102 protein-coding genes, 3 pseudogenes and 2 riboswitches (2 of these 107 running past the window's edge) are annotated in these 114,600 nt (G+C 63.0%); of the genes and pseudogenes, 58 read left to right on the top strand and 47 right to left on the bottom strand.

The genetic code is table 11. The features are described from left to right. Window positions 1-778: the 3' portion of a M23 family metallopeptidase gene (locus ACQE2J_RS04875; protein ID WP_426937209.1), read on the top strand. Its footprint begins 137 nt before the window's first position; only the last 778 of its 915 coding nucleotides appear in the window; the start codon falls outside the window, past its left edge; its stop codon occupies window positions 776-778. A gap of 18 nt (window positions 779-796) precedes the next feature. Then, the gene (locus tag ACQE2J_RS04870) at window positions 797-1,666 is read left to right on the top strand and encodes a LysR family transcriptional regulator (RefSeq protein ID WP_426937208.1); all 870 of its coding nucleotides are present in this window, start codon (window positions 797-799) and stop codon (window positions 1,664-1,666) included. A 19-nt stretch (window positions 1,667-1,685) separates the two neighbouring features. Here ACQE2J_RS04870 and ACQE2J_RS04865 read toward each other — a convergent pair whose 3' ends face one another. After that, window positions 1,686-2,402, bottom strand: coding sequence for a hemerythrin domain-containing protein (locus tag ACQE2J_RS04865; RefSeq protein ID WP_426937207.1), 717 nt, complete (start codon window positions 2,400-2,402; stop codon window positions 1,686-1,688). A 442-nt stretch (window positions 2,403-2,844) separates the two neighbouring features. Beyond that, window positions 2,845-4,068 (bottom strand): annotated as a pseudogene (locus ACQE2J_RS04860) (ABC transporter ATP-binding protein); the annotation flags it as partial. Window positions 4,069-4,107: 39 nt separating this feature from the next. On the opposite strand from ACQE2J_RS04860, the gene ACQE2J_RS04855 reads away from it, so the two are divergent. Beyond that, entirely contained in the window at window positions 4,108-5,679 is a 1,572-nt protein-coding gene (locus ACQE2J_RS04855; protein WP_211209010.1) for a recombinase family protein, read from the top strand. A gap of 44 nt (window positions 5,680-5,723) precedes the next feature. Here ACQE2J_RS04855 and ACQE2J_RS04850 read toward each other — a convergent pair whose 3' ends face one another. Beyond that, entirely contained in the window at window positions 5,724-5,924 is a 201-nt protein-coding gene (locus ACQE2J_RS04850; RefSeq protein WP_426937206.1) for a hypothetical protein, read from the bottom strand. 996 nt (window positions 5,925-6,920) lie between these two features. Next, a complete protein-coding gene (locus ACQE2J_RS04845; protein WP_018022526.1) occupies window positions 6,921-7,124 on the bottom strand; it encodes a hypothetical protein in 204 nt (67 codons plus the stop codon). 205 nt (window positions 7,125-7,329) lie between these two features. Beyond that, window positions 7,330-7,446, top strand: a riboswitch (TPP riboswitch). Between the two features lie 34 nt (window positions 7,447-7,480). Here ACQE2J_RS04845 and ACQE2J_RS04840 point away from each other — a divergent pair. The 7 genes from ACQE2J_RS04840 to ACQE2J_RS04810 all read left to right on the top strand — a co-directional run bounded on the left by ACQE2J_RS04840 (window position 7,481) and on the right by ACQE2J_RS04810 (window position 12,604). Further along, the gene (locus ACQE2J_RS04840; protein WP_018022527.1) at window positions 7,481-7,954 is read left to right on the top strand and encodes an NUDIX hydrolase; all 474 of its coding nucleotides are present in this window, start codon (window positions 7,481-7,483) and stop codon (window positions 7,952-7,954) included. Next, the gene (gene thiD, locus ACQE2J_RS04835) at window positions 7,951-8,760 is read left to right on the top strand and encodes a bifunctional hydroxymethylpyrimidine kinase/phosphomethylpyrimidine kinase (protein WP_018022528.1); all 810 of its coding nucleotides are present in this window, start codon (window positions 7,951-7,953) and stop codon (window positions 8,758-8,760) included. The genes ACQE2J_RS04840 and thiD overlap by 4 nt, the downstream gene beginning before the upstream one ends. 72 nt (window positions 8,761-8,832) lie before the next feature. Continuing rightward, window positions 8,833-9,303, top strand: coding sequence for a nucleoside 2-deoxyribosyltransferase (locus ACQE2J_RS04830; RefSeq protein WP_018022529.1), 471 nt, complete (start codon window positions 8,833-8,835; stop codon window positions 9,301-9,303). Further along, entirely contained in the window at window positions 9,293-10,300 is a 1,008-nt protein-coding gene (locus ACQE2J_RS04825; protein ID WP_018022530.1) for a thymidylate synthase, read from the top strand. Before ACQE2J_RS04830 ends, ACQE2J_RS04825 begins: the two co-directional genes overlap by 11 nt. Next, complete coding sequence (locus tag ACQE2J_RS04820) at window positions 10,255-11,052, top strand: class I SAM-dependent methyltransferase (protein WP_096157498.1); 798 nt, start codon at window positions 10,255-10,257, stop codon at window positions 11,050-11,052. Before ACQE2J_RS04825 ends, ACQE2J_RS04820 begins: the two co-directional genes overlap by 46 nt. Continuing rightward, window positions 11,053-11,523 (top strand): NUDIX hydrolase, encoded by a 471-nt coding sequence (locus ACQE2J_RS04815; RefSeq protein WP_101582768.1) that lies wholly within the window; start codon window positions 11,053-11,055, stop codon window positions 11,521-11,523. A gap of 90 nt (window positions 11,524-11,613) precedes the next feature. After that, window positions 11,614-11,733: riboswitch (TPP riboswitch) on the top strand. 94 nt (window positions 11,734-11,827) lie between these two features. Further along, the gene (locus ACQE2J_RS04810; protein WP_127362572.1) at window positions 11,828-12,604 is read left to right on the top strand and encodes a 3-oxoacyl-ACP reductase; all 777 of its coding nucleotides are present in this window, start codon (window positions 11,828-11,830) and stop codon (window positions 12,602-12,604) included. A gap of 224 nt (window positions 12,605-12,828) precedes the next feature. Here the strand turns inward: ACQE2J_RS04810 and ACQE2J_RS04805 are convergent, their stop codons facing one another. Continuing rightward, complete coding sequence (locus ACQE2J_RS04805) at window positions 12,829-14,286, bottom strand: MFS transporter (RefSeq protein WP_426937205.1); 1,458 nt, start codon at window positions 14,284-14,286, stop codon at window positions 12,829-12,831. Window positions 14,287-14,711: 425 nt separating this feature from the next. Here ACQE2J_RS04805 and mobF point away from each other — a divergent pair, with 425 nt between their 5' ends. Beyond that, a complete protein-coding gene (gene mobF, locus ACQE2J_RS04800) occupies window positions 14,712-18,161 on the top strand; it encodes a MobF family relaxase (protein WP_426937493.1) in 3,450 nt (1,149 codons plus the stop codon). Window positions 18,162-18,490: 329 nt separating this feature from the next. Here the strand turns inward: mobF and sigJ (ACQE2J_RS04795) are convergent, their stop codons facing one another. Further along, window positions 18,491-19,414 carry an RNA polymerase sigma factor SigJ gene (gene sigJ / locus ACQE2J_RS04795; protein WP_101582779.1) on the bottom strand — a complete coding sequence of 308 codons (924 nt, stop codon included), beginning with the start codon at window positions 19,412-19,414 and terminating at the stop codon, window positions 18,491-18,493. A 106-nt stretch (window positions 19,415-19,520) separates the two neighbouring features. Continuing rightward, on the bottom strand, window positions 19,521-21,107 hold the full coding sequence (locus ACQE2J_RS04790; RefSeq protein ID WP_101582781.1) for a cytochrome bc1 complex cytochrome b subunit: 1,587 nt from the start codon (window positions 21,105-21,107) through the stop codon (window positions 19,521-19,523). A 523-nt stretch (window positions 21,108-21,630) separates the two neighbouring features. Between ACQE2J_RS04790 and sigJ (ACQE2J_RS04785) the strand changes: the two genes are divergently transcribed. The 11 genes and pseudogenes from sigJ (ACQE2J_RS04785) to ACQE2J_RS04735 all read left to right on the top strand — a co-directional run bounded on the left by sigJ (ACQE2J_RS04785) (window position 21,631) and on the right by ACQE2J_RS04735 (window position 32,558). Further along, window positions 21,631-22,599: an RNA polymerase sigma factor SigJ gene (sigJ, locus tag ACQE2J_RS04785; RefSeq protein ID WP_101582877.1), complete on the top strand. Its 969-nt coding sequence runs from the start codon at window positions 21,631-21,633 to the stop codon at window positions 22,597-22,599. Beyond that, a pseudogene (locus tag ACQE2J_RS04780) lies at window positions 22,580-22,711 on the top strand (NAD(P)-binding protein); the annotation flags it as partial. The gene sigJ (ACQE2J_RS04785) and the pseudogene ACQE2J_RS04780, both read left to right, overlap by 20 nt. Window positions 22,712-22,846: 135 nt before the next feature. Then, window positions 22,847-23,797 (top strand): FAD-dependent monooxygenase, encoded by a 951-nt coding sequence (locus ACQE2J_RS04775; protein ID WP_426937492.1) that lies wholly within the window; start codon window positions 22,847-22,849, stop codon window positions 23,795-23,797. Between the two features lie 5 nt (window positions 23,798-23,802). After that, the gene (locus tag ACQE2J_RS04770; RefSeq protein ID WP_135447411.1) at window positions 23,803-25,446 is read left to right on the top strand and encodes a flavin-containing monooxygenase; all 1,644 of its coding nucleotides are present in this window, start codon (window positions 23,803-23,805) and stop codon (window positions 25,444-25,446) included. Beyond that, entirely contained in the window at window positions 25,433-25,900 is a 468-nt protein-coding gene (locus tag ACQE2J_RS04765) for a PhzA/PhzB family protein (RefSeq protein WP_101582791.1), read from the top strand. The genes ACQE2J_RS04770 and ACQE2J_RS04765 overlap by 14 nt, the downstream gene beginning before the upstream one ends. Continuing rightward, window positions 25,900-27,084 carry a 3-deoxy-7-phosphoheptulonate synthase gene (locus ACQE2J_RS04760; RefSeq protein WP_101582792.1) on the top strand — a complete coding sequence of 395 codons (1,185 nt, stop codon included), beginning with the start codon at window positions 25,900-25,902 and terminating at the stop codon, window positions 27,082-27,084. Before ACQE2J_RS04765 ends, ACQE2J_RS04760 begins: the two co-directional genes overlap by 1 nt. Before the next feature lies 1 nt (window position 27,085). Next, on the top strand, window positions 27,086-27,709 hold the full coding sequence (locus ACQE2J_RS04755) for an isochorismatase family protein (protein ID WP_426937204.1): 624 nt from the start codon (window positions 27,086-27,088) through the stop codon (window positions 27,707-27,709). Next, complete coding sequence (locus tag ACQE2J_RS04750; protein WP_180959191.1) at window positions 27,706-29,607, top strand: anthranilate synthase family protein; 1,902 nt, start codon at window positions 27,706-27,708, stop codon at window positions 29,605-29,607. The genes ACQE2J_RS04755 and ACQE2J_RS04750 overlap by 4 nt, the downstream gene beginning before the upstream one ends. Continuing rightward, window positions 29,582-30,418, top strand: coding sequence for a PhzF family phenazine biosynthesis protein (locus ACQE2J_RS04745; protein WP_164743280.1), 837 nt, complete (start codon window positions 29,582-29,584; stop codon window positions 30,416-30,418). Before ACQE2J_RS04750 ends, ACQE2J_RS04745 begins: the two co-directional genes overlap by 26 nt. Before the next feature lie 19 nt (window positions 30,419-30,437). Continuing rightward, window positions 30,438-31,073 (top strand): pyridoxal 5'-phosphate synthase, encoded by a 636-nt coding sequence (locus ACQE2J_RS04740; protein ID WP_009883831.1) that lies wholly within the window; start codon window positions 30,438-30,440, stop codon window positions 31,071-31,073. Window positions 31,074-32,258: 1,185 nt separating this feature from the next. Then, window positions 32,259-32,558: an antibiotic biosynthesis monooxygenase family protein gene (locus ACQE2J_RS04735; RefSeq protein WP_009883830.1), complete on the top strand. Its 300-nt coding sequence runs from the start codon at window positions 32,259-32,261 to the stop codon at window positions 32,556-32,558. Window positions 32,559-32,634: 76 nt separating this feature from the next. On the opposite strand, the gene ACQE2J_RS04730 is transcribed toward ACQE2J_RS04735, so the two are convergent. The 5 genes from ACQE2J_RS04730 to ACQE2J_RS04710 are packed head-to-tail and all read right to left on the bottom strand — an operon-like array spanning window position 32,635 to window position 37,792. Continuing rightward, entirely contained in the window at window positions 32,635-33,312 is a 678-nt protein-coding gene (locus ACQE2J_RS04730) for an ATP-binding cassette domain-containing protein (protein ID WP_426937203.1), read from the bottom strand. After that, window positions 33,309-34,226 carry an ABC transporter permease gene (locus tag ACQE2J_RS04725; RefSeq protein ID WP_426937202.1) on the bottom strand — a complete coding sequence of 306 codons (918 nt, stop codon included), beginning with the start codon at window positions 34,224-34,226 and terminating at the stop codon, window positions 33,309-33,311. Before ACQE2J_RS04725 ends, ACQE2J_RS04730 begins: the two co-directional genes overlap by 4 nt. Beyond that, a complete protein-coding gene (locus tag ACQE2J_RS04720) occupies window positions 34,223-35,176 on the bottom strand; it encodes an ABC transporter permease (protein WP_426937201.1) in 954 nt (317 codons plus the stop codon). Before ACQE2J_RS04720 ends, ACQE2J_RS04725 begins: the two co-directional genes overlap by 4 nt. 1 nt (window position 35,177) lies before the next feature. Beyond that, entirely contained in the window at window positions 35,178-36,725 is a 1,548-nt protein-coding gene (locus ACQE2J_RS04715) for an ABC transporter substrate-binding protein (RefSeq protein ID WP_426937200.1), read from the bottom strand. An 11-nt stretch (window positions 36,726-36,736) separates the two neighbouring features. Beyond that, a complete protein-coding gene (locus ACQE2J_RS04710) occupies window positions 36,737-37,792 on the bottom strand; it encodes a TetR family transcriptional regulator C-terminal domain-containing protein (protein ID WP_426937199.1) in 1,056 nt (351 codons plus the stop codon). A 219-nt stretch (window positions 37,793-38,011) separates the two neighbouring features. Here ACQE2J_RS04710 and ACQE2J_RS04705 point away from each other — a divergent pair, with 219 nt between their 5' ends. From ACQE2J_RS04705 to ACQE2J_RS04675, 7 genes are all read left to right on the top strand, one after another. Continuing rightward, entirely contained in the window at window positions 38,012-40,012 is a 2,001-nt protein-coding gene (locus ACQE2J_RS04705) for a CDP-glycerol glycerophosphotransferase family protein (protein WP_426937198.1), read from the top strand. 143 nt (window positions 40,013-40,155) lie between these two features. Beyond that, window positions 40,156-43,488 carry a CDP-glycerol glycerophosphotransferase family protein gene (locus ACQE2J_RS04700; RefSeq protein ID WP_426937197.1) on the top strand — a complete coding sequence of 1,111 codons (3,333 nt, stop codon included), beginning with the start codon at window positions 40,156-40,158 and terminating at the stop codon, window positions 43,486-43,488. A gap of 440 nt (window positions 43,489-43,928) precedes the next feature. Further along, a complete protein-coding gene (locus tag ACQE2J_RS04695; protein WP_426937196.1) occupies window positions 43,929-45,614 on the top strand; it encodes a glycosyltransferase in 1,686 nt (561 codons plus the stop codon). Window positions 45,615-45,854: 240 nt separating this feature from the next. After that, window positions 45,855-46,787, top strand: a complete 933-nt coding sequence (locus tag ACQE2J_RS04690) for a CDP-glycerol glycerophosphotransferase family protein (protein ID WP_426937195.1) — start codon at window positions 45,855-45,857, stop codon at window positions 46,785-46,787. Window positions 46,788-46,947: 160 nt separating this feature from the next. Continuing rightward, entirely contained in the window at window positions 46,948-48,531 is a 1,584-nt protein-coding gene (istA, locus tag ACQE2J_RS04685) for an IS21 family transposase (RefSeq protein WP_426936501.1), read from the top strand. Continuing rightward, a complete protein-coding gene (locus tag ACQE2J_RS04680) occupies window positions 48,528-49,277 on the top strand; it encodes an ATP-binding protein (RefSeq protein WP_101555552.1) in 750 nt (249 codons plus the stop codon). The genes istA and ACQE2J_RS04680 overlap by 4 nt, the downstream gene beginning before the upstream one ends. A gap of 52 nt (window positions 49,278-49,329) precedes the next feature. Beyond that, window positions 49,330-49,758, top strand: a complete 429-nt coding sequence (locus tag ACQE2J_RS04675; protein ID WP_426937194.1) for a hypothetical protein — start codon at window positions 49,330-49,332, stop codon at window positions 49,756-49,758. Between the two features lie 18 nt (window positions 49,759-49,776). Here ACQE2J_RS04675 and ACQE2J_RS04670 read toward each other — a convergent pair whose 3' ends face one another. The 7 genes from ACQE2J_RS04670 to ACQE2J_RS04640 all read right to left on the bottom strand — a co-directional run bounded on the left by ACQE2J_RS04670 (window position 49,777) and on the right by ACQE2J_RS04640 (window position 60,321). Then, window positions 49,777-51,540 (bottom strand): glycosyltransferase, encoded by a 1,764-nt coding sequence (locus ACQE2J_RS04670; protein ID WP_426937193.1) that lies wholly within the window; start codon window positions 51,538-51,540, stop codon window positions 49,777-49,779. A 179-nt stretch (window positions 51,541-51,719) separates the two neighbouring features. Continuing rightward, window positions 51,720-54,317, bottom strand: coding sequence for a polysaccharide pyruvyl transferase family protein (locus ACQE2J_RS04665; protein WP_426937192.1), 2,598 nt, complete (start codon window positions 54,315-54,317; stop codon window positions 51,720-51,722). Window positions 54,318-54,479: 162 nt separating this feature from the next. Beyond that, entirely contained in the window at window positions 54,480-56,600 is a 2,121-nt protein-coding gene (locus ACQE2J_RS04660; protein WP_426937191.1) for an acyltransferase family protein, read from the bottom strand. 143 nt (window positions 56,601-56,743) lie between these two features. Beyond that, the gene (locus ACQE2J_RS04655; protein WP_426937190.1) at window positions 56,744-57,667 is read right to left on the bottom strand and encodes a glycosyltransferase family 2 protein; all 924 of its coding nucleotides are present in this window, start codon (window positions 57,665-57,667) and stop codon (window positions 56,744-56,746) included. Continuing rightward, window positions 57,664-58,494, bottom strand: a complete 831-nt coding sequence (locus ACQE2J_RS04650; protein WP_426937189.1) for a CDP-alcohol phosphatidyltransferase family protein — start codon at window positions 58,492-58,494, stop codon at window positions 57,664-57,666. The genes ACQE2J_RS04655 and ACQE2J_RS04650 overlap by 4 nt, the downstream gene beginning before the upstream one ends. Before the next feature lie 65 nt (window positions 58,495-58,559). After that, the gene (gene tagD, locus ACQE2J_RS04645) at window positions 58,560-58,949 is read right to left on the bottom strand and encodes a glycerol-3-phosphate cytidylyltransferase (RefSeq protein ID WP_135538892.1); all 390 of its coding nucleotides are present in this window, start codon (window positions 58,947-58,949) and stop codon (window positions 58,560-58,562) included. Between the two features lie 103 nt (window positions 58,950-59,052). Beyond that, complete coding sequence (locus ACQE2J_RS04640) at window positions 59,053-60,321, bottom strand: CDP-glycerol glycerophosphotransferase family protein (RefSeq protein ID WP_426937188.1); 1,269 nt, start codon at window positions 60,319-60,321, stop codon at window positions 59,053-59,055. 136 nt (window positions 60,322-60,457) lie between these two features. On the opposite strand from ACQE2J_RS04640, the gene ACQE2J_RS04635 reads away from it, so the two are divergent. After that, complete coding sequence (locus ACQE2J_RS04635) at window positions 60,458-63,589, top strand: ATP-binding protein (RefSeq protein ID WP_426937187.1); 3,132 nt, start codon at window positions 60,458-60,460, stop codon at window positions 63,587-63,589. On the opposite strand, the gene ACQE2J_RS04630 is transcribed toward ACQE2J_RS04635, so the two are convergent. From ACQE2J_RS04630 to ACQE2J_RS04620, 3 genes are all read right to left on the bottom strand, one after another. Beyond that, complete coding sequence (locus ACQE2J_RS04630) at window positions 63,537-64,391, bottom strand: ABC transporter permease (protein ID WP_135538899.1); 855 nt, start codon at window positions 64,389-64,391, stop codon at window positions 63,537-63,539. The two genes, ACQE2J_RS04635 and ACQE2J_RS04630, sit on opposite strands and share 53 nt — an antisense overlap. After that, on the bottom strand, window positions 64,388-65,428 hold the full coding sequence (locus tag ACQE2J_RS04625) for an ATP-binding cassette domain-containing protein (protein ID WP_426937186.1): 1,041 nt from the start codon (window positions 65,426-65,428) through the stop codon (window positions 64,388-64,390). The genes ACQE2J_RS04630 and ACQE2J_RS04625 overlap by 4 nt, the downstream gene beginning before the upstream one ends. Before the next feature lie 125 nt (window positions 65,429-65,553). Then, entirely contained in the window at window positions 65,554-66,966 is a 1,413-nt protein-coding gene (locus tag ACQE2J_RS04620; protein ID WP_426937185.1) for an MDR family MFS transporter, read from the bottom strand. A 69-nt stretch (window positions 66,967-67,035) separates the two neighbouring features. On the opposite strand from ACQE2J_RS04620, the gene ACQE2J_RS04615 reads away from it, so the two are divergent. After that, on the top strand, window positions 67,036-67,641 hold the full coding sequence (locus ACQE2J_RS04615; protein WP_426937184.1) for a TetR/AcrR family transcriptional regulator: 606 nt from the start codon (window positions 67,036-67,038) through the stop codon (window positions 67,639-67,641). Window positions 67,642-67,653: 12 nt separating this feature from the next. On the opposite strand, the gene ACQE2J_RS04610 is transcribed toward ACQE2J_RS04615, so the two are convergent. Together ACQE2J_RS04610 and ACQE2J_RS04605 are read right to left on the bottom strand one after the other, a co-directional pair. Next, on the bottom strand, window positions 67,654-68,532 hold the full coding sequence (locus ACQE2J_RS04610; RefSeq protein ID WP_426937183.1) for a CPBP family intramembrane glutamic endopeptidase: 879 nt from the start codon (window positions 68,530-68,532) through the stop codon (window positions 67,654-67,656). Window positions 68,533-68,614: 82 nt separating this feature from the next. After that, window positions 68,615-69,862, bottom strand: a complete 1,248-nt coding sequence (locus ACQE2J_RS04605) for a hypothetical protein (protein ID WP_426937182.1) — start codon at window positions 69,860-69,862, stop codon at window positions 68,615-68,617. A gap of 125 nt (window positions 69,863-69,987) precedes the next feature. Between ACQE2J_RS04605 and ACQE2J_RS04600 the strand changes: the two genes are divergently transcribed. From ACQE2J_RS04600 to ACQE2J_RS04570, 7 genes are all read left to right on the top strand, one after another. Further along, a complete protein-coding gene (locus ACQE2J_RS04600) occupies window positions 69,988-71,016 on the top strand; it encodes a helix-turn-helix transcriptional regulator (protein WP_426937181.1) in 1,029 nt (342 codons plus the stop codon). A gap of 158 nt (window positions 71,017-71,174) precedes the next feature. Then, window positions 71,175-71,696, top strand: coding sequence for a hypothetical protein (locus ACQE2J_RS04595; RefSeq protein ID WP_426937180.1), 522 nt, complete (start codon window positions 71,175-71,177; stop codon window positions 71,694-71,696). Then, the gene (locus ACQE2J_RS04590) at window positions 71,693-72,190 is read left to right on the top strand and encodes a hypothetical protein (RefSeq protein WP_426937179.1); all 498 of its coding nucleotides are present in this window, start codon (window positions 71,693-71,695) and stop codon (window positions 72,188-72,190) included. Before ACQE2J_RS04595 ends, ACQE2J_RS04590 begins: the two co-directional genes overlap by 4 nt. Before the next feature lie 167 nt (window positions 72,191-72,357). Next, window positions 72,358-73,236 carry a glycerophosphodiester phosphodiesterase gene (locus tag ACQE2J_RS04585; RefSeq protein WP_426937178.1) on the top strand — a complete coding sequence of 293 codons (879 nt, stop codon included), beginning with the start codon at window positions 72,358-72,360 and terminating at the stop codon, window positions 73,234-73,236. Window positions 73,237-73,249: 13 nt separating this feature from the next. Further along, window positions 73,250-74,029, top strand: coding sequence for a dihydrofolate reductase family protein (locus ACQE2J_RS04580; RefSeq protein WP_426937177.1), 780 nt, complete (start codon window positions 73,250-73,252; stop codon window positions 74,027-74,029). Beyond that, entirely contained in the window at window positions 74,026-74,535 is a 510-nt protein-coding gene (locus ACQE2J_RS04575) for a flavin reductase family protein (RefSeq protein ID WP_426937176.1), read from the top strand. Before ACQE2J_RS04580 ends, ACQE2J_RS04575 begins: the two co-directional genes overlap by 4 nt. Before the next feature lie 329 nt (window positions 74,536-74,864). Further along, window positions 74,865-75,077 carry a hypothetical protein gene (locus ACQE2J_RS04570; protein WP_426937175.1) on the top strand — a complete coding sequence of 71 codons (213 nt, stop codon included), beginning with the start codon at window positions 74,865-74,867 and terminating at the stop codon, window positions 75,075-75,077. Between the two features lie 18 nt (window positions 75,078-75,095). Here the strand turns inward: ACQE2J_RS04570 and ACQE2J_RS04565 are convergent, their stop codons facing one another. From ACQE2J_RS04565 to ACQE2J_RS04555, 3 genes are all read right to left on the bottom strand, one after another. After that, a complete protein-coding gene (locus ACQE2J_RS04565) occupies window positions 75,096-75,518 on the bottom strand; it encodes an organic hydroperoxide resistance protein (protein WP_426937174.1) in 423 nt (140 codons plus the stop codon). Window positions 75,519-75,579: 61 nt separating this feature from the next. After that, the gene (locus tag ACQE2J_RS04560) at window positions 75,580-75,996 is read right to left on the bottom strand and encodes a ChaB family protein (RefSeq protein WP_426937173.1); all 417 of its coding nucleotides are present in this window, start codon (window positions 75,994-75,996) and stop codon (window positions 75,580-75,582) included. Window positions 75,997-76,097: 101 nt separating this feature from the next. Next, window positions 76,098-78,563, bottom strand: a complete 2,466-nt coding sequence (locus tag ACQE2J_RS04555) for an ATP-dependent DNA ligase (RefSeq protein ID WP_426937172.1) — start codon at window positions 78,561-78,563, stop codon at window positions 76,098-76,100. Between the two features lie 216 nt (window positions 78,564-78,779). Here ACQE2J_RS04555 and ACQE2J_RS04550 point away from each other — a divergent pair, with 216 nt between their 5' ends. Both ACQE2J_RS04550 and ACQE2J_RS04545 read left to right on the top strand, forming a co-directional pair. Beyond that, on the top strand, window positions 78,780-80,210 hold the full coding sequence (locus ACQE2J_RS04550) for an MFS transporter (protein ID WP_205683328.1): 1,431 nt from the start codon (window positions 78,780-78,782) through the stop codon (window positions 80,208-80,210). A gap of 196 nt (window positions 80,211-80,406) precedes the next feature. Further along, a pseudogene (locus tag ACQE2J_RS04545) lies at window positions 80,407-81,030 on the top strand (Ku protein); the annotation flags it as partial. A gap of 41 nt (window positions 81,031-81,071) precedes the next feature. Here the strand turns inward: ACQE2J_RS04545 and ACQE2J_RS04540 are convergent. Next, window positions 81,072-82,328, bottom strand: coding sequence for a phospholipase D-like domain-containing protein (locus tag ACQE2J_RS04540; protein ID WP_240689697.1), 1,257 nt, complete (start codon window positions 82,326-82,328; stop codon window positions 81,072-81,074). A 46-nt stretch (window positions 82,329-82,374) separates the two neighbouring features. Between ACQE2J_RS04540 and ACQE2J_RS04535 the strand changes: the two genes are divergently transcribed. Then, window positions 82,375-83,223 carry a hypothetical protein gene (locus tag ACQE2J_RS04535; protein ID WP_240689720.1) on the top strand — a complete coding sequence of 283 codons (849 nt, stop codon included), beginning with the start codon at window positions 82,375-82,377 and terminating at the stop codon, window positions 83,221-83,223. A 259-nt stretch (window positions 83,224-83,482) separates the two neighbouring features. Here ACQE2J_RS04535 and ACQE2J_RS04530 read toward each other — a convergent pair whose 3' ends face one another. Beyond that, on the bottom strand, window positions 83,483-83,893 hold the full coding sequence (locus ACQE2J_RS04530; protein ID WP_135538953.1) for a hypothetical protein: 411 nt from the start codon (window positions 83,891-83,893) through the stop codon (window positions 83,483-83,485). Window positions 83,894-83,996: 103 nt separating this feature from the next. Further along, window positions 83,997-84,356, bottom strand: coding sequence for a hypothetical protein (locus ACQE2J_RS04525; RefSeq protein ID WP_135538955.1), 360 nt, complete (start codon window positions 84,354-84,356; stop codon window positions 83,997-83,999). Window positions 84,357-84,435: 79 nt separating this feature from the next. On the opposite strand from ACQE2J_RS04525, the gene ACQE2J_RS04520 reads away from it, so the two are divergent. Further along, complete coding sequence (locus tag ACQE2J_RS04520; protein ID WP_167854387.1) at window positions 84,436-84,870, top strand: hypothetical protein; 435 nt, start codon at window positions 84,436-84,438, stop codon at window positions 84,868-84,870. A gap of 50 nt (window positions 84,871-84,920) precedes the next feature. Here the strand turns inward: ACQE2J_RS04520 and ACQE2J_RS04515 are convergent, their stop codons facing one another. The 3 genes from ACQE2J_RS04515 to ACQE2J_RS04505 are packed head-to-tail and all read right to left on the bottom strand — an operon-like array spanning window position 84,921 to window position 86,847. Continuing rightward, window positions 84,921-85,904: a M56 family metallopeptidase gene (locus ACQE2J_RS04515; RefSeq protein ID WP_426937171.1), complete on the bottom strand. Its 984-nt coding sequence runs from the start codon at window positions 85,902-85,904 to the stop codon at window positions 84,921-84,923. Further along, the gene (locus ACQE2J_RS04510; protein WP_425120120.1) at window positions 85,901-86,290 is read right to left on the bottom strand and encodes a BlaI/MecI/CopY family transcriptional regulator; all 390 of its coding nucleotides are present in this window, start codon (window positions 86,288-86,290) and stop codon (window positions 85,901-85,903) included. The genes ACQE2J_RS04515 and ACQE2J_RS04510 overlap by 4 nt, the downstream gene beginning before the upstream one ends. Next, on the bottom strand, window positions 86,287-86,847 hold the full coding sequence (locus ACQE2J_RS04505) for a hypothetical protein (RefSeq protein WP_426937170.1): 561 nt from the start codon (window positions 86,845-86,847) through the stop codon (window positions 86,287-86,289). Before ACQE2J_RS04505 ends, ACQE2J_RS04510 begins: the two co-directional genes overlap by 4 nt. Window positions 86,848-86,964: 117 nt before the next feature. Here ACQE2J_RS04505 and ACQE2J_RS04500 point away from each other — a divergent pair, with 117 nt between their 5' ends. From ACQE2J_RS04500 to ACQE2J_RS04480, 5 genes are all read left to right on the top strand, one after another. Continuing rightward, window positions 86,965-87,684 (top strand): DsbA family protein, encoded by a 720-nt coding sequence (locus ACQE2J_RS04500; protein WP_426937169.1) that lies wholly within the window; start codon window positions 86,965-86,967, stop codon window positions 87,682-87,684. A 3-nt stretch (window positions 87,685-87,687) separates the two neighbouring features. Continuing rightward, window positions 87,688-88,881: a hypothetical protein gene (locus ACQE2J_RS04495; protein ID WP_426937168.1), complete on the top strand. Its 1,194-nt coding sequence runs from the start codon at window positions 87,688-87,690 to the stop codon at window positions 88,879-88,881. Window positions 88,882-88,960: 79 nt separating this feature from the next. After that, window positions 88,961-89,707: a DsbA family protein gene (locus ACQE2J_RS04490; RefSeq protein ID WP_426937167.1), complete on the top strand. Its 747-nt coding sequence runs from the start codon at window positions 88,961-88,963 to the stop codon at window positions 89,705-89,707. Continuing rightward, the gene (locus ACQE2J_RS04485) at window positions 89,707-90,663 is read left to right on the top strand and encodes a cytochrome c biogenesis CcdA family protein (protein ID WP_135538970.1); all 957 of its coding nucleotides are present in this window, start codon (window positions 89,707-89,709) and stop codon (window positions 90,661-90,663) included. The genes ACQE2J_RS04490 and ACQE2J_RS04485 overlap by 1 nt, the downstream gene beginning before the upstream one ends. Before the next feature lie 3 nt (window positions 90,664-90,666). Continuing rightward, window positions 90,667-91,824: a hypothetical protein gene (locus tag ACQE2J_RS04480; protein WP_135538971.1), complete on the top strand. Its 1,158-nt coding sequence runs from the start codon at window positions 90,667-90,669 to the stop codon at window positions 91,822-91,824. 96 nt (window positions 91,825-91,920) lie between these two features. Here the strand turns inward: ACQE2J_RS04480 and ACQE2J_RS04475 are convergent, their stop codons facing one another. Then, on the bottom strand, window positions 91,921-92,298 hold the full coding sequence (locus ACQE2J_RS04475) for an IclR family transcriptional regulator (RefSeq protein WP_167854389.1): 378 nt from the start codon (window positions 92,296-92,298) through the stop codon (window positions 91,921-91,923). Here ACQE2J_RS04475 and ACQE2J_RS04470 point away from each other — a divergent pair. Then, complete coding sequence (locus ACQE2J_RS04470) at window positions 92,266-93,333, top strand: enoyl-CoA hydratase-related protein (RefSeq protein WP_135538975.1); 1,068 nt, start codon at window positions 92,266-92,268, stop codon at window positions 93,331-93,333. The genes ACQE2J_RS04475 and ACQE2J_RS04470 overlap by 33 nt on opposite strands. A gap of 34 nt (window positions 93,334-93,367) precedes the next feature. Here ACQE2J_RS04470 and ACQE2J_RS04465 read toward each other — a convergent pair whose 3' ends face one another. The 3 genes from ACQE2J_RS04465 to ACQE2J_RS04455 form a co-directional block, all read right to left on the bottom strand. Continuing rightward, window positions 93,368-94,651 (bottom strand): MFS transporter, encoded by a 1,284-nt coding sequence (locus ACQE2J_RS04465; protein ID WP_135538977.1) that lies wholly within the window; start codon window positions 94,649-94,651, stop codon window positions 93,368-93,370. 97 nt (window positions 94,652-94,748) lie between these two features. Then, the gene (gene fdhD / locus ACQE2J_RS04460; protein WP_135538979.1) at window positions 94,749-95,630 is read right to left on the bottom strand and encodes a formate dehydrogenase accessory sulfurtransferase FdhD; all 882 of its coding nucleotides are present in this window, start codon (window positions 95,628-95,630) and stop codon (window positions 94,749-94,751) included. Between the two features lie 4 nt (window positions 95,631-95,634). Beyond that, window positions 95,635-96,201: a MogA/MoaB family molybdenum cofactor biosynthesis protein gene (locus ACQE2J_RS04455; protein ID WP_240689699.1), complete on the bottom strand. Its 567-nt coding sequence runs from the start codon at window positions 96,199-96,201 to the stop codon at window positions 95,635-95,637. A gap of 234 nt (window positions 96,202-96,435) precedes the next feature. Here ACQE2J_RS04455 and ftsW point away from each other — a divergent pair, with 234 nt between their 5' ends. Next, window positions 96,436-97,611 (top strand): putative lipid II flippase FtsW, encoded by a 1,176-nt coding sequence (gene ftsW, locus ACQE2J_RS04450; RefSeq protein WP_426937166.1) that lies wholly within the window; start codon window positions 96,436-96,438, stop codon window positions 97,609-97,611. Window positions 97,612-97,689: 78 nt separating this feature from the next. Further along, complete coding sequence (locus tag ACQE2J_RS04445; protein WP_135538982.1) at window positions 97,690-98,208, top strand: hypothetical protein; 519 nt, start codon at window positions 97,690-97,692, stop codon at window positions 98,206-98,208. Between the two features lie 44 nt (window positions 98,209-98,252). On the opposite strand, the gene ACQE2J_RS04440 is transcribed toward ACQE2J_RS04445, so the two are convergent. Continuing rightward, complete coding sequence (locus tag ACQE2J_RS04440) at window positions 98,253-98,747, bottom strand: hypothetical protein (RefSeq protein WP_135538984.1); 495 nt, start codon at window positions 98,745-98,747, stop codon at window positions 98,253-98,255. Between the two features lie 452 nt (window positions 98,748-99,199). On the opposite strand from ACQE2J_RS04440, the gene ACQE2J_RS04435 reads away from it, so the two are divergent. From ACQE2J_RS04435 to ACQE2J_RS04420, 4 genes are all read left to right on the top strand, one after another. Beyond that, window positions 99,200-99,739: a MarR family winged helix-turn-helix transcriptional regulator gene (locus tag ACQE2J_RS04435; protein ID WP_426937165.1), complete on the top strand. Its 540-nt coding sequence runs from the start codon at window positions 99,200-99,202 to the stop codon at window positions 99,737-99,739. Window positions 99,740-99,830: 91 nt separating this feature from the next. After that, window positions 99,831-100,973, top strand: a complete 1,143-nt coding sequence (locus ACQE2J_RS04430) for an LLM class flavin-dependent oxidoreductase (protein WP_426937164.1) — start codon at window positions 99,831-99,833, stop codon at window positions 100,971-100,973. Then, complete coding sequence (locus ACQE2J_RS04425; protein ID WP_426937163.1) at window positions 100,970-101,536, top strand: NADPH-dependent FMN reductase; 567 nt, start codon at window positions 100,970-100,972, stop codon at window positions 101,534-101,536. Before ACQE2J_RS04430 ends, ACQE2J_RS04425 begins: the two co-directional genes overlap by 4 nt. A gap of 110 nt (window positions 101,537-101,646) precedes the next feature. After that, window positions 101,647-102,123: a DoxX family protein gene (locus ACQE2J_RS04420; protein ID WP_426937162.1), complete on the top strand. Its 477-nt coding sequence runs from the start codon at window positions 101,647-101,649 to the stop codon at window positions 102,121-102,123. A 17-nt stretch (window positions 102,124-102,140) separates the two neighbouring features. On the opposite strand, the gene ACQE2J_RS04415 is transcribed toward ACQE2J_RS04420, so the two are convergent. After that, window positions 102,141-102,788: a TetR/AcrR family transcriptional regulator gene (locus ACQE2J_RS04415; protein ID WP_426937161.1), complete on the bottom strand. Its 648-nt coding sequence runs from the start codon at window positions 102,786-102,788 to the stop codon at window positions 102,141-102,143. 81 nt (window positions 102,789-102,869) lie between these two features. Here ACQE2J_RS04415 and ACQE2J_RS04410 point away from each other — a divergent pair, with 81 nt between their 5' ends. Beyond that, on the top strand, window positions 102,870-103,424 hold the full coding sequence (locus ACQE2J_RS04410) for a hypothetical protein (RefSeq protein WP_426937160.1): 555 nt from the start codon (window positions 102,870-102,872) through the stop codon (window positions 103,422-103,424). Window positions 103,425-103,460: 36 nt separating this feature from the next. Here ACQE2J_RS04410 and ACQE2J_RS04405 read toward each other — a convergent pair whose 3' ends face one another. Next, window positions 103,461-104,675 carry an FAD-dependent monooxygenase gene (locus ACQE2J_RS04405; protein WP_426937159.1) on the bottom strand — a complete coding sequence of 405 codons (1,215 nt, stop codon included), beginning with the start codon at window positions 104,673-104,675 and terminating at the stop codon, window positions 103,461-103,463. Window positions 104,676-104,806: 131 nt separating this feature from the next. Between ACQE2J_RS04405 and ACQE2J_RS04400 the strand changes: the two genes are divergently transcribed. Next, on the top strand, window positions 104,807-105,802 hold the full coding sequence (locus tag ACQE2J_RS04400) for a TetR/AcrR family transcriptional regulator C-terminal domain-containing protein (RefSeq protein WP_426937158.1): 996 nt from the start codon (window positions 104,807-104,809) through the stop codon (window positions 105,800-105,802). Here ACQE2J_RS04400 and ACQE2J_RS04395 read toward each other — a convergent pair. Further along, window positions 105,799-106,389, bottom strand: coding sequence for a TetR-like C-terminal domain-containing protein (locus ACQE2J_RS04395; RefSeq protein WP_167854391.1), 591 nt, complete (start codon window positions 106,387-106,389; stop codon window positions 105,799-105,801). The genes ACQE2J_RS04400 and ACQE2J_RS04395 overlap by 4 nt on opposite strands. A gap of 106 nt (window positions 106,390-106,495) precedes the next feature. On the opposite strand from ACQE2J_RS04395, the gene ACQE2J_RS04390 reads away from it, so the two are divergent. Then, window positions 106,496-108,028: an MFS transporter gene (locus tag ACQE2J_RS04390; RefSeq protein ID WP_426937157.1), complete on the top strand. Its 1,533-nt coding sequence runs from the start codon at window positions 106,496-106,498 to the stop codon at window positions 108,026-108,028. A 55-nt stretch (window positions 108,029-108,083) separates the two neighbouring features. On the opposite strand, the gene ACQE2J_RS04385 is transcribed toward ACQE2J_RS04390, so the two are convergent. Continuing rightward, the gene (locus tag ACQE2J_RS04385; protein WP_426937156.1) at window positions 108,084-108,266 is read right to left on the bottom strand and encodes a hypothetical protein; all 183 of its coding nucleotides are present in this window, start codon (window positions 108,264-108,266) and stop codon (window positions 108,084-108,086) included. Window positions 108,267-108,449: 183 nt separating this feature from the next. Here ACQE2J_RS04385 and ACQE2J_RS04380 point away from each other — a divergent pair, with 183 nt between their 5' ends. Next, window positions 108,450-109,592, top strand: coding sequence for a calcium:proton antiporter (locus ACQE2J_RS04380; RefSeq protein ID WP_426937155.1), 1,143 nt, complete (start codon window positions 108,450-108,452; stop codon window positions 109,590-109,592). A gap of 99 nt (window positions 109,593-109,691) precedes the next feature. Here ACQE2J_RS04380 and ACQE2J_RS04375 read toward each other — a convergent pair whose 3' ends face one another. The 5 genes in view from ACQE2J_RS04375 to ACQE2J_RS04355 are tightly spaced (at most 51 nt apart) and all read right to left on the bottom strand, a layout consistent with a single transcriptional unit that may run on beyond the window. Further along, a complete protein-coding gene (locus ACQE2J_RS04375) occupies window positions 109,692-111,137 on the bottom strand; it encodes a sodium:solute symporter family protein (protein ID WP_426937154.1) in 1,446 nt (481 codons plus the stop codon). Beyond that, on the bottom strand, window positions 111,134-111,334 hold the full coding sequence (locus tag ACQE2J_RS04370; protein ID WP_101572654.1) for a hypothetical protein: 201 nt from the start codon (window positions 111,332-111,334) through the stop codon (window positions 111,134-111,136). The genes ACQE2J_RS04375 and ACQE2J_RS04370 overlap by 4 nt, the downstream gene beginning before the upstream one ends. Window positions 111,335-111,385: 51 nt before the next feature. After that, window positions 111,386-112,525, bottom strand: coding sequence for a M20 family metallopeptidase (locus ACQE2J_RS04365; RefSeq protein ID WP_426937153.1), 1,140 nt, complete (start codon window positions 112,523-112,525; stop codon window positions 111,386-111,388). Window positions 112,526-112,564: 39 nt separating this feature from the next. Further along, window positions 112,565-114,271, bottom strand: a complete 1,707-nt coding sequence (locus ACQE2J_RS04360; RefSeq protein ID WP_426937152.1) for an amidohydrolase — start codon at window positions 114,269-114,271, stop codon at window positions 112,565-112,567. Next, a protein-coding gene (locus ACQE2J_RS04355) for an aminotransferase class I/II-fold pyridoxal phosphate-dependent enzyme (protein WP_426937151.1) crosses the window boundary here: on the bottom strand, window positions 114,264-114,600 show its end. It continues 1,244 nt past the right edge of the window; 337 of the gene's 1,581 nt are visible here — the last part of the coding sequence; its start codon lies off the right edge, out of view — the gene reads right to left on this strand; the stop codon is at window positions 114,264-114,266. Before ACQE2J_RS04355 ends, ACQE2J_RS04360 begins: the two co-directional genes overlap by 8 nt.

Here is a 114,600-nt window from a genome sequence, read left to right as displayed (position 1 = left end):
GCGACCATTGCTGACCATGCTGTCCGGCGCGTCGTATGCTGCACTGACGCTGGCGGCGATCTTTCTGGCTGTGTGCGCCTTCGGCCGTCCCCACCGTCCGACCCGGCTTCATCTTCTGCACCCACCCGTCCGAGGCCGATGGCTCGCGGCGAACAGTCCCGCGACGAAGGTTCCCAGTCACGGAGTGCGCATGTACGGCCAGTCTCATGCCATCGACCTCGTCGCGTGGCCCGAGGAGAGTCAGGGAGTCGCAGACTACCCCACGACGACCGGTATGCTCCCAGCGGATCAGTTCCCCGGTCAGGGGCTCCCCGTACTCGCTATGGTCGACGGCGTCGTCGTCAATGCGAGCGATTGGCAGAGGGACCACCGCAGCCGGACAAGTCCTCTCTCACACGTCTACCTCGCCATCGAGCAGACAGTGCGAATGATGGGCGGCCCACACTGGGTCTTCGGCAACCACGTCACGATCCGGGCAGACGATGGGACGTTCGCCGTCGTTGCCCACATACGCAGACGATCTCTTCGAGTGCAGGTGGGCGATCGGGTCAGAGCTGGAGACCACATCGCCGACTGCGGCAATTCGGGGAACAGCACGGAACCTCATGTCCATGCCCAGCTCATGGACCGCCAGTCCCTCTGGTTGGCTCACGGACTTCCCATGGGACTCCTGCATGCCGAATTCTTGCCCACAGACGATGAGACCGACCTGGTTCGAACGGACACACCTGTCCTCCCGGCCAACGGCCAGCTCATGATCGCAGCCGTTTCGTTGTGACTCGCGAAGTAGGTCCCCATGGACATGTCCAAACTCGAAGCCTTCATCCTGGTCGCCGAGGAGGAGTCGTTCAGTGCCGCCGCCGATAGAGCCGGTATGGCACAGTCGACGATCAGTTCGCGCATCAAGGAACTCGAGACTGTGTTGGGTCAGAGTCTTTTCCTCCGGAGCACGCGGAGGGTGAGTCTGTCTCCGGCAGGAGTCGCCGTCCTGCCTGCGGCTCGGACTGCTCTGTCGTCGTTGGACGCGGTCCGTCAGGTCGTCGACGATATGGCAGGAATCCGCCATGGACGAATACGCCTCGGCGTCATCGCCGGGGCCACCGTCCCTGGCCTGGGAGGAATCCTGGCAGATTTCGCCAGTGACTTCCCCGGTATTGATCTCGTCATCACGTCGCAGTCAAGCGATGCCCTCGAACGTGCCGTCGCAGACGGCTCAGTGGACATCGCTCTGGTGGTCCGGTTCGGCACCGCGGCCCTGCGATGGGAACGGCTGCTGCGCGACTCACTGATCGTCGTTGATGACTCGCCGCGGCAGGCCCGGATGTCCGCGACTCCCTTTTCGAGCCTGCACGAGACTCGTCTGATCATCCTCGACGGCGGGGTCGGCGTTCGACAGGCTCTGGAAGCGGAGGCTCGACGGGTTGGAATCTCACTGAGCATCGTCGCCCAGGTCGCGACTCCTGCCGTCGCCGAGGAGCTGCACGCTCGAGGCTTAGGTCGGCTCATCGTCCCGAACTCGTTCGCACAAAGACGGGGCGCACCGCTCGTGGATGAGCACGGCAGTGAGCTCAACGTCGACGTCGGTCTCGTCGCCCGCCCCGACCTGCACGCCCCGGCTGCAGTACTCCTCATGTCCCGGCTCATCGAGGGGATCGGAGACCGTTGAGCGGAGTCGAGGATCCTGCTCATCGCGGGGTCAGCCGACTCCTGATCCGCGCGGCCGGAGTGCCTGCCCAGACGCTCGCACCCGGAACCGCCGCGATAGACGAAAGTGGCCCGGCCATCACTCGCCAGAAGGGAACGGGCATGCGAGTGCGCCGCAATACCGATGGGTTCCAATCGACCCCGTCGCATATCCAGGCAAGGAAACGGAGCGCCTCGAGCGGCGTATAGCCTGCAGCCCATGCCCGCTGTTCGAATTCCTTCCATTCTTGGTGGGTGAGCACACGAGTGGCAATGTCCATTCCGTCGGCTTCCTCGTGCTCGAGGTGCGCCCGCAATGGTCCCTCCAGCACATCGAGTGCGGCAAGAACCTCCTGCGGACCATTGCGTGCGGCGACGAGCCCGCGGGCAGCCGACTCAAGGTCTGCAAGCGGTTCGTCGATTGCCTGGTGCTCGTCCTCCATTGCATCGAGCAGAGCAGAGCTCTCCGGTGAGCGCTCGAGCAGCAGGGGCCACAGAAAGTGGTCTTCTCCCTCATGGTGTCGGCGCAGCTCACCCATATTCCACAGCAGCATCCGACCGAGGCTGCGTGCGCGCCGCGGGCTCAGCCAGTGCGGGTTCTCCAGCAGGAATCGGGCTCGTTCGAGATCTCTGCGCAGTGCTGCGTGGAAGAGGGTCATCGTCAGAGTGTCGGCGGGCCTGGTCGCATCCGGCGACCGCTTCACGGCCATTTCACTCATCACTGGCTCCCTGCGTGGTCAGATGAATCGGTGTCGTCGCGATGTCAGCTGGTCCACCGACCGCCGGCTTCCAGTTCCAGGGCGATTCAGCGGCCGATACCCGCAATTGTGCTCTCATTGTGCGGACTTCGAGTGTGCTCATTTTCTTGGGACCTTTCTTGAACTCGTGGAATTCAATAGTGTCGCCAGTGAAACTGTGCCGTCCAACCGATCTTTTCGTACCTATCTATCGGCCATTTCGATAGGTCCGAAAGCAGAGGTCTTCCCGCCCAGATCAACGTCAATAGACACAGGACCAGTCCGTGCGAAAGACCTCACGCCTCAGCGCTCGTCGGCAGACTGACCTCGATCGACAACACATTAGGTGCATCGCCCAACACATGAGGTCCGAGCCATCTGTTCGCGAACAGATGGCTCGGACGTTTTGTGGTAATTCAGCCCCTCAGAACTTCGGCACGTCAGAGATCAGCGTCCGCGTGTACTCGTGCGTGGGGTTCTCCAGCACCGAGGCGGTCGGACCGTAGTCGACGATCTTGCCCTTGTTGAGCACGGCGAGGTTGTCGGCGATGTGCCTCGACAGCGCGATGTTGTGCGTGACGAAGAGCATCGCCAGCTGTCGTTCCTCCCGCAGGGTCCGCAGCAGCGCGACGATCGAGGCCTGCACGCTGACATCCAACGCCGAGGTGATCTCATCACACACCATCACCGACGGCGCATTGACCAGGGCTCGGGCGATCGCGGCCCTCTGCCGCTCGCCACCAGAGAGGTCACCGGGACGCCGGTGGTAGAACGACCGCCCCAGCCGCACCGAGTCGAGGGCCTCCTCGACGGCGGCCTTCCGACTCGCGGCCGTGCCCTCACCGCTCATCTCCAGCGGCACCGACAGCGACTGACCGATCGACCGACGCGGATTGAGCGAGGAGAACGGCGACTGGAACACATACTGGATGCCCACCCGCTGCTCGTTCGTGCGCTTGCGCGTCGACCGCGCCAGCTCCGTACCCCGCAGCCGCACCGACCCGGAGTAGTCGTCGTTGAGCCCGGCCACACACTGCGACAGGGTCGTCTTGCCCGACCCCGATTCGCCGAGCAGCATCGTGCACTCCCCCGGTTCCAGGACCATGTTGATCCCGTTGAGGATCTGCGCCTTCCCGTAGGCGAGCGCCACATCCGCGACCTCGAGCAGAGGCGCATTCGCCGAGGCGGCGCCACCGTCCCGCTCTCCCGCCGAGGCGTCCCGCTCCCCCGCCGAGGCGACCGCCCCGTCCGGTGCGTCACCGCCCGATCCGGAACCGCCCGGCTCCCCGGGCCCGCCAGGCTCCCCCGTCGAGACGAGGATGTGCGTCTTTTCGTCGTCCTCCGAGGGTTTCTTCTCCTCTGCGGCACCGTCGCCGATCGTCTTGCGGCCGGCGAGGTCCGGCACTGCTGCCATGAGCATCTTCGTGTACTCGTGCTGCGGGTCATCGAGCACCGACGACACCGGTCCCTCTTCGACGAGGTCACCGCGCAGCATCACAGCCACCCGGTCGGAGATGTCCTTGATGACGGCGAGGTCGTGGGTGATGTAGAGGCCTGCGACATTGTTCGCCACCGTCATCTGCCGGATCGTGTCGAGCACGACCGACTGCGTGGACACGTCGAGACCGGTCGTCGGTTCGTCGATCAAGTTCAAGGGGCAGAGGGAAGGCAGACGCACCTGATGTCCATGAACACCACCACAACGAACACCAACACGACCACGACGAACAGGCTCTTGGAGCTACCGCTGCTCACGCCGGAGTTGCGGGCCGCGGTCGAGCGACTCCGGGAGATGGCCGAGGACGACTGGACCGCTTCGATCCTGTATGGGCGGGCCTCACAGGACCGGCACAAGCTGATGCGCTCGATCGATGACCAGCTCACTGACATGGTCGGCTGGTGCCTGCCGATCGAATGGTACCCGGAGGCGATCGTCCGCGATGCTGACCGGTCGGCCTCGCAGTGGCGCAGGCGCGAACGCGAGGGCTTCGACGAGGCCATGGCCTTGATCGAGTCCGGCAGGTATGGCGGCTTTGCCTCTTGGGAGCCGTCTCGTGCCGGGCGCGATATGGAGGTTTACGTGCAGCTGCGCAAGGCCTGCCAGCGCGCCGGGGTCCTCTACCTCACCCACGGCAGGGTGTATGACTTCTCCCGCTCCGATGACACGTTCATGATGGGCTTCGAGTTCCTCCGCGCCGAAGCGGACGCGAACACGATGCGCGAGCGGCAGTTGCGCACAGTCAAGCTCAACGCGGACAAGGGCCGCCCCCACGGTCGCCTCCCGTACGGATACCGGCGGGTCTACGACCAGCACACCGGTGTCCTGCTGCGCCAGGAACCCGACCCCCACACCGGGCAGATCGTCCGCGATGCCGCCCGTGATGTGCTGGCTGGTAAGTCCATGTACTCGATAGCGATGCGGTTGCAGGATGCTGGGGAGCCGACACCGAAGAAGCCGTGGGCCGAGAGTCCCCGCGGCTGGGATACCTACACCGTCCGCCAGGTGCTCCAGAACCCCACCATCGCCGGCAAGCGCGTCTACCGCGGTGAGGTCATCGGCCAGGCGCAGTGGGAGGCGTTGATCGAGTGGGAGGACTTCCAGAAGATCCAGCGCCTGTTCGCCGATCCCGGACGTCTCGTCAAGGGCGGTGGCGGGATGGCCGCGAAGACGCTCATGGTCCACATCGCCCGCTGCCACTACTGCGGCCGCCCTTTGAAGCGGGCCACGATGCGGAAGAAGGAGAGGACTCCGGCGGTGAAGTACCAGTGCCAGTTCCGGGGGTGCTATAAGACGATGATCTCCCAGCCGGGCCTGGACGCCTATGTCGAGCAGGTCGTGCTGGAGTGGTTCCAGAACCCGACCAACCTCGCCTGGCTCACCGGCGACGACGACGGCGACTGGCTCAAGGTTGCCGAGGCTGCCGAGCAGAAGCGGGCGGCGTTGCAGGCCCGCCTGGACGAGGTCATCGCCCAGTACGCGGCCGGGAGTCTGAACCTCGACACGCTCACGAAGCTGGAAGCCGCGTTGCGGCCCCAGATCGCCGAGGCCGAGCAGGCGCTCATCCCCCCGGTGACCGACGAGCGGGTGCGTGCCCTGGTCACCGCCGAGGATGTGCCTGCCGCGTGGGCGGGCCTGCCACTGTTGGAGCGGAGGAAGATCATCAAGGCCACGTTCAACGTCCGCATCCAGCAGACTCAGAACCGGGGCCAGAACGCCTTCGAGCCCGAGCGGGTACTCATCGAGCCCCGCGCACTCTAAAGGACGTGGGGCTCGATGCCGAGACGGTCAGGATGCCGGGTGGGTCAGGTGGCGTCGCCGCGGAGTTGGTAGCGGATCAGCTCGGCCTGCTCGGCACTCATGGGCGGGAACCGGGAGGCTGTGGTCTTCGCGGCCTGCCGGATCGTCTCCCGGTCGGTGTCGGTCAGGGCCTCGTCGTCGATCGCCAGGCGCGGCCTCGTCGTCGTGGTGGGCGTATGGGTCTGGGGTGTCGGGATACTGTTCATACCCGACAGGTACGCCCATACACCCGAGGTTCAAAAACAGCAATCACTGCATCTAGCCATCCGCGCAGGAGCGAGCTACTATATGTGGATGGTCAGTGCTGTCGTGCCCTTGGAGGCCCCGAAAACGGGGTCGGGCACGGGGGTGCCGATTCGGCGCCCCCGGAGCAGTCACCAGCGGAACGTCACGGTGGTGAAAATTGTGCACCACCGTCAGCCCGCTGTCGTCGTCTCCGGCAGCACGGTTGTGGCAATTTGCCACCACCGTCGACCTGCCCTCGTTCTTGACGGTGGTGCCACGGTGGCACCACGGTCGGCTCGAGCCCACGGGGGTGAAAATTTTCCACCCCCGTGCCCAAGCCAACGGTCCCGCAAATTTTGCAGGACCGTGCCCGCGCCGGGGGCCGGTGAACGGCTCCGGAAATTTTCCGGCCCCGTTGCCCCTGCACGGTTCGCACCTGCGGATGGCATGGTGGTGCCGATTCGGCACCACCATGGCCTGCCCGCGCGAGGCGTACGGCGCCGCCACAGTGGCGGCACCGTGGGCGTCCCCCTGGCACGGTGGGAGGAAATTTCCTCCCACCGTGCCAGGGGTTTCGCCCTGAGAGGTTGGCCTGCGTCGTGATCAACGGGTCCGCCCATTTTGCGGACCCGTTCTCCTCGCCCGGACGTGACCGGGCCGCCCGCACGCTGCTCTCGTTCCGCTCGCCTGTGGCGGTACGTTGAGTGTTCATAGTCCGAGTCCTCGGTCATGTGGCCCCCGCCCCTGGTCTGGTGGACCGAACGGCGGGTCGGGGTCGAGGCGGTGTGCTCGCCGCTGCAACGCCGCTCGCAGCTCGTGATCCAGGGCACCTATCTCGCGCCGTGGGCGGTCTCGGCTTCCTTCCACGCCGCCGGGTCGGTGTAGCCGGGGATGTTGACGAGCACCTCGGTGCCGGGATACGTGTAATGATCCGGCATCACCGTCCACCCCCGCCCGAGACATTGGCCCGCGGCGTGTTACCGGGTGATGCCGTGCTTCGCGTCGATCTGCGCCAGCCGGACGGCGATGGCGTCATCGGCGGACATCTCTCCAGTGAGCACCTTGCGGCCCAGGGCACGGTCGGCGTCAGTCTCCTCTTCGCTAGCCATCCGCTGGCTCGCAGTGACCTGCGCTTCGAGCCGGTCGATCTCGGCCTGTTCCAGGGCCTTCGTCGTCGCCATGACCTGTCCTCCTTCATGCTCGCCCGACACCTTCCATTCTACCGTCCAAGGCCGACACCGACCAGTGACTCCACCCGTGAGACGGGCACTTGCTCCATCGGGCACAGTCGCAGCACTGGATAGGTGCGCAGCCGATCCCAACACCAGCATCCCGCAGCGGGCAATCCGCGCAGGGTGTATCTGTGACGGCATTCTGGTAGATTCGGGTTGCACCGAGGGGTGTCCCGTCAAGGGGCTGAGATACCACTGGACGTTGTCAGCGTGGTGACCCTAGAACCTGATCCGGATCATGCCGGCGAAGGGACTGGTCTAGCAGGGCTTCTTTCCTTCGCTGGCCTCCCCATTAGGAGGTTACAGTGTCCCATTCTGTTGTCGGCCCCGCGACGTCCTCAGTCGAGGTGCGCCCGAGGGTCGCGGTCATTTCCGTCCTCATCAAAGATGACCATGTCCTCTTGGTGCGTCGCGCGAACCCTCCTGATGCAGGATTCTGGGGATTCCCGGGCGGGAAGATCGAATTCGGAGAAACGATCACCAAAGCCGCCGAACGCGAACTCGGTGAAGAAACCAGCATCATCGGTCAGGCGACCGGTGTTTTGACTTCCGTTGACGCGTTCAGCCGAGACGAGACTGGACGGTTGGACAGTCACTACGTGCTTATCGCCGTGCTCTGCCAGTGGCGCTCGGGGCAACCCCACGCTGGCGACGACGCCCTCGAAGCACGCTGGTTCCCCCTCGACGAGGTCGACGAGGCCCGCCTGACTCTGAGCAAGGATGTCGCCGAGGTCGCCCGCTACGCCGCCACACAGCAGCAGAAGGAAGTGCACGCATGACGATCAAGAACGTCCTATCCATCGCAGGCACCGACCCCACTGGCGGGGCGGGCATCCACGCCGATCTCAAAGCCTTCTCAGCGAGGGGCACCTACGGTATGGCCGCGATCACCGCGGTCGTGGCACAGAACACGCGCGGTGTGCGCTCGTTCATGCCCCTTGATCCCTCTTTCGTCGGTGAGCAGATCGATGCAGTGTTCGACGATGTGCGCGTCGACGCGGTAAAGATCGGTATGGTCGCCAACGCCGCGATCGCCGAGGTCATCGCCGAGCGCCTGCAATACCACGAAGCCGAGACCGTGGTCCTTGATCCGGTGATGGTCGCCAAGAGCGGCGACAGGCTGTTGGACGACGATGCGGTCGCAGCCATCCGAGACACGCTCGTGCCACTGGCCACGATTATCACCCCGAACCTTCCCGAAGCCGCCGTGCTCCTCGACACCACAGATGTCACCCGCTTGGGGCAGATGGAGGACCAGGCCACCGGGCTGCGTGGCCTTGGCTGTCAGTGGGCGCTACTCAAAGGCGGGCATCTCACGAACGAGACGGTCAGTGTCGACTACCTCGCCGGCCCCGACGGGATCTCCACCTACACCTCTCCCAGGATCGAAACCCTCAACGACCACGGCACCGGCTGCACCTTGTCCTCGGCGATCACCGCACTGCTGCCTGACCACACCGTGCCCGAAAGCGTTGAACGGGCGAAGACCTACCTGCACGGCGCTCTCGTTGCCAGCGACCGCCTCGACGTCGGCCAAGGTCACGGTCCCCTGCATCACTTCCACCAGCTCTGGCCGCGCGGGTAGGGATGCAGAACAGCCCCTCCTCGTTCCGATCGGTAGAGCTAACCACTTCGACTCATGAAAGGAGCCGTGACGATGACGCGAAAGATGTTTCTCGCCGGCCCGTTCAAAGCTCTCGTCGACGCCGACACCCATGTGATGGGCGACGCCGCGATCGACAAGTACACTTCGATCATCGACTTCTTCGAAACCCAGGGGTGGGATGTGCACTGCGCCCACCGCAGAGAGCACTGGGGCCGTGAGTTCATGGAACCCAGCGAATGCACACGCATCGACTACACGGAGATCGCCGCCTGCGACGTCTTCGTCGCGTTCCCCGGCGCACCGGCATCCCCGGGCACGCACATCGAGATCGGGTGGGCCTCCGCCTGGAACAAACCCATCGTCTTACTCCTCGACGAGGGAGCCGAGTACGCGTTCCTCGTCCGAGGCCTCTCAGCGGTCGCCGACGTCCAGATGATCACCATCGATCCCGAGCAGCCCACCGGACCACGCATCCTCACCGCGATCGAGCACGCGCAGGCAGGAGCCGTCAGTGAAGCCTGAGTATCCCGACCTCCACACGCTCTACCTGGATTCCCTGCGACAGGTCTACACCGGGTTCGAATACCAGAACAGTCCCCGCGGGCAGGACGAACGCGAAATCATCGGCTACACCGCACGCCTGACCAACCCGGCCCGGCGGTACTGCTTGGCCAGGTCTCGTCGGCAGAACATCATCTTCAACTACGCCGAAGCACTGTGGTACCTCTCAGGGAAGAACGACCTCGACTTCATCCGCACCTACGCACCCTCGATGAGCCGGTACAGTCCCGACGGCCTCAGCCTGCCGGGCACCGGGTATGGTCCCAAACTGCTCAGACACGTCGGCGACGAGACTGCGATCGAACGAATCGTGAACATCCTCCGCGAGGATGACCCTGCGAGCAAGCGTGCCGTTCTGCAGATCTTCGACGACTCCGAAGACATCTACCGCCGCAACATCGACGTCTCCTGCACGCTGGCTCTCCAGCTGTTGCGCCGTGAGGACCGTCTGCACATGGTCGCGTTCATGCGCGCCAACGACGCGTACATGGGACTGCTCAACGACACGTTCTCCTTCACGTTCATCCAAGAATTTCTCGCCTCGATGCTGGGCCTGACCCCGGGTGTGTACATCCACAACGTCGGCTCGATCCACATCTACGAAAAAGACCTCACCAAGGTGCACACCCTCCTCGGCGGCGATGATCAGACGATCGTGGAGGAACCCAGCACTCTTCCACGGCTGCCCTCGGGGGCGAGCCTGGACCAGGTGCACCAGGTCCTCGCCCTGGAGAAGTCGATCCGTGCAGACGAGCTCCCAGGCCGCGCACTGGCGACCCTTGATCTTCCGGAAGCGTGGGTCGACATTGTCCGCCTGTTCTGGATCCACCGGCAACTCCAATACCAACGACCAGTCGACCCATCGATTATCGGCGACCTCCATCCCCTCCACCGGGAGCTGGTCGTGAGCCGATGGCCCAGCATCGAAAACGCGCGTGTGAGGGCGGTGCAGCAGTGACGACATCATGGACGACTCCGGCAGTCTCAGCAGGGTTCGATGCCTATGACGACTATGTCGAAAACCGACTGGCTTATACCCCGCTCGTCAATGACCTCCAAACTGCTTGCGGCCGAGGGGGGATCGTGCTCGATTATGGGTGCGGCAGCGGAAAAGTCTCACGACGCCTCCTCGACGCCGGAGCCGCAGCACAGGTCGTCGGAGTCGACATCAGCACCGACATGATCACCCTCGCCCGGGCGCAGACCCCGCAACCGGCCGCGCGATTCCACACCATCGACAGCGGCCACGTTCCCTACCCGGATGACACATTCGATGCGATCGTGTGCTGCTTCGTATTCATCAACGTGCCCACACGCGAGGAACTGAGAGCGATCGCCCGCGAGCTCGCCCGAGTGCTTACACCGACCGGCAGACTCTTCATCGTCGATAGCAACCCGGCGGCCACAGGAGTACCGTTCCCGACCTTCCGCAGCGGCGAGCCCGGCAGAGGCTACCGTGACGGAGACGAACGCAAGGTCAGCTTGCAGATCCCCGGCACCGGGATCCTCGAGCTTGTCGACCGGCACTGGTTCATCAGCACCTACGAGGCGGTGCTGACCGAGGCCGGCTTCACAGTCGACAAGGTCACCGACCGCGGAGCACAAACCGTAGAGGACGTCGGCTCCCAGGCACCTATCGACCATCCACCGTTCATGCAGATCACAGCCCACCTCCAAGACCACTCCGAGTCGACGATCGGGGCGGGGTAGATGACGCGCGACGCTTCCTACCCGAAGCCGGCGACGCTGGCGGCAGTGGTCCGAAAAGGACGTGTACTCCTTATCCGGCGTGCCCACATGCCCGACGCCGAGCGCTGGGCATTCCCCGGGGGCAAGATCGAACCCGGCGAGACCCTGACCGCCGCGACCGCGCGCGAACTCGCCGAGGAAACAGGAGTCCTCGCCACACCCGGTGATGTCTTCGATGCTGTCGACGTCATCGATGCCGACCACAATCTGCATTACGTCCTGATCGCAGTGCTCTGCCGATGGGAACGAGGGGAACCGGTCCCGGACGATGACGCACTCGAAGCGGCATGGTTCACCCTCGAGGAAATGGCTGCGATACCGGTCGCGGAAACATTCAACGTCCGCGCTATCGCCCAAACCGCGCTCGAGCTGGAACGCAAGCAACAGGAACACTCAAGAAGCCAGAATGCCCATTTGCCGGATAGCACGTAGTGATATCAGGTGTTCTGTGACAGCGATTCCAGTAACGAAGAATCAGGCCGTCCGAAGCTTGTGGAGAGTGTGGTTTCCGTGATGTGATGGTGGCGTGACACGGGGCGCCGCCCGTTCCAGCTTTCGAGCACGGGACGTGGTCGGCTGAGATGACACCCGTTGAACCTGATCCAGTTAGCACTGGCGAAGGGAATGTCCGGACTTTCACCCGCCGACAATGTTGGCGGTGTCAGCGCACCGAAGAGCAACTTTCGCTCTTCGGTGCGCACGGGTTGCCTTCGCCTCGATATCGAGAGGCATACACATGGCACACACTATTCTCCCCCTCACCGAGCAGATCGTCCTCGTCACCGGCGGCGCCCGCGGACTCCGAGCTGCGATCACTCGCGCGTTCCTGGCCCAGGGTGCGCGAGTGGTCATCGACTACCACACCTCCCAGGACGCCGCGGAGGACCTCGCCGCCGCCCACCCCGGAAAGGCGATCGCAATCCGGGCTGATGTCCGCGACCGCGCCCAGGTCGATGCCCTCGTCGCTGAGGCCGCCGATCGCTTTGGCGGTCCGATCACCACGGTCGTGAACAACGCGCTGGCTGACTTCTCCTTCAACGGCGACGCCCGCTCCCACGCGGACCAGATCTCCTACGAGGAGATCACCGCACAGTTCACCGGCTCCGTGCATGGGCCTCTCAACGTCATCCAGGCCACCCTTCCCGGCATGGTCGAGGCGGGCTTCGGCCGGATCGTCAACATCGGTACGAACCTCTTCCAGCACCCCGTCGTGCCCTACCACGACTACACCGCGGCGAAAGCAGCGCTGCTGTCCCTGACACGCACCTTCGCCGACGATCTCGGCCCGCAGGCCATCACGGTGAACATGGTCTCCGGGGGGCTGCTGCTGACCACCGACGCCTCGGCGGCGACCCCTGAGGCGGTCTTCGAGGGCATCGCCGCGGGCACCCCGCTGCGGGCGGTGACGACGCCGGATCAGCTCGCCGACCCAGTCGTATTCTTCGCTTCCCCGTGGGCCAGGGGTGTGACGGGTCAGAACCTCATCGTCGACGGCGGACTCGTCAAGGGGTGAGCGGCGTGGAAGGCAAGCAGGCCCACTTCAACCTCTTCATCCACGGTGTCGGTCATCGCAGCGCGGCCTGGTGGTCACCGCCACGTCGTGCAGCGCAACGACCGACTGCGCCTCGTCCCTGAACACCGTGACCACGCCTCTCTCATCTCACTCTTCGTTTAAGCAGAGCCCCTGCAGAAGCCCCGTTCATTCCCTTGACGGACACGCCGTCAACACCCTTCGGTCTAGATTTCTGGGGCGCTCTTCTCTCCGTGGGCTCGGAGCATGCCGAAGGCGACGAGGCCCGCCGCGAGCACGGTCAGAGCGATTCCGCCCCAGGTGACCGCGAGTCGGAACTCCGCGGTCTGCTCGGTCGGCCAGGCCGATGCGGTGAGGTGCCCGGTGAAGATGGCGGCGAGGAAGGTTCCGCTCAGGGCGATGCCCACGGCGGTTGCGAACTCGCCGGCTGTATCGGCCAGGGCCGCGCCGACGGTGGTCCGGTCTTCTGGAACTCCTTTCATGACGTTGGTTCCCGCGACGACGCCGACGACCCGCATTCCCGCCGCGACGAGCACGAGGGCCACAGCGATCCAGACGTATCCGACGCGTCCCAGAAGCGCGTAGACGGCCAGGCCCACGACGACGGCAGAGGCGCTGAGCCAGGCCGCTCGATCGAGTCCGAGCTTGTCGACGAGGATCGAGATGACGGCGCCGCCGGCGACGAGGACGATCACTTGCGGAAGCATGCCCAGTGCTGCCTGGGCGGGCGTCCATCCCCAGTCGAGCTGGAGCTGAAGTGCAACGAGGTACCCGATACCTGCGACGGCGAGGTTGGCTGCGCCTTTGAAGGCCAGTCCGCTGGACACGAGCGGGCTCGCGATCAGCTGCAGGTCCAGCAGGGGGTATTGGAACGAGCGCTCGCGCCAGGCGAATGCTGCCGCGAAAGCGATGGTCGCGGCCACCCCGGCCCAGGGGAACCAGGTGTCTGCGCCCACTTCGACGAAGAGGGCGGGGGCGAGCAATGCGGATGCGATGGCCGCGGTGCCCAGGATGGCTCCCCAGATATCGACAGGATCGCGGTGAAGCTCTTCTGGCCGGTCGGCGGGAATGCCTTTGTGGATCGCGATGAAGGCGATGGCTGCGATCGGCACGTTGACCAGCAGCAGGGTCTGCCACGGTGCGATGGCGAGGACGAAGCCGCCGGCGATCGGGCCGACGGCAAGGCCGATGAGTCCTACGGTGGAGATCACCGTCATCGCGCGTACCCGGAGGCGGTCATCGGCGAAGAGCCGGAACGCGAGAGCCAGGGAGCCCGGCGTGGTCATCGCGGCGGCCACCCCCATCGCCGCGCGAACGGCGATGAGCTGCCCGGCAGTGGCCACGAAGGCTGTCGCGAGACTCGTCATCCCGAGCAGCACGAGCCCGGCCAGCATCATCTTGCGTCGGCCGATGCGGTCGGCGACGGCGCTGAGCGCGAGCATCAATCCGCCGAACACGACGGAGTACACGCCAGTCACCCATTGCAATGCGGTGGCGGTGGCCTGTAGTTCCCGGCCGATGGTGGGCAAGGCGACATTGAGGATCGAGTTGTCGAGCATCTCGAACAGGAACACGGCCGACAGCCCGGCCAGCGCGATCCACGCGTCCTTCAGCGTGTGAGGCGGCTGCGCGGCCTCGGACTGGTGGCTGGGACGACGAATCATGGGTCACTCCTTCTCGGTGAAGAAGTGACGGGCCGTTCGTCCCGTGTGTGCTCGTGCGCTCTGTAGAGAGCCTCGTCTTCAACAGCGACGCACGTTTTTACTTCCGATGATCCCAGACTACCACTCGAGCGACACGCGTTTCAGGAGGCGAGCCTCCCCGCCCCTTCCTCCTGGTCCTAGTGTCTGTTCGACCTCGCCACAGTCTCAACACTCGTCTCCGCCCTCACCCTGACTCCTCCATACCGGATCGCTGGACCACCCAGAGCTGTCTCGACTCATCGGCTCCAGCCCGGCAACTCACCCTCGCGATGGCCTCCCCGATCAGCCCCGCCGCCTGAAGACACAAATAAATGGACGCATGTTACCTGCGGTAGTGCCCGCACACCTTCCTCACGAAGCGACTCGTGAGGAAGGCGGTGACCGGCATGAAAGGCGGCGTGACCCTCTTCCGCGGACCGGGCACTGCCGCCCGCCGGTACCTCGAATCCGACCGGTCCACCGCGGATGACTACTACCTCGAAGGCGGCACCGCCCTCGCGGACTTCACCATCACCAACAGTCGCGGTGAGGTCGTCTCGAACACCGGGCTGGACCCGGAGCAGTACGCAGGCTGGGTGGACTGGGTCCATCCGCTGACCGGGGAGCGGATGGGCATCCCGCGGGAGGCTGGCGAGGTCCGGAAGGGCTCCCCGCGGTTCGCGGAGATGGTCGTCAACACCCCCAAGTCCCTGTCGATCGCTGCCGCCCTGCACCCGGAGGTCTCTGACGCCCTCGATGCCGCGCAGCAGGACGCGGTGGCCGAGATTCGGCGGTGGCTGGCACAGCACGCCTACACGCGAGTCGGCCCGCGCGGGCAGCAGGAAATCATCCCGGTCGAGTCGGTGCAGACCGTCGCCGTGGTGCACCGCACCAGTCGTGCCGGTGATCCGCACCGGCACGTGCACTTCCAGATCGGCACCCGCGTGCCCGCCGCGGGCAAGTGGCGTGCCCTCGATACCGCGGTCCTGTTCAAGCAACAGGGCGCCATCCGTGCACTCGGCGCTGCGGTGATCGCCGCGCACCCGCACCTGGCTGCAACCCTGGACCGGCTCGGGCTCACCCTCGACCCCGTCACCGGGGAGGTCACGGAGCTGGAGACGTTCAACCCGGTGATGAGCAAGCGTGCCCATCAGGTCGAACGCAACCTGAAGCGGTTGGAGGCCGAGTGGGAGTCCGCGCATCCCGGCGAGGAGCCCGGCCCCGTCGTCCGCGCGCGGCTGCTGCACAAGGCGTGGGCGCATGAGCGGCCGAACAAGAAACCGTCCGACCTCGGCGACGAAGATGCTTGGAAGCAAGAGCTGGTCGAGGCCGGTTACAACCCCGAGACCCTCACCCGTGCACCAGCACCCGAGCGGGTGTCCGTCGATGACCTCAGCGTGCAGGAAGTCGCCAACCGTGCCCTCGACCGCAGTGCGGCGGGTGGGTCGACGTGGACGGTGCACACCATCCGCGAGCACGTCACCCGCATCACCACCGACCACGGCGCGCAAGCGACACCTACGGAGTTGCGCGAGTTCGTGCAACTCGCCACCGATCTCGCAATAGGGGATTGCTTCTCCGTGCTGCCGCCCGGTGCCGTGCACCCCGAGCATGTTGCACACCTCACCAGTCTGCGGGTGGTGGAGGCCGAGACGCAGTTGCGTGACCGGCTCGAAGCGCAGGCACCGAACCGCGAGCCGCCCCGTCCCGACCTGACCGAGCTCGCCGCCGAGCACGGTCTCGATGCCGGGCAGGCCGAGGCTGCGGCCGCGGTCGCCTCCCCTGACCCGCTCGTCGTGGTTGAAGGGGCCGCCGGGTCCGGGAAGACCACCATGCTCGCCACCGCCATCGAAGCCCTCGACCACGACGGACGGTCGGTGCGGGTGGTCACCCCGACGAAGAAGGCCGCCCAAGTCGCAGCCGAGACCCTGAAGGTGCCCGCGGATTCCGTAGCCGCGCTCGTCTACGCGCACGGGTTCAGGTGGAACGACGACGGTGTCTGGACCCGCCTCAATCCGGGCGACGCCGACCCCGCCACGGGCCAGACCTACACCGGCCCGCCCAAGGGACCACGGTTGGTGCGGGGTGAGCGAGTGATCGTGGACGAGGCAGGAATGCTCGACCAGGACACCGCCCTCGCCCTCCTCACCATCGTCCGCGAGGCCAAGGCGTCGGTGGCGCTGGTCGGCGACCGTGCCCAGCTGCCCGCGGTCGGGCGTGGCGGGGTGCTCGACATGGCCGCGCACATCCGTGGTGCAACCGTGGACATGAGCGAGCTGCACCGCTTCGACGACGAGCAGTACGCGGCGCTGACGTTGCGGATGCGCGACGGGAGGAACCCCGCGGCGATCTTCGACGTGTTGCAGGCGATGGGTCTGGTCCGGTTGCATGCCGACGATGACGCCATGCGCGAGCACATCGCCCAGAACACGATCCCCGAGGATGCGGTCACGGTGGCGACCAACGACGAGGCCACCGCGCTCAACGAGCGCATCCGCACCGTCCGCATCGAAGCTGGCGAGGTCGACGACGCCCGCACCGTGACCGGTTCTGATGGCCTGGCGATCGGTGTGGGTGATCTGGTGCAGGCGCGGCAGAACGATGCCGAGTTGCGGGTGGCGAACCGGCAGACCTTCACCGTCCAACAGATCAGCGAGGACGGTACGGTGCATGCCATCGAGACCGGCACCGACCGGAAGCACAACGTCACGGTCACCCTCCCGCCGGGGTATGTGGCCGAGCACGTGCATCTGGCCTACGCCTCCACCGCCTACGGCGTCCAAGGCACCACCGTCGACAGTGCGCACACGGTGCTCTCAGACGCTCTCGACGCGGCAGCCGTCTATGTGGGCCTCACCCGTGGCAGCGGACGCAACGAACTCCACGTGATCGCTGCGGACCTCGCAGGGGCGAGGGCGCAGTTCGTGGAGGCGATGGGTCGCGACCGCGCCGACCGGGGCCTGACCGATGCCACCGCCCGCGCGAACGAGGCCATCGCCGGTCTGGTCAAGGACGGACCTATCTCGATGGTCTCGGAGGAGCTGGCGCGGCTCGACGGGCTGGCGGAGAAGGCGGAGCAGCGGGCCGCCTGGTGGGAGAACGTCGGCGACCAGCTCACTGGGCTGTCGGCCCGGCATCGGGATGAGACGGATGAGAGCACCAGCGCCCTCGCCACGGCAGAGGAGCACGCCACCACCGTGGGGGCCGACACTCTCGCACCCCTGGAGGCCCGCGCCGAAACCGAAGGCCAGGAATACCTTGACGCCGTGGGCGAGGAAGCCCAGGCCGCCGGACGGCTCGCGACGGCTGGCTGGTTCGGCAAGCGGCGCGCCCAGCGCGAGCACGACACCGCCCGCGAGCACACCCAGGCCCTGCGCGGTCGCCTGTCCTCGGAGTGGGGCACTCTCCCGCGGCATGGGGGCGACCTCGACGAGTGGGTGGATCGTGTCGCCGCTCAACGGGCCGAGGAGTCTCCCGAGGTGGTGGAGGCTGGCGAGGCCGTGGTCGAGGCGCGGCAGGCGCGTACCGGGTTGCAGGAGCGACAGCGCCGCGACCGGCTGACGCTATTGGCGCGCCTCCACGGGGTGGACAACGTCCGCCGTGACCCCGACCGCTACCTGCGCACGAGCCCCCGCAGGGAGGCGGCAAAGTGGAGGGCGTCGGCGGAAGAAGCGCGGGCCGACGCCGCCGAGCTTCGTGGCCTGCCGTCGGATCAGGCGGCGGATCTCATCGAGATCAAACGCGCCACCGCCGAAGCCCACGAGACAGCGCTCCGGGAACGGCAGCGGCAGCTCCCCGACGAGCAACACCCCGCCCGGAGCACTCCTCGCCGAGAGGGTCCGGCACGCGGTCTCTAGGAGGCAGGCGGCTTGCCCCAGATGCGCCGCTTGGTCAGGTGCCAGGCCCCGCACGACGGGCACTCATAGATCCGCAACGGACCGGCATAACGTGAGCGGCGCAAAGCGACCCGCGCGGCGTCACCATAGTCTCCGTACTGACGTTTGCCGGTATCGAGACACAGTGCGCGGCTCTGAGCGGGATGGTGCTTCTTCCGTCTGCGATGTCGGGCCATGTGCATCTCATTTTATAATTGAAGTACTGGTTTCCAGTCGCGCAGGGCTCCATGGAGATCTGAGAGAAGTGCGGCCTTGCGAACATTCTGGCGTCTGAGGACCGTGTGTGCTCCTCACTCCCACGCTGCTAGCTTTTCCGGATTCCGCACGGCCCATATATGATCCACCATTCCCGAACTCACATTCACAGAAATGACTGCGACGATCTTCCCCTCGGAGGTGGCCACCAGGCCAGCCTCTCCGTTGACAACCTGTTCTTCGATATGGAGGCCCGGTTGGCGGCCAAACGCGCCAATGAAGAAACGAGCCACTTCCTCCGGGCCATACAACGGCTCCAAAGCAGCAGAAACGAGACCGCCACCATCGGTGACCGCCGTGACATTGGGGTCCAGCAGCTCAATAAGCCCCCCAATGTCGCCTTCGCTCCATGCGTTCTTGAATGAACGGACGACGGCAGCATGCTCTTCACTCGGCACCGCAATCTGGCGCGAATCTCGAATCCGCTTTCGTGCGGAAGACGCCAACTGACGGCAAGCTACCGGTGATCTTCCGACGATCTCAGCGACCTCTGCGAAGGTGAATCGAAAGACGTCATGCAGAACGAAAGCCACGCGTTCAGCTGGCGTCATCGACTCCAGCACAACTAAGAGGGCCATCGAGACGGACTCGTCCATACTTACTCGATCTGCTGGGTCGATCGAAGCTTGAGATGAGCTGCTAGTCCAGGCACTTGGATCGGGGATAGGTTCAGGGAGCCACTCGCCGACGTAAAGCTCTCGACGAACGCGCGCACTGCCGAGAAGATCGAAACAGATTCGGCTCGCGGTCGTAATTAGCCAAGCGCGTGGCGATCGCACGTCCTCGCGAGCAGAATCCTCAAGCCGATACCAGCGAATGTACGTATCTTGAACAGCGTCTTCAGCATCGCTGAGCGACCCGAGGAGTCGATAGCACAGGCCGAGTAGGATACTGCGCTCTTCGACGGCGTCCCCAAGGCTCGGCGGCTCAGTCACAGCCGACTCAGTGGCGTCCGGCATGATCCCTCCTTCTCGCCACCGGCCAGCTCGAGCAGGCAAGGCGGCTCTTGATTGAGACTATACAGCGGGGGCAGACCACCCCCTACAGGGAAGACGAAGCACACGATCAGAGTGTGAGGTCTGCTCCACCAGAACGTCGAGTGGTGTCGTCGCGTACAGGAGAACCGTCAGTCCGGGGGTTCTCAGAGGATTCCGTCGCTTGTGGCTCAGCAGATGAGTGACCGCGAAGCTCCCGAACCTCGTCAGGCGAAGGCGGAACGATACGATCCTCAAAGAACCTGCGAGAGAAGAACGCTCGCGCCCTCTCCCTGATTCGAATCCGCCCAGACTCATCTGGCCGCGGATGCAGTGGAGAGGGAGACTCATAGTTGACAAGCTCCCATCGTTGGAACTCATCAACCGGTGCGTGTATCTCCTGGTATTCGCCGCTCGGTAGACGCACGATCCTCCCCGTTTCGAAACCGTGCAGTGCGATCTCCTTGTCCTTTCTCTGCAGGCCGAGGCAGATCCGTCGAGCGATACTGAAGCCAACGATGGGTCCGAGGAACAGTGACACCTGGAGCGCAAGAATGACGTCCTCGTTGCTGAGAGAAAAGTGCAAAGCGATGACGTCAGAACCGGCAGCTATCCATAGAACCGCGTAGAAGACGATTGCGGCAATGCCTATACCGGTACGTGCGGGTGCATTCCTGGGGCGGACCAGCAGATGATGATCGCGTTTATCGGCGGAAATCCACGATTCGATAAATGGGTAGAGGATTGCAGCGACGAAGAACAACCCACATACGGCGACGGGAACGAGGATCGCAAGAGTGAGCGTATAGCCACTCAAGACGATCTCCCATCCTGGCGGTACGAGTCGCTGCGCCCCGTCCAGGAACGCGACAAACCAGAGAGCGCCGCCCCCGGCCGAAGCATTACCTGGGTCAGCGGGGCCATAGGTCCAGATCGGATTGATCGTCACAGTGGCGGCGATGAGGAACAGGATGCCAGACACCATGAGCATCAGACCGAATCGCTTGACTGCGGCGGGGGCGAGCGATTTCCCGACCACGTTGTTCTCGGACCTCCCTGGCAAAGGGAACTGAGTGGGCTTGTGACGGAATGTTTGAAAAGCGATGACAAGACCGAATAGGGCGATCAGTGCCGGAAGGATGAGGACATGCATCGGGTGCACCGTTGCTATCGCTCCGGATGGAAAGCTGCCTTGAAAGAAGAGTGATGAAAGAGTCGTACCAATCACTGGTATGGCCTTTAGGACGCCGTCGAGGACTGCAAGACTGCTGCCTGAGAGCATGTCATCCGGAAGGAAGTGCCCTGTCAGTCCCGCCATCATCGCCGTCATGAGGCAGCCGAACAGAGCTATCCAAGCTATTTCCCGCGGCTTGCGAAACTCGGCGGTAAAGAAGACTCGCAAGATCTGAAGAATCAGAGCCGCGATCATGAGCGATGCGCTCCAGGAATGCAGTTGGCGCATGAGCAACCCACCGCGGACCTCAAAGGACAGCTCCATGGTCGATGTGAATGCTCGCGAGGCTTCTACACCTCGTAACGGCTCATATGGGCCTTGGTACGTGACTGTTTCGACTGACGGGTCATAGAAGAACATCAGGAAGACGCCCGACAACATGCAGACGATGAATGACGCCAGGGCGATATGGATAAAGAAAAACGACCAATGATCGGGAAACACCCTGGTCCTAAGCTTTGCCAGCCAAGTGCTTGCTCCGACGCGCTTGTCTATCCAACTGCCGACCCGGTCGACGGCTCTCGTTCTCGGCGAATGTTCGCGTGGCACAAGTATCCCTTTCGTTGGCCCGTGGCACTTCAGCTGACCAACTAAGAGACGACGCGGCGCTGCGATCTGTGAGGCGGGACTCCCGCACTTCAGCGACTAAGGCGAGTCGCAACGCAGCCGGAGCGGGCGGTCCCGGGCCTCGGACTGCGACCGGCGGGACCGGCCCATAGCACCGTCCTTGACCTGGCCCGTAGGGGGGGGCTTCGAAGCGACCGTCCCCCACCCAATGCCGCCGCGGGGAGCCGCGATGACCAGCGCACCTGACGTTTTGAACCGCTGCTCCGTCGAAGTGTTACCAGAGTCACACCAGACGGACCACACCGCCGAAGGAGCCCGCACATGCAGACAGTAGTCCCGCATACCGCCAAGGATCAGACCACACCCGACTTCGGGTACGACGGAAGCACGAGTGATCGCCATGGTTCCCCGTGACAGCCACACCGAATCCGCCAGGTCTTTCCTCGAAGTCGTACAAGGCGAGCGGCTTCGCCTGCTGTCCGTCGCCTACAACCTGCTCGGATCAGCATCTGACGCAGAAGACGCAGTACAAGAGGCCTATCTCCGCTGGTACCGCCAACCGCCGTCAGAGCGGAATGCGATCAAGACGCCGGGAGCTTGGCTCACTAAAGTCATCACCCGAATTTGCCTCGACCAACTACGGTCGGCCCGCAAACGACGCGAAGTATACGTTGGCGAATGGCTTCCCGAGCCGATCCCTGCCTTCGATGTCAGAGTTGCCGAACCTTCGGAGACCACATCCGCCGACCCTGCCGACCGCATATCACTTGATGAGTCGGTTTCCATGGCGCTCCTGATCGTCCTCGACAAGATGTCACCCGCCGAACGCGTCAGCTTCGTCCTGCATGACGTGTTCCAATACTCCTTCGCCGAGATCGCGGAGATCGTCGGGCGTACCCCTCATGCGTGCCGCCAACTCGCTTCGTCAGCGAGGAAACGAGCAAAGAGCGCCACCTCTGGACGCGTCGAACAGGACGAACATCGGCGTGTTAACCAAGCTTTCAAAGAGGCATGGCAGCAAGGCAGTCTCACGAAGCTTCTTAACGTACTCGATCCAAGCGTTACCACCGTCACAGATGGGGGGGGAATCGTGAGCGCAGCAATTGACCCAATGGTCGGTGCAGAGCAAGTCGCCGCCTTCTTCAAGGCAGTCATGATCAAGCAACCCGACCTGATCGTCTCCGAGGCTGTCGTCAACTATCAGCCCGGCTTGATCGGGTCGTCGCATGGGCGCGTGATTGCTGTCGTAGCCACGCAGATCACTGGGACCCGAATTAGCAACATCTGGGCCGTTAGAAACCCCGAGAAGCTCCACCTCTGGCACAACGAACTCTCTGAAGGTGAGCCTCATGTCTTGCGCATTGCCTGAAAAAGCAACTCGAATCGCAATAGTGGGAGCCGGTATCGGCGGACTCATGCTCGCGGCTTCCCTCGGCGAGGACTACCAGATCGACCTCTTCGATCATCGGAGCTCGCTGAACGGTGACGGCTACGGACTCAACATCCAGCCTATTGCAGTAACGGAACTCGCTGGCCTCGGGCTCCTGTCTCGCTTGTGCAGCCTCGGAATACAGACTCGCGCACACCGGTACCTATCCTCAGACGGACAACAGATCATGGAAGAACCTCGGGGACGGTTCGCTGGGGAAGAGATGCCCCAACTATCGATCCTCCGACACGATCTGGTTTCGATCCTGCTCGCCCAGCTGCCCGGTAGTTGCCGGATACACACGAGCGCCACGATCACGATCGAAGACTTAGAACGGTGGGATAGGCAATCTCCTGCACCATATGACCTCATCGTCGGAGCGGACGGCATCAACTCCGTCACCCGTACCTACACCGTAGGAGCCACCGCGCTTCACGATGGCGGCATGACTCTCTATCGCGGAGTCGCGGACCTCCCCAAGATGCTCGACGGAGAGACCTTCATCCTCGTCACAGCCGACGATGGCTGTCGACTCATCGCCTACCCGGTCTCCGCGCCCATTGCTAGAAGCGGATCGAGCCGGATCAACTGGGTGCTCCTCGTCCCTGACAGAGTCTACGAGGGACAAACTCCGGTCCTCGGCGAGAGCCAAGAAGCCGTGCGGCGCATACTGGGGTCCCTCATCGGAAACTGGGCCCTCGACTTCCTAGACATCGAAGCGATGATCGAGAAGTCCCCGACCATCAAGTCGGACCGCCTCCGTGACCGTGACCCAATCAATCAGTGGTCCCGCTCACGAGTCGTATTACTTGGCGACGCGGCACACCCGATGTACCCCATTGGGGCACAGGGTGCCTCGCAAACTATCGTCGACGCCGCCTGTCTTGCCGGGGCAATCAAGACCGAAGCCGACCCATTCATCGCCATTGCGGAGTTCGTGTCCGCCAGGCTTCCTCAGACCAACAACGTCGTGCTCGCGAATCGAAAGATGAACCGCGAAGAACTCGAACATGTCGGCACCGCCAGTAGCACCCGATCCGAAAAGTTTCGAACCACAACCTCGAACTATCGCCAAGCTGTCCGCGATAGAACTCGGCCGCACTCAAGCAGCGTCGGCCACAACACCATCGAAAGGTAACCGACGTGAGCTATCTGAAGTGCGACGTAATCATCATTGGAGCCGGAGTCTCAGGGATCTATGCGGCCCATAAGCTCTCCAACGACCTCGGTCTCGACGTTGTCGGCATCGAGAAGGGCAGCGATGCGGGAGGAACCTGGTACTGGAACAGATACCCAGGAGTTCAGGCTGACACGGATAGCCATGTCTATCGGTACTCCGGTGATCCGACCGTATCGCCCTCCTGGGATCGCGCCGCGCGATATCAGAAGGGCAGCCAGATTCGTGACTATCTTCAGGATTTCATGAAGCGGCAAGACTTGGACAAGATCTTCCACTTCGAGACGACCGCAACTACGGCTGACTTCAAAGAAGAGCAAGCACGGTGGGAAGTGCGGACGGACAGAGGCCAGACGTTCTCGGCTCGGTATCTCATCGGAGCCGCCGGCGTCCTCTCGAAGCCGGTCCTCCCCAACATCCCCGGCCTTGCATCGTTCACCGGGCAGACCATCCACACGGCTCGATGGCCTGAAGGCGTGAGTCTCGCCGGAGCAAGAGTCGCGGTGTTTGGCACCGGATCAACTGGTTGCCAGCTCATCGCCAATGCAGCGACCGAGGTCGAAGAGATGGTCGTCTTCCAACGCACAGCCCAGTACGTCGTCCCGGCGGGGCAACGACGGTGGACCGACAGCGAATCTCACCACTATGAAGAGTCCTTCGCCGAACTCTGGGATGCCTGGCGGCTGACGAGACTTGCGTGCGGTTTCGAGGAGCCACAAACCGGGGCGCAAGATGTCGATGAGAAGACGCGAGAAGAAGTCTTTGAGAACGCCTGGGAGGAAGGCGGAGGCTTCAATTTCATGTTCGGGACGTTCTCCGATCTTGCGTTCAATCGCGTCTCCAACAACGCCGCCGCTGACTTCATCAAGCAGAAGATCAACGTCATCGTCAGGGACAGCGACACGGTGAAGGATCTGACTCCCACCGAGCCGTACGCCAGGCGCCCCGTCGCTGTAGACAACTACTACGAGACCTTCAACCGCGAGAACGTATCCCTGGTGAACAGCAGACGGAACCCTATCCGATCCGTTACGCCGCACGGAATCACCCTCGACGACGGACGCTTCTTCGAAGTCGATGTCATCGTGTTCGCCACCGGGTTCGAGGCAGTAGACGGGGCATACCGCGATTTCCACGTCCAAGGGCGAGAAGGCACGAACCTGCTCGAACACTGGGGCGATGCTCCTTCGTCGTACTTAGGGATTGCTACGCCGAAGTTCCCGAACTTCTTCACCGTACTTGGACCTTTGGGGGTCTTTTCGAACTTGCCGCCAGGCATCGAGGCACAGGTCGATTTCATCGCAGAGGTGATCGCGGTAGCCGACTCTACCGAGGCCGCCACCATCGAAGTACATCCAGACGCTGTGAATCGTTGGGCGGTTGAGTCCACGGAGATGGCCCAGGGCTCCGTTTTCGCCGAAGTTAAATCGTGGATCTTTGGGTCAAATGTTCACACCGACAGCCCCCGAGCACTCTTCTACTTCGGCGGCCTCGGCTCATACCGCCAACGACTTCGCAACGAGATCGACAATCGACTTCCAAGTTTCCAGCTGTCCACCCGGTCGCGGCTGACTCAACAGAGAGAAGGAGCACACCATGTCCATCAGTGAGAACGATGACCTCCGCAACAAGAACCTCCAAACCGTCGAACGGTACATGCATACCAAAGGCGAGGACCGATACCACCGACACAACCTGTTTGTCGAGGAAGGGATCGGGGGTCTCTGGACCACCGAATCGGGACAAGCAATCGAGATCCGAGGCAAGTCGGCGCTTGAGCGGCATGCGCACTGGTCGCTCCAGTGCTTCCCTGACTGGGAGTGGTACAACATCACAGTCCACCCTGAGACCGATCCCAACCATTTCTGGGTCGAATGCGATGGTCACGGTGCCATCCGGTTCGAGGGGTATGACGAGGGATACTACGAAAACCACTTCCTGTTTTCGTTCGAGATGGACGGCGGCCTGATCGTCCGGTGCCGCGAATTCATGAACCCCATCTTGCAGCTCAAGGCCCTCGGCCTCCCGGTGCCGCGAATTGAACGCAAAGGCATCCCCCAGTAATGACTACGCCGACCAGAAGCCACACGCATCAGTCCACTCTCACTCGATACTCCTCCGCAGCGCATCAGCCCACATGGCCCCAACCGCACCTAGTCGAGCAGGTGCGGCACCGGCTGGAGGCGGCACAGTCCCTCGTGACCCCAGAGGAAATCGAGGAGCTGCGAGTCTGTCTGGCAGTTGTCGCCAGCGGCCACGCAACCGTCGTTCAGCTTGGCGACTGCGCTGAGCCGTTCGTCGAGCTATCACCGCAGGCCGTCGACCGGAAGCTGGACTTCATAGATGAAGCCGCTGACCTGGTCGCTGGAGCCACCGGCCAGGGGGTGATCGCTATCGGTCGGGTCGCGGGTCAGTTCGCGAAGCCCCGCAGCAATCCGACCGAGACCGTCGCCGGACAAGACATTCCAACGTACATGGGCGACGCAGTTAACGGGCCTGGATCAACTCCTGAAGAACGCGAGCCGGACCCGTTCCGGCTCTTGAGAGGTCATCGTTTGGCCCAGCGGGCGACGGAGGCCATACGTCACCACAACAGCACGACCGGACGAAAGATCTGGACGAGCCATGAGGCGCTGCTGATGGACTACGAACACCCGCAGGTTCGATTCCAGGGACATGATCGTTACCTGACATCGACGCACTGGCCCTGGATAGGCAACCGTACCCGGCAGCTCGACGGTGCCCACTTATCGCTCATGGAGGTCATTCGCAATCCGGTGTCTTGCAAGATTGGACCAGGTGTATCAACGAGCGAAGCTGAACGGCTTGTCAGGACCCTTAATCCGCATAACGAAAAGGGGCGCCTCTCGCTCATTGCGCGATTCGGTCGTTCACGGATCAGAGATGACTTTCCCGCCGTCGTCTCGGCACTATGCACCGCCGGCCTTGAAGTTAATTGGATGGTGGATCCTCTTCACGGCAACACGAGAAGTGCTGATGATGGAGCCAAGACACGACTGATGCCTGATGTCCTGGACGAGGTAACCGCCTTCAACGAAATTCTCAAGACCTTTGACCTCCACTCCGCAGGTATCCATCTGGAAGCCACCGGAGACTATGGGATCGAAGAGTGCACCACGAGTGTCGATAGCCGACGTGGGTCTAACAGCTACCGGAGCCTCTGCGACCCGCGTCTCAATCGAATCCAAACTGCCGAAGTCCTAACCGCTTGGACGGAGGGCCGCTGACATGAAACATACATTCACAACTACGTCATACGCGCAAGTCACTATCGCTGATGTGAAGACGCGCGGACCCGGATGGGCACTCGATTGGACCCGCGCGGCACTGCTCGTCCATGACATGCAGGAGTACTTCGTCCGAGCACTGCCAGCTGAGCCATCTCATCAGTTGCAAAGCAACGTCAGCCGGCTCGTACGTCTCGCCAGAGATCGAGGAGCGCCGCTGATCTACAGCGGTCAGCGTGGCGGGATGACCTTGGAAGAACGAGGACTCATGACGGACTTCTGGGGGCCTGGGATGGACGCAGACGAGGAGGACCGCCGCTTGGTCGACTCTGTTGAGCCTACGGAGCAGGACTCCCGAATTACGAAATGGCGCTATAGCGCCTTCACCCACACCGGCTTGGCAGAACTCCTCTCGGGTTTCGGCAAAGATCAGCTGATCGTCTGTGGGATCTACCTACATGTGGGCATCCTGGCAACTGCCATCGACTGCGTCGCCGAAGACATCCAGTGCTTCGTGATCGGAGATGCAACCGCAGACTTCAATCGAACTCTCCACATCGACACGCTGGAATATATCGGCGATCGATGCGGACAGATCACGTTCATTGGAAGCGACCTGATATGAACTGCCAGGTTTCCGCCAGCCAGGCGTTGCAGATAATCAGCGAACACGAGACCAGCTACGCCCTGATACTGCGACAAGCGACCCCGGACTATATCGACCTGCTCATCTTCGACGCCAGCACCGTTGAGGACACGACTCAGATCGCCACCGACGATGAAGCCACCAAACTCGTACTCCTTCCTTACCGTTCGATCGAAGAACGTGGATTCTCCGCTCAAGACGACAAGCAACCAATCTTGACCTGCACGGTGTCCCAGCACTATGTCACAGACCGCGACGAATTCGAGAGCCTGGTCGCGGGACCAATAGGCCACGTGGAGAATTTCGAGTTCGATATCAGCGATGCGGAATACGCGGACATTGCCTCCGCCTCCATTGTCGAAGACATCGGCAGCGGCCTCGGGTCAAACTTCGTCCTAAAACGAACGCTTCAAGGAACGCTGAGCGATAGCAGTAACGCCTCACTACTCGGACTCTACAAGCGGCTGCTCCAACGCGAAGCAGGCGCCTATTGGACCTTTCTAGTCTCGTTGGAAGACAGAGTCTTCCTGGGGGCTTCTCCTGAGCGCCACGTGTCGCTTCATGACTCAATCGTAGCGATGACCCCCATCAGCGGAACTCTAAGAGCGGAAGGGCGTCGACCGACAACACGCGAGGTCCAAGCGTTCTTAGCAGACCAGAAGGAAGCCGATGAACTCCTCATGGTGCTGGATGAGGAGCTGAAGATGATGGCCTCACTCTGCCCGGAAGGGGCCGCCGTAATCGGTCCACGCATTCGTCGAATGTCTAACGTCGTCCACACGGAGTTCGAAATCTCCGGTCGGACCTCCGCCAACATCGGCCGAGTGCTCAGATCGACCCTCCTAGCTCCAACAGTCGTGGGGAGCCCCCTGGAGAGCGCTACTCGCGTCATCCACAAACGGGAGCCCTCGCCGCGCGGCTACTACAGCGGCGTGGTGGCTCTGGTCGAACCCGACGGCGGCGGCGGACAATCTCTCGATTCAGCCATCCTCATCCGAACCGCCGAGATATCGCGATACGGCGACGTAAGTATTTCGGCTGGCTCAACTATTGTGCGCCATTCAGATCCCGACTCCGAAGCGCAGGAGACTCGTGCCAAGACTGCGGGATTGCGACAGGTCTTTGAGGCTGAGGCTTCCCTTGACGCCTCCATTGGCCAGGCCATGACAGTTCGCCGCGCCGTAGTGTCCGACTTCTGGCTCAAGAGCACAACTGAGCGCGCACTGAACCGACATCGATTCAGCGGCCGGACATGCCTCATAGTGACCGCCGAAGACGACTTTACACACATGCTGGCTGTACTACTCAGATCCTTGGGATTCTACGTGGACGAACAACCAGCCCTCGACGTGGACGAACTCCCGGCTGACCGTGATCTGATTCTGTTCGGCCCTGGTCCCGGCAACCCCGAGAACAAGACCGATCAGCGCATCGTTTCTCTTCACCGGCTCATCCGGTCCGCGCTGTTGCAACGGCGACCGTTCCTCGCCGAGTGTTTGAGCCATCAGATACTCGCGCTAGAGCTTGGCTTGCCCATAGCTCGACTAGCGCAACCGCACCAAGGTGAGCAGATCGAACTTCCGCTCTGGAATCGACAAGCGACACTGGGGTTCTACAACACATACACCGCTCGTTCCCTAACCCCCTTCGTCCATTCCAGTCCCGCAAGGCATGTCCGGGCGATCCTGCACCCTGACTCCGAGGACGTCGCAGTACTCAGCGGTACGGCGTTTGCCTCGACCCAGTTCCACATTGAGTCAGTTCTGACTCACAACAATGATTGGCTGCTCGCTGAACTCATCGAGGGTGTACTCAGCCGTTCCGAAACGAGGACGACCAAGAAGGTGGACCGTGGAACATCAGTACCAATTAGTTGACGCGTTCGCCACCAGACCCCTGGTCGGTAACCCAGTTGCTGTGTTCCTCGACTCGTTCGACTTGGACCAAAGGACGATGCAAGACATCGCCGCCGAGTTTCAACTATCGGAAGTCGTCTTTGTCGACAGACCGAGGAGCGATCCGACGCGGGTGCAATGCAGAATATTCACCCCTGTGAACGAACTGCCGTTCGCGGGCCACCCGCTCATCGGTGCAGCGCGAGTGCATCTGGACCGTCATCAACTCTCTAACGCAACGTTCACAACTCCGTCCGGGGCGGTAAGGATCTCCAAAGATCCGGCTGATACGAGTAGCGTGCAGATCACCCAAGCCATGCCCACTGAGGTCGCAACCGAACATGCAGCTGAGCTGAAAGCCGCTCTAGGCACATCGAGCTTCGCTGGCCCGCCAGCGCTTTACGACGCGGGTGCCAGACATCTCGTAGTACCCATCAGGACCGTAAATGAGTTGATGGCGATACGCCCAGATCAGCGCCGTCTCTCTATTTTCGAGGACATGGCGATCAACTGCTATGCCGCAGAAAACGGAGTCCTGTTCAATCGAATGTTCTCCCCGGCATATGGTGTCCAAGAAGATGCGGCCACCGGATCAGCCTGCGCACCAATAGCGCTACATGCGGTGTCGATCGGACTCCATGACTCACTACTCCGGGTTGAAGTCCGACAAGGGCACAAGCTCGGCAAAGATTGTCGGATGACAGTTTCGATTCGACAGGATCAAGAGCCGCAATGCGCTGTCTCCTTATCGGGAGCTACGGCTCTTGTCGCTCACGGCACGCTACTCGTATAAACCAGAACGGATCGAAGCAATGAATGACAATCTTTCGGAGACCCTCACAGGCCATATCGAGGTAGATTTCCCTGAGTATCTAGATCCACCTGGCGAGCCTTTCGAGCTACTGACCTCATGGCTGAAACGCGCCGTGCGTCTCGGGGTCCGCGAACCGCTAGCAATGGCGTTGGCTACCTCTACAAATGCGGGCCAGCCGTCGATCAGAACAGTAGCATTGGCGGAGCTCACGACCGCTGGTCTCATTTTCACGTCTCACTCCAACTCCCCTAAAGGCCAGGAGGCTCTGGCGAATCCGAAGGTGGCAGCGCTGTTTTACTGGCGTGAAACCAGCGAGCAGGTGTGCATCCGCGGTTCTATCCAATGCCTAGACGAGACCGTTGCCGACAGGATGTGGCAACGACGCCCGCTCGGCACACACGCGATGTCCGTTGCCTCCTGTCAAAGCCGTCCTCTAGATGATGTTGAAGGCCTCCGCCAGACGGCCGTGCAACTCGCCGAGGATGCCCCATTGCCGAGACCGGTAACCTATAGGGCTTTCGAGATTCAACCTTCCGACATCGAGTTCTGGGCGAACGGCCGTGACAGGCTGCATGAGCGACTGCTCTTCTCACGCCGGGGATCTGGCTGGGCGGTTTCGAGGCTTCAGCCGTGAACTCCTGCGCGTCACAGACGAACGATCTGGGCAGACGTTCTGATGAACGTAAGGCTGCGCTCTCAGTGCGTAGCCTGATGAAGTGGCACTTTTCACCGCGTACGGGCTCGCCATTTTGGGTTGCGTCTCGTCCGTCATTGCCTTTTGACCCGCTGAAGGATGTACGAACCCCGGAGCAGTTGGATATGTTCACCGACTGGACAGGAGTGCCTGACGAGGCTAAGGGCTTGAGTCTCATTCCGGCTGGGCTTCCTCGTGCGGAGCGTATCGTCAGGGCTGGTTATCGAGGCGCAGGTCTGCCCTTGCTGGAGCGTTGGCTTGATCAGTTGGTGACCTGGCGCGTATCGGGATACAGCAAACCACCTGCCCTTGGAGGGGATTGCACGCTAATTGCGTTAGCGCCGGACGCTCAATTTGCTATTGCCGTGAGTGCCGAGCGAGCTAGGAGGTTGGGGACGCGTCCGTACCTTGTAGACCCCCATGAGGCGACCCTTCGGGAAGTCCCCATTGGTTCCTGTGACGAGGGTGCGCGTCGATGCTGGACTGCTATGCCGGACGCTCAAGTCCGGTACATATCAACATCGCCGGGCTACCTCGTATCCCTCCTCGCCAATGCTCGTTTCAGTCGTGTATTGAGTCGGTCGGTTCGTCATGTCGCTATCTACGTAGACTGGGAGCACGAAGATCTCGCGTTGGCTGCGTTGCATGCAGTTCCAGAACACGTGGAGGTCAGCCTTGTTGTCAGTGTTCCTGGAGCACTAGCTGAATTTAGGACCGGCCTGGTTCGCCGGAAGGATAATACGTTCAAGTTCCATGGGTTTGATCCGCACATATCTGTGACCTGGGGGAAGTTGGGTGACAATTCTGATTCCTGCCCCGAACTGCGGTCCGATCTCCGGGTTACTCATCTAAGCCGGTGGGGGTTCTTGCCAGGAGTGTGGGTCAAGACTGAGCGCGTTGCCTACAGTCTCGGTCGCACATCCGCGGGCTTCGGGGTGCGTCGTCACTGACGCGCAACGGGGTCGCTCTAGCCCGCTCTGACCGTCGAAGAGCAGCGAGACGTCCTACACGCCTCACACTCTCGTCAGCTAGCTCGTCTGTCTACTAGGCACGGAAGCAGTGCCCCCGGAACTCGGCTCCATGTGAGTCGACTCCGGTCGAACTCGAACCCAACGGAGGATCGCAATGTCCAATCCAGTCACTTTCGTCAACGTCATCGACGTCGAGCCGGAGAAGCAGCCGGAACTCGTCGAGCTGCTGAAGGAGGGTACCGAGAAGGTGATGAAGCACCGGCCCGGTTTCATCTCTGTCACCCTGCTCGCCAGCGCCGACAAGACGCGCGTGCTCAACGTGGCCCAGTGGGAGTCTGCCGATGATGTCAAGGCGACCCAGTCCGACCCGGAGGCGGCTGAGTACGCGAAGAAGACCGCGGGCATCGCGAAGGCGAGCCCTGGTCTTTACCAGGTTGTGGGTGAGTACAAGTAACCCAGCCACCGTCGAACCCGGGGTGTGAGCGACACATCGCTCACACCCCGGGCTTCGCACAGCTCAACTGTCTTCGTCATGCCGCCAGCTTGAAGTCGGTACACTGGAGATACGAAGTACGATACGTATCACCCTTGAGCATGTTCGGCTCGTCGAGGATGAGCACATCGGGGTACATGGCGAAGGCCATGGCGATGCCGATGCGCTGCTGCTGACCGCCGGAGAGCTGGTGAGGCCAGCGTTTCTGATACGCCTTGTCTCCGGGCAGTCCGACATCGACGAGCACCTCGGCGACGCGATCGGTTCGCTCCTGCTCCGAGGATCCGAAATCGTGGATGTCGAGGACTTCCCGGATCTGTTCGCCCACCCGCATGGCCGGGTTGAGCGAGAGTGCGGGGTCCTGTGGGATGTACGCGATCCGGGATCCGCGCAGATCTCGCAGAGCCACCTCGTCGAGGTCGCCGACTTCCACGTGGGTGGCCTCACCGCGCGGCCAGATGCTCACGGACCCCGACCCGAACTTCAGCCCTTCCCGGAAGTGACCCATACATGCCAGACCCGCAGTGGTCTTGCCGGACCCCGACTCGCCGACGAGCCCGAGGATCTCCCCGCGGGACAGGGCGAAGTCGACGCCGTGGAGGATCTCATCGCCGGCGTTCGTGAGCACGCGCAGGTCGGACACCCGCAGGACGATCTTCTCGTTCGGTTCGTTCGCGGCATCGTGGCGAACGGTTTCTGTCTTCGGGCTCATCATGCCTCCACGGATGTCGATGCGGTGGCTCGGGCGAAGGAGTCCGCGAGCAGGTTGGTGCCGATGGTCAGCAGAGCGATCGCGATGACCGGCAGCAGCACACCCCAGGGTTGGATGGACAGGGCGATCCGGTTCTCGTTGATCATCAGCCCCCAGTCGGCGGCCGGCGGCTGCAGGCCGAGTCCGAGGAACGACAGGGAGGCGATATAGCCGATCGAATAGGTCAGGCGCAGCCCGGCCTCAACGCTCAAGGGCCCGGTAATGTTGGGCAGCAGCTCACGGATGAGCACCTTCCACCGGGGCATCGCATACATCTCCGCGGCCTTGATGTAGTCCTCGGTGATGACGCCCAGGGTCGCGGACCTCGCCACACGGGCGATGCGCGGGGCGTGGGTGAGACCGATGACGGTCACGAGCACCCAACCCTGCGGACCGAGCACCGTGATCGCCAAGAGGGCGAACACGAGCTGCGGGATGGCGAGGATGACATCGTTGAGACGCATGATCACGGCATCGAACCTGCCACCGACATAGGCGGCGAGCATGCCGATGATCGCACCGACGACCATACCGAGGACAGTGGCCAGCACACCGTAGACGATGAGGGTCACACCGCCGGCGAGGAACCGAGACAGCACATCCCGACCGAGGTTGTCCGAACCGAACAGACCGTAGGGGCTGAAGGGCTTCGTAACGAACTCGGTGGCGGTGTTGCCCGTCGCCCAGGGCAGCAGCAGCGGCCCGCACAGGCTGAGGACGACCACAACGACGGTGATCGTCAGACCGATCTTGCCCTGCTTCTGCGCCAGCACGCGTTTGTAGAAGGGGACGTAGGTGGTCTGGGATTCCTTGGGAACCTCGGCGGCGTCGGTGGCCGCGGACTTGAGGTCGTCGAGACTGTTAGCATCGGTGCTCATGCTGCGCTCCTCAGTTTCGGGTTGGTGAGGATGCCGACGACATCGGCCGCCAGGTTCACCACGACATAGACGGCGGCGACGAGCATGGAGATCGCCTGGACGACCTGCACGTCTCGGTAGGTCACGCCGTCGATGAGTGCTTGGCCGAGCCCCGGGTAGCGGAAGAGGAACTCGACGACGACCACGCCGCCGGCCAGCCAGGCCAGCTGGATCGCCACGACCTGGGCGACGGGACCCAGCGCGTGGGGCACGGCGTGGCGCAGGATCACCCGCTTCTCCGGGACGCCTTTGAGCCGGGCCATCTCGACGAAACCGGAGTCGAGGACCTCGATCATCGTCGCCCGCATCATCCGCACGATGTAGGGGGTGACGACGAGGATGAGCGTCACCGTCGGCAGGATGAGCTGCTCGGGGCGGTTCCACACCGGTTCTCCCGGCGGGGCCAGGGTCACGGCCGGCAGGATCTGGAACACCGAGGTGGCGAAGATCGCGATGAGGCCGATGCCGATGACGAACTCGGGCATGGCGGCGAATACGAGGGAGGCACCGGTCATCGCCTGGTCGCGGCGACCGCCGCGGTGCAGGGCCTGGTAGACGCCGAGTCCGATGCCCAACGGCACGGAGACGATCGCGGCCAGCCCCATGAGGACGAAGGACGCCCAGACCCGATCGCCGAGCAGCGCGGAGACCGATCCGCCGGTCGCCGAGGAGGTTCCGAAGTCTCCGACAAAGAGCCCGCCCAGCCAGTGGAAGTACCTCAGCCATGCGGGATCGTTGAGTCCCAGCTGTTCGTTGAGTGCTGCGATGCGCTCGGGGGTGGCCTGCTGGCCGAGGATGGCTCGGGCCGCGTCGCCGGGCAGCAGCAGGGTCGCGCCGAAGACGAGCAGGGATACTGCGATGAGAATGAAAGCGGAGAAGAGAAGCCGCTTACCGATGACTTTTCCGAACATGTCAGACCTCTCCGATCCACACGCGGTCGAATCTCCAACCGCTCAGGGGCCGTCCCGTCGAGTTGGGGATGAGCCCTCCGACGTACTTCTGGAAGGCGTCGACCTGGTTGGCGAAGCCCCACACGATGTATCCGCCTTCGTCATAGAGCATCTTCTGCAGCTCGTGTTCCATGTCCCGCCGCTCCCCGGCGTCGGGGATGGCGCGAGCTTTGTCGAACACCTTGTTGAACTCCGGTTCGTCCCAATGGGTTTCGTTGAAGGGCGATTCCTCGATGCACGAGGAGATGACCTGCGGCATGAAATCGCGGGTGTACCAGAAGTCCTGAGCGAAGTCCCATTTGAGGTATTCGTCGCCGAAGAAGGTCGTCGCATCGACCTTGCGGATCTTCACGGTGATGCCGGCGTCTGCGGCCTGTTGGGCGAAGACCTGCGCGGCTTCGACCGCGCCGGATTGGATGGGGGCGGTGACGAGCTCGACCTCGAGCCCGTCGGGGTAGCCTGCCTCGGCGAGGAGCTTCTTCGCTTTGTCGATGTCGCGCTTGCGCTGCGGGAACTTCGGGTAGTTCTCACTCAGGGGACCGAACATGTCGTTGCCGATGGTTCCGTAGCCGGAGAGCACCTGTTCGATCATCTGCGGGCGATCGACGACGAGGCGGAAGGCCTGTCGGACCTTGACATCGTCGAAGGGCTTCTTGTCCACCCGCATGGTGAAGGGCAGCCACATACCGGTCTTCGAGTTGAGGATGGACATGCGCTCATCGGCACCGATGACTTCGACGAGGGCCAGCGGAATGCCGGCGATCGCGTCGACCTGGGTCGATAGGAGGGCATTGATGAGTGCGTCGTCATCGTTGAAGTTCAGCAGCTCAACCTCGTCGAGGTACGTCTTGTCGTAGTCGAAGTAATACTCGTTGGGGACAAGCACCGTCGATTGGGCTGCGGTGAAAGATTTGAGTTTGAACGGCCCGGAGCACACCGGGTTCTCCGGGTCGTAATCGACGGGGACGATGCCGGCGGTGTATTCGGCGACGGCGTCCTTGAACAGTCCGTTGGGTTCGCTGAGGTGGAATTCCACGGCGCGGTCTCCCTTGGGGACGACCTTGTCGAGCATGGTGAAGTTCGCGGCCGCGGTCTTCGGGTCGTCGGGGTCGGTGATCCTCTCGAATGTGAAGACCACATCCTCGGGGGTGATCGGCTTGCCGTCGGAGAACTTGACGCCCTCTTTCAGCGTGCACGTCCACACCGTGGAGTCGGAGTTGGCTGTGATCGACTCGGCCAGCAGCGGCACGACCTGAGAGTCGTCGTCCCAGCCGTAGAGGGCGTTGTAGAGGTTGACGGCACGGCAGACGTCGCCGTTGTTGACGGGGATGTGCGCGTCGATGGTGTCGGCGGAGTTGCCGCCGGTGATCCCCACTCTCAGGGTGCCGCCTTTGACGGGCTTGCCGGCATCCGCAGCGCCGACAGTTCCGCCGCCACAGGCGCTCAGCCCGGCGAGCGCGGACACAGCGAGTCCGGCTCCCAGCGCTTGTCTTCGGTTCGGTGTGTTCATGTGCCTTCTTCCTAGGACGTCGGTTCGGGTCGGCCGGCCGTGGCGACCCGGTCTGACTGCGGGTTTCGGGTGTCGCCGGTGGCTGCCTCGTTGCGGGCGGCCTCATCGGAGGCGGTGTCGGTGAGGATATGGGCGGAGAGGTAGTGTTCGAGCATCATCAGGGCCTCATCGTCGGTGATGGGCATATGTTCGGTGCTGCGGGCTACGCCGAGTCCGTCGATGAAGATCGACAGCGATTTGACCATGAGCGTCGTGTCGCCGGTGCGGATCACTCCTGAGCGCTGTCCGCTGTCGATGACGGTGGTGATCATGTCCAGCCACTCGCCGTAGACGGCGGTGAGGTTCGCGCGAGCGTTCTCGTCGGTGACGGCACGGGCCCAGCATTGGAGCCAGATCGACCACACCCGTCGGATCTTCGCGTCGACTCCGGCGTGGAGGCGGGCGAAGTGACGGAGCACGGCAAGCGGGTCGGCGCCGTCGTTGAGGTGGCGGGTTTCGGCGATAATGTCCAGGGAGTAGCGCAGGGCCGCCTGCAGCAGTTGGTCTTTCGTCCGGAAATGGTAGTTCACCGCCGAAGTGGTCACTTCCGCCGCGTGGGCGACGTCCTCGGTGCGGACCTTATCGATGCCGCGGTCGGCATAGAGCCTCCATGCCACGGCGATGATCTTCAGCCGATTGCGCGTGCCCTTCGACATCCACTCCCGCGCGGGGACCGGTCCCCGCACGGCGGGGTCCGAAGACGCCGGATCATGTGCAGTTTCGACTTCTTCGGCCGGCGCTTCGTTGAGGGCGGCAGGAACATCGGTGACCATCGTTCGCCGAGGCGGCCGCGCCCTCCTCCCGGTCGTCAGCCAATCCGTGGTGACCCCGGTGAGTTCGGCAATCTGTGAGATCTCTTCGACTCGAAAGTTTCGTGTTCCGGCGAGGGATTTCGAGAGCTTGCTCGCGTCCAGGCCGGCGTGTCGGGCGACTTCACTGTGGTTGATTCCCGCGTCTTTGATGGCGGAGCGGACACGACTGACGAGCAATTTCTGTGCATTCTCAGCGCCCTCGCTTGTCGTGATCATCACTATAGTCTGCACAGATGTTGCGATTTTGGCAAGAGCTACTGGGGGCTAAACTAGTACCCTCTGGTGCGCTAAATCACGGGCCCGGGCGAGGGCTCAAATTAGTTGCCGCCCCCGAATGAACAGTTGATGAAGATTGCGGTAACCTGGATTGTCGGCGACAACCGACCCACCAGGTCACAAACGTCGGAGTTTTACACATTCAGAGTAGAGGCAACTGTGTCCAATTTCCTCACACCGTTACGAACCGTACGACTCGTCTGCCAGAAGCTGAACAACGCAGTGCGCATCGCAGCCCTCCGGAAGAAACTCCGTCAGGAACCGGCCTTCCTTCCGCCAGAGGACGGCCCTTTCGATGTCTTACTCAACTTCCCCGACAGCACGATCAATCTCTACCAGGTTCGACAATGGTACGGACCCCTCGAGCATCTCGCGCAAAGGGTGAAAGTTGGGATCCTCTGCTATCATCCCGACACCGCCATACAGATCTCTGAAGAAACCAGTCTCAAAATCGTTCTGACACCAGGCTACTCAGACCTTACTGAAGTAGAGGATGCACTTCGCCCCAAAGTGATCCTGTACCCCAACCAGAACTACGCGAACTACCGAATTCTGGGACTGAATTCCTCCGAACACGTGTTCATCTGCCACGGGGAGTCCGACAAAATCTATATGGCATCGAACTGGGTCAAGATCTTCAACTATTTCTTTGTCGCCGGTCAGGCTTCACGGGATCGACTGGCTCGTCATGTTGACAACTATGATGTCAACGACCGGACCATCATGATTGGTCGACCGCAGATCGACATCTTCCAGCCCCCTCCGTTCCATTGGGAAGACAAACGCACGACCATCATTTACGCGCCCACATGGGAAGGCGGGAGACTGACCATGCGGTACGGATCCGTCGCCTCACACGGTGTCGCCTTGGTCCGGGCTCTGGTGTCCGACAATAACTTACGGGTAATCTATCGCCCGCACCCCAGGACCGGAATCTATTCTGACGATTTTCGCAATGCCGATGCTGAGATTCGCCGGATCATCACCGTCGCCAACGAGACCGACGAGCACGCCACTCACCTCGTCGACGAAACTCCCTTCGGCTGGCAACTCAATGCAGCCGATTTCATGATTACGGACATTTCTGCCGTCGCTTACGACTGGTTGACGACTGGAAAGCCCCTTCTTGTGACCGAGCCCGAGCAGCCCAAGGTTCCGATGCCGCAAGAAGGAATAATGACGATCCTTCCGAAAATCAAGGCCAGCGCGTCACCGTCGATCGTGTCGATCATCGACTCCATTCTGCGAAACGAGGTCTTGCTGAAAACATTCTCCGAAGGAGCTGACTACTATTACGGCGATCGCCGACCTGGAGCTTCGCTGCAGAGATTCACTGACGCGATCGATCACGTGCTCGATGAACGAGATCGGAACTTGCCAACTCGGGACTGCAGACGTAGGTCACTGAGCAATGCGTCCCCTACCGACCGTCTCCCAGCCTCGTCGCTGAAGCCGAGGGCAACAATAATAAGACCGACAGCAGCAATGAAGAATGCAAATACCAGGACAACGCTAGCTGTTAAGACTATCTCGCGGGCCGCCCGTCGGCTCCTCGCGTCTACACTACTAACGTCGCGCACTCAGTCGCTTGTCGCCCGCTCAGTCAACTTCGCCGAGTACCATCAGAAATCACCGATCTTCGTCACCGCCATGGGTAATCCGGAGGACCTGGAATCGTTAGTGGATTGGTTGCCTGCACTCGAACTTGCCAACAGAAGTGAGAGAGTGACGATAATAGTCGGCAATCTCTACGCTTATAAATTTCTCTGTCGGCGAACTGGTCTCCGTATACTTGTCGGCGACAACGCCACGGTGACTGAATCCTACTATTCAGGGCTAGCACCCTTGCTAGACGTTCATTTCGACCAGGCAAAGCTGAACCTGCGGGAGGCGGGACACAATACGATGCGGCATGTGTATGTCGGCTCAGCAGCTGATCTTGGATGGATCAACAATCGATTACGACTCTTCGACTCGATCATTCAACCTCCGCAGATGCCCGATGAAATGATTCGTAAGACCCTCATCCAGTTTCCCGAGACAATTGACATAGTTTCGGTAAGTGCAGAGGATACTGCCGCAGCACGCGCACGCGTCCTCGAAGACGCAGTCGAGTACAGCAGAGAACTCCGGCAAGCATCGAAATGGGAAGTAGGATAAACACGGTGAGGCGATTTTCGATAGGTTCATTAGTCGGTCACGTGGCGGCGACTGCCAGACAGTTGACGAAGGGCCCGAGTTCGGGGAACCATCAAATGCCCCCACCGGTTCGACAGCTCACAGTCGAACACGATGATAACCGAATGCATAGTCTGAACGTCGAGCTGAAGGTCGACCCGGTACTGACGCTGACCGATATGGTGATCAACATAGATGGCGCATGGACGCCGGTGGAAGAGCTTCATGAGGGGCAGCCCCAGTTGACAGCGGACGGCGAAACAAGAGTCTTTGCCGCGTCCATTGACCTCACCGAACTCGCACGCCTGGTCCAGTCAAAGGCGCGACGCTCGGACGTAGAGTCAACTCCGTCGCCTACTCCACAACGAGCATCCCTGTTCGTTCGAGCTACCTCGGCGGGCGAAGTGCCTTCGATGGCCAGAGAAGCGGAATATTACGGCCATGACAATGATGGCGAAGACAACCTTGGTTTCGTGGACAACGGGGGCGCAACGTTCCTCCTTCCAGTGGGCAAGGCTTCACAAACTTTTCTTCCCGAGTTACAAAAGGTCGTCATCGGCGAAACTTGCATCACCCCATACTCGAACAAGCGCGGCATACTTACGTTCGTAGTTGATGGAAGTCCCTCGGTTGGAGGACGCCCTGTTAACGAGCGGATGACTCTGGAGAACGGCGAGCTGATCGTTGAGGGCCGCATCAATGTTCACAGCAACTCGATCAGTCGCCTGGAGCTATCGGTAGTCGGTCGGACCTCAGGGTTTAAGCTAAAGGTGCCTGCCGACTTCTCATACGATGTGGAGAGGACACGGAGAAAATTCGGCTCACGCCTTTACAAGTTTTCAGCACGGTGCGGTCTCGAGACGGTCGCCGGCCAACTACCCAACGACACCCTCGACCTCTACGTCGAGTTCGACGGACCTCAGCTCGAAGAGCCCATCCGCCGTCGCTTCGGACGTTCAAGGTATCTGGTCCGTCGGCGCTCGCGTTCCACTCGCGTCAGCCATGGCGGGAAGACAATCCTCCTCACTCCCTATTACACGTTCAAGGCAAAGAATCCGTCCATCTATTCTGAGGTCTTCGATTCTGAGGTCTTCGAACATATGCGCTCGTCGGTGGCCGAGCGGAAAGGTTCATACAAACATCGTCCAGAAGTCGACAAGCCCGTGTGGGTCGTCGGAGAGCTTCCTTATAAGGCTCAGGACAACGGCCTCCATTTCTTCAAGTACCTCCGGGACAATCATCCGGAGATCGATGCCTACTACGTTGTCGAACCCGAATCTCCCGAGCGATCCAACCTTGCGGGATACGACCACGTCATCGCCTTCCGCTCCAAACAGCACGTCGACGTCGCTTTGGCAGCAGACCGATTCATCGGTACACACCACCCCGACTATCTCTACCCCACACGCTCTCCCCGATTCGGTGCGGCAGTCGCATCTGCACCAAAGATCTTCCTACAACACGGAGTTATGGGGGCCAAATGGATGGTCCCCAACTATGGAAAGAAATCCAGCGATTTCGTGACGGATCTGGTCATCACCAGTTCCGAGCGGGAGAAGCAGATCTTCATCAAGGACTTCGGCTATTCCGCCGATGAGGTCGCTGTCACCGGCCTAGCACGTTTCGATGCGTTGTTTGCCAACGACGTCGATGTCCGCAGAGAACAAATCCTCATCATTCCGACTTGGCGCCCATGGCTACAGGATCCCGAAACTTTCACGGAATCCGCGTACTACGAGCGGTGGTCATCACTTTTGTCTGCCGAAGCGATTACCGGATTGGTCGAGAAACATGGGTATCAAATCGTCTTCTGCCTTCACCCCAACATGCAGCAATTCACCCGTCATTTCGACCGTCCAGGGGTCACTGTGGTCAGTCAGGGTGAAGTCGACGTCCAATACCTGCTGAAACGCAGCGCTGTGATGATCACAGACTATTCGAGCGTCGCTTTCGACTTCTCTTTCCTCGATAAGCCTGTCGCGTACTATCAATTCGACTCGCGTCGCTTCGCCCAGCCGCATGTCTCGGCACAAGAAGAGTTGCCCGGACCGACATTCGTTGACGAGGACGAGCTGACCACCTGGCTGACGGACGTGCTTATGGGACGCAATGACGACGTGGACGAGTACAGGAGAAGATCCCACCGCTTCCTCGCTCACCGAGACCGCCGAGCCAGTGAACGAACGTTTGAGGCCATCACCGCAGTGAGGAAATCACATTCACCGCTGACCCGGGCTATTCATTCTGAGGAAGCGTCTGCGGCCGGAAGGCTACTCCGCAGGCACAAACAATATCGGCCGGTGATGAAGCAGGTGTATAAGCTCCTTCGCGCATTGCCGATCGATCCGAACGTCATCATCTTCGAGAGCGGACAAGGTCGGCAACTCGGAGACAACCCCGGGGCCATCTACGACGAACTTGTAAAACGGGGCGACACACGCTTGAAAGTGTGGATCTACAACAAACGCTTCCCGATCCGGGACGACCAAACGATCATAGTCAAGAAGTACTCCCCTGAGTATTTCTGGTATCTCGCTAGAGCGAAGTACTGGGTGAGCAATCAGAACATGCCGCACTTCATCCATCGGCGCAACAAAGGCGTTTACATCCAGACATGGCACGGCACGCCTTTGAAGAAGATGTTCCTTGACATCGACCAGATCGTCGGTCGTGACGAAGGGTACGTCGGTCGCGTCACCGAGGCCACACGGCAGTGGAGTGTGCTCGTCTCGCCAAATCCCTACACCACTGACATCATGCGTTCGGCCTATGCTTTCGGTGGCCCCTCGGTCGAGCTTGGCTACCCTCGAAACGATGTGTTGCTCAATGAAGCGGCCGAAGACCGCCGGAAATCTGTGCGACAGCAGCTCGGATTCACCGATTCGGATTTCGTCGTTCTCTACGCTCCAACGTTCAGAGATGATAAGCCCACGACACGTGGCCGCTTCGCCTTCGAATGGCCGTTTCCTCCCGAAGAATTCGAGGCCCGATTCGCCTCGACAGACGTGAAGCTTCTCATCAGAGCCCATGTACTCATCAACACGAAGATCCATGTGCCAACCGGTTCTGAGACCATCACTGACGTCACCAAGCTCCCGGACATTCAGGAACTCTACCTCGCTTCCGACATGCTCGTGACCGACTATTCCTCCGTGTTCTTCGATTTCAGCCTTCTCAAACGTCCCATCTGCTTCTATGCACACGACCTGGAGAAGTACAGGCAGGAATTGCGAGGGTTCTACCTCGACTACAGCAGTGAGCTTCCCGGCCCCATCGTAGAGAACGCTGAGAGCCTGTATCGCGCAATCGACACCGCCCGCGAAACAGGTTCGCTGGAAGGCTCTGTTCAGCTTGCAGATTTCGTCGATCGCTTCGCGTCTTCCGACGACGGACGCGCAACCGAACGCGTGGTCGACACCTTATTGGATCCTGGTGGAACTGCCGCTAAATTCAACTGAACCAATTTGTACGACATACCCGATGCCGAACAGCTGGTTCAGAAATCGTACAATCCAGAATTACCGACGCCCGGAAAGCTAGGAACGCCGAACCCGTGCTTTTCCTACTTCAGCAAGACAGGACTGGATACCCCGAGGGAAGGCAACCAAGTTTCGGAGGTATGTACATAAGCATGCGGGAGCCGCGCAGGAGAAGAAATGATTCCTATCCGGCGCGGAGTCTCACCCTTTGGCCGCGACCGGAATAGTATGGGGGCATGGACGCGACTCACGGCCGTTTCTCATCGCCGACTATCTATAAGCACAGGTTCCCCCACAGGGGCTTGTTGCCGGAGGGAAATTACTACACATTTACGTGGGGTATAGCGGAAGAATTCGGTGGAATGACGACTGTGGTCCTTCAACGCAGCTCGGCGTTCGCCCAAGTTGACAATCGCCGCGTGGAAATTCTGACCCTCAGCCCAGAAATGAAGGACGGGAAGCGTGAGAGGGAGCTACGTACCGACGGACTTCTCGATCGCAGGGTCAAGATTCGGAACGTTTGGGCTGACCTTCTTACGCGCACGGACCGCAAACTTTCAGACATGAGAGGCGAATACGAAGAAATCCAGAACCCTTTCGACGATGTGCTACCACGTACTGGCAATTCGTGGACCGAAACAAGGACCAGCGCTGACGGCGCAGTATTGCAAGTTGATCGCTACCGCGACAATGGAACGCTCTTAGTCAGTGACCGACAGGACGTTCGGAAACGTGGCCACCGCGGGGGACGACGAATCACACTGTTTGATAGCAAGCGGCTGCCCGTCGGACAGTGGTCGACTGCGCGAGCCTTCTATCACTCGTGGCTCGACTCCGTACTTGCAAGTAAGAAGGCGTTTCTAATTTCCGACTCGTCATTCGCTGGGGGACTCGTCCATGATTATCGCCGTGACAACGTGATTCTATGCCAAGTCATACACAGTCACTTCCTGCGGGACCCCTCAAGAGGCCTTTACAGCGAATTGTCTCCGGATAAGCTAGAGATACTCAGCCATTTAGACTCGTTTGACCTTGTCGTTAATCTAACGGACCAACAGCGCAAGGACATGGTCCGCTCTCAACTGGCCTCCTCTAACCTGCGCGCAGTCTCCAATATCACCTCTGACCTCCGAGGAAGCCCCGATGCTGCACGCGATCCCCGACACGGGGCGATGATCGCCCGACTGGTGCGCGCCAAGCGAGTCTCAGATGCCGTGAGTGCAATACATCAAGCATCTGAGAAAGTTCCGGGCATCACCCTCGACGTTTACGGAGACGGCGAGGGGCGCGATGATCTAGAGGCTAGAACTGAGCGCCTCGGCAGGGCGGGACTGATTACCTTCCACGGCCATACTCCAGGGGCTAAGCAAAGATTCTTGAACGCTTCCTTTAGTTTGCTGACAAGCAGATCAGAAGGTCAAGGGCTTGTCATCCTCGAAAGCATGGCCGCCGGCTGTATACCTATCGCATACGACATTCGGTACGGTCCGGCTGACATTATTACCGATGGCGTCGATGGCTTCCTCATCCGAGACGGGGATACGAATGCCTTAGCCGATGTGATCGCCCGATTTACAACAATGAGCGAAAACGAACGACGAGCTATGCGCGAGGCGGCGCTTCACCGCGCTTCCGACTTCTTCGCCAATCGAATTATCTCGAGATGGGGAGAAGTGTTCGCAGAACAATCATTCGATGCGCTAACACCACTCTCAAGGGGAGTGGCAGAGCTTGTCGGAGCGACATCAACATCTGATGTCATCGACATTGCAGTCGAAATTGATTCACCTTTGCTACCCAGTCCTGAAGCAGCATATTTTGTGTGGAAGGCACGCAAAGGGAGCCATTTCGGGAGACTAGCTGGCTTAATTTCCGGGACGCGCTTCAACGCGAAAATACCTCTCAGCTGTTTCTCGAGCATTCCGCGGGGTCTTATCGACATCTCCGTTGATCTCGTCGATGGAAGAGACTTCCAGCGCATCCGTGTTTCCAGCGAAGATTCACTGATTGAAAATTCTTCCGACCATCTGGCCCTATACTCAACTGCCCACGGGAATCTCAGCGCGCGCATTCAGATTCCTACACAATCTGTTAACAACACGTGAGGATCATACAGAGACGGCGAAGCGGACCTGCGGTGGGCCACAACCATGAGGGCTGAGCTAACAGAACTTTCTCAAGGCAGGCGCGGCGTTATCGACTGTTTGCCCGGCAGATGTCACCATCTTCACTACCGACGGACACACCGTTTGAGCATTCGATGGCGCGTTTGCCCGTAACATTGGACACGGAACCGCTTGTTTGTGTGATGTATAAGAGCCTGGCTCCACGTCGAAAGGGAAATCGTGAAGAACCTGATGCGTAAGACTGCTCTGTGGGCTGTGCGATCATCTGCCTGGAAGGCAACAAGCAAGTGGATTAGAGGCACCGAGCGTTGGAACCAGCTCGAATACGAATTCGATGGCAACTATGTCAGGGGCGAGGTGGTCGTCTACTTCGGAGATCAGAGCTCGAAATTCTATCAGGTCGAACAGTGGATTCCGGTTCTTGAAGAGTTGCACAAGAAGCACAAGGTCGTCTTGGTTGTTCGTAAGGGTTCTGCTCTGCTTCGCGCGCTCGAGTCCACAGGTCTTCCGGTGGTGTTCAAACGACGGTTCGACCCCCTGCATGCTTTCTATCATGCCAACGCCTTCAGGCTTGCGCTCTATGTCAACAATGGAGTGACGAATTTCCAATCCCTCGCATTCGCGCCAATGGTGCACGTTCACGTCAACCATGGTGAATCGGACAAATTGAGCATGGTTTCTAATCAAGCCAAGTCGTATGACAGGGTATTTGTTGCAGGGGACGCAGCGATCGAGAGGCACCGCAGAGCCCTCATAGATTTCGACGAGTCAGCATTGGTTAAGGTTGGGCGACCGCAATTAGATATAGATAGGCTCCCAGAACTCGAGCCATCCTCAGGGCGAACGATCATGTACGCACCTACATGGGAGGGAGAAAACGAGTCGAACAATTACACCTCGGTCGATCTCTATGGGCCTCAAATCGCCGAAGCCGTTCTTCAGCTCCCCGATACTCGACTGATCTACAAACCCCACCCTCGTGTGGAAGCGTCGAAAGACCCTGCGATGGCCGAGGCGAACGCTCGGATTCTCGCACTCATTGAGGCAGCGAACGCGTACATTGCTGATGAGTCTCTGCAGCATCAAGTGCTCATGCAGGGCGACATCCTCGCCATGTTCGACGCCGTCGATCTGCTGATCACTGATATCTGAATATTCGGCTTCTTGGGCGCCACTGCGCTCGTCTTTGAGCGCCGCCTGTCTTGGGTGTCGACCGGCGTCGTGAGCGCCCCCGAATATTCGACTTCAGCGCCACCTGTTTCTAGGCTCCTTCTACCGCGTGGCCACTCACGCGGTAGAAGGAGCAAAACGAATGGTACGCAAAATTAAAGCGAAGTTGGTGCTTCGCCTCCGATCTGAAGGACTCTCTCGCCGCCAGATTGCCGCTCAGGGCATGTCGAGACATTCCGTCGACGCCGTCATCGCTGCCGCTGACGCCGTGGGGCTGTCCTACGACGAGGCAGCCGGGATGCCGGATGCCGATGTCTACGCTCGATTGTTTCCTGGCCGTGGCCAGCATGAGAGTGTCTACGCCCAACCTGATTGGAGTGAAGTCCACCGCGAACTCGCGCGCGTCGGGGTCACGCTGAAACTATTGCATAGCGAGTACCGTGACGCCTGCGCCACCACAGACTCGCCGGCGATGGGCTATGACCGCTTCTGCAAGACCTACCAGCACCATGTGCTCGTTTCCGGCCTGGCCTCTCGAGTCGGACACAAGGCCGGCCAAAGCGTCGAAGTCGACTGGTCGGGCAAAACGATGACGCTTACCGACCCGGTCGCGGGGACACACACGAAAGTCTTTCTCTTCGTCGGTTGCCTGCCGTTCTCGCGCTACGCGTTTGTTGAACCGGCCCTGGATATGAAGCAGGACACCTGGCTGCGGGCGCATATAGCGATGTTCGACTGGTTCGGCGGCAGCGTGCCCCGGATCGTGCCCGACAACCTCAAGACCGGCGTGATCTCCCATCCTCGGGAAGGAGAGATCATCCTCAATGATGCCTATCGTGAGCTGGCTGCACACTATTCGGCAGCCGTCCTGCCGGGCCGAGTCAGGAAACCCAAGGACAAGGCCAGTGTTGAAAACACGGTCGGCAATATCGCCACCCAGGTCATCGCGGCACTGCGCGGACAGACCTTTCGAACACTGCCTCAGCTACGTGAGGCGATCTATGAACGAATGCGGGCCTACAACGCCCAACCGTTTCAGAAACGCCCTGGATCACGGGCATCGGTCTTCGACGCCGAGGAACGGCCCCTGCTGCGGCCGTTGCCGGCGGTTGCTTATGAGATCAGCCGCTGGATCTATGGGAGGAAAGTCCGCAAAGACGGGCACGTGGTGTTCGAGAAGAACTTCTACTCCGTGCCCTATGCGCATGTCGGTTCCAGCGTCGACTTACGGATCACGGAAACGACAGTCGAGATCTTCGACGGGCACACGCGGCTTTCGAGTCACCTGCTTCCGCTGGCAGGAGTCATCAACACCCATCACACACACGATGGCGACCTGCCCCATGGTGAGAGGTATCAACAATGGGACGGGCCTCGCGTGCGGGAATGGGCAGCTCGTATCGGACAAGACACGACGACGGTGATCAACCGGATCTTCGAGTCCGTGCCCGTTGAGGAACAGGGACTGAACGCGGCACTGGCAGTGCTGCGCCTGTCGCGCCGCTTCTCTCCTAAACGAGTCGAAGCCGCCGCTGGTATCGCGTTATCGGGTCGGATTCGATCACCACGGTATGCGCATTTGCGGCCGATTCTCGACAGTGGGCAAGACACGCCTTCCAGCAAGCGCAGACGAAGCCCTGAACCGTCCGGGCTGCCCGCTGCTGGACCAACGCCCACGGTCGGTTTCGTTCGTGGGCCAGACTACTACGCAGGAGGACAACGATGACTCGTCTCGATGACGAAACGAAACGGAAACTGCGTGAAATGGGGTCAACAAGCCTGCTGAGCGCACTCGATGCCCAAGACGACGCTCTCACCCTGGGAATGCCATTCGAAGAGCGCATCCAGCTCGCTGTCGATGACGCTCATGCTGCGTTCACCCATGCGAAAGTCGAGGGGCTCATCCGCCGGGCTGGACTGCGATATCCCGATGCGGATCTGCGTCGGATCGCGCTGATCGACCAGCGCGGCCTCGACCGTGACGTCATCGCTCAACTCGGAACCGCCTCGTTCATCACCCGGCAGCAAAACGTTGTGTTCCAGGGGTTCACCGGGTCTGGCAAGTCGTATCTGGGGTCGGCGCTGGCGAAGCAGGCCTGTCAGCATCGCTACCGTGCCTACTACATTCGCATGCCCGATCTTGAAGAATCGTGGGCCACTGCGCAGGACAAGCCGGGCGGTCGGGAGAAATGGTTACGCAAATACTCGGCGTTCACGCTGTTAGTCATCGATGAATGGTTGCTCGACGAACCCGATGACGATGTCCGTTCGATGCTGCTCGAGCTCCTTGAACGTCGTTACGATACGACATCGACGGTGTTCTGCACCCAGTATGCGAAGAAGGACTGGCATCAACGACTCGGGTCCGGTGTCCACGCGGATGCGATCATGGATCGTATCGTTCACAACACGATCTGGATCACGACTGGGGAGATGAACATGCGCGAACACATCAGTACAGCCACGCAGTGACCAATTGTCGGTGAGCGTCGGGTGACGGCCTGGCGCTCACCGCCACGACCCGGTGGCGCTGAAAGGCAATATCGGGTGGCGCTCAACCACAATAGTCAGTGGCGCTCACACCACCGAATACTCAGATATCTCCAGCGTCGGCCTCGACTTCCTCTATCTGCAGTCAGACAAGCCGCTCGCACTGACCGATCGTCGCAATGACATCTCCACGCTCAACGTCGAAGCACCGATCAGTCGTGCGACTCCCGTCATCAATGCGTCGACGATCAGGGGTGTCGAGGCGATGCTCACTGAGATGCTCACAGAGGACACCGCAGCAGGGGCTCGACGCGAGCTGAGGCAGTTCTACTTCGGCGAAGGCGAAAAGGGGACTTCGTCCGCTCTGTTCACCGAGGCGGTGTCCAAGCTCATCGCCGATCGCACGGTCGAGCTGGAGAGCTTCCATTCCGAGAGCATCAACGCCGAGTCAAGCGACGAGTAGGCACTGAGCTCGGCACAGTCATGATCGGGGTCGGACGGACAGGTTTCCGTATTTCGTCGGGTACCACTCCCAAGCGCCGACGCATTCTGGACGAAAGCTCCTCGGGGTGCTGATTCTCCGCTTCGACGTCCACAGATCGTGGGGGTGTCGCAGGTAGACGTCGAAGGTCTCACCGGCAGATTCGGAGAAGTTTTCGTGGTCCACTTCGAAGGAGAGCGCTAGTCGGTGCCCGAACCGTCGGGTCGAGATCTCCGGCTCGCTGCAGATGAAGAATGTGCTGAGGTCGCGTCGTGCGATAACCAATTGCAGGTCCTTGGCAACCGACCGATGCAGCTGGTCGATTTCTACCTCAAGCCGACCTCCACGAAGTGTCGACGCCGTCCGGAGCCTGTTTGCCTCGACGGGCGCAACAGACGCACCCTCTTGGGCGCCGGGCAGCTGGGGGAGCCGCAGCTGCTCAAGAGTTCTCTGCCACCGCCGGTATCCGGCTTCCGGGAGGTAGCGTTCGACAGTCTTCATCGCCGCCCTCCGCATGCTCTCAACCTGCGCGGCGTCTAACGACAAGAACTGCTCAATCTGGTCAGCGAGCGCATCGACATCGCTCCACGGTGTTATGAAGCCATTGTGACCGTGATCGATCAGGTCCCTCGGCCCATACGTGATGTCATAGACGATGGGAACGCATCCGGCACCCATCGCTTCCATCATCGACAGTGGAAGACCTTCGCTCGTACTTGTCAGCATGGAGAATGACGCAGACTGCAAGCGGTCAGGGACGTCGTGCACATAACCAGGCAGATTGACACTGTCGCCGAGGTCGAGTTCCTCGACGAGCTGCTCCAGATTCTGCCGCTCCGGACCTTCCCCGAGCACAGTCAATGAGACACTGATGCCCCGGTCCCACAACTTCGCGATTGCGCGAATCGCATGGTCCACACGTTTGAGCCGGAGGAGGTTGGCGATCATCACAGCGTCGTTCGGCTCACGACGGACCGGCAGTTCAGACAGCACCGCCCCAGACGGCAGCTCCCCCGTGAGCAGCCTCGGGTTGTCGTCTGGGAGCCCAATGGCTCTGATCGCTTCGGCCTGTTGTTCGGTTTGGACACCGACAACATCGAAACGGTCGAGGTTGCGCACGGTATCCATACGCCGAGGGAGAATCTTTCCGTGGTTGCCATTCCACGGATGACGAAGATGCGTGCCGTGGAGGAAGAGGATGAGACCGAAGCTCCGGTCGGGAATCTCGTGGATGAACTCGCTGACCTTCTTGTCATCGACGATGACAACAGCAGGCTCTTCGGTGACAATCGACGAGATCCAGGCATTATAGAAGTCTCGCGGTCGCCGCCACTCGGTCATCGGCTCACCGCTCGCGGAATGCAGAACGAATCGTCGGCCCAATTTCGGGTCCTGAACATCTGCAAGCAGCAGACTTCCGTCGCTCCTGAGATAGTTGCGACGAATGATCTTTCCCGTGGCGGAATTGCGGAAAGCGTCATAGTAGGCGGTGACGTTCTCGAGTTCACCGTCTTCTGCGGGCAGCGGAGCATTCAGCGGTTGTCCCACAAGCGTCGACAGCTGAGATTCGGTCCTTTGTCGCAGCTCCTGCCAGATGTTCACGAGCTCGACGTCGTCTCGCATCTTTCCTTGAGAGATCAACCGATTGCGGATCCCATCGGTGTCCATCCGCGGGTCGAAGGTCAGAATGGTTTGCGACAGAGAGTTTCCGTATGTCTGAAAGCTCCGTATCCGGCGAAGGGCCGCGGTTGTCATGCCGCCCATCGACTCGGGAATCCCCCACAGCACGTTGTAGACATGAACCGCGTCGGTCCCGAACGGTGGATAGGGTTTCGATGCGGCGCCGCCGACGTCGGCAGTGCCAGATGTCTTTCGAACACTCAGTCTCACTAGTGGTACCTTTCCTCAGCGACGACTGCCGGCAGCGAGATCAGGGGCGGGACTCAACGAGACAGAGCCATCTGCCCGAAATGACGATCCTGACGCCGCCAATTGACGAGTTTCGGGGTGTCTGCAGCCTCCCACTGGGCCCGGATATTCCACTCGCTGTCGAGCTCCGAGTATCGGCCGCCGACAATCACCGGCATCGCATCGGCATAGCTGATTCCGTGGTCTGTCACGAGCCCGATCACTCTCTCGACGATGCCGTCGTTGCGCAGACCTTCCAAGTTGAGCACGGCAACTTGTGAATCGAACGGGGTGAAGTCCTCGCTCATGCCTGCATGACTGGCAAAGACGAAGTCGAGGGCCCCGTCATGGTCGTCGCCGAAGGCGCTTGCGATTCTCCTCATCACGGTGAGTCCGCTCGAACGGTGCTTCCTGATGTCGTGCTTCGCCGCAGCCAGCGAATCCCCGAGATCGGCGGTCGAGAGTTCAGCGATGTCCGTCGAAACCTCCGAGGCGGCCGGCACAACGATAAGACGTTCATGGTTGGGGAACAGCGCCGGCAGAATGGCCTGCACGAGGTCGAGATCGTTCTCCTGGCCGGCGATCGTCACCGTCGGCAGAAGCTCGATCGTTCCTTTCGACAGAAGTGACTGAATCTCCTCTGCCTGAGCAGCAGTGACCACACCGGCGGGCAGCCACACTCGGTAGTCTGCCGAGGCGTGAGCATCAATGGAGGCAGCCGCCTTCGCGATCAGTGGCGTCTCGCCCTTCTCCACGCTCATGAAGACATCGGTCACCTGCGGTTCGGGAGCGGGATGCTCAAGCTCGTCCACTGCCGCGGCGACGGTCGTCGGATCTGCGACAGGAAGCTCGGCTGTCGCCAGATATTCATCGGCCGCGGCCATGTCGTCAGCGGTGATTTCGACCCACTTCGAGTAGATTTCGTCCTCTGAAGCGCCCGTGGCGATCAGGGGGATCAGCACAGAGAGTTTGTCGAGGATACCGGCGCGAATGGCGTCGAATTCGACGTCATCGATGCCGATGAGACCGCCGAAGCGGGAATCTGATTTGTTTTTGGGTTCGAAGTCGACGTCGGCACCGACTGAACGGGCAGGGAGATTGGCGTGCAACCGGGAGGTGAGGACGTGCTTGTATTTGTACGCATAGTCCGCGACCCAATTTCGCGCCAGTTCGAGATTCTCAGGGAATGACTTGTCACGAATTGCTGTGACGGTCTGCTTCTTCTTCGGTCCTTTGTTGTCCTTCATCCAGTCAACTCGCAGAGTGCCTGTGCGGCGATCGGCGGCAGGTGCAGGGAAGAGTGTATCGACCGTGGTTGTCAGGCACCCGGAGAAGAAGGCGGGGACGCCGACTGCACGGAGCACCGCGACAGACTGCCAATCGCGGCATCCGACCGGACCGTACTTCTTCAGATAGGCGATGGCGTCGGGCTTGAGCATTTCCGGATAGCGCACGAAGACCGACAGCAGAATCGGCCGAAGGTTTGGATGGAAGGGGATATTGAACGACTTTCCGAAGATGTCGTGCATGTACCATCCGAAGGCGATGTACCAGGTGTCGTCGGGAATGTCCTGATAGACGTTGCCGTCTCGATAGACCTCAACGAGGTTGAGCTCGGCCGGGGGGCCCGCATATTTTCGTTCGTCCTTGACCTCTTCGCGAAGATTTGCGAAGAGGTTGGTCAGACCTTCATCCCCGAAGAACTGGAGGTTCTCGTAGCGGAGCAGGTGACCGATCGACGCAATCGTCTGAATGTAGTCCCCGATGTTGCGAGAGCGGATCCCCGGCTGGTCATAGCTGAGCACACCGAAGTTGCGTTTTCCCTCGGTCGTGGGCAGCGGCTCCAGATGCCGACCTCCGGGCAGCCAGTCGAGTAGGCGCGTGAGTTCATAGTGAACGGCAGACTCGACGCCATCGGAATCTCGGTCGAGCCTGGATTCGACCAGAGTGCGCACATGGTCGAACGCGTTGATGCAGAACGCCGATTCGGCGGTGCGCAGCACGGCTCTGTCACTCCAGCGGTCTGTTTCTCCGGCTTCGTCGGAACGGTCGAGCAGAGTCAGGGCGTCTTCGCCGAGGGTGTCAATGGCTGTCGGATAGTATTCTTCGGCGGCTGAGACGATGAGGGCTCGGTCTGTCACGCCCGCGAATTGAGCCCATGCGACTTCCGGATCGGAAGAGCGTTGGTAGGCCATGCCCAGAAGTATGCGGCCGGCTTCCTCGGACTCCGGCTTGCTGCGCAGGTTCAACCCGATGGACACTGCTTCGGCTTGCAGCCCTTCGGCGAGGAGCGCTCGCCCCGCGTCGACTGCCGCGGCGTTGAGGGACGAGCCGTGGGCAAGAGATTCGGACAGCGTCGAGTGGGCTTTCAGGCGCGCCAGCTGACGTGATTTGGCAGCGACTTCCTGTCCAGAAGGAGCAGTCTTCCACCCGTCGGTCTCTTCGGAGGTCTTGCCTTTGAGCCCGACCGCGAGCTGTCGGTAGGCACGAGCGGTCGCTGCGGCTGCCTTCTTCGAGGCTCCACCGGATTTCCCTGTTCCTCCGGCAGCGCGTTCACGCACGTATTTGGTTCCCGATGCCCTTTCGACCACAGGCAGGGCCCGCCGTGCGATCCCGTGAACCACGGGCTTCACCAGCTCTCTTCCCTTGCCGATGTATCGGTCAGCAGCTCTTCCTCTAGTGCTCACTCGTCACGTCCTTTGCAGAGATTTCGATGTTCGGTGGTTGGCTTGGAGCCGTTGGGGATGACGCTAACCGACTTGACTGTCAGTTCGATGAATAGAACTCTCATCTGCTCAGTCGAACGTGCTGAGGCCGGTCCGGTGCAGACTCGCATTAAGCTGGGGTGCGAGAGTCTGTGCGTAGGTCGCGGTGATGTGGGCAGTATCGAAGTAGGTGATGACGCCCCCGATGACCGGCTCACATCGTCCTTCCGGGCAGAGCCAATCCTGCGGATAGATGATCGACATCCGCTTTGAATCGATGGTCTTCGCCGACGCAGCAAGCGGATCCATCCAATGCCACTCTTCCGGAGTCCCCGAACATTCCTCGGGATTGTCCTCGTGCTTGGCGACGCAATCCGGCACGTTGATATCCGCTCCTCCCGGGTAGGGAGTGTCTCGGATGACCACAACATCCAACTTCGCGTCGACCCAGCTCTGCAGAATGGGGCGGTGGCCTTCTGGAGCCTTCTCTTCAGTCTCGTCCCAGCCCATTCCCTGGAGCGGAGTCGACTGCCGTTCGGATGTGATGACGGCATCGAATCCGCCTTCGGTGGTGCGCTCGACAACCCAGTCTGAGTAGTCCTGGCAGCCCTTCGTGTCTTCCTCGGTCGACAGTTCGTGTGGCAGCGTCGACAGACTGCAGTTGGATGCCAAGAACGTTGTGATCGTCAGATCGTTCTCGTCGGCCAACCGTTCCAGAGTCGGCAGCCAATGGCCGGCGTGGGAGTTCCCGACAAGGGCCACATGTTTCGCCCCATCGCCGTATGTGCATTCAGGTCTGTCCGCATATGGTGCGCTTGCCCAGCAGCCGTCGGCATAGGCTTTTGACTTGTCCTTCTTCGCGGCTGCCGGTTCCATCTGCAGCGTGTCCTTGTCGTCGCAGCGCGGATTGTCTTTCGCATCAGGCAGGAGAACCGCGGCACCGAGGCAGGAGTCCGGGTCGGCCAACTCTGATTGGAGCTTGTCCTCGTTCTGCTCGACGATTTTGTCGGCGATGACCATCTGGCTCAGGCCGAGGGCGGCGACCAGCGCCATAGCAAGTCCTGCGAAGGCAAAGGTCTTTCTCGAACTGCTCAGAAGGGCTGTTTTTCGGAACCTGTTCTCCACCCAGGTCGTCGACGCCCATGCGGCGAGGATCGACACGAGGATGATCGCGATGTTGTCGATCACCCCGAGGCTCTCTGAACGGCCCAGCTTGGCCGAAAGATAGGGCACGAGGACGATGAGAGGCCAATGCCAGAGATAGACGGAATACGAGATGTCACCGAGGAACCGAATCGGCCGCAATGACAGGATCGGCAGCACAGAAGCACGGCCACGCGAATCTGCAAGGATGACCAGGGCGGTCGATACGACCGGAACGAGCGCGACATAGCCGGGGAACGGCATGTCTGCGCGGATGAGAAAAGCTCCTGCGACGATCCCGGCGAGTCCGATCCACCCGAGCAGCGAACTGAAGGGCAGACGCTCGGGACGGACGTAGAGAACGAAGACCGCGACCAGACCGCCCGCTGCCAATTCCCACATCCGCGTGGGGGTGACGAAGTAGGCCATGGCCGGTTCTGACGTCGTGTACCACACGGAGAAGACGAACGAGGCGAGGAAGATCGCGACGACAGTGAGGCCGACGGCCAATTTGGATCGCCCGAGCTTCGTGCCGATGAGGAAGGCCAACCCGATGATCATCGGCCAGACGAAGTAGAACTGTTCTTCGACGGACAGCGACCAGAAGTGCTGCACGGGTGAGGGAGCGTTGTCGGCCGCCAGATAATCGACACTGGAGATGGCGAAGTCCCAATTGACGACGTAGAGACCTGCGGAGAGGATCTGCCGGCCGGTATCGGCCCATATCGACTGCGGTGCGACAAGGAACGTGGCGATCCCGACGAGGAAGAGCACGAGAAGTGAGGCCGGCAGAAGTCGTCGGATCCGTCGTGCCCAGAACTTGGCCACATCGGCCCAATTTCGCGGTGGAGTTTTGATGAGGTGGCTGGTGATGAGGAATCCCGAGATGACGAAGAAGACGTCAACTCCGGCGAAACCGCCGCGAAAGTGGGCCGGCCACAGGTGGTAGAGAAGAACCATTCCCACAGCCAGCGCACGCAGCCCCTGAATATCAGCGCGAAACCCGGTCGGCTTCGGCGCGGTGTTCCTTGTGGGGGAGTTTTCCGCGACGGGGGCTGTCGGCTGCATCAATCGGCTCCACGTGGTTTCTCAGTCGGATGGACAGGACCCGACTGCGGTCCCTGTCTTTTCTCTGTTGCGCGATTCACGACGACCGGTGGCAAACGCGATGCGCAGAATCCGCATCTACCGGCGGCTGGGACCGTGCATGATCATACGATCGGCGGTCGACCGTGCCGCGACATGCGCAGCACCCCGCGTCCGGACAGCTTGCGGCGGTCTTCATCATCGGCCCAGGGGTCGAGCCGCCAACCGGCACGCCACCCTTCCATCCACGCCTTGAGCTGGTGAGGCTTGTTCGCCCATTTGATGCACTGAATCACGGTCCACGAACCGACATAAGCCCAGCTGAATGGCCACGGCAGGTTACGTCGTGCCAACCAGACGCGGTTCCTCGCGTTCATATAGAAGTACTCGTCGTGGCGTCTGGGGTCGATCACAGGGTGCGCGACGGTAAGGTCCCCCATGTACCAGACGATATAGCCGGCGTCCCAGACTCGCCACGCGAGTTCGATGCCCTCGTGGGCGTACCAGAACGGTCCCGGCCATCCGCCGCATTCGTCGAAGGCACGTCTCTGCATGCAGACCGCGCCTTCCCAGACTGAGAAGACGTTCGACGAATGATCGGCCGCGCCCTTCTTCAGCCGGGGGATCCAGCGTTTCGGTGAGTTCGGTCCGCCGGGCTCTTCGACGCGGGGCTGGACCAGCCCGATTCTCGGTTTGGTGCGCATCAGCTGGGCCATGCGCATCAGCGAAGTGTCATCAGGCAGCCAGGCGTCATCGTCGAGGAAGAACAGGAATTCACCGGAGACGTGGGGAACTCCGGCATTGCGACCTGCCGGTATTCCGAGGTTCACCGGCAGTGCCAGTTTCTTGACCCCTTCGGGGATGCCCTCAGGTTCCCAGCCGTTGCCCACACAGACGATGTCGAGGTCCACGCCCTTCTGCGCGAGAAGAGACTCGAACCCACGGTTGAGGTCGTCCAACCGTTTGCCCTGGCTCAAGACGACGACGCCGAATGTGTAGCGGCGGTTCTCTTCGGCCCGCTGAGAAAGGACGCGCGAGGAATCGTTCATGACAGTCGCCTCGACGCCATGATCGACAGGAAGTGTCCGATGACGGAGAGCATGCACAGTGGAGCCATGATGAGTACGAGCCAGCGTTCTCCGAACAGCGGACCGGCTCCCGACGACACTGCGAACACGGTGACGATGCTTGAGACGAGTGCCATCAGCGACATCTCGACGGAATGGAAGATGCGGTGGAACGGAACGAAGCGAGCAATGCGTTTGAGAGTGGCGACCATGCCGGGGTTGAGCGCGGTGGCTTCTTTCGAATCGGCGAGTTTGCCGAGGCCGTTGAACGCCCTCGACACATGGACCATGTCGTTGAGTGCCTTGTTGAGAAGGACCAGTGCTGCCAGGGCCGTTCCGGCCAGCAGAAGCGGGTAGGAGCCGGCAGGATCGTCGACGAGGTTGCTCCACTCTCCTACGGCTCTGACACCCAGGGCAACCGCGACGAGACCTTCGGTCGTGTAGTGACCGACTTTGTCGAGGAACACACCTTTGGCTCCGCTGGTTCCCCTCCACCGCGCGACCTCACCGTCGCAGCAGTCGATGTACATCTGGACCTGGGAGAAGAACACAGCAAGGACTGCACCCCAGATCCCCGGGATCAGGAGACTGCCGGCGATGCACCAGCCGGCGAGGATCATCAGACCGGTGACGCCGTTGGCACTGATCTTCGTGCGGACGAGCAGCATCGTGAAATAGATCGAGATGTGACGGAGATAGAGCTGAGCGGTCCAGTGTTCGGCGTTCTTGCGGCTGCGGACTTCCACCGGCTGCGCCTTCGCGCGAAGCTCCGACAGAGTCGGATGTTTCGCCGGAGACTGTTCGGTCACGTCCGTTCCTCTCTGAGCCTTGGATGGTGTCCAGCCACGATAGCGCGAAGACCGCGCCATCTCGGTCAGGACTTACCCAGCTCGCTCTTGATGCGCGTCGTCGAGATCTCAGGCGTGCGCGGCAGATAGACGACCTCGCACTTGTCCTTGAGGAAGTCGAATTCGCCTTCCCAGTCGTCGCCCATCACGAAAGTGTCGATATGGAATTTTTCGACGTCGGTCGACTTCTGTTCCCAGTTGTCCTCGGGAATGACGAGGTCGACGTAGCGGATGGCTTCGAGCATGTGCTTGCGCTCTTCATAGGAGAAGTACGACTTCTTGCCCTTGCCAGCGTTGAATTCGTCGCTCGACAGGGCAACCACCAAGTAGTCGCCCTGTTCCTTGCACCTTTGGAGCAGTCGAATATGCCCGTAATGGAGCAGGTCGAAAGTTCCGTACGTGATGACTCGTTTCATTGCTGAATCCATCCAGTGTTCAAAGCCCAACTCGTGAGCCGCGGAAATGGTCCCGCGCTACTTTACCATTCTGTTACTTCAAGTTAAGAAACTGTAATGCGCTTCACTGACCGACCTTCTGCCGGTGTTCCTCAGTCCTCAGCTCGATCACCCGTTCGCTCGAACGGATGAAGCGCGCGGTCTGCGCACCTGGTGCGGTGTCGCCGAGGTAGAACTCTGCCAGAACGGCTACCGAGCCGTCGCGGGACACGGCCAGATCGATGAGGTCGACGACGTCGTCCTGTCCCCCGGGCTCCACCGTCGGGCAGTGGTCCAAGAGACCTCCGTCGAGGACTTCTGCTCCGGGTTCGTGCGGTTGGACCATGACCAGAGGCTTCCCGGACGACAGCCAGTCGAAGGCCACGGACGTCATTTCGACGACAGCGACGTCAGCTTCCTCGAGCTGCCACGACACGTCTGGGCTCTGGTCCAGGTAGCCTCTCGGATCCGATTCCACGATCTCTTTGACTGCTTCCAGTGCCTTCTCGAAATCGTGTCGCATGACTCCGGTGCGTGGATGCGGTCGGAAGATCACTCGATACCCCGCTTCGAGCAGTGCGGTGACGATGGCCTCTCCGTTGAACGCGATGGTCCCATACGACATCGAGGGTGAATCGCCCTCCCACGTGGGAGCATAGAACACCGTTTTCGCATCGGGTTGGGCGGTCTTGAACTCTTCCCATTCTCGAGGAACGGAGCGCGGCCGATCCAACTGCGGCCGTCCGACGTCATACATACGATCGTCACTGAGCCCATAGAGAGTCTGCTCGATGCGCTGTCGAGCGGCCTGTCCTGCGGTGAAGACGAAATCATAGCCCTTGAGCTGGTTGGAGATCATCGAGATCTTCTCACTCTCACCGTGGCTGAGGTGGATGTGAGCTGGCTCCGGATAACGAAGCGCCTGGAAGTTGCTCGTCGCCTGATTGACATAGAAGACAGCTCGAAGGCTTGGCGACTGCATGAACTTGTCCAGGCCGGTGGTCAAACGCGAGAACCGCACCGGGAAATCTGTGACGCCTTGCAGATACTCGGCGACCGGCGCGTTGCGGACGATGATCCCGAAAGGGCGGCTGCTGTGACCATTGTCTTTGAGACGAGCTTCCAACTGTTCGAAGGGCCACAGCCACTGTTCCAGCTGATAGACCGAGCTCAGGTCTCCTGCGAAGTAGGCCGCCGCTACGAATTCGTCTTGATCCTGGGGGTCGAACTCGTCCGAGAGTCGTGACTCGCGGACCCGCTCACGCAGTCTCTGCGCGACGAGTTTCGCCACTGCCTGCGCGAAGTTGGCACCACGAACCGCGGTATGCGGCAGATCTGCCGGAAGAAGACTCATGGATCCTATTGTGCATGTCTGTCTGTGCTCATCCTGAATTCGTCCTCCACTCGAGCTTGATTACGTCACCCGCAGTCCCATGTCCGCGGGGAGCACAGGCACCCATTTGCGATGCAGCACAACTTAGACTGGACAGGTGAAGAACCCCCGGCTCAGACTCATTGATGACGTCACCTGGGACGGTATCCCCGTCACGGGCGAGCGCATCAGGTCCCTGCTGCGTCTTCTCGCCGATGCCGGTCCCCGCGGGCTGGCGAGCTCGAGTCTCATCACCGCGATCTGGCCCGACTCTCCGCCGACGCATCCGACCAAGGCTCTGCAGATCCTCGTCTCACGTGCCCGTACCCTGGCTTCGGCAGAGGCGATCGCCCGCACCGATTCCGGTTACCGGCTCAACCTGGCCGACGAGGATGTCGACATCTGGGCACTCGCCTCGCTCCTCTCCGGTGCCGAGGAAGCACTGGCGAACGGAGCGACGGACCGGGCACTCGAATCCGCGGAGATGGCCGCGACTCTCGGCAACGATGAGCGGGCAAGGAGAATCATCGCCATCGCGCGTTCCCGACAGGGACGACGCCGTGAAGCTCTGCCCGAACTCGAGGCACTGACCCAGGCCGATCCGCTCGATGAGGAACTCGCCGCCGAGCATCTTCGCACCCTCGCCGCGGTCAAAGGGCCCTCGGCTGCCCTTGAACGATTCGATAGGCTCCGCGGCCTGATGATCGAGTCGCTCGGCACAAGTCCAGGACACGTCCTGCGCAGAGTCCACGAGGAGCTGCTGGCCCTCGACCGACCCATGCGTTCCGGTCTCCGTCATTCCGCTGCGAGCCTCCTCGGCCGGCACCGAGACATCGAAGAGCTGTCCGGGCTGCTGTCGACGGCGCGCTTGATCTCGATCGTCGGGCCGGGCGGACTGGGCAAGACACGTCTGGCCCAGGAGCTCGCTCAGCTCAGCTCCCTCCCGCGCGTCCATGTCATCGAGCTCGCTGCCATCAGCCACGCCGATGAGATCCTCAACGTGATCGCCGACGGCCTCCGCGTCCGAGAGACCGTCAACCACCTTGATCGCCATTCCTCGGGCCCGGATCTGCGCCGCCGGGTCATCGCAGCGTTGAGCACGGGACCGAACCTGCTCGTCCTCGACAACTGCGAACATCTCATCGACGGGGTTGCCGCCATCGTCAACGACCTCCTCGCCGCTGTGGCCGACCTGCGGGTCCTCACCACCAGTCGCACTCCCCTGCGTCTCACTGCAGAACACGTCTACATGCTCGGGCAGCTGTCGCCGAGCGAGGCCGAGGAGCTCTTCATCCAGCGTGCCCGTGCGGCACGACCGACCGTGACGATCGACAGTGACACGGTCGCCTCCCTCGTCGGCCACCTCGACGGACTGCCGTTGGCCATCGAACTCGCGGCCGCGAAGACTCGCACACTCACTCCCGAATCGATCCTCGACAACCTCACCGATCGGTTCGTCCTTCTGCGCGGAGGTGACAGAACGGCGCCTGAGCGGCACCAGACCCTGCAGGCGGTCATCGACTGGTCCTGGCAGCTGCTCGACGATGACGCGAAGACAGCGCTGATGACGATGGCCCTCCTGCCCGATGCCTTCGGTGCAGACTGCATCGAGGACATTCTCGGGGCCACGGCCATGCGGACGATCGAGGACCTCGTCGACCAGTCCTTGCTCACCGTCATCGAACGTGACGGCAGAGTCCGTTTCCGAATGCTCGAGACCATCCGTGAATACGGCCACCTCCGCCGGGGCGAATCGGCAGAGGCCGAGCAGATCGAGAATGCCGTCGAACAGTGGGCGGTGGATACCTGTCAGAGCCTCATCGATGACATCCTCGGCCCCCGGCAGCTGCAGGCAGTGGGCAGGCTGCGAGCCGAGGAACACAACCTCACCCCTGTGCTCAGGCACCTCCTCGACTGCCGTGACGACAGGTCCATCGTCATGCTCGCAGCGTTGCTGCCCTACTGGATGGTCGGTGGTGAGCATATCCGCATCATCGAGCATTTCCAGCTCCTCGAACGCTTCCTCAGCGACTGGACGATGCCGCGACACCTGGCCGAGCACACCCGCAGGGTGCTCGCCGTTCAGACCACGACCTGGGGGATGCTTCCGCGCTGGCACGAGCTCCCGGCGACCTCTCAGCTGCTCGAAGAACTCGGGCCCGAGTCCGCCGATCCCTTCGTCCGTGCGATGGCTCGGCTCGGGCTCGTCATCGTCAGGGCACCGGATACGAGCCATACCTCGCCTGCCGCTGCCGAGCTGCGCGAGCTCACCGAATCCGCTGATCGCCTCACCCGTTTGGTCGCGTCCCCCTATCTGTCGGGAATCCAGGAGAACGCCGGGGAGTTGACCGAAGCCATCGCCCTGCTCGACAGCGCCTTCGCACATTTCCGGGCCGATGACCCACCGTGGCTGCCCACGCGGTACCACGAGTCCCTGGCCCAGCTGCATCTTCAGCACGGTGACTTCGCCGAAGCCCGCGAGCACGCTATGGCCGCCCTGCCGACGCTTGCGCAGTTCGGCGACAGCATCGAATGCCGATCCTGGCTGGCCTTCGCCGATCTCGGTCTCGGTGAGCTCGAGCGTGCCGAGGCGGAACTCACAGCCCTCGCCGAGGCCGAGGAACAGAACGAGCCGTTCGGCAACCGCTATATGCTCCTCCTCGGTCGTGCCGAACTCGCACTGCTGCGCGGAGACGTCGAGGCCGGTCTCGAACTGCTCGCTGTGGTCCGGCGCACCGGACGCACCCGTCCCGCGCTCCCGGGAGTGCCGGACAGCGACGGGCTCGACCCGTGGACTCTGCTCATCGGCGCGGTCTCAACCGTGGTCACCGCCCGGCATGAGCCCGAGTCCTCGGACGAATTTTTCGACTCGCTGATCGATCGGGCCGAACGTGCAACCGACCCGCACCGGGTGCATCACGATTTCCCGGTGCTGGGCACAGTCGCCTACGCCGTCGCCGTCTGGCTCCGGCAGCGCGGGCAGTGCGTGCACGGCATCGATGGTGAGCAGGTGAGCCGATTTGCGGCGCTGGCCGCCCGGTTCACCTTCAATCGGGTCTTTCCCTCACTCGACTGGACGAGGCTGACCAAGGAGCTCACTTCGGCGCAGATCGCTCGGTTGGACGAGATCACGACGGAGATCGATTCGCTCGACTTCGCCGAGGTGATCGCGCGGTATCACACCGACGCTCTCGCGCTCAGGCGCTACGTTGGTACGACTTCACGGTCAGCGGCGCGAAGATCGCAATGACGACGGCGCAGCCGAGCAGGGCCCAACCTGCCTCGGCGGAGAAGGTCGCCGAGTTCGCCAGGTCCCGCACCCCGGACACGACGTGGGAGATCGGGTTGATGCCCACAAACCACTGCAGCCAGCCGGGCATGGATTCGACGGGGACGAAGGCATTGGACAGAAAGGTCAGTGGAAAGAGGATCATCATCGAAATGCCCTGCACCCCTTGGGCCGAGCGCACGATCGTGCCGATGTAGGCGAACGCCCAGGACAGGGACCACCCTGTGACGATGACGAGCACGATGGCCGAAACGACACCGATGAGGCCGCCTTCGGGTCGATAGCCCATGGCGATGCCGGCGAGGAAGGTCACGGTCGCGGCGATCCCGTAGCGCAGCAGATCCGCGACCATCGGCCCGGCCAACGGCGCGATGCGAGCCACGGGCAGGGTCTTGAACCTGTCGAAGATGCCGGAGTCCATGTCCTCTCGCAGCTGCACTCCGGTGGCCATGCAAGCGGTCAGACAGGTCATGGCGAGGATGCCGGGGACCATGATCGGCAGATAGTTCGCGACGTCGCCGCTGATGGCGCCGCCGAAGATGAAGCCGAACATCGCAGTGAACAGGACCGGTTGGATGAGCACGTCGGAGAACTGCTCGGGCTCACGGCGCATGTGTTTGAGTGCGCGCGAGGCGAAGCCCATGGTCTGGTTCCATGTCTCGGCAAGACCCGGCCGGCTGGGCAGGGAAGCGGTGTCTGTGTGAGTTCGGTCGATTGTCGTGGTCGATTCGGAAACGGATCGTTCAGCGGGGGCGGTTCTCATGCTGGGACTCCTTCTGTGGTCTGGGGCTGGGCCGGACGGTCGGTCGATGCCGTGTCTCCTGTGATGGTGAGGAAGACATCGTCGAGGCTGGGTTCGGCGACCTTGATCGAAGCGACGTTGATGGAGGCCTCCCGCAGGGCGACGAGGACGGAGGCGGCCTCCCCGGCCTGCTGCAGGGAGACAGTGATCTCGCCGGCACCTGAGGAATGGACAGCGGCCTCACCGACGACGTCGGCGGTGATGCTCAGCGCGCGGTCGATCTCGCCGGTCGACGATTCCGCGTCAAGGCCTACGTGGAGGCTGGATCCGCCGATCGAGGATTTGAGTTCGGCTGGCGTGCCCTGAGCGACGATCGTTCCGTGGTCGATGACGGCGATCCGATCGGCCAGCTGGTCGGCCTCCTCGAGGTACTGCGTCGTCAGCAGCACGGTGACTCCGGAGGCGACGAGGCCGCGGATGGTCTCCCACATCTGGTTCCGGGTCCGCGGGTCGAGGCCGGTGGTCGGTTCGTCGAGGAAGATCAGCGGCGGACGACTGATCAGGCTCACCGCCAGGTCCAATCGTCGACGCATCCCACCTGAGAACGTCGACAGCGGTTTGTCTGCGGGCTTCTCCAAGCCGAACTCGTCGAGGAGTTCGGCCGCGATCGACTGTGCCGCGCTGCGGGACAGCCCTTGCAACCGGGCGATGAGTCGGAGATTCTCGCGGCCGGTGAGCTTCTCATCGACCGAGGCGTACTGGCCGGTGACTCCGATGAGCTGGCGAACTCGATGCGGGTTGCGGGCGACGTCGACTCCGAAGATCTCCGCCACTCCCCCGCCGATCGTCAGCAGGGTCGAGAGCATATTGATCGTCGTCGTCTTCCCGGCACCGTTGGGTCCGAGCAGTCCGAAGACCTCCCCGGGGCGGATGTCGAGGTCGATTCCGTCAACGGCGGTGAAGTCTCCGAAGGATTTGCGCAGTCCTCGGATCGACACCGCCGGAATAGTTGATCGGTCCTGTGCGCGTCCGGTGGACGCTGTGCGTGTTTCATTCATGCCGCCAGTGTTCGCCACTGCGGTTTCAGCGTGGTTTCACGGATGGAGCACGATGGTTTCAGCAGTTCGGGCCGGGCTGAAATCGCGGTGAGTTCCGGCGACAGTGACTCGAAGCAGGAGTGGAGTCACTCAGCTTCTTCGGGATTCCTCCGCGGCAGCGACACCGACAGCACCGCGCCGAGCGCGGCAAGCCCCGTTGCCCACCAGAACGCCTGATCAAATCCGAGCGCGAGCTCGCCGATTGTCGAGGCGCCGTGGGTGGAAGCGGCGAGGACAACCGCGAGCAGTCCAGCTCCGAAGGCTCCGCCGAGCTGACTGGCGATTCTGGTGATGATGCTGGCATCGGGCATCTGGGCCCGGTCGAGTCCGCGGAATCCCAATGCCATGAGCGGAACGGTGACCACGCCGAGACCGGCCCCGCGGACGAGGAGTGAGAGCATGATCAGCCATCGGCTCGTGCCGGTGCCGACGAAGGCGAACGGCAGAGTCCCGAGTACGACGATGACGAAGCCGATGACGACAAGCCAGCGCGGACCCATCGCGTCCGAGAGGCGGCCGGCGATCGACCGGCTGGCCAGAGTGCCGATGCCCTGCGGGATGAGCAGCATTCCCGCCTCGAGCACGCTGGAGCCGTGCACCTGCTGAAAGAACAGCGGCAGAAGGATCATGGCACCGTAGAGCGCTGTACCCGAAAGGAAGAGCAGCAGCGATGCCGAGGCCAGCGGCCGGCTCTTCAGCAGACGGATATCGACGAGCGGCTGCTCCTTCGTTTTCAGCGTGTGAACGGCAAAGAGGACCACGAGCACCACGCCGGCGATCAGGGGAAGGAGAACATCGACTCTGGCGAAGCCACCGGGCTCGCCGGAATTCGACAGCGCCCACAGGAGCCCGGCGAGCCCTGGAGCCAGCAGAACGAAGCCGAGGCCGTCGAAGGGGACACGACGGAACGGCTGGTCTCTGGGCAGGATGATGACCGCGAGCGCGATCCCAATGACGCAGAAGGGCACATTCACCCAGAACATCCACGACCAATGCAGGTGCTGGAGAATCGCGCCGCCGACGACGGGTCCGAGGATCGGGCCGAGAACCGCCGGAAGGCTCACCACAGACATGACCTTCCCGATGTTCCTCCCGTGTGCCGCCTGCATGACGATGGTGGCCATGAGCGGCAGCATGATTCCCCCGCCCAAGCCCTGGATGACGCGGAAGGCGATGAGACTGCCGGCGCTCCAGGCGAGACTGGACAGAATCGAGCCCACCAGGAACACGGACAGTGCGATGATCCACAGACGTTTGCCGCCGACGCTCCTCTGCGCCCACCCCGTCACCGGAACGGCGATGCCGAGTGCGAGAAGGTACCCGGTGGTCACCCATTGGATGGTCGCAAATCCGGCATGGAGTTCGCGGGCCAAGGTGCCAAGGCCCACGGCGACGATTGTCGTGTCGAAGAGCACGGCCAGCGCACCGACGAGCACCGCGCCGGCTGTCCACCAGACGTGTGGGTCGACTCTGGCAGAGGCAGTCTGAGTAGTGGTCATCGCGGCGCTCCCGAGAAACTCTAGATACAATATGTATCTAAATGGTAGAGCGAGATTTTAGGATACGCAATGTCTCTTAATGAATCACCTGATACGCGACCGCCGCGCCGACGACGCGGCGCCGAGCTCGAGGCAGCCCTTCTGGATGCCGCATGGCAGGAATTTGCCGAGAAGGGGTTCGACGACTTCACCCTCGAGGGATGCGCTGAGCGGGCGCAGACGAGCAGGGCGGTCTTCTACCGCCGCTGGCCGGGCAAGATCGAGCTGATCAACGCAGCCGCGGTCAGAGCCGGTTCGAGCGAGGAACTGCCGGATCCGGATACGGGTACTCTGCGGGGAGACACACTCGAACTGCTCAGGCACACGAACCGTTCGCGTGCACGCATGGGAATCCAGATGATGATGCGGCTGGGAGGATACTTCGAAGAGACGGGCGGAAGCTTCGCCGACCTGCGCAATTCGTTTCTTTCCCGCCGCGGCAGCGCCATGGACGCGGTCATCGAACGCGCGGCGGAGAGAGACGAGGTCGACCTCGAATCGTTGACGCCGCGCATGATCGCGGTGCCGTTCGACCTCTACCGACAAGAACTGATCATGACGCTCAAGGAGGTGCCCGACGACGTCCTGGAAGCCATCGTTGATGAGGTGTTCCTACCGCTCGTCACACGCAGATGACGGGTGAGCCCGTCAGCGCCGGGCCTCACTTCCAGCGCTTCGATTCCGGTCGGCCCTCCGCCGAGGCACACCGAAGAACAGTGTCCGATCACTGATGACGATCACGGTCGACAGCACCAGCAGCAGACCAGTCTGCAGCACCTTCGAATCGGGGTCGGTCATGAAGAGTTCGGCGGAGGCATTGGCTGCGGCATGAAAGACGATGGGGACGATGATGCTGCGCCCGCTGCGGAAATAGAGCCAATTCATCAGCACAACGAAAGCCACCATCGAGGCGGGGAAGTTGAGCGTGTAGAGCAGCCCTGACTTCACGACCTCATTCTGATAGTAGCCGTCGATGAATGACAGCGGCACATGCCAGAGAGCCCAGATGAGCGTGAACAGCATCGATGCGGAGAAGACTCGCATCTTTCGCACCAGCGTATCGGTCCCGTAGCTGTGCCAGGCGAGCTCCTCGACCACAGCCGCGCCGAGCAAGGTCACCCAGACCGGCATAAGTCCTGATGAGAAGCTGAACCCGGTGCGCAGCTGGAACTGTTCGGTCCCGTGTCCGAAGAGCAGAGACAGACCCTGAGCAGCCATGAGGCTGAGAAACGGCAGGGCCACAGCACAGACGACGAAGAACCACCCGCGGCCTTTCGGCCGATGCAGGCGATTGACGACATCAGCTACAAGCGCCGGCCGTCGACGGATGAGAAGGATGACGACGGCGAGCGGAGACAACAGGCCGGCAACGGACAGGAGCAGAGTTCCGATGAGTACGGGTTCGTTCTGGTGCGGCAACCGGCTGAGGAGGGCCGCAAGAGACCAGAAGCCCCACGGAAACGCCGTCGCCAGCACGTAGAACAGGACGGGCCGGTCGTACTCGCTCAGGATCGACTCCTTCTCCACGACCCCGGTGCGTCCTTGCCCTTGCCCGCTCCACCCCGTCGAAGCCCGCGTCGTCATGGTTCTTGGGAATGGTCAGTCGCTGTCATGTAGCGAGCTCCTCGAGGCGTTTCTGCCAGAACACGATCTCCTCGCAGAGGCGGGCAGGATCGAGCCCGGCCGCGTACTCGATGAGTTCGTCCTCCTGGTTCGGTGACATCACCCCAGCGATGCGAAGACGTTGAAACGGTGTTCTCGGTTCGTCATAGATGCGCCGACGCCATCCGTGCTCATCCTTCTCCCACCCGATCGGCTTGCGCGTGGGGGTGAAGTAGTTGAGCCGGTCGTCGACGGCCCTCCACAGCTCATTGAGCGCATGTCTGGCTGCACCCGAGTCGTACCGACGGATGCCGCCGTACTCGTGCACGAGGTGCTGATGGCGGGACGCTTCGGGAAGCCGGTCCCGTTGGTGGTCTTTGAGCACCGGGCTGAAATGGATGTCGAGTTTTCGGGCCCATCGCTCGGCCGCCTCGTGGACCGCTTCGTCGGCATTGTCCAACTCGATCGCGTTGACCCAGAACGGGATCCCCTGAACCTCGTCGAGCGACCAATCGAGCAGCTCCACGACGACAGCTGCATCGTTATTCTCGAGGCTGCGGGTGAATACCCACCCCGTGTGCAGACAGGTGGCGTTGATCGTGAAGAGGCAGTTGCGCGGAAGGGTCGGCCCCGCGTGCGCGATAGTGTCGGCGAGGAAGAAGCCGGGTTCGGACTCGTTCGACCCCGAGGCGAAATCAAGAAACTCCTCGGTGGGGCTGGTGAACCGCTTCGTCGACACGCGCCGATCCCGATAGTCAGCTGATCGCGCGGTGCGCAGGTACCGGTCGATGGAGGCCGGACTGACCGTCAGCAGCTCGTCACGGACTCGGCTGCTGTAGCCGCCACGGCCGGGCATCAGCGCACCGTGCCGTTCGGCCGCGTCGAGGAGCTCAGGCATCACCGCGGCCAGATACTTTCCGCTCTGATATCCCGACCATTCCCACACCGTGACGAGCAGGGCCCGTGATTCGGTCGAATACCGGCAGCACCGCGTGCTCGGTTCTCCCCCAGCCGGGCCCTGGGCATCGGATCCGACCGCAACCGTGTTGTCACTCACCACGCCGGCAGCGAGCTGCGCCAGTCGCCGCCGAGCGTGATCACGCGACCATCCGGTGAGAGTCATGATCTCGTCGAGGATGCGCCCCTTGTCCTTCTTCCGCGCCTCGGAATAGAGGCCCAGAAAGTCACGGACCAGGATCTGCGAATCCGCACTCGAATTGCCGACGATGTCGTGATTATCCTGTTGTTTGCTCATGAACGTCTTTGTTCCTCCGAATTCTGGGGGTCGCATCGTAGTTTTCGATCAACCCCAACTCAATTCGCACGATGCTATTCTGTGATTAGGCAGGAGGTCTTCCTAATCGTCGGAAGACAGCGGAAATGTCACAGACCGCAGCACGGCTGCTCGGATTATTGTCATTGCTGATGGTGCCCAGGACCTGGTCGGGCACGGAACTGGCCGATCGTCTGGAGGTGAGTCCTCGGACCGTCCGGAACGATATCGGTGCGCTGCGCGACATCGGCTACGTCATCGACGGCACCCGCGGCAACGAGGGCGGCTACCGGCTCTCCCCGTTCAATTCGGCCATTCCGCCTCTGCCGCTCGACTCCGATGAGGCGGTGGCCGTCGCCGTCGGCCTCCACTCGGGGCTGAGCTGCATCATCGGCGGTATGGAGGAGACTTCGGCACGAGCATTGGCCAAGCTCGAACACATCCTGCCCGCCGCGGTCCGCACCAGGGTGCATTCGCTGGCCCACTTCACCGTTCCGGTCACCGGGAACCAGCCGATGCCGATCGTTGAGCCGGGTCTCATCGTCAGCCTCATCGATCACTGCCACCGACACGAGCGACTGCGGTTCCGCTACCTCCCCGAGGACGCCCCCGGAAGTCAACCGGCCGAGGAGCTCCATCTCGAGGTCGAACCCTATCGACTCGTCAACCGCCAACACCGCTGGTATCTTCTCGCCTTCGACCCCACGGCCGATGATTGGCGGGTCTTCCGCGCCGAACGCATTTCGCCGAAGACTCCCGGCGGGCTCCGCTTCGAACCGCGCCCTCTGCCTGCCCGTGATATCGGCGACTATGTCGAACGGCACTCCATCGGGCCCCGTTGGCGACACTCTGCCACGGTCATCGTCATGGCACCGGCCGCCGAAGTGAAGTCGATGATCATGCCTGCAGAAGGCACGGTCGAACCCGTTGACGACGATCGTTCGCTCGTGACCATCGGCGGACAGGATCCGACCACCATGGCGTTGGCCCTGGCAAGGTTGGAGGTCGATTTCGCTGTCGTCGACAGTTCCGAGCTCCGCGACAGTCTGCAGACGCTGGCGGACCGGTTGGGACGAGCAGCTGAGCAGAACAAGGCCGTCGGTCAACCGGATCGGCCCTCGGACATCTCTGGGTGAAAGGTTCAATCGCGCAGTGAGCGCATTGTGCGATTGTGCGGAATTTGGCGGGCATGACCGGTGAGTCGTGTCCATTCATTGTGCCCAGATAATCCCCGACTGTAACTTTTCTGGACGCCTTTCAATCACAGATGAACATGATCTCGACTAATCGTCTGATGAAGAATTCGAAGAAAACAGGCTTGTCCCCCGAATGGAGAACATCGATGCTCGTGCTGTTCCGACACGCATTCATCGTCCTGGCAGCAGTCCCCCTCATAGCAGGATCCACCCCCGCCGAGGCGGTCCCGAAGAGCACGGACCCCCTCGGCCCCGAATCCGCCCAGTCCCTCGATATCCGTCCGCGCCAGATCGCCAGCGAGGAGTTCGTCACCGGAAAGAACTCGGTGCGCATCTCCGTCGAGGGCCTGTACCCGGACGAGGAGGTGCGACTCGACGTCGATGCCGCACCCCGCGAGATCGACGACTTCCAACAGACGAAGCGGGTCGGTCAGAACGGATCGGTGACCTTTGACGTCATGGGAGTCTCCGCATCGGACCCGAACCGGTATGCCGGGAACTACCGAGCCCAGGTCATCACCATCGGCGGAGACCGCACAGAACGGATGACCGCCGCCTTCACCGTGATCGCGGTCGCGCCCCACACAGACCGTCTCAAACTCGACAGCGTTCCCCGATGAGCAGCGACCGTTCATCTGCCGCACCCACCGCGACCCTCCACGCCGAGAAGCTGACCACCCGCATCCGCAGGGTGAACCGCGCCTACGCCCGCTTCTACGGTCCGATGTCTCTGCTGGTCATGCTCATGTCGTTCTTCCCCTACTACTCTCAGGAGGCCGAAAGCACGACGACCTACGGAAATCTCTGGCAGGAGGTCCTCCTCACCGGTCACGACACCGATGTCTTCGCCCTGGCCGTGCTGCTCCTCACCGCCGGACTGCTGGTTCCGGCCTCGGTTGGAAGGGTCTCGACGACCGGGCTCATCGGCATTCTCACCGGCTCGATCATCATCGGGTGCACGCTCCTGCAGTCGCCGGGCTATGTCAGTCCACCGGCGCTCACGATTTTCGGCATCGTCGACATCGTGCTGAGCTTCCTCATCGCTTCGGTCGCCGTCATCCACGCCTTCCACCTGTTCGCCCTCGACCTCGAATTCCAGCAGCGCTTGAGCTGACGACCTCGGCCTCCGAGTCCATCGGCGGCACGAACCGACACCTACGGCTCGAAATGCCCACGTCTTTCCCCTCCGACCTGACCGTTCTCTGCCCGTTCGCCTGACCTGCCGGCGGCGTTCACGGCGTCTTCGCCGCAAGGTCGCCTGCCCTCCGTAGCGTCACCGGCATGACACCACAGAGAGCGACATCCACCCGTTTCCGTCCCGTGACGATCCTCGCCACCGCAGTGCTCGCCGCCACCACTTTCGGCGCCGGCCATGCCCCCGCCTCGGCCGCCTCCCTCGGCTCGAGCGACGATGCACCGGGACTCGGTTCACCCGGTGACCACGACTTCGCAGCCCCCGACAGAGTCGCCGACGTCGCCTTCCCCACCACGATCTCCCACCGCGCCGGAGCCGACGTCCACCCCGAGGAATCGATGGAAGGATTCACCGCCTCGGCGAAGGACGGGTTCCTCCCGGAGATGGATATCCAGTTCCTCGAGGACGGCACCCCGGTCCTCATCCACGATGACACCGCCGACCGCACTCTCAACGGTGTCAGCGGACCCATTCGGGATCTCAGCCGTGAGGAATGGGACTCGGCGACGATCAAGCACCCCACCGGCGGAGAAGAGGCCGCGACGGTCACTCTCGACGAACTCCTCGACGAGATGGGCGGCGAGGTCGTCATGGTGCCCGAGATCAAGCCCGGGGCCACCTCGGCAGAAGTCGATCAGGTCCTCGACGAATTCGACGAACGCGGACTGGCCGACTCCCTCATCGTCCAGTCCTTCGACTTCGAAGCGGCGAAGACGATCGCCGAACGCAGGTACACCTCGCTCTACCTCATGGGCGCCACCCTGCCGAAGGAATCACCTCAGGAGATCGCCGAAGCCGGCATCGAATGGGTGGGACCGAGCGCGAAGATGCCGACGAACACCATGCGCACACTCGACAAGGCCGGCCTCCACGTCGCCCCCTACACCCTCGATACCGCGAAGGACGGGCACCGACTGCCCGGCTGGATCGACGGATTCTTCACCGACGATGCCTGGAGCACATGAGTAGACTGCACGGATGGAGCCTCTCGAACGCAGTGCACCGATCCCGGACCCGCTGACGCCCTACCTCGAGGTCGACCGGTCTCAGCCGCGGCACGAATGCTGGGTGACCGGGCACATGGTCGCCGGCCTCGACGGCACCGCCGCCATCCACGGCCGCGTCGGCGCACTGTCGACGGCACCCGATCAGGAACTGTTCCGACGGATGCGCCAGGTCGCCGATGTCGTCATGGTCGGTGCGCAGACGGTGCGCAACGAAGGATACGCACCGATACGGCTGAGTCAGGACGCTCAGGAGCAGCGGCGCCGAGGCGGCCAGTCCGCGATGCCGCCGGTGGCCGTGGTCAGCCGCAGCCTCGACCTCGACTGGTCATCATCGGTCTTCGCCGCCGCCCCTGACCATGCCAGGACGCTCGTCATCACCTGTTCGAAGGCGGACCCCGGTCGCCTGGCGGCTGCCGAGAAGGCGGCGACGGTGATCATCGCCGGCGAAGACCGGGTCGAGCCGGCAGCGGCCCTGCAGGCCCTGGCCGGGCTCGGGCATCGTGTCGTCCTCTGCGAGGGCGGGCCCAGGTGGCTCGGCGAACTCGTCGCCGCCGACCGTCTCGACGAGCTGTGCCTGTCGATCTCCCCGCTCATGGGCGGCGATCCGCTGCCGGTGAGCATCGCACCGTCGGGAGCGGGCATCGCCGACTTCGACCTCAAGTCCACGATGGTCGAGGACAGCACGCTCTTCCTCCGCTACGAGGCGGCCGCGGCGAAGACCCCGGCAGACACTGAGAGGAGGCCGAAATGAGTGAGACGGGAATCGACGGCCTCATGGCCTCGGTCGACTCTGCGCTGATCGTGGTCACCACCTCTGCGGAGGGAGAACCGGCCGGGTGCCTGGTCGGATTCCACACCCAATCGAGCATCTCACCGGCGCAGAACTGCTTCTGGCTGTCGAAGGCCAACCACACCTACCGGGTCAGCCTGCGGTCGACTCGCTTCGGCGTCCATTTCCTCACTTCCGCTGACCTCGAATTGGCCCGCCATTTCGGGTCGCAGACGGGTGAGGACACGAACAAGTTCGCCGACCTCGACCACACCACCGCCGAGGAGGGGGTGCCCCTGCTGACGGATCTGCCGAACCGTATCCTCGTCGAACGCCTCGCCATGCTCGACGACGGAGGCGACCATGTGGCCAACACCTGCCGGGTGCTCTGGGCGGAGTCGGCCGGGTCCTTCGAGCCATTGCGTGCCTCGCAGGTCGGTGGCCTCTCCCCCGGTCATTCCAGCGAGGAACGTGCTGTGCATCCCTAGCCGTCGGCGCCCGCCTTGGCCCAGACGGCACAGCCTCGTTCAGCAGTCGGCTCTCACTCTGGAACGTGCGCCGATTAATGAGGCTGCACCAAAGACGACCCTTTGTGACCTTGGCGAACAGCAGTACTGTCGAGCCATGGTGACAATGGCGGAAGTCATTCGGAGTCGACAGCATGCCGTCTGTCCATAATCCTCATCGCAATGCCATCGACCGTGTGGTCGTGACCAATCTGGCCGCCTGCTCATCGGAACAGGCCTGCTGATGCTGCCCGCCGCGACAACCACTCCCGGCGGTATCTCGCTGCTGTCTACTCTTTTCACTGCGACCGGTGCGCATCTCGGATCCGCCGCTGGCCTCATTCGACATCAAGCGCGAATACGGAGTCAGCGTGGGGGCGTTCAGGCGGGACGGCGAGGGGAGCTGGGACATCGCCGATCAGGATGTCACCCTCTGCGCCAACGATGAGATCCTCATCGCGGGAAGCCCCCGAGAGGTGGAGGACTTCAGCACCCTCGACGAAGAGGACGACGAGGAGGACTGAAGTCCCGAACCACTGCTCTCAGACGGCGACGACTTCGACCGGGATATTGCCGCGGGTGGCCTTGGAGTACGGGCAGAGTTCGTGGGTGCGGTCGACGAGCTTCTGTGCGGTCTCGTGATCGACATCGGGAATGGAGACCTCGAGCCTGACCGACAGACCGAAGCTCTCACCCTCCTTGCCGATTCCCACCTGGGCGTTGACGACGGACTTCGAGGTGTCGACGCCCTGATCCTTGCCTGCCAGGCCGAGTGCGCCCTGGAAGCAGGCTCCGTAGCCGACGGCGAAGAGCTGTTCGGGATTGGTTCCGCCGCCCGGTCCTCCCTGCTCCTTCGGCGTGCGCAGATCGACGTCGACCATCTTGTCGTCGGTGGCTCCGTGTCCGTCTCGGCCACCGGTGATCTGGGCCTTCGCGGTGTAGGCGATGCTCTCAGGTGTGTTCAACTTCTTCTCCTTCTCGTCCGGGCTGAAATTGATTCAGCCGTGTGCTTTCGTGCTGGGCTGTTCAGGACCTGTTCTTCGTCTTCCGGCTGCTTTCGCGTTCGAGCGCCTCGACGAGTTCGTCCTTGGTCATGGTCGAGCGGCCAGAGATGCCGAGTCGCTTCGCCTCTGCATAGAGGTGCTCCTTCGAGGCATTCGCATCGACACCGCCGGCTGTCTGACGGCTGGTGTTCTTCCCGCCCTTGCTCTGGGAATCGGAAGGCCCGGGTGCAGGTTTGGCCTCCCACCGGTCGCCGACCTTCTCAAAGGTGTGTTTGAGCGCATCGTAGGCGACTCGGTGGGCCCGTTCCTCATCGTGATACTCATCCATCGCCGAGTCGTAGGCCTTGGCGAACGTGCGCTGAGCCTTCTGGCTCGACCGTTTCAGTGTTGCGGGCAGCTCCGACTTCTTCGGGGTTCCCGAACTGGTGGTTTTCGGCATGATGACCACTTCTCCTCAAGGTGTCGAGGTCATGGTGCCACTGACACTAACGCAGTTCCCGCGTTCATGTAAGGGGGCGCAGAGTCGGCAGCGATCCCCGTTCAGATACGGACGTCACCCGGGTCGACGTCATCGCGCAGGCCCCGCCAGATGGGGTGGCGCAACCGTCCTGCCTCGGTCTCTCCTGCGTAGCGGACTTCACCGACCAAGGCGGGCCGGACCCAGTGAGCGTCACGTGATTCGGCGTCCGGAACCTCGAGCGGCGGTGTCTTCCGCGACAACCGGTCGAGGCTGCTCCGCAGCGAGCGCAGCGCGTGTTCGTCGAATCCGGTGCCGACGCGGCCCAGATAGACGAGATCGTTTCCGTCGTGGGCCGCCAGCAGGAGGGAGGCGAAGGTCGGCGAGCGCTCTCCGGTGCCGGTGCGCCAGCCCACGATGATCACGTCTCGGGTCATGGAGTGCTTGAGCTTCACCCACGTCTGCGTGCGTCGACCCGAGAGGTAGACGCTGTCTCTCCGCTTGGCCATGACGCCTTCGAGTCCGAGCTGCTTGCTGGACTCCATCGCTTCGTCAATGCTTCCCTCGAAGGCTTCCGGGACATGGATGCTCTCGCCCTCGGACACGTGGTCCCACAGCCGCTGCCGTCGATCGACATAGGGCACGCGCAGGAGGGAGTCCTCTCCTGCTTCGAGCACGTCGAAGACCATGAGGTGCACGGGCGTCCTCCGACGCTCGCGCTCGACGTCGGCCGTGCGGCTCAGCCCCATGCGCCGCTGGAGACGCCCGAAGTCGGGGCGGCTGCCGGCGCCGAGCGCGACGATCTCTCCGTCGAGGACACAGTCGGAGTCGACGCAGTCCGCCAGTTCCGCCAGTTCGGGATAGGTCTCAGTCATGTCCTTCCCGTTGCGGCTGGTGAGGACCACTCCTCCGGGAGAGTCCCCGCTGGCTGCTCTCACCGTCGCGAGAGCACGGATTCCGTCCCATTTCATTTCGAACGCCCAGTCCTCCGCTTCTCGTCGCACCGAGCCGAGGTCTCCGATGCGGGCGAGCATCGGCTGGATGTCCGATGCTCGGAGCCCGCCGTTCTGGCCGGTCGCAGACTTCGAAGTCTGCTCGGACTCCGTTTCCTGTCCGGCGGTGAGGTGGATCATCCAGTTCTTTTCGGGGTCCTTGTTCGGACCATGCTCACCGGTGTTGAACAGGGCGAAGCGGCGCACTCCCCCGAGCCCGCCGTCCTTCCGGCCGTGGAGGACGGCGATGATCTCATGCCCGTCCTCCCACTTCTCGACCTCACAGGCCCCGGCGTCCCAGATCGAGACCTCGCCGGCGCCGTATTGGCCCTTGGGGATCCGTCCTTCGAAGTCGGCGTACTCGAGCGGATGGTCCTCGGTCTGCACGGCCAGACGGTTGTGCTTCGGATCGGTCGGCGGGCCCTTCGGCAGCGCCCAGGAGACGAGCACGCCTTCGTGTTCGAGCCGGAAGTCCCAGTGCAGGCTGCTGGCATGGTGTTCCTGGATGACGAAGCTGAGGTCGCGTCCGCTCGTACCGTGCCTGTCGGGGATAGGTTCGCTCGTGTGCTTCGGATCTCGTTTGCTCCGATAGATCTCCAATCGATCGCGCTCGGGTTCCTGCGGTGCTTCGACACTGCCGCCGGTCGCCTCGGTGAGGGGCTCGAGCAGGTCTCCGTCGTCGAGACGGTCGAGGACCTCTTCGAAACGCAGCTGTTCGACAGTCGTCGGATCATCGAATTCGGGCCAGGTGCGGGGCGCGGCGACCGTCGGAGCGAGTCGACCGCGCAGGGAGTAGGGGGCGACGGTGGTCTTCGCCGCCGAGTTCTGCGACCAGTCGATGAGCACTCTGTTCTGCCGCAGGGTCTTCTTCATCGCCGAGACGATGAGGTCCTTGTGGTCGGCTTCCAGGCTGCGGGCAAGTTCGTGGGCGACATCGGAGATCTCCTGGGACGTCGCGGTCTCGTCCAGCGGAGCGTAGAGGTGGACACCTTTCGAGCCGCTGGTGACGGGGAATACGTCGAGGCCCATTCCGTCGAGCAGCTCGCGGACGAGCTGGGCGACTTCGACACAGTCGGCCAAGCCCCGTCCCGGTCCGGGGTCGAGGTCGAAGACCATCCGATCGGGGTGCCTGCTGTCCGAGGAGATGGTGCCGGGATCCTTCGCCCCGCTTCGCACCGTCCACTGCGGCACATGGATCTCGAGTGAAGCCATTTGGGCCAGATACGTCAGCGTCGCCAGGTCGTTGACCAGCGGGTACCGCTTGGATCCGGTGGAATGGCGGATCGCGCGCGAGGGGATCCACGACGGGGCGGAGTCGGGCAGATCCTTCTCGAAGAACACCTGTCCCGGCTCCTCGGCCGTGCCGACGCCGTCGACCCAGCGTTTGCGCGTAGCGATGCGATCCCGAGCATGACGGATGAACGGCTCGGCGACCCTGGCGAAGTAGTCGAGGACTTCGCCCTTGGTCGTCCCCGTCTCCGGGTAGAGGGTCTTGTCGAGGTTGGTCAGCGTCAGCCGATGGCCGTCGACGGTGACCTTCTGCTCCTGACGTGGCATGGGCACCTCCTGTGGACTGCAGGGTACTCGACTTCGGCGCAGCGCACGAGGGGGCACCACAACGCTGCCCGGACGTGGTAATGTCCCGAGCGCAAGCGCCCACCCTGCCTCGGGCAGGCATCCGGGCCGAGTTGGTCCGGCTCAGTTGAGCGACACGGAAACGGGTGTGAGACCACCGCTCGATCACACCCGCAGACAGTCGGGAGGTTGAGAATCATGAGCGAATCCTCATCGGACGAGAAGATCCCCACGCCGGACGGCATCGACATGAGCAAGATGCCGCCGGAGGACAAGCGCACACTCAAGCGCGCCATCGGAGGCTCGGCGCTGGGCAACGCCGTCGAATGGTTCGACTACGGCGTCTACTCCTATGTCTCGGTCTACATCGCCAATGCGTTCTTCCCCGGAGAATGGGGCGTGGCCCTCACCTTCGCCTTCCTCGCCCTCTCCTTCGTCTTCCGGCCGCTCGGCGGTTTCGTCCTCGGCCCCTTGGGCGACAAGATCGGGCGCCAGCACGTCATGGTCCTGACCATCATCATGATGACGATCCCGACCACACTGATCGGCATCCTGCCCACCTATGCCACTCTGGGCGCCTTCGCCCCGATCCTGCTGCTCCTGTGCCGGATGGTCCAGGGCTTCTCCACCGGCGGGGAGTACGGCGGTGCCGCGGTCTACATGGCGGAATCGTCACCGGATAGAAGACGTGGCTTCTGCGGTTCCTTCCTCGAACTCGGCACCGTGGCCGGGACCGCCTCGGCGGCTCTGGTCTGCACCATCCTCCTCGTCCTCGTCGGCAGCGACGGCATGGACGCCGGCTGGTGGCGTCTGCCCTTCCTGCTCACCCTGCCGCTGGGCGCAATCGCTCTGTGGCTGCGGATGAAACTCGATGAGCCCGAGGCCTTCTCCGAGGCGACGTCGCGGCAGAAGACGACGAGGAAGCCCTTCCGGGATCTGTTCCGCGGATATTCGAAGCAGATCACGATGCTCATGGCGTTCGTCGTCCTGCTCAACATCGGCCAGTACATGGTGCTGACCTATATGCCGACCTATCTGGCCGATACGCTGGGGCATTCGGAGGTCGAGAGCAACTTCATGCTCATCGGCCTGCTCGCGGCGATGATGGTCGTCATCACCCCGCTGGGGCGGCTGACGGACTCCATCGGCCGCAAACCGGTGCTGTACACCTCGGCGATCGGTTTCATCCTCCTCTCCGTTCCCGCCTTCATGCTCATGCACGCTGAGGGCCCCGGCTGGCAGATCCTCGGGTTGGGCATCATCGCCCTGCTCCAGGTGATGCTCCAATCCTGCGTCTCCGCGACACTGCCGGCGATCTTCCCCACGCAGGTGCGCTTCTCCGGATTCGCCATCGGCTACAACATCTCGACGGCGATCTTCGGCGGCACGACGGCGGCGGTGAACACCTTCGTCATCAAGCAGACGGGATTCGACCTTTTCCCAGCCTTCTACCTGGTCGCGGCCGGTATCATCGGTCTCATCGGCATCCACTTCTTCAATGAGACAGCCGGGCGGCCCATCAATGGTGACACGCCCCCGGGCTCCGAAGACGAGGAGCTCGCCGAGATGGGCTATGAGCTCATCGGGTTCAACGACAACGGTGTCGGCGAGGAGAAGGCGACCATGTGATCACACCTGCAATGCTGTGTTCCATCCATTGCCAGGCAGCAGCCGAGGCCTTCTCCTCGTAGAAGTCCCCGGGCGACAGGGGCTGGCCAAGCTTCGGGGCCTGCGTTTCAATGGAGGGATGAGAGCGATTTGGGCCGGGTCGATTGCGTTCGGCCCCGTCAATATGCCGGTGAAGCTGTAATCGGCGACCGAAAGCCACGATGTGCGGATGCACCAGGTGCATGAAAAGGATGGCGGACGCATCCGCAATCAGCTCCGCTGTCAGGAGTGCGGCAAGGTCACCGACTACGAGAACTTCGTCAAGGCCTACGATGACGGCGATCATCGCGTCATCCTCACGGACGAGGATTTCGAGGCGCTGCCCGCCGATGACAGCGACGACCTCGACGTGCTGCAGTTCGTCCCCAGTGATCAGATCGACCCGATCATGTTGGAGCAGTCGTACTTCCTCGAACCGACATCGAAGACGCCCAAGGCCTATCTGCTCCTGCGCAAAACGCTCGAGGACACGGACCGGACAGCGATCGTCAAGATCACACTGCGCACCCGGACCCGACTGGCGATCCTGCGGGTGTGCGGAAAGCTGCTCATGCTCCTGACGCTGCGCTGGGCCGATGAGATCCGTGACGTCGATTTCAAGGGTGTCAATTCCCGCGCCCAGATCTCTGACCAGGGTGAGACGCTCGACCTCGAGGAGGCCTTCCCCGAGGACGAGGAGGATGAAGCGCCGTCCGGCGACGTCATCGACCTGATGGAAGCGCTGTGCAAATCCGTGCACAGCATCCGTTCGCAGAAGCAGACGAAGAAGCGCACAGGCTGAACCTGCCGAAGACCAGGATCAGGGGAACGGATGAGCCCGCATCACAGCCAGGGGCGCATCGGCACGAGCACACGTTCGGCGAGCTTGGTCAGCCGGTGGCGGTTGAGCCACTCGGAGCCGAGTTCGACACAGTGTGCGGAGTCGCTTTCGAACACCTTCTCCATTTCAGCGGCGAATGCGCTGTCGATGACTTCGACATTGGTCTCGTAGTTGAAGGTCAGCGACAGTCGGTCGATGTTGGCCGTACCCACCGTCGACCATTCGCCGTCGACGGTGGCGACCTTCGAATGGATCATGCTCGCGGTGTAGAGCAGGACCGTGACCTCGGAGTTGATCATCTGCTCGAAGAACCCTCGTGAGAGCCAGTCACCGAGGATGTGGTTGGACTCCTGCGGAACCATCACCCGTACGTCCACTCCCCGACCGGCGGCTTCGATGAGGGCAGCCAACAGCTGCTGGTCGGGGATGAAGTACGGAGTTGTCAGCCAGATCCGCGTCCGGGCCCGGGCGAAGGCGTTGAGGTACATGTTCCGAATCGGATAGACGAGGTGGATCGGAAGATTCGCCGAGACCCGAAGCTTCGATTCCCAGGCCGCAGGAGGAACCCAGGGGATCTGTTCGTCCGCGTCGTGGAATTCGTTCCAGACCTGCGTGATCGTCTGCCGCAGACCCCAGGCCCCGGGACCGACCGATCGCAGGTGGGTGTCACGCCAGTGACGGGCGTAGAGAGCTCCGATGTTGAATCCGCCGACGAATGCCACATCATCGTCGATGACGAGGATCTTCGAATGGTTGAATCCCGAGTGGCGCATCGGTCCGCGCCAGAACCGCCGTGCCACCGTCGGCAGGCGCAGTACATGAATGGATTCGGAGAGCTGATGGTAGAACGAACTCGGGACCGACAGGTTCGCGAAGCCGTCGTAGATGAGGTGGACTTCCACCCCGCGTGCGGAGGCGGCGTTGAACGCGTCGATGAACCTCTGCCCCACCTCGTCGTTCTTCCAGATGAATGTCTCCATGAGGATCGACTCTCGGGCGGAGCCGATCGCATCGAGCATGTCATCGTAGAGGGTGGAACCGTCAGTGTAGATGTTGAGTTCGGACTGTTCGACCGTCGAGCTGAAGGTTCCCGGTCGCGGAGCGATGCGCGACTTCCGTCCTCGTTGCTGGATGAGATCGACGGCCATCGAAGCAACGACGGTCGCCGGCACCGCGCTGGCCACGCCGGCAATCGCCCAGGGGATGATTCGCTGCAGTCCGCTGACATGGCGGAGGGCCGAATTTCTCACAGGAGACACTCGTTCACTCTATCGCCTCCACCCCGTCAACCTCCATCAGGTGAAGATGCTGCTCACTCCCCCGAGTCCGACGAGGCAGCCGTCGACCCGACACGCGACGGCCACACCCTCTTACGCCTCTGCCGGAGCTGAACTATTCTGGCCGGAATTCGCCACCGACCTGCTGCAGTTCGCCAAGGGTGTGATCGCCGCGACCGCGGCGTGGTGGCTCTCGGACTCCGTCCTGGACAGCCAGATGGCTTTCCTTGCGCCGTGGACCGCGCTGCTGACAGTCCATGCCACCGTCTACAGGTCGTTGTCGCGAGGTGTGCAGACGACGATCTTCGTCCTCGGTTCCGGATTCGATTCTCAGCAGCCGCTGCTCGGCAACCGATTGCTCGAACTCGGTCTCGGTGTGGCCGTCGGCCTCGTGGTCAATCTCCTCGTGGTCCCGCTCCTGCAGGATCGGCAGGCGGCACGCTACATCGACAGCGTGAACCGGCAGATGGGAGACGTGCTCATCGACATGCCGGACCAGTTCCATCGCGCATGGGACGCAGATGCTGCCCAGCAGTGGTTCGAACGCACAGAAGCCATGACCCAGGAGCTCGAATCCGCATGGCAGACCGTGCGATTCGCCCGCGAGAGCCGACGCATCAATCCCCCCACAGCGCTGCGTTCCAGCAGACTGGGCCGACGGGCCGCCGCCGATGCCGGACGGTCCATCGCCGATCCCGATGCCGAGGTCCAACCGATCTTCGACCGCCTCGAGCAGCTGCCGACCGATAGCTCGAAGGATCTGACGCTTCCGCAGATCGCCTGGCCGTTCTACGGCTCACTCATCACGAGCCTGCGCCACATCGTCGTCATCGTCGACGACGTCGCCTCGGCACGCAGAGCACGAGAATCGGGCTGATGCGCGCGAGCTGAGTCTCCGATCACCCGTTGAGCCCGAGCCCGGCCTATGTCTCGTCACCTCGGCGCTCGAGCCTGCCGCGTCGATTGTGCCAGACAGCTCCCTGCCTGATCGCTTCGCGCACGGCCGCACGGAAGCGTCCCGCCCCCATCGGCGAGCCCCGATCGCGCGGTAGAGTTCCACCTCGCCGACAGGTTCCATGCGGTGGACGAAATCGATGATCCCGTTGACCTCGTTGGCAGAGACCCCGGTCGGAACATCACCTGAGGACGCCGAGGGCCACGGCGCATAGATGCCGGTCAAGTGTGACGGGGCCGGCGAAATCGCTCAGCGACCACAGGTAGATGAAGATCGGCACGTTGGCCATTGCCACACCGTAGAACCCGTGGAAGAGCGTGACGAGGTTGAAGGTGATTCCGTTGCAGAGGAACGCCTGTCCGACAAAGAGGATGAGGCAGAGGATCGACCGTTTGGGGTAGATCGTGAACGCGACCTTCATGATCTCGACGAAGGAGATCGTCTTCCGCTGTCGCACGGTGATGGTCTTCTCCGGTGCCGGCAGGGCCTGGGAGGTCTCCACCTCGACGCCGTCTTCGATGTCGCCGACGATGCGCTCGGCTCCGTCCTTCTGCCCAACAGGAACCGTTGATGATGAGGTCGATACGTCCACGCACGCGGGCCGGGATGAGTTCGTCGATTGCCGAATTCACGGCCGCGTATTCGCCGCCGATCCCGGCGCCGGTGAGGAAACGGGTGTATGACCCGACCGCTCATCACCAGGGGTTGGCGTCCTGCCACCGACGGAACCAGTACGGGTCGCCCTGATAGTGGGACTTCTCCGGTCGGCACCCGCGCAGATCCGAGTGCTCTCCCAGCCAGGTTCGCACCACGGACTGGACCTCATCCATGCGTTCGAGCCAGTCGTCGAGCGGCAGCAGGAGGACCGCCTCGTCGACGGCTTCGAGACGGCACGAATAGGTCGGCAGTCCCTCGGTGATCTGCGAATGCGTGTAGCTGATCTGGTCGCATCCGGTGGTGAGGTAGAAGCGGATGTACTCGCCGCAGACATATGAGCACAGCGTCTTGAAGTTCTGGTAACGCACAATCCATGCCGGCACCTCGTATTCGGACATAAGTTCTATTATGTGTTACTGAACGTCGTCTCACCAGCCCCGAGCACCATTCCACGTGTAATCGGGCCAGGGCAGATCGATGGGCGCCTCGAAGTCCTCCGCCAAGAGGGGCGGCATCGGCTCAGCGTCGACCCTGCGGGCGAATTCCGATTTCGCGTCGGCCAGAGAGCGGGTGACGAAACCTCTCGATGCAGGTGTCATCCGCATCTCAGCTATCCAGCCCGGCGGCATCTCGCGCAGCCGGTTCTCCATCGGTCTCGGGATCTCCGCCCGCGGGGACGTCAACGCAGTCCGAGAGCTGATTCTTGCCACACCAGCTATCCACTTCGCCGCCCGCACCCACGGCAGCTTCGACTTCATCGCCACCGTCCATGGCCAGGTCTCGAGCGAAGTGCTCGCGACTGTTGAGTCTCTGCGAACCCTGCCGGAGGTCGCTTACCTGGATTCGTGGACCCACCTCGACCTCGTCAAGGAAGGATATGCCCGCAGCGTCGGACACGAGCTGCGCCTGTGAGAGTACGGACGGAAGACAGAATCCGGCTTGCCCTCGCCCCAGGACTGCCTTCAGGGCAGGGTGCAGCCAGTGAGCAGGACCCCGACGTAGGTGGCGATGACCGAGGAGAACAGGACGCAGAAGGCGGCCAGAGCACTGCTCAGAGCCGCAGTCGGCAACAGCCCCGGGGACACCCTGACGGGCGCGACGAGCTGCCGGACCCGGTCGGGTCCGGCGATATTCAGCGCATATGAGCCGCCGAGGTGGCCGCTCTCCCCCACCTGGTGTCCGATCTTGAGAAGAGCACTGGCAAGCGCGGGTGTCCCTGCGACTTTCCGTGCACGGTCGTCGGCCGCGATCTCGAGGTAGAGAGGGACCGAGGCGGCGACCTCGGCGAAGAGCGGGATGAACCGCAGCGGCCGCACGAACGCCTCCACAACAGCCATGACGGCATGGTGGCCTTGGTCGACATGAGCCCTCTCGTGCTCGAGCACCGCCTTCAGCTCGCCTGGCTCCAGTGCCGAAAACAGGTCCTCAGACAGCACCACTCCCCCGTACCTGCGGGGCAGCGAGAACGCCAGAAGACGACGACCGCTCACAGCCTTGACGGTCCGGCCGGCCACCTCGACGTCCACGGCCTCGCGGCTGAGGAGGCGTGCCGTTTCAGCGTTCTCACGATGCCGCCGCCTGGCCAGAAGACCACCACGGATGAGGAATCCGAGGGAGACGACCAGAGGCAGAAGGAGGAAGAGGACGACGGGGACGAGCGTGTCGATCTGAGCACCGCCGAAGGGGTTCGCCGCGATGAGGCAGCGCTGGCACACGTCGCCGATGGGCATCGGCAGCACATCGGGGCCCTTGAGCAGCCATGCCGCCATGAGGCTGAGCGCGGTCACCACGGCCCAGGACAGCAGCGGCAGGGACAGGAGGGCGAACACCGCCACGCGCGGCACGCGCATGAGCACCGGCGCGGCCGCGCGGACGAGAGCAGGGCCGGCCCAGGCGAGGACGAAGGCGAGCGCGGCGACGCACGCACCGCTGATCAGCATGCTCATTCGGCGACATCCTTCGCCTCGAGGTAGTCGCGCAGCAGTCGGATGTCGGCGGCATCGATGCCCTCGACGAAGTGGAGGATCGAGGCCGCTCGGTCTCCGCCGTCGACCAGGGCCGCCCGCATCATCCGCGCAGTGTGCTGCTCACGACTGACGACCGGAGCGTGGAGAACCGAACGGCCGCGACGCTCGCGGCTGACGAGTCCCTTGCGTTCGAGGTTGGTCAGCACGGTCGCGATGGTGGTGTAGGCGGGCTCGGCCTCCGAGAGCTCGATGATCTGCCGAACCGTGAGCGGTTCGTGGTCCCACAGCAGTCCCATCACCTGCTTCTCGAGGGCGCCGAGGCGAATCGGCGAGGAGCTCGCGCCCCGGTCGTCGGTGTCAGTCATGAGCGGGTGCTCCTTTCGGGCGTGGGAAGCGGACACGAGTACTGGCCCTTGAGGCGGATGATCACGGCTGCCAGCAGGAGGATGACCGAGACTGCGGCCAGGAGTGGCTGGAGCGGTGCGAAGTAGGTCAAGGCGCCAGTGTAGCCCAGGGCCAGCAGCGCGATCTTGTTGCACACCGGGCATCCGACGGCGAACCATCCGAGCATTCCGCCCACGCCGCCGAGGACACCCGACCGCCCCTCGGAAGCGACCTCCGGGCCGCGTGCCCCTCCCTCGTAAGCGGAGTCCGGGTCGCTCGACCGCCCCTCGGATGCGGATCCCGGGCTGCGCACATAGCTGGCGATGAGCATTCCGAGCAGCAGCGCCGTGAGGATCCACACCGGGTAGTCCCACCACACGGGCGGGATGTCGCGGGCGAAGAGGGCATTGGGGATGAGCACCGTCGCGAACCCGATGATCACAGCGGACCCCGCGGCCGTGGCCGCGGCCACACCGATGCGCCTGCGGTCCCAGAGCAGGAGGCCCCGGTAGGCGTCTCTGAGCGCGTCGACAAACATGAGATCCCCTCTCTGACATGGTGACGACATGAGTCTACTATGCACATTAGTATACTATGGTCCATAGTAAATTGGTCGACTCGATCACACCCGACGCCCTCACCCCAGGAGGCTTTTGTGCTCCGCACCGAACGCGGCCCCATGTTCTGGCTCGTCCCTCTGACCGTCATCATCCTCGCCACTGTCGTCATCGGCATCGTCATCGTCAACCAGGGAGGCTCCGATGCCGATACCCAGGGGCAGAGTACGAGTTCGCAGAACGATTCCGCCGAGGAGGACGTCGATCTGTCCTTCGTCGAGCACAGGGATTCCGAAGAGACGAACGCGGTCGGCGACGTCGATGCCCCGGCCACTCTCGTCATGTACTCGGACTACCAGTGCCCCTACTGTGCAACATGGAACGAGGACACCCTGCCGGCGATGCTGGACTATGTCGACTCCGGTGACCTCCGGATCGAAATGCGCGACCTCGCGGTCTTCGGCGAGGAGTCCGAGCGGGCCGCTCGTGCCGTCTTCGCCGCAGGCATGCAGGATGAGTACTGGGACTACCACAACGCCCTATTCGAAGGCGGCGAGCACCGCCCGAAATCCCAGCTCGACGATGACTCACTCGTCAGCCTCGGCGAGGAGCTCGGACTCGATCCTCTGCAGTTCAAGCGCGACATGAATTCGACTCAGGCCCACGAGGAGTTCGAAGCCGTCTCCGAGGAAGGGCAGTCGATCGGCGTCTCGAGCACCCCAGCCTTCGTCATCGGAGGCAAACCGCTGCTCGGCGCCCAGCCCACTCAGGAATTCATCGACGCGGTCGATGAGGCGCTCGCCCGGGCCGAGGACTGAATCATGACCCGCCCCGCAGCCCGCGCGATGATCCTGCCCGCCTGCCTGCTCACCCTGGCCTCACTGACGGCCTGCACGGGTCTCGATGAGAACAGCGCATCGACCGACCCCAGGCCGGTTCACTCGCCGGCCGAGACACTCGATCCGGCCGAGCCGGACGACCCCGGCACCGCCCGCGCCGGAGACAGCGAGACGGGCGTCGTCGACCCCGGCTGGGACATGGCGGCACAGGAGGCCGACGGCGTGTTCCTGTCGCTGCACGAGAAGGACTCGGACCTCGAGTTCCGCGCCGTCGATTCCGCGGGGACGATCCTCTGGACGGCGCTGCGGCCGCGAGTCTGCTCCGGCTTCTTCGTCAGCGAATCAGAGGCCGGCCCCGTGGCCGTCCTCATGGACCAGCAGTCTGGATCGAACAGCTCACTGGCGACGACGGCCTCAGGCTTCGACCTCCACACGGGCAGAAAGCTCTGGGGCCCCGTCGAGGCGCCCGGGCCCCTGCTCGGCAGCGGGCTCGTTTTCGCCGGCGCACCGCAGGACTTCATCGGCAAGGGCGGCCCCCGCGTGGCCCTCGATCCCGCCACAGGGAAGAGGCTGGCTGCCGAGGCCGAGGACTCACCCCGGGTGATCACGCTGCTGGGCAGTCATCTCATCCTCGCCGACGGTGAGATGCTCATCGGCCAGGACCTCGGGGGCCACCGCCTGTGGATCCGCGACGCCGCGGACCTGGGGGTCTCAGCCGGCGAGGCCCGCGAGACGCCATGGGAAGCGATCGGCGGATCCCACGCACTCCTCGGCAGCGCCGGCGACCGGCAGCGCACCCTGATCGACCTGCGCTCTGGCGCCGCTGTCGCCAGCAACATCGACAGCGCCAGCTACGATGCGGGCAGCCGCACCCTCGTCACAAGCGATTCGCAGCTGCACGGCTTCGACCTCGACGGCACGAAGCGCTGGGACGCACCGCTGGCCGACGACGCCGAGCTCTCGGCCGTCGGCGACGGTCGGATCGTCACTGCAGCCGGGGCCGGGAACGGTCCGAACGGAACCGAGACGAGATCGGCAAGTGACGGCCAGACCATCGATGGGGCCGAGGACGATCCGGCCACCCGACGTTTCGGCGCTGCGCACCATATCGCCGAAACCGGCGCCCGCCTCTTCGGCGATCCCGACAGCCCCCTGCTGTCGCCGAAGAAGCAGTGATCGCGGCAGCGGAATTTTCGACCCGGAAGACCGATGATCTATAGTTTACTAAGCATCTTAGTAACCAAGGAGTGAGGGCATGGCCAAACATGCGGCGCCGCGCACGCAGTACCGCTGGTGGATCCCCGCCGCGGTGGTCGCCTCAGCCGCTGCGCTCGTGCTCATGATCCTCGTCATCGACCGGGGCGAGGACGACGGGACATCGCCCACGGCGGACAACGCCGGCCCTGCTCCGGAAGCCGTCGTCACGGAAGTCGCCGACCCTGAACAGTCCGACCTCGGCGAGGACGAATCCGCTGACGAATCCGATCCGATGTCCGATGGCCCTGTCGATGCACCGGTCAAACTCGTCGTCTTCTCCGACTATCAGTGTCCGTACTGCGCCTCCTGGTCGCAGGACACGCTGCCGACGATGCTCGACTACGTCGACTCCGGCGATCTGCGCATCGAGTGGCGAGAAGTCAATGTGTTCGGCTCCGCGTCCGAACAGGCCGCGAAGGCCGCCTACGCCGCGGCCCTGCAGAACAAGCATTGGGAGTTCCACGAAGCGCTGTTCGCCGACGGCAAGCCGCGCTCACCCGATGAGCTCACCCCCGAAGCGCTCACCGAGGTAGCCGACGACATCGGACTCGACACCTCCCGATTCTCCACGGACATGAACTCCGAGGAGACAGCGCAGGCCGTGCAGGACAACGCCGAGATGGGCACCGACCTCGGCGCGTTCTCCACCCCGACCTTCATCCTCGACGGCCAGCCCTATGTCGGTGCCCAGCCCACGGACGTCTTCGTCGATGCCGTTGAAACGGCACAGAAAGGACAGCACTGATGGACATCAGCCTGATCAGCGCCTTCATCGGCGGAATCCTCGCTCTGCTCAGCCCCTGCGCCGCACTCCTGCTGCCGGCGTTCTTCGGATCCACCGTCGGGGCGGGGTCTCGGCTGGTGCTCCACGGCCTCATCTTCTACGTGGGCATGCTGCTCGTCCTCATCCCCTTGGGCATCGGCGCCGGCACGCTCGGGGCACTGTTCACCTCCCATCGCGGCGCGATCGTCCTCGTCGCCTCGGTGATCCTCATCGTCTTGGGCATCGTCCAGTTCTTCGGATTCGGATTCGATCCGGCGAAGGTGCTGCCGGGAGCCGATGCCGCCCGGCAGCGCTCCGCGCAGGCGACGGGCTGGACGAAGACCTTCCTCCTCGGCGCCACGAGCGGGATCGCCGGCGTCTGCGCCGGTCCCATCCTCGGCGCGGTGCTCACCCTGGCCGCGACCAAGGGCAGTCTCGTCCTCGGCGGCATGATGCTCGCCGTCTACGGAGCCGGGATGGTCGTGCCGCTGTTCATCATCGCGGCCCTGTGGACCCGCGTGGGCACCCGGACGCGTTCGATGCTCCGCGGGGGTTCGGTGACGCTCTTCGGCCGCAGGATCCCGGTCGTCTCGATGGTCACCGGGATCCTGATGATCGTCATCGGCATTGTGTTCTGGGCGACGAACGGCTTGGTCTCGGCACCGTCGCTGGTGCCGACGACCACGTTGGCCCATGCTCAGGAATGGGTGAGCTCCTGGTCCTCGACCACGACAGACATCATCGTCGTCTGCGTGCTGGCGGTCCTCGCGATCATCCTGTGGTTCCGCCACGAGCGTCGGCGCGCCCGACGCGCCGCTGCCGCGGATCAGCGCGAAGCGTCCTCGGACAAGGACGGTGCGGCCGCCGACCAGAATGACTCGGACGCCTCAGCCGAGGCGTCAGCGAAGCCGTCTCAGTCACCGGGGGCGAAGCACTGAACCATGCGCAGCCGCAGACTCCTCTTCGCCCTCGCCGGACCGCTCATCGGTGTTTTCGCCCTCGCGGGCTGTTCCTCGGCCCCCGACGACTTCGACCGGGCACCGGAGCAGGTCACGACCGATCTCGATGCCGTCGACGCCTCCGATCTGCAGCTGCCGCTCATCATCGAACCCCTCGAACTCGTCGAGCCCGGGTGGGACCTGCCGCCGGCCCACCACGGTGAGGTCTTCCTCTCCGCGAGCACCGGCGACGAGAACCTCGAGTTCTCCGCCGTCGACGTCCACGGCTCGATGCTGTGGCAGGCGAAGCGCCCGAGCGGGTGCACCGGCTTCACCGTCAGCGTCGATGGCGACGGCGATCCCCTGGCCGTGCTCACTGATTCCGACTCGTCGACGGACTGTGACGAGGATGTCACCGCCAGCGCCTTCGATCTCGAGACCGGCAAGCAGAAATGGGGGCCCGTGGACGTGCCCGGCCCGATGCGCGGGCCCGGCACGGTCTTCGCCGCCGAGGATGCCGCACCCACTGACGCTCTCGCCCTCGACCCGGCCACCGGCGAGGCGGTGCAGGACGGATCCACGGATGTGCGCCACCTCGGCGAATATCGGGGAACGATACTGAGCATCGACGGTGAGAAGCTGCGCGCCACCGGTGAGGAGTCCTGGGAGCTGTCACTTCCGGACAACGGCTGGAACGCCGATGAGCTGCGTGCCGCGCCCGGGGCAGCCCCGGGTGAGACAGTCATCCACCTCGACGCCGGCGACGGTGTCGGGCCGGTGCTCGACCGGAAGACCGGTGAACTGCTCGATGACGATGCCCGCGGGGTGGCTGCAGACGCGAACACCGGGGCCATCGTCACCCTCGGAGCGCAGGGGCTGACGGTCATCGATGACACAGGTAAGAACGAACTGCCGGTCTCTGTGCCGAAGACCGTCGAGCTCGAGGCAGCCGTCGGGGGCCTGATCTATCTGCGCGAAGAAGGCACACTGCGGGTCCACAACGCCACGACGGGCAGTCTTGCCCGCGGCTATCCGGCCGAAGGCTCGGGTGTGGTCGCGGTTCCGGTGGCGTTCACCGAAGAGGGGCTGGGCACGCTGCAGGCCGGCGATCGGACACTGCTGGCCACGGACCGCGTCGTCGAGGATCCCGAAGAGTCCTGAGGAGGCGCCTGGACAGGTTCGGTCAGAGGGTGCCGACAGGACCGGTCAAGGATCTTCTCAGAGTCTCGTCCCGCTGAAACGCAGGGCGCCCCGTTCTCAGTCGCCCGGTCTCCCGACGGCTTGGCGGGCCGCTGCGGCGACGAGCGCACCGAGTTCTGCGAATCTCTCGTCGGGGATCCTCTCCTGCGGTCCCCAGATGCTGATGACCCCGATGGGGCTGTGCTGCTTTGCCCGGATCGCAGCCGAGACACCGTGCACGCCATGCTCCAGCTCTCCGGCGGCGACGCTGTAGCCTGCAGTTCGGATATCAGCGAGCTCGGCTTCCAGTTCCTCAGTACGCGTGTGCGTGGACTCGGTGTGACCGGTGAGCGGCGCGGCAAGAACGGCGCGCGTATCACTCTCGGGAAGCCACGCCAGCATCGCCTTGCCTGCCGAGGTCGCATGCAGCGAGACCCTGCGCCCGATCCACCGCACGGTATCAGGCTGGGAGTCGGCGGCACCTTCATCGAAGTCATCCGCGACTTCGTGACCCTTCTGCTGCCGGTCCGCCCCGAGGGGATCCGCACGGCCCTGCACTCCCTCAAGCTGTGGCCAGTGCTCGACGGGGCCCGCGGCCGACCACGCGCCGATGTCGATGCCGCTGTCGAGGCGATCAGCGTGATCGTCAACTGGGCCCTGGCCGACAGCACGGTCTCCGAGCTCGAGGTCAATCCGCTCATCCTTCGACAGGCCCCAACCACTGTCGAGACCATCGGCACGACGGCTCTGATCACCCTCGACCGGCCGAAGGCCAACGCCGTGGACGTCGCAACCAGCAAGGCCCTCTACGCGGCGTTCTCGAAGTTCGAGGCCGACCCTCAGCTGCGGGTGGCGGTGCTCACCGGCCGTGGCACGCGCTTCTTCAGCGCCGGCTGGGACCTCAAGGCCGCGGCCGGGGGTGAAGCAGTCGATGCCGATCACGGCCCCGGCGGCTTCGCCGGACTCACCGAGTACTTCACCCGGACGAAGCCGATCATCGCCGCCGTCAACGGCTTGGCCTTGGGCGGTGGCTTCGAACTCGCCCTGGCCGCCGACCTCATCGTTGCGTCCTCGGCAGCCGAGTTCGCGCTGACCGAAGTGCGGCTGGGCATGATCGCCGACTCCGGCGGGGTGCTGCGCCTGCCCAAACTCCTGCCCACGGCAGTGGCTCTGGAGATGCTCATGACCGGACGCCGGATGGGCGCGGCAGAAGCCGAACGGTGGGGCTTGACGAACCGGACCGTCGAGCCTTCCGAGGTCGTCAGCAGCGCACTCGAACTCGCCGAGGAAATCAGTTGCGGGGCGCCTCTGGCACTGCGGGCGATCAAGGAAGTGGTCTTGGCCACCCAGACGCTCGACGTCGAGGAGGGCTTCGCTCTCATGCGCTCGGGCCAGCTCGAGGGCTACCAGACGATGCTGAGCTCGGCCGATTTCTGCGAAGGTTCGCTGGCCTTCGCAGAGAAGCGCGGTCCTGTCTGGCAGGGTCGCTGACTACCTGTGCTCGGCCCTGGGATGCACCCTCGGTTCAGTGTGTCGTGCGCGCCGCGCGGATGAGCACGAGGGCGAGCAGCACGCACAGCAGATAGGACGCTCCGACGGCGACCCAGCCGAGCGGGAACCCGCCCGGCGAACCGACGACCACGCCCATTCCCAGCGGGCCGATGGCGAAGCCGAAGAACATTCCGGCCGTGACCATGCCGCTGGCCGAAGCCATCGAGCCCGCGGGGATGACGCGCATGAGCGCGGCCATGAGCACCACGGAGACCCCGAGTGCGGAGATGCCGTGGAAGGCCACGGCCAGCCACACCAGCAACGGCGAGCCGGCGGCGTCGGCGGTGAAGAAGAGGATCGCTCCGGCCAGGGCGATGAGGGCGAGGACGAGCAGAAGATGCGCCCCCGAGGCGCCCTTGGCCATGCGTCTGGCCCAGGTGACGCGGGCGATGACGCCGATGACTCCGGCCAGAGCCGCGGTAGCGCCGCCGAGGACGAGGGAGAAGCCCATCTCCCGCACGGCGAACAGGGGCATGTACACATTCGTCGCCTGCACGCCGATGCCGTTGATGAGCCCGAAGGCGGCCAGCGCCCACACCATTGCCGGGTGTCGGGCCGGTCCCGCAGGGGACGGTGCACGGCTGCGGTCGGCCGCCTCGGCGGGTGTGGCTGGGGTTGGGGTGCTCGGTGCCGCCTCTGCGGGCGCGTCTGCGGTGCCGACCTGTGAGCTCGGGGCGGGCAGCAGCGGGGTGGTGCGCAGGGATCGCCAGGTCATCGCAAGCAGGATGAGTGGAATGATCGCGACGGTCAGGGCGGCGCCGCGCCAGCCGACGCCGATCGCAAGCACGGGAAACACGAGGCTCGCAACGAGTTGGCTGACCTGGACTCCGGACTGTTTGATGCCGACCCAGCCGATCCGCTTGGCGACGGGGACGCGCTCGAGGAGGATCCGGTTGGTCACCCCGTTGGGGAAGGATTGGGCGATGCCGGACAGGCCTGCGGCGAGGAGCAGCATCCAGAACCCGTCGGGCACGGCCACCAGCAGCAGAGCGAGCGTGGCGAGGACGAAGATGAATGCCATGAGCGAGAGGTCGGAGTGCCGGTCGGCGAGCCTGCCCAAGGTCGCGTTGCCGATGGCCGCGGTGCCAAAGCAAGTGGTGGCCAGGAGACCGAATTGGGCTTCGGAGATGCCGAGCTCGGCAATGATCGAATCGCTGGTGGCGCTGAGGCCGTAGAGCAGGATGGGCCCGGCGGCCACGGCACCGAGGAGGACGGTGAGCAGCCCAATTCCCGGGGCTTTCCGGTCACTGCCGGTCATCGCCGACCTCTGCCGCTCATCCGAAGCTTCCCATCGCTGTTCTGTTCGTCTTGCTCCAAATGAGCATGGTATCCGGTAGGAGGCAGAGCCGGTCAGATCAGTCCACGCGCTCGGGATACGAATACACGTTGAACCTGCCCCTGCGGTTGAATCCGATGACGGTCACGCCGACCTCGCGGCCGTATTCGACGGCCATCGCCGAGGGGGCGCTGACCGCCGACATCATCGGAATGCCGGCCATCGCACATTTCTGCACGAGTTCGAACGACGCCCTGGCCGAGACCTGCAGAACGGTCGATCGCAGCGGCAGACCCCGGTTGGCCATGGCCCAGCCGATGACCTTGTCCACGGCGTTGTGCCGACCGACGTCTTCACGTCCGACGAGCAGTTCGGGTTCTTCTCGGGGATCTTCACCGACAGCGAAGAGTGCTGCGGCGTGGACTCCCCCGGTCTTGTCGAAGATCTCCTGGGTCTCGCGCAGCCGGTCGGGAAGCTCACCGATCCGGGCGGCCGAGATCAGCCGCGGGAACTCATAGTCTTCCTCGTCTTCGAGATGGCAGGAGGCGGGGATGAGCGGGAACGCCGAGGTCTTCGTGACCGCATCGGCGGCTGCGGTTCCGCAGATTCCGCACGAGGAGGAGGTGTAGACATTGCGGGCCGGGGCCGACTCGGGGTTCCACACCCCCGGTCGCAGTCGCACGCGGGCGACGTTGTAGTTCCGGGTTCCGTCGGGGGCGATTCCGGCAGAGAAGTTGATCTCCTCGATGTCATCCATCGCGGTCACGACCGCCTCGGAGAGCAGGTATCCGGAGATGAGCTCGACATCGTTCCCGGCGGTGCGCATGGTCACGGTGTACTGCTCACCGTTGAGCTGGATCTCCAACGGCTCCTCTCCTGCCAGGGAATCAGGTCCCGCGGAGATCTCGCCGGTGGCGTCGAACTTGTGGACTCGGGCGCGGACGGCCTTGCGCATCTGCATGGCTTCAGACCCTCGGTCCGTGATCGGTGGTGTCCTCGACCGACGTCTGGATGTGCTCGAGGAGGTCGTCGATGACCGTGATGCCGTCCTTGACCCCGCCCTTCGAACCGGGGAAATTGATGACGAAGCTGCGACCGCGCACACCCGCGACGCCGCGACTCATCACCGCCGTGGAGGTCGATTCCAGGCCCTTGCGCCACATCGCATAGATGAGCCCCGGCGATTGGCGCTCGAGAAGTTCGGCGGTGAACTCCGGGGTGCGATCGTCGGGGGCGAGCCCGGTGCCGCCGCTGGTGACGATGACGCGGGGACGTTCACCCTCCGGGGTGTCGACGAGGAGCGCGCGCAGCGCCTGACCGACGGGTTCGCCGTCGCGGACGACGACGGCATCGGGGGTCTCGTATCCGCGGCAGCGCAGCCAGTCGACGAGGATCGGGCCCGTGGTGTCGGCGGCCTCTCCCCTGGCCGCCGAGGTGGAGGCGATGATGACGGCGGCGGACCGTCCGGCGCCCAGGAGGGCATCGCCCTGACCATCGGCGGCGGAGTCGGTCACGTTCGTTGCAGTGCTCACGTCTCCATCGTACGTCCCACACTCCTGCACAGTCCGGCCGAACCTGACTACAGCTGGACTTGCAGCGTGGGCGGACTCCTGAAATGGTGGTCGGTCACAGCGGGACGAGATCAGTGAGGATTCATGGTGAGTCGGGAAAGTAGCATGGGCTCGGCACACTCCGAGTCATCGGCGAAGGGGCGCTCTCTGCGCGAGAAGTTCAGGAGACCTCCCCGCCTCCTGCCGGGAACGACGATGCTGGTCGTATCCTGCCTGTGCCTGGTCGGTCTCGGCCTGCTCATGGTGCTGTCCGCAACATCGATCACCTCCTATGACGGCTCGAGCGCCTCGTCCTTCTCCGTTTTCGCACGGCAGGGGGTCTTCGCAGTGGCCGGACTGACAATGATGGTCCTGGCCGCGCTCACTCCCGTCCGGGTCTGGCAGCGGATCGCCTGGCCTCTCATGGGCGGCGGTCTGCTGCTCCTCGCGCTGCCACTGGTGCCGGGGTTGGGCACCACGGTCAACGGAAGCACGAACTGGCTGCGGATCGGAAGCCTGCAGGCACAGCCTTCGGAGCTGTTCAAACCCATCCTCGCGGTCTGGTTCGCCGTGGCTCTGGCGCATCTGACCTCCCAGCACTACCGCCCCCGCAAGCTCCTGCTCACCCTCACTCCCGTCATCGTCGCGGCCGGGTTCATCCTCCTCGGAGGCGATCTCGGCACGACCCTGGTGCTCATGCTCATGGCATTGGCAGCGCTGTTCGTGTCCGGAGTGCCGAAGCGGTACTTCGCCATCGCCTTCGGGGTCATCGCAGCGGGCGTCACGCTCCTGGTCATCTCGAGCCCGTATCGGATGGCGCGAGTGCGTGCGATGTTCGCCAGCGACGCCCAGAGCGAGGCCGACGCCCTGGGCCAGCACTGGCAGTCCAACCACGGCCTGTTCGCTCTCGCCTCCGGAGGATGGACGGGAGTCGGTCTCGGAGCCAGCCGCGAGAAGTGGTTCTGGCTGGCCGAGGCCCACAACGACTACATCTTCGCCATCATCGGCGAGGAGATCGGACTCTTCGGAACACTGGCAGTCGTGGCTCTGTTCGGTCTCATCGCCGTGGGGCTCATACGCGCCTCACTGATGAGTCGGAACAGGCTGACGAAGATCCTGGGTGCGTGCGTCCTCGCCTGGATCGTCGGGCAGGCTCTCATCAATATGGGAGTGGTGACGACCCTGCTGCCGGTCATCGGAGTGCCCCTGCCGCTGGTGTCCTATGGCGGATCATCGCTGGTGGCCACGCTGACCGGCGTCGGCATCGTGCTGGCCTTCGCTCGCGCCTCTGACCCGGGTGCGGAACGCCCGCCTGCACACGGTTCGACGACCGATGTGAGCAAGACCGACCACCGCCGAGGCGAGCGCCGGGTTTCGCGGACATCAACGTGAGTCTCGTCCACCGTTGCCCTCTCACTGCCGGATGCGGACGATGGTGTTCGAAGAGCCGTACACGTGAGAGAGGACCCGATGGCGACTCCGAATGCGATCACCACTGGCCGGGGCGCCGATATCGACTCGTGGAAGCACCGCCTCGATGGCGGCTGTGCCCGCTTCTATGCACCTTTGAGCGTCGTGACCTTCGCGCTGACCTTCTTCGCCTATTACGCATCCGAGCCCGACAGCTCGGTTCGATATGGCAACCTCTGGCAGGAAGTCGCGCGGACCGGTCACAGCTTCGATGTCGCGGCCGTGCTCGTATTCCTCGCCGTCATCGTGCTCCTGGCCGTGGCAGCGCTCGAGAAGCTCGGTCCCGCTGGGCTGATCGCCTGTGCCACCGGGGCGGTCGTCATCGGCTCGATGCTGCTGACGACTCCTGGTTTCCAGCGCAAGCCCTCACTCACCGAGGCAGGGATCCTCGACGTCGCATTGAGCTTCCTCAGCGCCGCCGTGCTCCTCGGCCACGGACTGACCCTGATCATCCTCGACCTCGGCGAAAGGCGCCGCCGAGGCAGACCATCGGGATCGGCGCATGCGAAAAGCGCTTGAGAGACAGGCCGCGAATGTCTTCGAATGCCCATGGTCGGCCCGACTCACGGGCCCTGTGGGGATCCGTCCCGTTGCGAACGGATGAGATCGCTCTTCGCCGAGAAGCCGATCATCAGGGTCGGAACCGTGAGGACAAGGGCCCAGGCGACTCTGCGGGAGCGCTGTTCCCCGCAGAGGGCCACTCTGAACGTCTTTTCGGTCTCGAGCCTGTTCACCTTGGCTCTCGCCGTGGCGGCGACGCCGATGTCGGCGGCAGTGTCCATCGCGAACTCGGTCTCTTCGAACATGCTCACGGGGTAGGTCGTCGTCGGACCGAGGGCAGGGAAGCAGATGAAATGATCTCCCTCATAGAACCGCTGGTTAGCTCCATGACTGCCGAGCGTCGGAAGAATGAGCAGCAGGAAGATGACAACCGCGCCGCTCCAGGCGAGGATCCTCTTGCTCTTCGAACTCGACTCCAGACGCGTGTCCTGCCGCTGTGAGGATGCAGAAGTCCGCGCGGAGTGCGGATCAGGCGATGATTGTTCGTGTTCGGACATGTCTGACAGTGTGGCTGCAGGCAATGCCGGGGTCGAGGGCTTCACACGCCTCATAACGATGCCCGCGAGCTCCCCATGTCGATCCGGGGAAGTCCGGTCGCCCCTACCGTGCCACCGCATTCAGTGTCGCGTCATCATCGACCACCATCGTGTGATTGCAATTTCACCCACTCATGGAGAACGCTGTGCACGCTGCGAAGGGCGGCAGGGAACTCGACGGACTCCCCGCCTCGGCAAAACAGTGGTCGCCATCGGATGCTTCGTGCGCCGAAAAGTATCCGATCGTGACCACCGCTTGAGCCGCAGGCCCGCGCTATGAGTCTGCAGCGGATCCTCCAGCCGCTCCCGCAGCGGATCCTGCACCTGTTTCCGCGCCCATGCCTTACCCCCACTTCAGTCCAGGTATTGTGAGGACGAATCGCAGCGAGTGAGACGTCGGCAGAGGAGGCACAGTGGAGGAGCTGTCACTGAGCACGCTCATCTGGCTGCGGATGGCCCGCTTCGTCCAGAACAGCAATCAGCTGTCCAATGAGCACCTGCGTCGGTTCGGACTCTCCGTCGCCCAATTCGAAGCCCTGGCCCATATCCGCAACTTCCAGCCGATCACTCAGACCGACCTGGCCCGCGGACTGACGGTCAGCGGAGGCGGCATCTCCCGGATGCTCGCTCGCCTCGAGCGCGAGGGCCTCATCTGCCGACAGCAGAACTGGAAGACCAAGCACATCACGCTCACCGACAGGGGCGCCGAGGTTCTTGCTCGGGCCTACCCCTCGCAGCTCGAACAGCAGGCGTCGCTCTTCGACGAGGTCCTCGACGAGGAGGAGAAGACGACGCTGCACGCGCTGATGAAGAAGCTCTACGAGCACAGCGTCGATCGTCGCTCAGATGCTGACCAGCACCCCGCGCCCGAGCAGGCTCCGGAGACCGAGCAGGCTCCGGAGACCGACCCCTCGGATGAGACCAGTCCCTCGGAAGAGACCGACCCGCGCTGAGGAATAATTCGTCGCAATCATCAGTTGACATGGCAAATGACATTCTGAGGTCGCCCGTTCCGGTCGGCCACCCTGCCACAGAAGAGAGACGATGAGCACAAACGCACCACAGCAGACCACACCGGTGATGGACCAGGTCGGCATCGACCCCGGCCAGGGTCTGCAGTTCGGGATGTACAGCCTCGGCGATCACCTGCCGAATCCCGCCGATGGCACACGTGTCAGCGCCGGCGAGCGCATCCGCGAATTCGTCGGCTACGCCCTGGCGGCCGAGCAGGCCGGGTTCGACTTCTTCAGCGTTGGGGAGAGCCACCAGGAGTTCTTCGCTTCCCAGGCCCACGCCGTCATCCTCGGCGCCATCGCACAGGCGACGAACACGATCCGCATCGGCAGCACCTCGACGATCGTGAGCACCTCGGACCCGGTGCGGGTGTTCGAGAACTTCGCCACCATCGACCACCTCTCCGACGGGCGCGCCGAGCTCGTCGCCGGACGTGCCTCCCGCGTCGGCCTGTTCCGCCTTCTCGGCTACGATCTGCGCGATTACGAGGAACTGCACGAGGAGAAGTTCGACCTCCTGCGCAGAATCAACACCGAGGAGCGCGTCACCTGGTCGGGACAGTTCCGCGCGCCCCTCGACGACGCCGAGGTCCTCCCCCGCCCGGCCCATGGCAGCCTTCCGATCTGGCGCGCTGTCGGCGGCGCGCCCGCGAGCGCGATCAAGGCCGGTCTGGCCGGTGTGCCCATGGTCATGGCCCATCTGGGCGGGACCACCTCGTCGTTCAAACCCACGATCGACGCCTACCGAGAAGCGGCCCGGCATTCGGGCTTCGACCCTGCCACACTGCCGGTGGCCACCGCCGGCTTCCTCTACACGGCAGAGACCTCGCAGGAAGCCCTGCGCGAGTTCTACCCGCACATCAACGAGGGAATGAAGCGCACCAACGGGCAGGGCATGCCCAAACAGCTCTTCGCCCAGAGCGTCGACCCGGCCAGCATCGTCAACATCGGCAGTGCCCAGCAGGTCATCGAGAAGATCCTCCACCAGCACGAGGTCTTCGGCCATCAGCGCTACCTGGGACAGATCGACTTCGGCGGCATGCCCTATGACCGGGTGATGGCTCAGATCGAGACACTCGGAACGGAGATCATCCCCGCCGTGAAGAAGTACACCGCGAAGCCCGAGGGCACCACCACCGAGGAGAACGCCCCCATCGAGGAGAACGCAGAATGAAGCTCGTCGCCCTGTCCGGTTCGAACGTCGGCACGAAGACTCGGACCGTCATGGAGCATGTCACCCAGACCGTGATGACTCAGGATCCGACCATCGAGGTGACGCTGATCGACCTCGCCGAGCTCGACATGGTCTTCGCCGACGGCCGGAATTTCACCGAGTACACCGGCGACACCGCACGGGTGGCACAGGAGGTCATGGACGCCGACGCGGTCATCATCGGCACTCCGATCTTCCAGGCCTCGATTCCGGCGGCGTTGAAGAACGTGTTCGATCTGCTGCCGGTCGACGCCCTTCGCGACAAGGTTGTGGCCATGGTCGCCACCGCCGGATCCGCCAAGCACTACCTCATCCTCCAGCAGCAGCTGCTGCCCATCCTCACCTATATGAAGGCCCAGGTCGTCAGCCCGTATGTGTTCGTCGAGGAGAAGGACCTGCACCGGGGCCAGATCGTCAACGAGGATGTCATCCAGCGGCTCGATCGTTTGGTCGAGGACTCCATCGTGCTGACAACCACCTTCTCCCGCATCCGGGAGGACAGGGAGGCCGCCTACGGGTTCTGAGCCCGGCTCGATCCCGATCGCGTCGGGTGACAGACGATCCTGTTGCCAGGCTCTGTCCATATTCGGCCAATAACGTGTAGTTGTCATTTCAACCAACACCGGAGGTCTCCGTGTACGCAGCAGCTGGATTCCCGCCACTCATCCGCGACATCGTCACCCTCATCGCTCGCATCGGCCTCGGCGTCATCTTCTTCGCTCACGGGTGGCAGAAGTTCGACGAATGGACCGTCGCCGGAACCACCGAATCGTTCTCACAGATGGGCGTGCCCTTCCCAGAGATCGCCGCGCCGTTCGCCACCTTCGTCGAGCTCATCGGCGGCGCCCTGCTCATCCTCGGTGCACTGACACCGCTTGTCGGCGTCCTGCTTGCCGCTGATCTCATCGGCGCACTGGTCATCGTGCATGCGGTGCCGACGCCGTTCGTCGATCAGGGCGGCTGGGAACTCGTGGCGGCACTGGCCGCAGGTGCCCTTCTGCTCGCTGCAGCCGGCCCCGGACGCTGGAGCGTGGACAATGCGCTGTTCCGCGGAAAGAAGGGACAGCGCCCAAGTCGGTCCGTCGCCGCAAACTCGACGGCCGAAGCTTGAGGTCGCGTCGCCGCGCACTATCGACGGGCGACTGAGACTTCGCCCCTCAGCCCTTCAAGATGCGCAGAGAGCACGACCTTGGCACGGTCGGGCGTAAGCACGTCCGGGTGCAGGGTCGAGCGCAGCGTCAACCCATCGATGAGCGCGGCGAGCGAATCGGCTTCGAGTTCGAGGTCGAGATCGGCACGCAGGACGCCGCGCCGGCCCATATTCTCCAGGGTGCGAGCCATGAGTGCGCGGGTCCCACGTACCGAGGTCTCGAAGACGTCGGCGAGATCCGGCTGCGTGCGCGCCTCCTCCTCGAAGGCGAGCCACACCACCGACTCCCGACGACGCACGCTATCGAGCGGGAGCAGTTCGGCGAGGAAGTCGGTTGTCCTGGCCTTCGCCTCATCGCTGCTGAGCGTCCCGGACTCGAGCGCGGGCAGCAGAGCCTCCAGCCGCTCTTCCAGCCGTGAGCTCACCCGTTCGACCAGCGTCTCGAGGGCGAATCGGACGATACCTTCGGCGGTTGTGAAGTAATGGCGGATCGATCCGATCGCCAGTCCGGTCTCCTCGGCGATCGCCCGCAGAGACACCTTCGAGAATCCGTGGCTGAGAACGATGTCGAAGACGGCATCGGCGATGACTTCGCGGCGGTGGGCGGGATCGACGAACTTCGGCATAGATCTTTTATAGCACACTCCTGCTACATCGTGGTATCTTTTTAGCACGCTTCTGCTATATCAAGGAAAGGCAGACCTGCCATGCGTGCAGCACTGATCGCCATTGCCGTCATCGTCATCATCATCGTCGTCATCGTCCGACGGTTCCGCGGTGAGCCCGTCGACGCGAGGGACCTCGCAGTGCCTCCAGTCATCCTGCTGGCACTCTCGGCCAAGGAGCTGTGGGGCTTCACGCATTGGACGTCGGCGAACATCATCTTTCTCGCCGCCTCGATCGTCGTCGGCATCGGTTTCGGCATGCTCCGCGGCGCCTCGACCACCCTGTTCGCCAGGGATGGGACGCTGCATCAGAAGTACACAGCGAAGACCCTGATCGTGTGGGCTCTCAGCCTCGCGGCGGGCCTGGGCCTGCACTTCGGCGCCCATGCCATCGGCGCCGAGGAGGCGGTTCGTCCGATGACCCTGAGCATCGGCCTGAGCCTGCTGGGCGAGGCGATCACCTGCGGGTGGCGTGGTCTGCGCTCGGGCATTCCCTTCAGCCAGCGCCCCTCGGGAGGCCAGAAGAACTCGCAGAGCCGGGTCGACGACTTGAGTTCGCAGCTGTCTCAGCTGCTCGACCGCGAACGTCGACGCTGAGACCACCGCGACGATGCCAGGGCGACCGCGACCACCTCACCCATCGACAACGCGGCAGTCGGAATAGTCGGGCAGGACGATGTCGGCGGATTTCGCGAACTGCCTCGCCAGCAAGTCGCGCAGCGGCCACCGACCGGCCAGCCGCATCGATGTACGCATCAGCCAGATGCCGAGATCGCTTCTGGGCGCGAACCCCGCACCTCCGCCTGGCAGCTCCTGGGACTCGACTGCGTACGGGCGAACCAGGCGATCATAGATGCGACCCGCGAGCCGAGGGTCATGGCATCGCGCGAGCTGTCCAGCCAGGACATAGGCGCCGACCAGCGCCACGCTCGTCCCCAATCCACTCAGCGGGCTCGGAGCCGCCGCCGCGTCACCGATGAGTGCACATCTGTCCTGCCACCATCGATCCATTCTCACCTGGCCGAGCTCATCGAAAGCGAAATCCTCAGCATTCGATGCTGCAGTGAGAAGGTCTCCGGTGTGCCATCCGGCCCCGTCGAACCGCTCTCTGAGCAGTGCGAGCTGCCCCTGGCGATCGTGCCGGTCAATGCCGGCCCCCTCCCCCGAGCGAACACGGAAACTCAGCGCCGCCTTCGACTCTCCGGGCCGACGGCCCGGGCGAATGGAAGCGGCAAGTCCGCCCCGGCGATTGTAATTGTGATACCAGCCCTGACAGTCGGCAAACGCGGGAGCGGTGAACCAGGCGATGCACAGCCCGAGCGGCTCGACCACATCAGCCTCCTCGGCGAAGGCAAGCGAGCGGACAGTCGAATGCAATCCGTCGGCGCCGATGACATAGTCGAAGCGCTGACGCCGCCCAGAGAGGAAGACCACGTCGACGCCTTCGGCGTCCTGGGACAGTTCGACGATCGAGTCGTCGAAAAGGCAGTCGACTCCATCCACGCTCGCCTGAAGCAGCTCGACGAGGTCGCCGCGGAGGATCTCGATCTCAGAGACGAAGCCCTCGCCCCCGAAGGCATCGGCCGCCATGGAGGCCCTGATCCTGCCGTGCTCGTCGACCCAGGCAATGCCCTCCTGATCGAGGCTGCGCATGCGCGCCTCGTCGAGCAGTCCCATTCGTTCGATCACGGTTCGGCCCGCCCCGCGCAGGTCGACCGCCTGACCACCGCTGCGCGGCGCCTCGGCGATCTCGACGATCGTCACCGTGAAACCATATCTGCGCAGCCAGTACGCGCATGTCAGGCCTGCGATGCTGCACCCGGAGATGAGGATGTGTCTGCTCTTCATGGTCGATGACCCTAGGAACAGGGCGGCAGCGAGGGCAATAATGTACTAGTGCACTGACGCTCACGTCGGCTCGCAGCAGGCCTCCGACCGCCGCACGATCGGTGGTGTTCTAGTACGGAAGGACGATCGACATGGTGTCCGCGGCCGATATCGCAGCCGAACTGCGGGAGTCGATCCTCAGCGGGGATCTGACCGCTGGCGATCGGCTTCCTTCGGCGCGCGAAATCACGCGCACCTGGAATGTCGCAATCGCCACAGCCAGCAGAGCCCACGCACTGCTCCGCGCAGAGGGACTCGCCCACTCGGAGCCCGGAGTCGGGACCATCGTCACCAGCGGCCTCCCGATCGGTGGAAGATCAACGCAGCAGACGGCCGGAGCACACGGTCGACATTCGCCTCCCGAGATCACCCGCGCCAAGACAATCGCCGTGAATCGGATCGTCGCAGCAGGCATCGCAGTCGCCGACGCCGAAGGTTTGGACGCTGTGACCATCCGCCGTGTGGCGCATGCTCTGCAGACGGTGCCGAAGTCCCTGTACCGACACGTGTCGGATCGTCAGGAGTTCGAGCGGCGCATGATCGATTCCGCGCTGGGAGGGTGGCATCCGGGCCGATGGAGTCCGTCATGGCGAGAGCGGCTCACGGCCGGCCACCGTGAACTCTGGCGGATCTTCCGGGCGCATCCCTGGCTGGCGCAGGTCGTCTCCGTGACCCGCCCCCAGCTGGTTCCCGCCGCGCTGAGCTTCGCCGAATGGGCGCTCGAGACCCTCAGACAGGCGGGGATGGCCCCCGAAGAAGCGTTCGAGGCTCACATCGTCCTGTTCACCCAGACACGCGGCATTGCGATCCTGCTCGAACCCGAGATCGACGCCGAGTCAGAGACAGGGATCGACGCGGACGCCTGGATCGATGCCCGCAGGAACGACCTCGTCGCTCACATCTCCGACGGCCGACACCCAGCTCTCTCCGCTCTGGCCGACTCAGGCTACGAGCTCGATGTGGATCTCCTCTTCGAACGGAGCCTGTCTCTGCTCATCGCGGGACTCGCAGACCGCATCGGTCCGAGCCCCGGCAAAGAAGTCGGACTCGCAGCGCAGAAACAGCCACCCCGCGAAGGGCGGCGCTAGGAGTCGGCGGAAGTCTCGCCGCTGCCGTTGAGCAGCAGGAAACGATCGACGAGACGCACCGCCAGGTCGTCGGTCAACGGCTCGGAGCTCAGAAGCTTCGCCGCGTAGATCGGAAGCAGCACGATCTCGACGAGGTCACGCTCGGACAACCGCATCTGCCAGCCGCGACCAGCCGCCTGGGTGAGCAGATCGGCGAGCGAGTCGAGGCGGGGCCTGACGACCTCGGCCGGGATGACGCCGCCCCTCTGGGCCGCTCGCATGAGACCTGCAATGAAGGGCGAGTGTCCGGGCGGATAGGACTCGAGCGCCTCAATGACCCTGCGGGCCCATTCGAGGAGCGCCTGCCGGAGGTCTCCCGACACCGGGGGAAGTGGACTCGATTCCTCGAGCTGCTCGAACGCGAGATCGGCGAGCAGCCCGGAGACCCCGCCCCACCGTCGGTGCAGGGTCGAACGATTCACCCCTGAACGACGGGCGACCTCGGCGGTGGTGATCTCTTCGGCCGATTGCTCGTCGAGGAGCTCGGCGACCGCTCGCAGCGCCGCGGCGCGCACCCGCGCACTGCGGCCGCCCGTTCTCTCTGTCACTGAATCTGCCTGCATCTTTTCAGGCTAACACGACGAGTGTTGCATTAGAGAATGCCGGTCTCTATGATTAACACGACACATGTTGCATTAGACTTTTGGAGTGCGAATGATGAACACCGATGCCCCGACACCGAGGCGGTGGTGGATCCTGGGAGTGCTGATCCTCGGCCTCGTAGTCGTCCAGATGGATACCACGATCCTGGGAGTGGCCGTGCAGCGCCTGTCCCAGCCGGCACCAGCCGGATTGGGGTTGAGCCAGGGAGAGCTGCTGTGGTCGATCAACGCCTACACGCTGGTGATGGCCGGAATGATGCTCACGGCAGGCATGCTCGCCGACCGGCTCGGACGTCGACGAGTGCTGCTCGCCGGGACGGCGCTCTTCGGCATGGCTTCGTTGTGGTGCGCATTTTCAGTGAACGGCCCGATGCTCATCGGCGGCCGCACGGTGCTCGGTTTGGCCGCCGCGCTCATCACGCCGACGACACTGGCGGTCATCTCCCACACCTTCAGCTCCGAGGAGCGCCCGAAGGCCATCGGCATCTGGTCGGGTGGAGTCGGGATTGCGGTGGCATTGGGCCCGATCGTCGGCGGCCTGCTTCTCGACCATCTGCGGTGGGGATCGATCTTCCTGATCAATGTGCCCCTGGTGGCCATCGCCGTGATCGCTATGGCCGCGCTCGTGCCCGAGTCGCGCAATCCGCGACCGGGCAGAGTGGATGTCCCCGGGATCCTTCTGTCCATGGCGGGGATGGGTCTGCTCGTCGCCGGAATCATCCGCGGCGGAGATACGGGCGAGTGGGCAAGCAGCCGGGTCTGGCTGCCTGCCCTCGGCGGCGGCATCGCTCTCGCCACGTTCATCATGTGGGAGCGTCGCGCCCCGTCGCCCCTGATCGAAGTCGGCTGGTTCCGTATGAGGGCGTTCTCCGGATCGATCGCAGTCATGACCCTGGCGTTCTTCTCGATGCTCGGAACCACCTTCGTCATCGCGTTCTACCTCCTCAGTCTCCGACACCTCAGTGTGATCGCCACCGGTCTGCTCATGCTTCCCCTCGCCGCCGCTCAGCTCGCCTTCTCCTCCCAGACGCCGAGGCTCGCCCAGAAGTACGGTCCGCGTTCCACCAGCGCATTCGGCATGCTCGCCCTGGCATCGGCACTGCTACTCTTCTCAAGCCTCGATGTCGACAGCTCGCTCTGGAAGGTCGGGACCGCCCTGTTCCTCATCGGCGTGGGGATCGCCTTCATCATGCCCTCGGCCTCATCGGCGATCATGGCCTCCGTGCCCCGGCAGCGAGCGGGATCGGCTTCGGCAACCAGCAACACCTTCCGGCAGATCGGCGGCGCTCTGGGCACGGCTGTGCTCGGGGCGATCCTCACGAGTGTCTACCGCTCGCAGGTCACGGGCCACCTCGGCGACCTGCCTGCACAGCTGCGCGAGACTGCGGCGTCGTCGATCCAAGCGACTCAGGCCGCTCTCAGCACGGTAGGTTCCAGCGTCTCCGACCCGGCGACGATCATCGCCGCCTCGGATGCCGCATTCGTCTCGGGCCTCCACGTGTGCGCTCTGCTCGGGGCGTGCATCGCCTTGGCAGGGGCGGCGATCACTCGACTTGCGTTGCCCTCCCGCGCAGACTCACGCTGACAGGCCTCCGGTGTGCCAAGACTCTTTCCGACGCGGTCCGGCCCCAGTGATCGGATCAATCGACGAGGCGTCTCTTGGTGAGACTCGCGTGCAGCGCAGGTGCGACGAAGTAGACGATCTCCTGGCGGCTCATGCTGACAATGGGCTCGATTCGATAGACATAGCGGGTGACGAAGACTCCAGCGATGGTCGCTGCGGCGCCGCGATGCAGCTGCCGCCGGTCCCTGCTGACGCGCATCACGCACGTTTTCCAAACGCTGAGCCTCATCGGCTTGGGCGTGCGGCCGGAGCACCCGAGGACACCTCCGATTTGAGGGCACTGACCAGCTTGGATATCCTGAAACTGGAAGGAACCGACCGGGACGACCCGGTCGCTGGATAGTCACGATGAGGACGGCCTCAGAGACAGGGAGATTCTCTTATGTCCGCCGCCCTCCGCACCATCATCACGCCGACCGCGATCGTTCGGCTCGTCCTCGGCTGGGGCGCATTCCTCGCCCTGCAGCTGCTCGGTTCCCTGCTCACTCCCCCGGTGCCCATGCCGGTGCTCGTCACCGCGCTCATCGTCATCATCGCGGTCATCCTCATCTGTGCCTTCGGTGTCGTCACCGAGGCCGAGCATCTCGCGACCCGCCTCGGCGATCCCTATGGCTCGCTCGTGCTGACGATTTCGATCTGCCTCATCGAGGTCATCCTCATCGCCGCTGTCCTGCTCGGCCCCGGCGATCACGCCACGATCGCTCGCGATTCGGTGATGGCGGTGTCAATGATCATCCTCGCAGCCGTGGTCGGCCTGTGCCTGCTCATCGGTGGGCTGCGCCACGGAGCCATGGAGCACAACCGCACGGGTGTCTCGTCCTACCTCGTGATGATCGTCGTCTTCGCCGCCCTCGCCTTCGCCGTGCCCGGCCTCATCGGTTCGAACGGCAGCTACGAGACGTGGCAGGAGATTCCGATCATCGTCATCACCGTCGCCGCCTACGCCTTCTTCCTCTACCGGCAGATGGGTCCGCAGTCCCACGAATTCACCGAGGTGGCCAACCGAGCCGAACCCGAACGGCAGAACTCCGGCGACGAACCGCAGCCAATCGCCGAGATCCTCTCAACCCATCGAGTGGAGATCATCGTCCGCCTGATCCTGCTTGTGGCCACTGTTCTGCCGATCGTGCTGCTGTCCCACGATATGGCCACGCTCCTCGACGACGGGCTGGGCCGCCTCGGCGCTCCGGTCGCCCTGTCCGGGGTGATCATCGCGATGATCGTGTTCCTGCCCGAGACGCTGACGTCGCTGCGCGCGGCATGGAACGGCGAAATCCAGCGCGTGAGCAACCTCTGCCATGGGGCGCAGGTCTCGACGGTGGGGCTGACGATTCCGACGGTGCTCGTCATCGGCATGCTCACCGATCAGCAGATCGTGCTCGCCGAATCGCCGATCAACCTGGCCCTGCTCGCGATCACCCTTCTGGTCTCGACCATTGCGTTCGCGGGCAGACGGGTGACGGCCATCCACGGAGTCGCCCTGCTCGTCGTCTTCACGGTCTTCGGTCTCGCGATCTTCGCGTGAGCCTTCGCTGCTTTACCGCCTGCTGAGCGCAGCACTGGAGACAGTCCGCTGCACCGCACCATGAGCGTGTTCATGGTGCGGTGCAGCGGCAGCAGTCGGTCAGACAACCTCTTCGGTCTTCTCAGGCACGGCCACCGGGACCTGCGGACGAGCAACCCGGATCGCGACCTCGACGATGGCCAAGACGAAAATGTTGACGACCAGGCCGCTGATTCCCTCGTTGATGTTCGGACCGTGGATCGGTGAGAAGGTGAACAGCAGGACGATGAACAGCCCCGAACACAGTCCGCTGATGACCGAAGCCTTGTGGAGCTTGATCCGAGGAATCACCGCCCCGAGGATGCCGGGAACGACCTGGGTCGAACCGCTGTAGGTCAGCAGGAGCATCATGCCCAGCAGGCTCGGCATCGCCAGTGCGAAGATGAGGGCGCCGAGGCCGAAGACGACGACGAAGATCCGGTTGTAGGCGATCTTGTTCTTCTCGCCCTTGATCATGAACACGTTCTGCACGGCCAAGGGAGCGATGGCGTTGAGCAGCGCAGCTCCGGGCACCATGGCGGTGGACGCCGCGGCGACGAGGACGATGCCGGTGAGCCAGTCGGGCAGTGAGGCCGCTGCCATCTTCAGCATGGCCAGATCCCCGTCCTGACTGAGCCCGAACGCGAGGATCGCGGTGTAGCCGAGCAGCATCGGGATGCAGGCGAGCATGTTGTAGATGGGCAGGTAAATGAGGTTCTGCCGCACGACCTTCTCACTGCGTCCGGACATCAGAGCCGGCCAGGTGTGGGGCAGGGCGTAGAACATCACGCCGATGATGCTGATGGCCATGCTCGAGATGACCCAGGCCACGCCGGTCTCTCCGTGCTGGACGTAGAGCAGATCGGGCATGGAGTCCAGGATCTCCTCCACACCAAAATCGAGGCCGCCGCGGAAGTGGAAGGGCACGACGAAGGTCAGGCCGAGGACGACGACGACCATCAGCAGGTCTTTGAGGTAGGACGTGAGCGCGACTCCGCGGATGCCCGACCACAGAACGAAGCCGATGACGAGGACGAAGGCCATCACGATCGCGTAGTTCTCGTTGATCTCCCCGCCCGTGGCCACCGAGATGACGATGCCCAGCCCGGTGATCTGCAGCTGCAGATAGGGCAGGAGGAAGAGGATGCCGAAGAAGGCGGCCAGCCAGCCGAGGGTAGGGCTGTTGTAGCTGCCGCGCAGGAAGTCCGCCTGCGTCAGGTAGCCCAGCTCCTTCGCTTTGCGCCAGATCTTCGGACCGACCCAGTACATCGCGATATAGGCCAAGGGGACATAGGGGATCGAGTAGAACGCCGAAGCACCGATGGAGACGACGAGACCGACGGTGCCGAGGAAGGTGAAGGTGGTGAATGTTTCGCCCGCTTGGAGCACCCAGGCGGTGAGGACGCCGTAGTTACGTCCGCCGACGGTCCATTCCTCGATGTTCTTCACCGGACGGCGCCGCCCGATGAAACCGAAGGCCGCGATGATGATCATGCCGAGGAGACCGACGACGACTGTTGTGCTCATTCGTCGTCACCCCCGAGGTCGCGGCGGGTCTTCTCGAAGTAGATGAGGACCGCCGTGACCGGAATCGTGCTGAAGAATGTCAGCCAGACGAAGATCGCCGGCATGCCGAACCACACGTGCGGGCCGTTGATGGCCGGCAGCCAGGTGAGGAGGAAGACCCCGATGAACGGGATCGAACCGATGAGCCAATATTTCACGGATGAACTCCTTTGTTCGATACAGTCCGCCAGCGAATGCTGACGGTCGGCCTAGAAGCTGTGCCGAGCCTCCTCATCGGTGGCGACGTCGATGACCGTCCACGCCATGGACAGTCCGCCTTCGATCGCCGCGCGGTCGGCGGGCGCGCTGACGCAATGCGCGGCGAACTCGGGTTGGTGGTTGACCGCCGATCCGCAGTCGATGTCGAGCATCGGATGGATGGCGGGGACGATGCGCGAGACGTTGGCCATATCCGTCGACCCCACCGGTGACGCGTCGTCCTCGTGGTCGAAGGTCCGGCCCAGCGCCTCGGCGTTGGCCTTGTAGAGATCGGCGAGGACATTGTTGTTGTTGAACTCCGAGTACGCCGGAGCATCGCTGTCGGCCTCGAACCGGCAGCCGGTCGCCGTCGCCGCACCCTCGACGCAGGCGCGGATGCGCTGCTCGAGGCGGTTGAGAGTCTCGAGCTTCGGGGACCGGAAGTTGAAGACGAGTTCGGTCTCGGCGGGGATGACGTTGGCGGCTTCGCCCCCGTGGGAGATGAAACCATGAATCTGATCACCGGGATGAAGCTGCTGCCGCAGCAGCCCAACGGCCACCTGAGTCAGAGTCGCAGCATCGGCGGCGTTGATTCCTTCATAAGGGGCCGCAGAGGCATGAGCGTTCTTGCCGATGAAGCGAACCCGCAGCTCGCCGATCGCCAGGCAGTGGGTGCGTGACTGTTCTTTGTTCGAAGGGTGGACCATCATAGCCAGATCCACGCCGTCGAAGGCCCCGGCCTCGAGGAGGAGGACCTTGCCTCCGCCGTTCTCCTCGGCCGGGGTGCCGAAAACGACGAGAGTGATACCCAGTTCATCGACCAGAGGCGCCAGCCCGAAGGCTGCAGTCATCCCAGCCGCGGCGATGACATTGTGCCCGCAGGCGTGACCGATCCCCGGCAAGGCGTCGTACTCGACGCAGATGCCGACGGTGAGCGGCCCGTCACCGAGGGCAGCTTTGAATGCAGTGGGCATCTCGGCGAGTCCGCGTTCGAGGACGAACCCCCGTTCTTCGAGCGCGGTGCTCAGCAGCTGGGCTGCCCTGACTTCCTCGAATCCAAGCTCGGGGTCGGCATGAATACGGTGGCTGATCCCGAGGAGGACCTCTTCAGAGGCCTCGACGTTGCACTGACACATCTCCTTGATCGACATCGATCTCCTAACTGAATAGCGATTCAGCAAAAACTACCATCATCGGCGCCCGTGTCCCGAACAGCCGCGGTCGGGGTTGAGGGTCTTGGCCGCGATGTCGATGCGGTTGAGCCCCGGCCCGGCCTGATCACCGCCGGTGGCCCCCGTGTCATGCACGATCTGTCCGCCGACGATCGTGAGGTCAGCCCTCTGCTCGAGCAGAGCAGAGGGTTCGAGCCCGTAGAGATCGGCCGACCAGGCGACGAGGTCGGCATCAGCGCCGGGGCGGACGACGCCGAGGCGATCCTCGGCATGCCAGGCCCAGGACCCCTCGCGCGTGTAGCCGAACAGAGCCTGGTCGAGAGTGATGATCTCATCGGGCGTCCTCGAACGGGTCCCATCGAGTCCCGCCCGGGTCAGCGCCGAGTAGATGCCGACGAGCGGATCCATCTCCCCGACCTGCCAGTCGCTCGACAGCGCCACATGCGCTCCGCTGTCCATGAGCGATTTCACGCGCCACGCGCGGTCCCAGCGCTGCTCGCCGACATTGTCCATCCAGGTGCCTTCGATGAGGTCCGGAGAGGCATGACGAGGCTGCATCGCGGCCGTGATGCCGAGATCGGCGAACCGCGGCAGATCAGCCGGGTCGAGGCATTCGACGTGGACGATCCCGTGGCGCCGGTCGCGGGAGCCGTTGGTCGCCTGTGCCGCAGCGATGGCGTCCAAGGCGAGCCGGACTCCCCCGTCGCCGGTCGCATGGGTGTGGGTCTGGAAGCCGAGGCGGTCGAGTTCGGTGACGATGCGGCTGAGTTCGCCGATCGGGGCCGAGGGGTGCCCGCGCAGTCCGGGCCGGTTGGCATAGTCTTCGAGCATCCAGGCCGTGTGCGGTTCGATGACGTCGTCGGCGTAGAGCTTGATCGGCCCGAAGCGCAGGCGGTCACTGCGCGGAGCCTCGTCGACAGCGGTGCGCAGCTCCTTCCGGAATTCGGGGGCGGAGTCGACGGGGTGGAAGAGGGCGGCGACGACGCGGGAGGAGAGCCGGCCTTCGTTCAGTGCGCGTTCGAACAGGCCGATCTCGGCCACGGGAACCTGCGGCTCGATGACCGTGGTGATGCCCGAGCGGGTGGCCATGTCGAGGCTGCCGAGGATCTTCTTGTATCGGCGCCCGGGCGAGTACATGGGGATGTCGCGTTGGAGTGCGGCCAGGCCCGCGCTCGTCATCGCCGAGGTGTAGAAGTCAGTGACCCAGCCGGTGGCACGCCCCGAGGAATCCCGTTCGGCCCGTCCCCAGGCGATGCCCGCACCGTCGTGGATGCCCAGGAGGGTCAGGGCGGCGTCGTTGAGCCACACGGAGTGCTGGTCGTAGGTGGTGACGAAGATGGGCCGGTCGGTCAGCCCGGCGAGATCATCGGCATTGGGGCGGCGGTCGTCGACGATCGAGTAGACGGCGTTCTCCGCGCAGACCCAGTCGAGGTCGGGGCGTTCGGCAGCGAGGCGGCTGATGCGCGAACGCACCTCAGAAAGCGTCTCCGCGCCCTCGAGGCTGACTGCGTCTGGGTCGAAGCCGAGCAGCAGGTGATTGTGGCTGTCGATGATGCCCGGGGTGAGGAGATTGCCGCCGAGGCGGCGGGTCTCACGGGCGTTGGGAGCGTCCGCGGCATCGCCGACGTAGGCGATGCGTCCGCCGGCGATACCGACTGCTTCGGCCCAGGGACGGTTCGGATCGAAGGTGCGCACTCGGGCATCGGTGAGCAGCAGATCAAGCATGGGGGTCGTCCTCCTGACCGGCCGAGTTCCTGAGGACCCGGAAGCTGTCGACGCCCGAGTCCACGGCTCCGCGGACGAAGCCGGCCGGGGAGGCGGCGACGGCTTTGAGGAAGTCGACCACCTCGGTGGTGATCTCCTCGCCGGGCATGACGTTGGGTACCCCTGGCGGATAGGCGGCCAGCGAGTCCGCGGAGATCCGGCCCACGGCCTCGGCTGCGGGCACGAGCTCAGTGGCGGCGAAGTACCCCTCCCGCGGGCGCACGCGCATCCGTCCAGGAGCGGGCAGCTCCGGGAAGTCCATCTGCGCGTTTCCTTTCGCGGCTTCGGCC

Origin of the sequence: Brevibacterium sp. LE-L (assembly GCF_050214925.1) — a bacterium.
Lineage (GTDB): Bacteria > Actinomycetota > Actinomycetes > Actinomycetales > Brevibacteriaceae > Brevibacterium.
This window is presented reverse-complemented; position numbering and strand designations above follow the sequence as displayed.

What these genes read in the sequence shown, in the direction of transcription:
- ACQE2J_RS04870 (WP_426937208.1), top strand. Translation starts at nt 797, where the DNA reads ATGGACATGTCCAAACTCGAAGCCTTCATCCTGGTCGCCGAGGAGGAG.
- ACQE2J_RS04865 (WP_426937207.1), bottom strand. Translation starts at nt 2,402, where the DNA reads ATGAGTGAAATGGCCGTGAAGCGGTCGCCGGATGCGACCAGGCCCGCC.
- ACQE2J_RS04855 (WP_211209010.1), top strand. Translation starts at nt 4,108, where the DNA reads ATGAACACCACCACAACGAACACCAACACGACCACGACGAACAGGCTC.
- ACQE2J_RS04850 (WP_426937206.1), bottom strand. Translation starts at nt 5,924, where the DNA reads ATGAACAGTATCCCGACACCCCAGACCCATACGCCCACCACGACGACG.
- ACQE2J_RS04845 (WP_018022526.1), bottom strand. Translation starts at nt 7,124, where the DNA reads ATGGCGACGACGAAGGCCCTGGAACAGGCCGAGATCGACCGGCTCGAA.
- thiD (WP_018022528.1), top strand. Translation starts at nt 7,951, where the DNA reads ATGACGATCAAGAACGTCCTATCCATCGCAGGCACCGACCCCACTGGC.
- ACQE2J_RS04830 (WP_018022529.1), top strand. Translation starts at nt 8,833, where the DNA reads ATGACGCGAAAGATGTTTCTCGCCGGCCCGTTCAAAGCTCTCGTCGAC.
- ACQE2J_RS04820 (WP_096157498.1), top strand. Translation starts at nt 10,255, where the DNA reads ATGGCCCAGCATCGAAAACGCGCGTGTGAGGGCGGTGCAGCAGTGACG.
- ACQE2J_RS04815 (WP_101582768.1), top strand. Translation starts at nt 11,053, where the DNA reads ATGACGCGCGACGCTTCCTACCCGAAGCCGGCGACGCTGGCGGCAGTG.
- ACQE2J_RS04810 (WP_127362572.1), top strand. Translation starts at nt 11,828, where the DNA reads ATGGCACACACTATTCTCCCCCTCACCGAGCAGATCGTCCTCGTCACC.
- ACQE2J_RS04805 (WP_426937205.1), bottom strand. Translation starts at nt 14,286, where the DNA reads ATGATTCGTCGTCCCAGCCACCAGTCCGAGGCCGCGCAGCCGCCTCAC.
- mobF (WP_426937493.1), top strand. Translation starts at nt 14,712, where the DNA reads ATGAAAGGCGGCGTGACCCTCTTCCGCGGACCGGGCACTGCCGCCCGC.
- sigJ (WP_101582779.1), bottom strand. Translation starts at nt 19,414, where the DNA reads ATGCCGGACGCCACTGAGTCGGCTGTGACTGAGCCGCCGAGCCTTGGG.
- sigJ (WP_101582877.1), top strand. Translation starts at nt 21,631, where the DNA reads ATGGTTCCCCGTGACAGCCACACCGAATCCGCCAGGTCTTTCCTCGAA.
- ACQE2J_RS04775 (WP_426937492.1), top strand. Translation starts at nt 22,847, where the DNA reads ATGGAAGAACCTCGGGGACGGTTCGCTGGGGAAGAGATGCCCCAACTA.
- ACQE2J_RS04765 (WP_101582791.1), top strand. Translation starts at nt 25,433, where the DNA reads ATGTCCATCAGTGAGAACGATGACCTCCGCAACAAGAACCTCCAAACC.
- ACQE2J_RS04760 (WP_101582792.1), top strand. Translation starts at nt 25,900, where the DNA reads ATGACTACGCCGACCAGAAGCCACACGCATCAGTCCACTCTCACTCGA.
- ACQE2J_RS04755 (WP_426937204.1), top strand. Translation starts at nt 27,086, where the DNA reads ATGAAACATACATTCACAACTACGTCATACGCGCAAGTCACTATCGCT.
- ACQE2J_RS04750 (WP_180959191.1), top strand. Translation starts at nt 27,706, where the DNA reads ATGAACTGCCAGGTTTCCGCCAGCCAGGCGTTGCAGATAATCAGCGAA.
- ACQE2J_RS04740 (WP_009883831.1), top strand. Translation starts at nt 30,438, where the DNA reads ATGAATGACAATCTTTCGGAGACCCTCACAGGCCATATCGAGGTAGAT.
- ACQE2J_RS04735 (WP_009883830.1), top strand. Translation starts at nt 32,259, where the DNA reads ATGTCCAATCCAGTCACTTTCGTCAACGTCATCGACGTCGAGCCGGAG.
- ACQE2J_RS04730 (WP_426937203.1), bottom strand. Translation starts at nt 33,312, where the DNA reads ATGATGAGCCCGAAGACAGAAACCGTTCGCCACGATGCCGCGAACGAA.
- ACQE2J_RS04725 (WP_426937202.1), bottom strand. Translation starts at nt 34,226, where the DNA reads ATGAGCACCGATGCTAACAGTCTCGACGACCTCAAGTCCGCGGCCACC.
- ACQE2J_RS04720 (WP_426937201.1), bottom strand. Translation starts at nt 35,176, where the DNA reads ATGTTCGGAAAAGTCATCGGTAAGCGGCTTCTCTTCTCCGCTTTCATT.
- ACQE2J_RS04715 (WP_426937200.1), bottom strand. Translation starts at nt 36,725, where the DNA reads ATGAACACACCGAACCGAAGACAAGCGCTGGGAGCCGGACTCGCTGTG.
- ACQE2J_RS04710 (WP_426937199.1), bottom strand. Translation starts at nt 37,792, where the DNA reads ATGATCACGACAAGCGAGGGCGCTGAGAATGCACAGAAATTGCTCGTC.
- ACQE2J_RS04700 (WP_426937197.1), top strand. Translation starts at nt 40,156, where the DNA reads ATGCATAGTCTGAACGTCGAGCTGAAGGTCGACCCGGTACTGACGCTG.
- istA (WP_426936501.1), top strand. Translation starts at nt 46,948, where the DNA reads ATGGTACGCAAAATTAAAGCGAAGTTGGTGCTTCGCCTCCGATCTGAA.
- ACQE2J_RS04680 (WP_101555552.1), top strand. Translation starts at nt 48,528, where the DNA reads ATGACTCGTCTCGATGACGAAACGAAACGGAAACTGCGTGAAATGGGG.
- ACQE2J_RS04670 (WP_426937193.1), bottom strand. Translation starts at nt 51,540, where the DNA reads ATGGGCGGCATGACAACCGCGGCCCTTCGCCGGATACGGAGCTTTCAG.
- ACQE2J_RS04660 (WP_426937191.1), bottom strand. Translation starts at nt 56,600, where the DNA reads ATGCAGCCGACAGCCCCCGTCGCGGAAAACTCCCCCACAAGGAACACC.
- ACQE2J_RS04655 (WP_426937190.1), bottom strand. Translation starts at nt 57,667, where the DNA reads ATGAACGATTCCTCGCGCGTCCTTTCTCAGCGGGCCGAAGAGAACCGC.
- tagD (WP_135538892.1), bottom strand. Translation starts at nt 58,949, where the DNA reads ATGAAACGAGTCATCACGTACGGAACTTTCGACCTGCTCCATTACGGG.
- ACQE2J_RS04640 (WP_426937188.1), bottom strand. Translation starts at nt 60,321, where the DNA reads ATGAGTCTTCTTCCGGCAGATCTGCCGCATACCGCGGTTCGTGGTGCC.
- ACQE2J_RS04630 (WP_135538899.1), bottom strand. Translation starts at nt 64,391, where the DNA reads ATGAGAACCGCCCCCGCTGAACGATCCGTTTCCGAATCGACCACGACA.
- ACQE2J_RS04625 (WP_426937186.1), bottom strand. Translation starts at nt 65,428, where the DNA reads ATGAATGAAACACGCACAGCGTCCACCGGACGCGCACAGGACCGATCA.
- ACQE2J_RS04620 (WP_426937185.1), bottom strand. Translation starts at nt 66,966, where the DNA reads ATGACCACTACTCAGACTGCCTCTGCCAGAGTCGACCCACACGTCTGG.
- ACQE2J_RS04615 (WP_426937184.1), top strand. Translation starts at nt 67,036, where the DNA reads ATGTCTCTTAATGAATCACCTGATACGCGACCGCCGCGCCGACGACGC.
- ACQE2J_RS04605 (WP_426937182.1), bottom strand. Translation starts at nt 69,862, where the DNA reads ATGAGCAAACAACAGGATAATCACGACATCGTCGGCAATTCGAGTGCG.
- ACQE2J_RS04600 (WP_426937181.1), top strand. Translation starts at nt 69,988, where the DNA reads ATGTCACAGACCGCAGCACGGCTGCTCGGATTATTGTCATTGCTGATG.
- ACQE2J_RS04595 (WP_426937180.1), top strand. Translation starts at nt 71,175, where the DNA reads ATGAAGAATTCGAAGAAAACAGGCTTGTCCCCCGAATGGAGAACATCG.
- ACQE2J_RS04590 (WP_426937179.1), top strand. Translation starts at nt 71,693, where the DNA reads ATGAGCAGCGACCGTTCATCTGCCGCACCCACCGCGACCCTCCACGCC.
- ACQE2J_RS04585 (WP_426937178.1), top strand. Translation starts at nt 72,358, where the DNA reads ATGACACCACAGAGAGCGACATCCACCCGTTTCCGTCCCGTGACGATC.
- ACQE2J_RS04580 (WP_426937177.1), top strand. Translation starts at nt 73,250, where the DNA reads ATGGAGCCTCTCGAACGCAGTGCACCGATCCCGGACCCGCTGACGCCC.
- ACQE2J_RS04575 (WP_426937176.1), top strand. Translation starts at nt 74,026, where the DNA reads ATGAGTGAGACGGGAATCGACGGCCTCATGGCCTCGGTCGACTCTGCG.
- ACQE2J_RS04560 (WP_426937173.1), bottom strand. Translation starts at nt 75,996, where the DNA reads ATGCCGAAAACCACCAGTTCGGGAACCCCGAAGAAGTCGGAGCTGCCC.
- ACQE2J_RS04555 (WP_426937172.1), bottom strand. Translation starts at nt 78,563, where the DNA reads ATGCCACGTCAGGAGCAGAAGGTCACCGTCGACGGCCATCGGCTGACG.
- ACQE2J_RS04550 (WP_205683328.1), top strand. Translation starts at nt 78,780, where the DNA reads ATGAGCGAATCCTCATCGGACGAGAAGATCCCCACGCCGGACGGCATC.
- ACQE2J_RS04535 (WP_240689720.1), top strand. Translation starts at nt 82,375, where the DNA reads ATGCTGCTCACTCCCCCGAGTCCGACGAGGCAGCCGTCGACCCGACAC.
- ACQE2J_RS04525 (WP_135538955.1), bottom strand. Translation starts at nt 84,356, where the DNA reads ATGTCCGAATACGAGGTGCCGGCATGGATTGTGCGTTACCAGAACTTC.
- ACQE2J_RS04520 (WP_167854387.1), top strand. Translation starts at nt 84,436, where the DNA reads ATGGGCGCCTCGAAGTCCTCCGCCAAGAGGGGCGGCATCGGCTCAGCG.
- ACQE2J_RS04515 (WP_426937171.1), bottom strand. Translation starts at nt 85,904, where the DNA reads ATGAGCATGCTGATCAGCGGTGCGTGCGTCGCCGCGCTCGCCTTCGTC.
- ACQE2J_RS04510 (WP_425120120.1), bottom strand. Translation starts at nt 86,290, where the DNA reads ATGACTGACACCGACGACCGGGGCGCGAGCTCCTCGCCGATTCGCCTC.
- ACQE2J_RS04505 (WP_426937170.1), bottom strand. Translation starts at nt 86,847, where the DNA reads ATGTTTGTCGACGCGCTCAGAGACGCCTACCGGGGCCTCCTGCTCTGG.
- ACQE2J_RS04495 (WP_426937168.1), top strand. Translation starts at nt 87,688, where the DNA reads ATGACCCGCCCCGCAGCCCGCGCGATGATCCTGCCCGCCTGCCTGCTC.
- ACQE2J_RS04490 (WP_426937167.1), top strand. Translation starts at nt 88,961, where the DNA reads ATGGCCAAACATGCGGCGCCGCGCACGCAGTACCGCTGGTGGATCCCC.
- ACQE2J_RS04485 (WP_135538970.1), top strand. Translation starts at nt 89,707, where the DNA reads ATGGACATCAGCCTGATCAGCGCCTTCATCGGCGGAATCCTCGCTCTG.
- ACQE2J_RS04480 (WP_135538971.1), top strand. Translation starts at nt 90,667, where the DNA reads ATGCGCAGCCGCAGACTCCTCTTCGCCCTCGCCGGACCGCTCATCGGT.
- ACQE2J_RS04470 (WP_135538975.1), top strand. Translation starts at nt 92,266, where the DNA reads ATGCAGCGAGACCCTGCGCCCGATCCACCGCACGGTATCAGGCTGGGA.
- ACQE2J_RS04465 (WP_135538977.1), bottom strand. Translation starts at nt 94,651, where the DNA reads ATGACCGGCAGTGACCGGAAAGCCCCGGGAATTGGGCTGCTCACCGTC.
- fdhD (WP_135538979.1), bottom strand. Translation starts at nt 95,630, where the DNA reads ATGCAGATGCGCAAGGCCGTCCGCGCCCGAGTCCACAAGTTCGACGCC.
- ftsW (WP_426937166.1), top strand. Translation starts at nt 96,436, where the DNA reads ATGCTGGTCGTATCCTGCCTGTGCCTGGTCGGTCTCGGCCTGCTCATG.
- ACQE2J_RS04445 (WP_135538982.1), top strand. Translation starts at nt 97,690, where the DNA reads ATGGCGACTCCGAATGCGATCACCACTGGCCGGGGCGCCGATATCGAC.
- ACQE2J_RS04440 (WP_135538984.1), bottom strand. Translation starts at nt 98,747, where the DNA reads ATGTCCGAACACGAACAATCATCGCCTGATCCGCACTCCGCGCGGACT.
- ACQE2J_RS04430 (WP_426937164.1), top strand. Translation starts at nt 99,831, where the DNA reads ATGAGCACAAACGCACCACAGCAGACCACACCGGTGATGGACCAGGTC.
- ACQE2J_RS04425 (WP_426937163.1), top strand. Translation starts at nt 100,970, where the DNA reads ATGAAGCTCGTCGCCCTGTCCGGTTCGAACGTCGGCACGAAGACTCGG.
- ACQE2J_RS04415 (WP_426937161.1), bottom strand. Translation starts at nt 102,788, where the DNA reads ATGCCGAAGTTCGTCGATCCCGCCCACCGCCGCGAAGTCATCGCCGAT.
- ACQE2J_RS04410 (WP_426937160.1), top strand. Translation starts at nt 102,870, where the DNA reads ATGCGTGCAGCACTGATCGCCATTGCCGTCATCGTCATCATCATCGTC.
- ACQE2J_RS04405 (WP_426937159.1), bottom strand. Translation starts at nt 104,675, where the DNA reads ATGAAGAGCAGACACATCCTCATCTCCGGGTGCAGCATCGCAGGCCTG.
- ACQE2J_RS04400 (WP_426937158.1), top strand. Translation starts at nt 104,807, where the DNA reads ATGGTGTCCGCGGCCGATATCGCAGCCGAACTGCGGGAGTCGATCCTC.
- ACQE2J_RS04390 (WP_426937157.1), top strand. Translation starts at nt 106,496, where the DNA reads ATGATGAACACCGATGCCCCGACACCGAGGCGGTGGTGGATCCTGGGA.
- ACQE2J_RS04385 (WP_426937156.1), bottom strand. Translation starts at nt 108,266, where the DNA reads ATGCGCGTCAGCAGGGACCGGCGGCAGCTGCATCGCGGCGCCGCAGCG.
- ACQE2J_RS04380 (WP_426937155.1), top strand. Translation starts at nt 108,450, where the DNA reads ATGTCCGCCGCCCTCCGCACCATCATCACGCCGACCGCGATCGTTCGG.
- ACQE2J_RS04375 (WP_426937154.1), bottom strand. Translation starts at nt 111,137, where the DNA reads ATGAGCACAACAGTCGTCGTCGGTCTCCTCGGCATGATCATCATCGCG.
- ACQE2J_RS04365 (WP_426937153.1), bottom strand. Translation starts at nt 112,525, where the DNA reads ATGTCGATCAAGGAGATGTGTCAGTGCAACGTCGAGGCCTCTGAAGAG.
- ACQE2J_RS04360 (WP_426937152.1), bottom strand. Translation starts at nt 114,271, where the DNA reads ATGCTTGATCTGCTGCTCACCGATGCCCGAGTGCGCACCTTCGATCCG.